We start from the raw sequence: 114252 nt of genomic DNA on the forward strand, positions 1-114252 counted from the left end.
CGGTGGCGAGTTCCACGACCTCGAGGCCGCGCTGGATCTCGCCGGCCGCGTCGGACACGACCTTGCCGTGCTCGGACGTGATGATGCGCGCGAGCTCCAGCTTCCGCTCGTTCAACAGCTCACGGAACTTGAAGATGATGTTCTGGCGCTTCGCGATCGAGGTGTTGGACCAGCCCGGGAACGCGGCCTTGGCGGCGGCGATCGCGGCGTTGATCTCGGCGTCGTCGGCGAGAGCGACGTTGCCCGTCGCGGTGCCGAGGGCCGGGTTGAAGACCGGCGAGGTGCGCGCTGGCGCGGTGGTCGAGTAGGCGCCGTCGATCCAGTGCTGGATCGTGGGCAGAGCAGTGTCAGTCATTGATCTTCCTTCGCTGTGGTGCACCGGGTTGGGAGCGGCGCGAGTGGATGCGGCAGCTGCCGCGACGTGAGGGTGTCGGTGTTCCGAGCTCAGCTCGGGGTGTGCACGAGGCGCGCGGCCGTGTCCACGGCCGCCGAGACGTCGCCGTCTGCGGGGTAGAGGAGCGTGCGGCCGACGACGAGTCCGCGAACCCCGGGGAGGGCGAGGGCGTCAGCCCACTTGGCGTAGACCGCCTCCTGGTCGCCGTTCGGCTCTCCGCCGAGCAGCAGCGTCGGCATGGTCGTCGCCGCCATCACGCGCTCCATCTCGGGGACGACGGGCAGCTTCATCCAGGTCGACCCGGAGCTGTTGCCGAGACCCGAGGCGATGGCGATCGAGGTGATGACGGCGTCCGCCGAGAGGTCGTTGACGATCCGCCCGTCCTTCCACTCGCTCATGAACGGCTCGAGCATGATCGGAAGGGACGCCGCCGCCGCGTCGTCAACGGCACGGGCGTTCGCCTCGAGCGTCGAGACCGTGCCTGCGTCGGAGAGGTTCACCCGGAGGAGCGTCTTCGCGAAGTCGATGCCGTCGCGCACCATCGAGTCGATGTCGTAGCCGGTGAAGCGGTCGTCCATCTCGAAGCTCGCGCCTCGGAGTCCACCGCGGTTCATGGAGCCGACGATGAGCTTGTCGTCGAGCACTCCGAGCAGGGCGAGGTCGTCGATGATGTCCGGCGTGCCGAGCACGCCATCCACACCTGGCCGGGAGAGCGCGAGCGCGAGGCGGTCGAGCAGGTCATAGCGGTCGGCCATGGCCATGGCGTCGTCGCGGACGCCGAGGGCGCCACGAGCCGGGTGGTCGGCCGCCACGAAGAAGAGCCGGCGGTCTTCGGGGAGCAGCGACGAACGGCGCTTGCGGCCGGCCAGCGCTTCCCTGAGGGCGGCTGGGCCGTCGGCGCGCGCGTCGCGGAGCTTGTCGAACGCGGCTTCGTCGAGGATCCGGTACGTCTCAGGCAAGGGAGTTCTCCTTCAGGATCTCGTCGACCTCCGCCGTCGATGGCATGGCGGTCGAGCACTCGAGTCGCGAGGCCACGATGGCTCCGGCGACGTTCGCGAAGCGCAGGATGTGCTCGAGGTCCCAGCCGGCGATGAGGCCCTTGCAGAACGCGCCGCCGAAGCTGTCGCCGGCTCCGAGGCCGTTGATGACGTCGACGAAGTGCGTCGGCACCTCGATGGATCCTTCGCGGGTCTTGGCGAGCACACCCCGTGGGCCCTGCTTGACGACCGCGATGTCCACTCCTCGCTCCAGGAGCGCATCCGCTGCCCGCTGGGGCTCGGTCTCGCCGACGGCGACCTCGCACTCCTCCTTGTTCCCGATGGCGATCGTCGACTGCGCGAGGATCGGCTCGATGGCGGCCGTCGCGGTTGCGGCATCCGGCCAGAACATGGCGCGGTAGTCGAGGTCGAGGATGGTGTGGTCGCGGCGAGCGCGGGCGGCGAACGCGGCGTGGTGCGCAGCCCGGCTCGGCTCCTCGGAGAGGCCGGTGACGGTGGCCCAGAAGATCTTGGCGTCGCGGATCGCGTCGAGGTCGAGCGTCTCAGCCTCGATGTTGAGATCCGGCGCCTTGGGCTGCCGGTAGAAGTACAGCGGGAAGTCGTCTGGCGGGAAGATCTCGCAGAACGTGACTGGCGTGGCGAGCGAGTCGTCGCGCGTCACGAAGCCGCTCTTCACGCCCAGGCGCTCGAGCTCCCGCACGATGTAGCGGCCGAAGGGGTCGTCACCCGTGCGGGTGATGACCGCCGAGTTCAGGCCGTGCTTGGCGCCGGCGACTGCGACGTTCGTCGCGCTGCCGCCGAGGAACTTCCCGAACGTGGAGACATCCTCGAGCCCGACACCGGTCTGGAGAGGGTAGATGTCGACGCCAACACGGCCGAGCGTGATGAGGTCGAACGCTGACGTAGCTGTTGTAGTGGTCATACGGCTCTGTACAACTTTCGGTCCGATGGTGAACGAGGACGAGAGTCAGCATACACCTATTGTCCTGACAAAGTAACAAAGTCGTGCGTTCGGACCGAACGGCTGACCTCCGCCCGCGGTTCGGCGGGTATCAGGCCTTGAGCTCCTCGATGAGCGAGTCGACGACGGGGACAAGCGCGCCGTCGTGCGCCTCCGCCACGCGCCGCTGCCGGTCGCTCGACGAGCCGCCCTCGATGATCTCGGCGATCACCGCGAGCTCCCGCGTGCATCCGAGGTCCTCGGCGACCCGCAGGTACTCGCCCTCGATGCGCTCGGCCAGCACCTCCGTCACGGGGCGCTCGTTGCCGTGCGCGTCCTCGATGATGATCGCGTCGAGGCCGTAGCGCGCCGCTCTCCACTTGTTCTCGCGCACGAACCACGACGGGAGGCGATCCGTGTCCCTGCCGGCGTCGAGCTCCCGAGATGCGTGCTCGACGATGACGTGGTTGAGCGCGACCATGGCCCCGAGCTCGCGGAGGTTCGTCGCCCCGTCCGAGATGCGGATCTCCACCGTGCCCCACTGCGCCGACGGGCGCACGTCCCAGCGCAGCTCCTGCACCTCGTCGACGATGCCGGTGTGGAGCACGTCGTGGGCGACTCGCTCGTAGTCCTCCCACGTCTCCATCTCCGGCGGGAGACCGCCCGTCGGGAGCTGCTGGAAGATCATCGTGCGGTGGGAGCTGAAGGTCGTGTCCTCGCCCTGCCAGTACGGGCTGGATGCGGAGAGCGCGAGCATGAGGGGGTAGTTGGCGAGCGCGGCCCGCATGATCGCGGGCACCTTCCGGAAGTCCTCGATCCCGATGTGGGTGTGCACGCCCCAGATCGCGAGCTGCCCGCCCCAGCGCCCGGAGCGCTCGGACACCATGCGGTAGCGCTCGCCGGGGGACCGCTGCTGCTCGCGCCACTTCGAGAACGGATGCGTGCCGGAGCCGATGACCGCCGCGCCAGCCTCATCCGCGGCCGTCAGCAGGGAGTCCCGCAGGCCGCGCAGCTCATCGACCGCCGCTCCCGCGGAACGGTGCACCCCCGTCACGAGCTCGACGGTGTTCGTCAGGAACTCCTTCGTGAACCGCTCGTCGCCGAGGCGGGCGATGAGCTCTGGAGCGATGCCGGTCAGCTCGCGCGACGCAGCGTCGACGATACCGAGCTCCCATTCGACGCCGAGAGTCGAACGCTCTGATGAGGCGAAACGCATGGTTGAAGCGTAGACGCACCAGTGGTCGCGGCGTGTCTGCATTGCGGGGTATTCCGAATCCGCCGCAAGATAGGGGGAGGAGTCGGGCGACGGCAGGCGCCGCCCGAGAAGCGGAGGCCCTCATGCGCTACTCGGATGCACTCTCGGAGCTCGCCACAGCGGGTGCGCAGGACTTCGTTCCGTACGTCATCGGGGCCGTTCTGCTCGTGCTCCTCGGCGGCATCGTGCTCTTCTTCGTGCAGCGGCGACAGCGCGCGGCGGAGCGCTCGAGCGACTGGGCCGACGACCGCGACGGACGCGGGACGTCCGGCGATGATTCTGCGGTTGGCTAACTGGCCGAGAATCTGCCAAACTAGGCAGTTGAGCCTCGCGGGCTCGACCCTCTAATCCGGCCCGCGGTTCACCATTGAGCTCTGCCGAGTGTGCCCCACGCCCTCCGGCTGTCGTTCGCCGATACACACACCATCAGGAGACACGTGGCTGTCAAAATTCGTCTGAAGCGCCTGGGCAAGATCCGGGCACCCTACTACCGCATCGTCGTCGCCGACTCGCGCACCAAGCGCGACGGTCGCGTCATCGAGGAGATCGGCAAGTACCACCCCACCGAGAACCCCTCGTTCATCGAGGTCAACTCGGAGCGTGCACAGTACTGGCTGAGCGTCGGCGCACAGGCCTCCGAGGCCGTCGTCGTGCTCCTCAAGCTCACGGGCGACTGGGGCAAGTTCACGGGCGAAGGCTCGACCGAGAACCAGGTCAAGGCACCTGAGGGCAAGGTCCCCTTCGTCGCAGAGGCCGGCAAGAAGCCTGTCCTCCGCCCCAAGGCTGAGCCCAAGGCAGCTCCGGCCGCCGAAGAGGTCACCGAAGAAGCAGCGACCGAAGAGGTCGAGGCCTAGTCATGCTCGCTTCCGCGCTGGAACATCTCGTCAAGGGAATCGTCGATCACCCCGACGATGTCCGCGTGGACCGCAGCACGGCTGCGCGCGGCGAGGTCCTCGAAGTGCGTGTGCACTCCGAGGACCTCGGCCGCGTCATCGGTCGCTCCGGCCGCACCGCCAAGGCGCTGCGCACCGTCGTGACCGCGCTTGCCGACGGCCGCCGAGTTCGCGTCGACGTAGTTGACGACTGAGGTGGCAGGCAAGAAGAAGGGCATCACCCGGCTCCGTGTCGGTCGCCTCACCAAGGCCCACGGACTGAAGGGTGCCATCAAGCTCGAGCTCTTCACCGATGAGCCCGACCGGCGCTTCGTGCCAGGCGCGAGCTTCAGCCTCCAGGTGCCGACCGACAGCGAGTGGCACGGCAAGAGCCTGGAACTGCACGAACTCCGCTGGTACAACGGCCACCCTGTGGGCTTCTTCGTCGGCATCGCCGACCGGACGGCCGCGGAGAGCCTCGCGAAGGCCATTCTCTGGGTCGACTCCAACGACGCCGAGGAGCTCGAGGACGACGCCTGGTACGACCACCAGCTCGTCGGGCTCGACGTCCGGCGCGATGGCGCATCCGTCGGCCAGGTCATCCGCGTGGAGCACTTCCCGGCCCAGGACCTCCTCGTCGTCAAGACCGAGGACGCCGAGGTGCTCGTCCCACTCGTGAAGGCCATCGTCGCCGAGGTCGACCTCGAGGCCGGCACCGTCAGCATCACCCCGCCCAACGGCCTCTTCGAAGAGGTCGACGAGGCGCAGGTCGAAGCAGACGCGCCCGCCGCCGAGCCCAAGGCTGACGCCGAATAGCCTCGTCCCCTCATCTGCGTTCTGCGCGCCCGCACTCTCCTGCGGGCGCGCATCCGCTTAAGCTGGAGCCCATGCGCGTCGACATCGTCACGATCTTTCCCGAGTTCTTCCAGGTGCTCGACGTCTCTCTGCTCGGCAAGGCCCGGCAGGACGGCCTCATCGACGTCCGCGTGCACGACCTGCGGGATGCGACGACTGACCGGCACCGCACGGTCGACGACACCCCGTACGGCGGAGGCGCCGGCATGGTCATGAAGCCGGAGCCGTGGGGGCAGACGATCGACGCCATCCTCGACGATGCAGCGGGAGATCGTGGTGCACCGGGGCTGGCCGTCGCCGACGACGCCGAGCTCGCGGATGCTCGACCGCTTGTCGTCTTCCCGTCGCCAGCCGGGACCGTCTTCACGCAGGCGACGGCCAGGCGCTACGCGCTCGAGCCGCACATCGTCTTCGGCTGCGGCCGCTACGAGGGCATCGACCAGCGCGTCTTCGAGGACACCGCGGAGCGTGCCAGGGTCGAGCTCGTGAGCCTCGGCGACTACGTGCTCAATGGGGGAGAGGTGGCCGTGACCGCCATGATCGAGGCGTTCGGTCGGCTCGTGCCAGGCGTCGTCGGCAACCCGGAGTCGCTCGTCGAGGAGTCGCACGAGGACGGCCTGCTCGAGTACCCGAGCTACACGAAGCCGGCGCTGTGGCGAGGCCGCGAGGTCCCCGACGTGCTGCTGAGCGGCCACCACGCGAAGATCGCCGCGTGGCGCCACGAGCAGCAGCTCGAGCGCACGCGCCGCGTCCGCCCCGAGCTGCTCCCGCCCGAACTCGGTTAGCCCCCGCCAGCTAGCTGCGCGCGGTGAGGATGATCGGGTCGCCCTCGGTGATGACGACCGTGTGCTCGCTGTGCGCCCCGCGCGAACCATCCGCGCTTCGGAGGGTCCACCCGTCGGCATCCTGGACGAGCTTGTCCGTCGTCTCGAGCAGCCACGGCTCGAGCGCCAGGACGAGGCCCGGCTTGAGCGGCATTCCGCGGTTCGCGCGTCCGCGGTTGGGGACGCTCGGCTCCTGGTGCATGGTTCGGCCGACGCCGTGGCCGCCGAACTCGACATTGACCGGGTAGCCGGCGTTCTTCGCGACCTGGCCGATGGCGTGCGAGATGTCCCCGAGCTTGTTGCCGGGACGGGCGGCCTCGATAGCCGCCTCGAGCGCCACCTCCGTGGTGTCGATGAGACGCAGGTCGGCCTCGCGCGGCGTGCCCACGACCACCGTGATCGCCGAGTCGCTGACCCAGCCATCGACGGCGACGGCGAAGTCGAGCGTGAGGACGTCGCCGTCCTTGAGCGCGTAGTCGTGGGGGAGGCCATGCAGGACGGCGTCGTTGACCGATGTGCAGATGACCTTGCCGAACGGCGAGGCGCCGAAGGAGGGGTGGTAGTCGATGTAGCAGCTCTTCGCGCCGCGCTTCCTGATGAGCTCGTGGGCTCTGGCATCGAGCTCCAGGAGGTTCGTGCCGACCGCGGCGCTCGCCGACAGCTCGCTGAGGACCTCGGCGACGAAGCGCCCCGCGGGTCGCATCTCTTCGATTTCGTTCTGGGTGCGCAGCTCGATCATCCGCCAATCGTACCGGCGACCGTGCCGTGAGCGAACGATCAAGGCATCGCTCGGGATCCTCCCGTAGCGTTGCGTCATGGGCATCGGCCGTCTCGTCTACCGCGCACTCCTCCCCGCTGCGCTCTTCCTCGCCGCCTGGCAGTTCGTGGGGTGGCTCATCCTGGGTGCGCCCGTCGGGCGCCTCTTCGTCTTCGGCTTCGCCGGTCTCGCCGCCGTCGCCGGGCTCCTCATCCTCTCCGCGAACTTCTGGCTCCGGCCGGACATCCGGGAGAGCAAGGCCCTGACACTGCGCGACCTGCCGCTCATCATCGTCCCGTGGCTGCTCTGGGCGGTCGGGGCCGTGGTTCCGGATGCGCCGGGCCTCTGGGTGCTCGCCGCCGCGTTCCTGTCCATGGTGGTCGCGGGCTCCATCGCGCGTCGGCGACTCACCGCCGTGGTCCAGGAGCGCCTCGCCGCCGCGCAGGCAGCCGGTCCGCAGGCGAATCCGTTCGGCCTCTTCGGCACGATGCCCGGGATGGCGGGGCCCGGAATGCCTGGGACGAAGGGAAGCAGGACGCCGACGTCTGGGCCTGGGGGCGCCTCCGGGCCGGATGCGGGCAAGATCATCACGCTCGACCCCGAACCTGACGACGAACGGCGCTGACCTGGCCCGCTCTCGCATTGCGGGGGCAACGCCGGCATGGTTTACTAGATCCTTGTGCCGCGGCTCGACTCTGCCACAGGGGACGAGAGCACCTCGCGATGCACGCCAACCTCTTCACTGACCTTCGCAGCCGACCTGTGGCGACTGCAGAGAGCGAAATCATGACCAACGTTATCGACGTCATCGACGCAGCATCGCTGCGCAGCGATGTCCCAGACTTCCGCCCCGGCGACACCGTCAAGGTGCACGTGAACATCGTTGAAGGCACGCGCTCGCGCGTCCAGGTCTTCCAGGGTGTTGTCATCGCACGTCAGGGCGCCGGCGTCCGCGAGACCTTCACGGTCCGCAAGGTCAGCTTCCAGGTGGGCGTGGAGCGCACGTTCCCCGTGCACACCCCGGTCATCGAGAAGATCGAGATCGTCTCCCGCGGCGCCGTGCGTCGCGCGAAGCTCTACTACCTGCGCGGACGCCGCGGCAAGGCTGCGAAGATCCGCGAGAAGCGCGACAACTAGGCTTCAGGCTGTAGGCGAATGGCTCCCCAACGCGGGAGCCATTCGTGTCGTTCCACACACTGACTGAGGGTTCCGCCACCGCGGACCGACCGCGAGGGGGAGCCATGGGTGACGCGAGTGCGCGCGACCTTCGCGCCCCATCCCACGGCAGGCCACCTCATGAGGGGCGGCACCGCCTCGGACGAGCCGCGCGGCCCGCTGGGCTCGGTTCCTCCGCGATCGCAGACGCGCCCATCCACGTCACCGGGCTCATCGCCGACGATGAACCGCTTCCGGCGCCGAGTCGCGGCCTCGGCAAGGCCATGCTCTCGTTCGCCCGCGACCTGGTCATCGTCGCCGTGCTCGCGATCGTCATGTCGATGCTCATCAAGACGTTCCTGCTCCGACCCTTCTACATCCCCTCGGCGTCGATGAACGACACCCTCGTCGTCGAGGACCGGGTGCTCGTGAACCTGCTGGTGCCGGATCTGGTCGGCATCGAGCGCGGCGACATCGTCGTGTTCGAGGACCCGGGCGGATGGCTTCCCGTCGTCACGCCACCCGCCAAGTCCGGCTCGCAGGCGGCCGTCGATGGCGCGCTCGAGTTCGTCGGGCTGAAGCCCGAGGAGACGAGCAACCACCTCATCAAGCGTGTCATCGGCCTGCCTGGCGACGTCGTCTCCTGCTGCAACGAGTACGGGCAGGTGCTCATCAACGGGCTGCCGATCGGTGAGCCGTACCTGCTGCTCCAGGACGGTCAGGCCGCATCCGGAATGACGTTCGACGTGACCGTGCCCGAGGGGCACCTGTGGGTCATGGGGGACAACCGCTACAACTCCGAGGACTCCCGCTACCACCAGGACGAGCCAGGGGGCGGCTTCGTGCCCGTCGACGACGTCGTCGGCAAGGCGTTCCTGCTCAACTGGCCGCTCGACAGGTTCACGTTCCTCGGGAACTATCCAGAGGTCTTCGACCGTGTGCCCGAGCGGACGGACCAGGAGTGACCCCACCGGTCGACCCGACGCTCGAACTCGAACGCCAGCTGCTGCTCACCGCACCCGTCGTCATCGGCGTCGACGAGGTCGGGCGCGGCGCGATCGCGGGCCCGGTCGCAGTGGGCGCGTGCGCTATCGACGTCGGGCGGATCGAGCTCGCGGCGCCCGCTGGAGTGCGCGACTCGAAGCTCCTGAGCGCGAAGCGCCGACTCGAGGCGCGCGCCGGCATCGAGTCGTGGGCGATGGGCGTCGGCGTCGGCTACGCGAGCGCCATCGAGATCGACGAACGCGGCATCACCGCCTGCCTCGGGGCGGCCGCCAAGAGGGCGCTCGCCGAGCTGCACGCGATCGGGGTGCCGGTCGCGGATGCGGTGGTGCTGCTCGACGGCTCGCACGACTGGCTCTCTCCATGCCTCGCGACGCCCCTGCGCGTCGTGGTGAGACCGAAAGCCGACCGGGACTGCACCTCCGTGGCCGCCGCCTCGGTGATCGCGAAGCTCGAGCGCGACGCCCTCATGGTCTCGGCGGCGGAAGCGCATCCCGAGTACCTGTGGGAGTCGAACAAGGGATACGGCAGCGCGGCCCACCTCGCGGCGATCGCCGCGACCGGCCCGAGCGAGCTCCACCGGCACACGTGGCTTCGGGCCGCGACCCCCTAGACTGGGCGGATCATGGACGACGAGAATTTCGACGATTACGAGCGCGAGCAGGAGCTCTCCCTGTTTCGCGAGTACCGCGACGTCGCGGGGCAGTTCAAGTACGTGATCGAGACCGAACGCCGCTTCTACCTCGCGAACAGCGTGGACCTGGTCAGGCGCGACACCGAGCACGACTTCTACTTCGAGCTCACGATGAAAGACGTCTGGGTCTGGGACATCTACCGCTCCGACCGCTTCGTGAAGCAGGTTCGAGTGCTGACGTTCAAGGACGTCAACGTCGAGGAGACCGGTTCGAAGGAGTTCGAGCTCCCCAAGGAGCTCGCACTCGACGAGTAGCGTCGCCGCATGTCAGGGGGCACTCGTGCTCGAGCGGGCGCGACGCGCCGTCTGAACGCCGATGTCGGTGGTTCGTGGGAGCCTCGTGGAGTGACAGACACGACGATTCCCGAGGCCACCGCATCCGCCGCGACCCAGATCCTCCGGGCCCTGGTCGGCCGAGACGACGCGGTCTTCCACGACGGGCAGCTCGAGGCGATCTCGGCGATCGTCGACGAGCGGAGGCGGGTCCTCGTCGTGCAGCGCACGGGGTGGGGCAAGTCGGCCGTCTACTTCATCGCGAGCCTCATGCTGCGCGCCAGAGGAGCGGGCCCGACCATCCTCATCTCACCGCTGCTCGCGCTCATGCGCGACCAGGTCGAGGCCGCGAGCCGCGCGGGTGTCCGCGCCGTGTCGATGTCGTCGGCGAACGCGCACGAATGGGCGAGTATCCGCGAGCAGCTGGCCGCCGACGAGATCGACGTGCTGCTCGTCTCGCCTGAGCGGCTCAACAACCCCGAGTTCAGAGACACGCAGCTTCCCGAGCTCCTGGCACGCACGGGCCTCGTGGTGGTCGACGAGGCGCACTGCATCTCCGACTGGGGCCATGACTTCCGCCCCGACTACCGCCGCATCGCGTCGCTCATCTCCGGTCTGGGCACCGACATCCCCGTGCTCGCGACGACCGCGACCGCGAACGAGCGCGTGGTGCACGACATCGAGGAGCAGCTCGGCCGCAGCGGCATCCTCACGATCCGCGGCCCGCTCGCCCGTGCCAGCCTGCGCCTCGGCGTGCTGCGCCTCGGGAACGCCCGTGAGCGGCTCGCGTGGCTGCTGCAGCACCTCGACGAGCTCCCGGGGTCCGGCATCATCTACACCCTCACCGTCGCTGGCGCCGAAGACACCTCGGCGGCGCTGCGAGAGGCAGGCATCCATGCGCCCGCCTACACGGGCAAGACCGACCCAGACGAGCGCGAGCGCCTCGAGGGCGCGCTCAAGCGCAATGAGGTCAAGGCGCTCGTAGCGACGAGTGCGCTCGGCATGGGCTTCGACAAGCCCGACCTGGGGTTCGTGGTGCACCTCGGCGCACCGTCGTCGCCTGTCGCCTACTACCAGCAGGTCGGCCGTGCCGGGCGATCAAGCGCGTCCGCCGACGTGCTGCTCCTGCCTGGCGAGGAGGACCGCGCCATCTGGGAGTACTTCGCGACGGTCTCGATGCCGGACGAGGAGCGAGCGCAGGCGGTGCTCGGCGCGCTCGGCGCCTCGCCCAGGTCGACGGTCGCGCTCGAATCCGCGGTCGACCTCCGCCGGTCGCGCCTCGAGCTGCTGCTGAAGGTGCTCGACGTCGACGGGGCCGTGCGGCGCGAGCAGGGCGGCTGGGTCTCGACCGGGCAGCCGTGGAGCTACGACGGCGACCGCTACTCGCGCATCGCCGCGGCTCGGTCCGCGGAGGCGCAGGCCATGATCGACTACGAGCGCACCGAGGGCTGCCGCATGGAGTTCCTGCAGCGGCAGCTCGACGACTCGACTGCCGCCCCGTGCGGGCGCTGCGACAACTGCGCGGGCATCTGGTTCGACGCGACGACGGACGCCGCGGTGCAGGCGAGGGCCGGTGCCGCGCTCGACCGTGTCGGCGCGGACATCGCGCCGCGACGGCAGTGGCCGAGCGGCATGGCGAGCCTCGGCGTCGACCTCAAGGGGCGCATCCCGAAAGAGCAGCAGGCGGCCGAGGGGCGCGTGCTCGCGCGGCTCAGCGACCTCGGCTGGGGTGGGCCGCTGCGCGAGCTGTTCGCTGCTGCCGGCCCGGAGACGACCGTGACGGGGCCGCTCCTGCAGGCGTGCATCCGCATCCTCTCTGAGTGGAAGTGGGACGCGCGCCCGCAGGCCGTTGCCTTCGTCCCATCGCGCTCGAGGCCCAGGTTGAGCGCGTCGCTTGCCGAGGGCATCGCCGAGGCGGGCCGCCTACCGCTTCTCGGCTCCCTGGACCTGGTCCGCGGCGGGCCGGCCGGTCAGCCTGGAGGGAACAGCGCGTTCCGGCTCTCGAACGTCGAGGGCCGGTTCTCGGCGGGCTCGCTTGAGGTCCCGGCGGGTCCGGTGCTCCTCATCGATGACTTCGTCGACAGCGGCTGGACGATGACGGTGTGCGCGCGCGAGCTTCGTCTCGCCGGAGCGAGCGCCGTGCTGCCGCTGGCGCTCGCGCAGAAGGGCTAGCGGTGGAAGCGGTGCCCAGGGGCAGATGACGCCTGGGCTCGCTCGTGCTCGACCGCTGCCGAGGCGAGGTGGTGGCTCTCGCGGTCCCGCGCACGTCGGTCATGCGCTCATGCCGGCACTCTGCTGACGTCGCGACTGTGGGCAGGCGGTTGTCCACAGCGTCCCTCCTCGTCGTCGGACGGTGGCTCGTGGCGGGCCAGACTCCCGGCAAGGGAGGTGGTGCGGATGCGTGCCAAGGATCAGCTGGGGCGGCTCGGAGAGAATCTCGCGACTGCGTACCTCGAGGAGCACGGCCACGATGTGGTGGAGCGGAACTGGCGCTGTCGAGAGGGCGAGATCGACGTCGTCTCGCGGCAGGGCGGCTACATCGTGTTCACGGAGGTGAAGGCGAGGCGTTCGACCGCGGCAGGGCATCCGCTCGAGGCGATCACACCCGTGAAGCTCGCGCGCATGCGGCGACTCGCGGGCCTCTGGATGCTCGCGCATCCCGAGGAGCGCGGTGCGATGCGTCTCGATGTGATCGCGGTGGTCGCACCGCACGACCGAGCGCCCAACCTGGAGCACGTTGCTGGGGTCGGCGCATGACGCAGGGCACGGTCGGCCATTCGGTGGCCATCGCGCTCGAGGGGCTCGGGGGTGAGCTCGTCGAGGTCGAGACGCAGATCAGTCCCGGGCTGCCGTTCTTCAAGCTCGTCGGGCTTCCCGACACCTCGCTCGGGGAAGCGCGCGAGCGAGTCCGGGCGGCCCTGCAGAGCTCTGGATGCCCGCTGCCGGCCAGCCGAGTCATCACGAACATGTACCCGGCGTCGCTGCGCAAGCACGGCGCCGGGTTCGACCTCGCGATCGCCGTCTCGTTCCTGGCCGCGGCCGGCATCATCTCCGCCGAGTCGCCGACCAGGGCCGTGCACATCGGGGAGCTCTCGCTGACCGGGCAGGTGAGAGCGGTCGTCGGAGTGCTGCCGGCCGTCGCCGCCGCCCGCGCCGCGGGGTTCGACACCGTCGTCGTGCCGGCGGACTCGAAAGCCGAGGCGGAGCTCGTCGAGGACATCCGCGTGGTCGCCGTCGCCTCGCTCCGGGCCGTAGCGCTGCACTACGGCGCGGACGCCGACGACCTCACGGAGGAGCTGGAGTATCCCTCCAGCCCCGCAGCCAGGTCCACCGCACGGGAAGAGCAGCCAGGCGACAGCGCCCGCCCGCACCAGCACCTGCAGCAGCACGAGCAGGACACGGCGCTGGACCTCTCCGACGTCGTCGGCAACGAAGCGGCCGTGCGCACCCTCGTCATCGCCGCAGCCGGCGGCCACCACCTGCTGATGCTCGGGCCACCAGGCGCAGGCAAGACCATGCTGGCGGAGCGGCTGCCCGGCATCCTCCCCGACCTCGAGCCGGAGGCGGCCGTCACGCTTGCCGCGGTTCGCTCGCTCCGCGGCATCCCGCTGGCCGCACGCCTCGACCGCCGTCCGCCCTTCGAAGCACCGCACCACACGGCATCGACAGTGGCGCTGCTCGGAGGCGGAAGCGGCATGATCCGCCCCGGTGCCATCTCCCTCGCGACGGGCGGAGTCCTCTTCCTCGACGAGGCCCCGGAGTTCTCGCGCCACACGCTCGATTCGATGCGGCAGCCACTCGAGAACGGCGTCATCGAGATCCACCGTGCGCAGGGGAGAGCCGCCTACCCGGCCGAGATGCAGCTCGTGCTGGCCGCGAACCCCTGCCCCTGCGGCAACCACGGCGACCCAGACGCGGACTGCCGCTGCGACGCATCCGCACCACGCCGCTACCTCGCCCGCCTCTCAGGTCCGCTGCTCGACCGGATCGACCTCCAGCTGCGCGTCGAGCGGGTCTCCGCCGCCCGCGCCCGACTCGTCGACCACGAGGCGCAGCTCGAAGAACCTGGCAGCTCTGGCGCACGATCGACCACCAGCACCGCCGATGCGCGGGAGATGGTCAGCCTGGCCAGGCAGCGTGCACGCCAACGCCTGGCCGCCACGCCCTGGAGCCTCAACGCCCGAGTCATCTCACGATGGCTCCGCACGCCCGCCAACCGCCCAACGCGAGAGGCGTACGCGCCGCTCGCGGTTGCGCTCGAGCGCGGGCAGGTCACCATGCGCGGGCACGACCGTGTGCTCCGGGTCGCCTGGACGATCGCGGACCTCGCCGGGGTGCGTCGCCCCGAACTCCAGCACGTCCAGGAGGCACTCTCCTACCGAATCAGATTGGGGTAGCTCGCCGTGCACACACCGTTCGAACCCGGCACCCACCAGTCCTCCGCAGCTGCGGAAGCGACCCGTCACGGTCGGCCCGACGTCGACCAGATGCGCGTGGCGCTCTCGGGGGTGAGCAAGCCTGGCACCGACGCGACGGGGGACGACGAGGTTCGAGCCCGCATCGCGCAACTCGCCTGGTCGTGCACCGTCGAACCAGGCGATGCCACTGCGGGGCTCCTCCTCGGAGCGCTCGGGCCAGTCGCGGCTCTCGACGCTGTCACCTCGGGTGCGCTGCTGCAGCGGGCCAGGGAGCGCGGATCCGGGGCGGGGATCCCACTCGCCGACCTCGCCTCCGCCCTCGAGCGATGGCGAGATCGCCTCGATATCGACCGGACCTTGGCCATCTTGCGAAACTCAGCGAAGCTCGGGGTGCTGGCCGTGCTTCCGGGCGACCCGGAGTGGCCGACGCAGCTCGACGACCTCGGACCGCATGCCCCGTGCGCGCTCTGGGTGCGCGGCTCCGTCGACACCCTTCGGGGGCTCGCCCCCTCAGTGGCGCTCGTCGGAGCCCGAGCCTCGACCACGTACGGCGAAGACGTCACCGTGCGGTTGGCGAGCGGGCTCGCGAACCGCGGCTACGCGCTCGTCTCCGGCGGGGCGTACGGCATCGACGCAGTCGCCCACCGCGTCGCGCTCGCGGAAGACGCCGCGACGGTCGCGGTGCTGGCGGGCGGCCCGGATCGGCTCTACCCGCAGGGCAACCGTGCGCTGCTCGAGCGCATCATCGCGCAGGGTGCGCTGGTCTCGGAGCTGCCGGTCGGCCAGGCGCCCACCCGGTGGAGGTTCCTCCAGCGCAACCGGATCATCAGCGCCCTCGCCTCCGCCACGGTCGTGGTCGAGGCGGGCCGTCGCTCCGGTGCCGCCAACACGGCCGCCCACACGCTCACACTCGGACGACCACTCGGTGCCGTGCCTGGCCCCGTCACGAGCGCGGCATCCGTGGGCTGTCATCGTCTGCTCAGGGAGACGGACGCGACGCTCATCACCTCCGTCGACGACATCGTCGAGATGCTCGGACAGGGCCAGACGGCTGAGCTGGCGCTGCCGGACGGCGCTTCGTGGCCGGGGGAGCGCGGCCCAGTCGGGGACGTCAGCGAGCGGCTCTCCTCCAACGCCGTTCGCGCGAAGGACGCCCTGCGAGTCGGGAGACCGCAGCGCATCGACGCCGTCGGCTCCTCGGCCGGGCTCACGACAGCCGAGACCGCCGCGGGTCTCGCCGAGCTCGAGACGCATCAGCTCGCTCGCGAGACGGCCGCCGGATGGGTGAAAGCGCCGAACACGAGACGATGACGACGAGTCGGATGCCCTCGCCCCCGGGCAGTCGTGGTCAGCGCGGCGGCTGCAGGTGCTCGCGGTAGCTCGACACGACGCCCTGCAGGTAGCGGACGATGACCTCGCGCTCGCCTTCATCGAACTCCTGGGCAACCGAGTCGATGTCCATGATCATCGGCGCGAGCAGGCCGCGAGCCTTCGCGGTCGACCCCTCGTCGGGCACGACGAGCACACCGCGACGGTCGCTTGGGTTCGGCTCCCGGCGCACATGGCCCGCCTTCACGAGCCGATCGACCACGACCGTCACCGCAGCAGTCGTGATGCCCAGCCGCCGCGCTATGTCGGACGGCGTGAGATGACCCGACGAGATGAGGTGCTGCATGGCGACCAGATCGGTGTGATTCACATCGAGTTCCTTCGCGACGACCACCTCGTACTCGTCCGAGATCGTGAGGATCTCGCGTAGCAGCGCCGTCGACTCATGGACGCGCGGAAACGCGCGACCCCGCTCATCCCCGGATTGCATGACATCCATCCTAGCGCTAAGTTAGCTAAGCAAATTGATTACTAGTGGATTTAGGCGGTTCGACCATGGGCGGGATCATTCGATTCATCACCGGCAAGGCGACTGGTGCGATCGTCATCGCCGTCTTCGTCGCCCTCAGCGGTCTCGCTTTCTTCTGGGGCTCAGGTGAGAGCGGAGACGTGGCACCGGCGGGCGACCTGCCCGCATCCGCAGAGTCGGCGAAGGTCGAGGAGGCGCTCGCATCCTTCGAGACCGAGGACAGCTCGGCCGCGCTCTTCGTGTTCCACCGCGAGGGCGAGGCGCTCACACCCGACGACCTCGCCGCCGTCGCCGCGGCGAGCCCCGGCATCGCCGAAGCGGCCGGAGTCGAGGCCCTGCCGCCAGCTTTCCCGGCCGAAGACGGCGAGGCCATGATCCTCACGGTGCCCCTCGACGCGACGAGCGACGTGGAAGCGCAGTCCGCGCGAGCAGAAGCGCTCCGCGCCGCAGCGGCAGACGGACTCCCAGAGGGCCTGATCCCGGTCATGACCGGGCCAGAGGGCTTCGCCGTCGACATCGCAGCCGTCTTCGAGGGCGCCAACTTCACGCTGCTCACGGTCACCGTGCTCGTCGTGGCGTTCCTCCTCATCGTCACCTATCGCAGCCCGGTGCTCTGGCTCATCCCGCTCTCCGTCGTGGGTCTCGCCGACGGCGTAGCGGGGATCGTCTCGACCCGCATCGTTGGCGCCTTCGACCTGACGATGGATGCGTCGATCACGGGCATCCTGTCGGTGCTCGTCTTCGGCGCGGGCACGAACTACGCCCTCCTTCTCATCGCCAGGTACCGCGACGAGCTTCGCGTCTCGGAAGATCGGCGCGAGGCCATGGCAACGGCGCTCCGCGGAGCCGGTCCCGCCATCATCGCCAGCGGTGGCACTGTCGCGCTGAGCCTGGCGACGCTCCTCTTCGCCTCGCTCGGCGGCAACGTCGTACTGGGACTGGCCTGCGCCATCGGCGTGGTCGTCGCGATGGCCTTCGCGCTTGCGCTCCTGCCTGCGACGCTCGTCCTGTTCCCCCGTGGGATCTTCTGGCCGGTGGTGCCTCGAGTCGGCGACGACACGCACGGGAAGGGCTTCTGGTTCAAGCTCGGCACGGGCGTCTCGAAGCGGCCTGCCATCGTGGCTGGAGCGGGCATCGTCGTGCTCATCGCGCTCGCGGCCATCGCGCCGAGCATCAAGGTCGGCCTCGCGCAGACGGAGCGCTTCACGTCGACTCCGGAGGCGGTTGTCGGCCAGGAGCTGCTCAACGACCACTTCCCCGACCTGGCTGGCGCCCCCGCGATCGTCGTCTCGCAGGCTGACCAGGCCGACTCGGTGGCACAGCGGGCTTCGGAGATCGAGGGCGTCGCGTCGGCCACGGTGGGGGATTCCGACGGAACTCTGACGCGCATCGACGTCGGCCTCTCGTCTCCTGCGGAGACCGAGGAAGCGCTCGCCACGGTGGAACGGCTGCGTGCCGAGCTGTCGCAGATCGACGGGGCGGGGGCCATCGTGGGAGGGCTCGACGCGCAGGCGCTCGACGAGCAGGCCGCGCAGGACCGCGACCAGCTCCTGCTGTTCCCGTTGATCCTCGCCGTCGTCTTCGTCGTGCTCCTGCTGCTGCTGCGCTCTCTCGTGGCGCCGATTCTGCTCCTGCTCACCGTCGTCGGCTCGTTCTTCGCATCAGTGGGGGCGAGCTGGCTGCTGTTCACCAACGTCTTCGGCTTCCCGGCCCTCGACACGTCCGTGCTGCTGTTCAGCTTCCTGTTCCTCGTGGCCCTCGGTGTCGACTACAACATCTTCCTCGTGACGAGGGCACGCGAGGAGGCGGTGAAGCACGGAACGAGGAACGGCATGATCCGGTCGCTCTCGGCGACGGGCGGGGTGATCACGAGCGCCGGGATCCTGCTGGCCGCGGTCTTCGCCGCGTTGGGCGTGCTGCCGCTGATCACGCTCACCCAGATCGGCATCATCGTCTGCGTCGGCGTGCTGCTCGACACGCTGCTGGTGCGCACGGTGATCGTGCCAGCGCTCGCGTTCCTGACGGGTGACCGCTTCTGGTGGCCGAGCAGGGCTGTTCTCGGCGACCGGCGGCCGGCGCACGCGAAGCCGTCGCACGCCGCCGATCCGCGGGACGGGTCGAAGCCCGCGAAGCCTTCGTCCTCCGAGGCGGCGCACGCGAAGTAGGCATCTGCTCGAGTCGCCGCCCGGTCACCCGGGCGGCGACCTACGATGGTCGGCATGCGGGAGCTCTCGGTTGCGGTCGACACGTACCTGCGCTCGCTGCGTGCCGAGCGCGGACTCTCGCCGCGCACGGCCAAGGCGTATGCCAGCGATCTGAGCCTGCTGCTCGACTTCTGCGAGCGGGAGGGCGTCGACGCCCTCGACGCCCTCGACCTCGAGGTCTTCCGGGACCTGCTGTGGCAGCAGACGCAGGCGGGGAAGGCCGCGTCGAGCATCGCTCGCATGGCGGCCTCGTTCCGGGGGTTCACGTCGTGGCTCGAGGAGACGGGACGCGCTGCGGACTCTGCTCGTCGCCTGAAGAGCCCGAAGGCTGGCTCGACGCTGCCCCGGGTGGTGTCGGCCGAGGGGATGCGTGGCATCCTCGATGCGCTCGCGGATCGCGCGTCGAGCGGTGACCCCGTTGAGGTGCGGGACCTCGCGATCATCGAGCTGCTCTACGCGTCCGGTATCCGCGTCTCGGAGTGCTGTTCGCTGGACGTCGGCGCCGTCGATCTCGGCCGGCGCGTCGTCAGGGTCGTCGGCAAGGGCGACAAGGAGCGTGTTGTCCCGTTCGGCGCTCACGCCGCGGAGGCGATCGATGGGTGGCTCTCGTCTGGTCGACCGTTGCTGGAGCAGCCTCGGTCTGGTGGGGCCCTGTTCTTGGGCGTGCGAGGTGGGCGGGTGGATGCCCGCACGGTGTACGCCCTTTCCCGGGACGTGCTCGGTGTCGCGCCGGGTGGGGGTCCGTCTGGGCCGCACACGTTCCGACACACGGCGGCGACGCATCTGCTTGACGGGGGAGCCGACCTGCGGGCTGTGCAGGAGATCCTCGGTCACTCGGATCTCGGGACGACGCAGATCTACACGCACGTCTCGGCGGATCGGCTGAAGGCCTCGTACGTGCAGGCGCACCCGAGAGCCTGAACGGCCGCACGGGCGGGGCGCGTGCCCCGATGGTGATGCCGTTCGCGTCCGCGTCCGCGTCCGTCGGGGGCTGGGGCTGGGGCTGCCGTCCGCGGGTCCTGGTGAGTGAGTGGGCGGGGCTGGGGCGTGCGCGTCGCCGCGACGGGTGGGTCTGTCCGTCGCGGCGCGCATGCGCGGGTGTGCTTCTCATCCTGGGTATGGCGGCTCCTTTCTCGGGTTGGGCCCGCGGTCTGCGCTCTTGGCGGGAGCGGGGCGGTGATCGCTCGAGCGCATCCGGTCGCTCGTGCTCGTGAGGGGTGTCAGGCTTGGTGTCGCCGGCTCAAGAATCCCCAGGCCAGTGCGAGCGCGCCGACGACGAGCGCGCCACCGCCGAGGAGGAGCGGCCAGCTCACGGCGCTTGCCCCGGTCTGGGCGAGAGTCTCCGGCTGGGCGCTCGTCGGCGTTGTCGGTGCTGCGGCCGCCGTGCCGGCAGGCATCGACGTGGGCGACGCGGACGGGGTGCGCGGTGGTGCCGCGGTTGATGCTGCTGTCGCGCTCGCTGTCGGGCTCTGCGAGGTGCTTGGGCCCGACGTCGGTGCGACGCTGGGTGTGCTCGAAGGTGTGCCCGCTTCTGTGGTGCTCTGGGGTACGGGCTTCGTGGTGGGTGCAGGCGGCTTCGCCGTCGGTGCTGTCGTCGGCGGAGCGGGTGAGGCGGGCGGTGGCGTCGTGATCGGACTGGTGCTGTGCGTCGGCGTGACGCTCGATGCAGCTGTCTGGGTGGGAGTCGGTGTCGGCGTCGTGGTCGGGACCTGCGTCGTCGTCGGTGCTGCCGTCACGGATGGCGTTGGGCTTGGGATGCGCGGGGGAGCCGCGGTGCGCGTCGGCGTCGGTGTCGGCGTCGGCGAGGCTGTCGCTGTCGCTGTCGCTGTGGCTGTGGGGGTCGGCGCTGGTGTCGGCACTCGGGGAACGCGGTCCTGGCCGACGGCGGTGAACTCGCCGGGGACAGTGCCTCCGCTGCTTCCGAGGAGCTGCGCACCCGGGGTGTGAAGCAGCAGGATCTTCGCGGCCCATGGTTCCGTCGGCGAGGTGACCTTCGCCGTAGCGCTGACGGTGACCGGGCCACGCTCGAAGCCGGCCGACGAGACCACGATGGGTGACGCCTCCCCGACGGTGAGCGTCGCGGTGTCGGTTCCCGTGGACGCGAAGGTCGCGCCCGAGAGCACTACCGTGCCGGTGGCGCCTGAGAGATCTGATGACAGCGTGACGGTGCCCTTCTTGGCATCGGCGGCATCGGTGGTGAACTGCAGGCTGCCCGAGTGATTCGCGAGTGTTCGCGCTCCGACCTTCGTCGCCCCCTCGCGGATGGTCGCGAGCGTGCTGCTGACTTCGCCCCTCCGGTCTGCGGGTACTCGTCCGAGGTAGTGCTCGTCGCCGCTCGTCCCGTGACTGGCGTAGCTGTCCGGGGCGGCCAACGACCAGACGAACATCGCGACGGCGCTCGTCACGACGGGGTCAGCCGATTGCCCGTGCGTGGAGATCGCCCAGTTCACCCGCGCGGTGCTGTCGTCGCTCATCTGGAACTGCTGGCCGTCCACCACATCGCCTTTCGTGGTCTCGTCGAGCGGGCGTGGGAGCCACGGCTGCAGGCAGTACACGTTGTGTCCCTCGAAGCTGTAGGCGCCGATCCGCCCTCTCCCACCGTTCTGAGCATCGTCGAAGCCCGGGCCGTAGGCCGCCGCGCTCGCCGACTGCGCCCCCGAGAAGATGAGGAAGGTCGCGGCCATCGCGAGCATGACGATTCCGGCTCCGGCTCGCGACAGGCGGCCCAGGAGGGCGCGCGCCGCTCGATGCCGGTCAGGGGAGATGCCGTCCGCGGTTCGCGAGCGGCGTCGAGGAAAAGGAGACATGTGGTGCCTTTCTGGTGGAGATGGTGTGGTCGCCGGCTGTTCACCGGCAGCTGTTCACCGGGAGAGGGGGAGCAGGACCGCGGCCCTCGGGCGGAGGGCATCGAAGGACGGCCCAGGGTCGAGGTAGACGCCCGCCAGGCGCAGGCCCACGTGCAGCGAGCCGTCCGGCGTATGTCGGTGATCGGGACTGAGCACGCCGACACGTTGCCCGGTCAGGACCGGAGCTCCGGGGGCGAGGTCGGAGACGACCGGCTCGTAGCTCGTCACCGCTCCATCGGGGTGCTGGACCGAGAGCACCGGGCGGTCGACGACGTACCCGGCGAACCTGACGACTCCTGCGGCCGGGGCGAAGACCTCGCTCCCTGGGTCGGCGGCGATGTCGATGCCGCGGTGGCCGGGTCCGTACGGAGTGTCGAGCGCAAACGGGCGCGTGACCTGCGGGGCCGCCTCGACGGGCCACCGCCACCCGCTCGGCTCGGCCGAGACCTGCGGTGCCGTCACCAGATGCGCACTGCCGATGAGCACCGCGATGAACAGCACTCGGAGGGTCTGGACCCTGCGGGTGGTGGCCTGTCGGAGTGGGGATGGTCGGTGCATGCAGTCATGGTGCTGGCACGTGGACCACGTCGACGGGTGAGGTCCGCCGCCTGTGGACGACGCTTGTCCCCAAGCGCGGGAACACCGAAGTCGAGGGTGCCCCCGCTGTTCCCCGCGACACTCCGCGTGTGTAGACTGTGCCCAGCAGCCCGCTCAGCGGGCTGACTTCGCGTGCCCATCGAGGTGTGCATCCATCGGTCTCCCGCGCTGCGGTGCGAGAGCGGATGCGCGCCGGGCACCAGGCTGTGCGGCCGCCGGTCGCAGAGAACAACCGCGCGCAGCAATGCGCATTCCACAAGGGAGAACGACCATGGCAGTCGTCACCATTCGCCAGCTGCTCGACAGCGGCGTCCACTTCGGGCACCAGACCCGTCGCTGGAACCCGAAGATGAAGCGCTTCATCTTCACCGAGCGCAGCGGCATCTACATCATCGACCTCCAGCAGTCGCTGGGCTACATCGATGCTGCATTCGACTTCGTCAAGGAGACGGTCGCCCACGGCGGCACCATCCTCTTCGTCGGCACGAAGAAGCAGGCACAGGAGTCGATCTCCGAGCAGGCGACGCGCGTGGGCCAGCCCTACGTGAACCAGCGCTGGCTCGGTGGCCTCCTCACCAACTTCGGCACCGTCCAGAAGCGCCTCAACCGTCTCAAGGAGCTCGACCTCGTCGACTTCGACGACACGACGCGCGGCTTCACCAAGAAGGAACTCCTCATCCAGCGTCGCGAGCGTGACAAGCTCGAGAAGTCGCTCGGTGGTATCCGCAACCTCTCGAAGACGCCCTCGGCGCTCTGGGTTGTCGACACCAAGAAGGAGCACCTCGCGATCGACGAGGCCAAGAAGCTCGGCATCCCGGTCATCGCGATCCTCGACACGAACTGCGACCCGGACGACGTCAACTACCCGATCCCGGGCAACGACGACGCCATCCGCTCCGTTGCACTGCTCACGCGTATCATCGCCGACGCCGCGGCTGAGGGCCTGATCCAGCGCCACCAGAAGCCGACCGAGGGCCAGGCCGAGGTCGAGCCGCTCGCCGAGTGGGAGAGCGACCTGCTGCAGGGCGACGCTCCTGCCGCTGAAGCGGTCGTCGAGGCACCTGCCGAGGCCGCTGAGACCGAAGCAGCAGCTGAGCCCGCTGAGGCGACCGAGTCCGCTGAAGCGGTCGAGGCTGTCGAAGCCGTCGAAGAGTCCAAGTAACTTCAAGCACTAGGGAGAACCCCACACATGGCTAACTTCACCCTCGCTGATGTCAAGGAGCTGCGCGAGCAGCTCGGTACTGGCATGGTCGACACGAAGAAGGCGCTCGAAGAGGCCGACGGCGACAAGGAAAAGGCCGTCGAGATCCTCCGCCTCAAGGGTGCGAAGGGCAACGCGAAGCGCGCTGACCGCTCCACCAGTGAGGGCCTCGTCGCCGCGAAGGACAACGGAAACGGCACCGCGACGCTCATCGAGCTCGCAACCGAGACCGACTTCGTGGCGAAGGGCGACAAGTTCATCGCCCTCTCCGAGAAGGTGCTCGATGCTGTGGCCGCCGCTGGCGCGTCGACCCTCGAGGAGGCGCTCGCCGCCCCCGTCGATGGCACGACCGTCAAGGAGACCATCGACGGCGTCGCTGCGATCCTGGGCGAGAAGATGGAGCTCCGCAAGGTGGCTCTCCTCAAGGGAGCCAACTTCGAGATCTACCTGCACCGCACCTCGCAGGACCTGCCACCGCAGGTCGGCGTCGTCGTGGCGTACGAGGGCGACGACGCGGCTACGGCTCGCGGCATCGCCCAGCACATCGCGATGTTCGACCCCCAGTACCTCACTCGTGAGGACGTCCCTGCCGAGGCAATCGACAAGGAGCGGGTCATCGTCGAGGAGATCTCGCGGAGCGAGGGCAAGCCTGAGGCCGCCCTGCCGAAGATCATCGAAGGACGCCTGACCGGCTTCTTCAAGCAGATCGTGCTCCTCGAGCAGGACTACGCTCGCGACAACAAGCAGACCGTGAAGAAGATCGCTGACGCCGCAAACGTCAACGTCGTCGACTTCGGTCGCATTCGCGTCGGCGCGTAACGCCAGACGTTCACGAATTCGGGGCCGGATGCAACTGCATCCGGCCCCGTTTCGCGTCTCCGGCCAGCAGGGCGGGAGCCCGCCTGAGACGTGCGCCCGTTCGGCACAAGGTAGGCTCGTGGACGATCAGCGACCCCACAAGGAGCACACATGTCACCACAGGCCCCGCGCAGACGCGTTCTCCTCAAACTCTCTGGCGAAGCGTTCGGTGCAGGCAAGATGGGTGTCGATCCGGAGGTGCTCACGAGCATCTCCAAGGAGATCGCCGCTGCTGCACGCGACGTGGAAGTCGCCATCGTCGTCGGAGGCGGGAACTTCTTCCGCGGCGCGCAGCTCGCCAACGCCGGCATGGACCGCGCACGAGCTGACTACATGGGCATGCTCGGCACCGTCATGAACGCCCTCGCGCTGCAGGACTTCATCGAGCAGGCAGGAACCCCCGCCCGCGTCCAGTCGGCGATCGAGATGCGCCAGGTCGCAGAGCCGTACATCCCGCTGCGCTCGAAGCGCCACATGGAGAAGGGGCGCGTCGTCATCTTCGGCGCGGGTGCAGGCCTCCCGTACTTCTCGACCGACACGGTCGCCGCTCAGCGCGCCCTGGAGGTCGGAGCTGACGTGGTGCTCGTTGCGAAGAACGGCGTCGACGGTGTCTACACCGCGGACCCCCGACGTGACGAGACCGCGGAGCTGCTCCACTCGGTCACCTACCAGGATGCGCTCCAGCGTGGCCTCAAGGTCGTCGACTCCACGGCCTTCAGCCTCTGCATGGACAACGGCATGGACATGCGCGTGTTCGGCATGAGCCCCGAGGGCAACATCGCCCGCGCGATCCTGGGCGAGGACATCGGAACGCTCGTCACGTCGAGCCTGGACTAGCCGCCGCGCCAGACACCGCCACCCCGCGACAATTTCGTCAGCACGCCGCGCCCTCGCGCGTAGCGTGCGCATCCCACCACCTCGGTAGGATGATGCAGAACGCCCTGGAAAGGACACCCCGTGATCAACGACGTGCTCACTGAGACCAAAGACAAGATGGCGAAGGCTGTCGACCACGCGAAGGAAGACTTCTCCACGGTGCGGACCGGGCGTGCGAACCCGCAGCTCTTCACGAAGATCCCCGTCGACTACTACGGCACGGCCACGCCGCTCGAGCAGCTCGCCTCCATCGCGGTGCCTGAGGCGCGCGTGCTGGTCATCACGCCCTACGACAAGTCGGCGCTGAAGGAGATTGAGAAGGCGATCGTCTCCCGCCCGAACCTCGGCGTGACGCCGAGCAACGACGGCAACCTCATCCGCGTCGTCATGCCGGAGCTCACGGCAGACCGTCGCAAGGAGTACGTGAAGCTGGTTCAGACGAAGGCCGAGGAAGCCCGCGTCGCTGTCCGCAACATCCGCCGCAAGGCGAAGACCGACCTCGAAGCGCTCAAGGACGAGGTCGGCGAAGACGACATCACCCGCGGCGAGAAGGAACTCGAGACGTTCACGAAGGCGCACATCGACCGCATCGACGAGGCTTCCAAGCACAAGGAAGCCGAGCTCCTCGAGGTCTAATCGCTCGTGTCGACGACTGGGAGTGACGGGGTGGACCCCGGCGAACGTCCGGACCCGGAGGTCCGGGACTCGGCGACGGAGCCCGAAGCGCCTGAGACGTCAAGCGCCTTCGGCCCGGCTGCCGGTGAGGGCGGCGCGGAGCCCGTCGTCGGGGAACCTGTGGCATCGCGTGAGCTCCCCACCCTCTCGGACGGTGAGCTGGCCCCGCCGCTGGCGCCGCTCCGCTCCCAGTCGCGACTCGGTGACACCGGCGCGAACATCCTCCACGACCTGGAGTCGAGGGCCCAGAACGCGCGGACGCAGGTGCGAGAGCAACGCGACAAGCTGCGCGCGCGCAACGACGCGATCAACGCCCGCAGCGGGCGCAACCTGGCCTTCGCGGTGCTGTTCGGGGTGGTCCTCGGCGCGCTGCTGCTGTCGAGCCTGATCTTCATCAAAGAGCTGTTCATCCCGTTCGCGATCGCCATGGTCGTCTTCGCGACGATCGAGCTGGCGAGCGCGATGCGCGGAGCCGGCCGCGACGTGCCGCGCATCCCGCTCGTCGCCGCGGCGGTCGCCATCATCCCCGCCGCCTACTTCCTCGAGGTCGTCGGTCAATGGATCGCGCTGCTGGTCGGCGTGCTGGTCGTCACCGTGTGGCGGCTCGTCGAAGCCTCCGTCTCCAGGGATCGTCCGCCTCGAAAGGCGGTCTGGGCTGATTTCCTGGCCGCTGCGCTGATCCTCATCTACGTCTCGTACCTGGGCTCGTTCACGGTGCTCCTGACGGCTCAGGAAGACGGCCAATGGTGGGTGCTCGGCTTCCTCATCATCGTCGTCGCGGTCGACGTCGGCGCGTACGTCTTCGGGCTCAACTTCGGCAAGCACAAGCTCGCGCCGAAGATCAGCCCAGGGAAGACCTGGGAAGGGTTCGCGGGTGCGGCGCTGACCTCCGTGGTCGTCGGCATCCTCGTGAGCCTGTTCCTCCTCGACCAGCAGTGGTGGTTCGGCCTGATCATGGGCCCGCTGCTCCTGATCACGGCGACCGCTGGGGACCTCACGGAGTCGATGATCAAGCGCGACCTGAAGATCAAGGACATGAGCTCCTGGCTGCCGGGTCACGGCGGTTTCTTCGATCGCATCGACTCGATCCTCCCCTCGGGGGCCATGGCCTTCGCACTGTATTTCTGGAGCGCCGACTCGACGCTCTGGTAGTGCCCCGCCGGGGAGCCTGCGCCATGTTCGCCCACGATGCGGCAGAATGGTCGGCGTGAGCAGCACTTCATTCCCTCTGGCACCTCGTGGCACTCTCGGCTACGACGCCGAAGAGGTCGACCGTGCATTCCGCGTCGCCCGGCAGCGCTACGACAACTTCGACAACGGCACGCAGGGCAAGCGCCTGTCAACGAGCAGCATCCGCCACACGGCGTTCACGATGCGCAAGGGCGGGTACTCCGCCCCACACGTGGATGCTGCCCTCGAGCGTCTCGAAGACGCCGTCGCCATCCGCGAACGCGATGAGCACATCGAGCGTGTCGGCCGGGAGGTCTTCCTCCGCGAGACCAAGACGACGGCCCGCGCGGTGCTCGCGCGACTGCGCCGCGAGGACGGTGAGCGCTTCGACCGCGTCTCCGTCCTGCAGCGCGGGTACGACGTCAAGGAGGTGGACGAGTTCTCGGGTCGTCTCGCCGACTTCCTGCGTGGCGGTACGGCGATGTCGTTGCGCGAGGTCAGGGGAGTGGCGTTCACGCCGAAGCGCCACGGCTACAAGGAGACGCAGGTCGACCTTCTCATCGACGCCGTCATCGATGTCATGCTGGCGATTCGTTAGGTCCTCCTCGCACCTCCACTTGGCCTGAGCGTTGTCAAATCGTGACCTTCCCGTTACGATTGCCGGGTCCCCTTGACCCGTCGGATGGAGCTCCATGCCGGAACCCACTGCAACGCGCGGTGAGCGTGCGCGTCAGCGCCGTCAGCAGCGCGCGAAGCGCCGCGCCGCGATCTTCGGGTCCGCGGCCCTCGGCGTCGTCGCAGTCGGAGCCATCGCCGTGACGACGCTCACGGGTACCGGAGCCACAGCCTCAGCGGACGCGTCCATCGGCCCGAACCTGCAGGAGATCTCGCAGGAGCAGGCTCAGGCGTACGCGGTCCTGGCTGTCTCAGGCGAGACGTCGCAGGGCACCGCCATCGACGACCGGGGCTTGGGAGTCAGCATCGACGTCGTGCCGACCGATCCAGCGTCGCTCAAGAAGATCACCGAGGAGATGGTCAAGTCCCAGTACGGCTGGGGCCCCGACCAGATGTCCTGCCTCGACAAGCTCTGGATGAAGGAATCCGGCTGGAACTACCTGGCTGAGAACGCCGAATCCGGTGCCTACGGCATCCCCCAGTCCTGGCCAGCCGAGAAGCTCGCCACCATGGGCGCCGACTGGAAGACGAACCCGATCACGCAGATCAAATGGGGCATCGACTACATCGACCGAGCGTGGGGCACCCCCTGCGCAGCCTGGAACCAGCACAACGGCTCCTACTGAGTCCTGGGGCGCTGCTCGGCCTGGCCGCAGCACCGCCGCAGTTGAAGACCGCGCACACGCGAACCACCTGGGAGTACCCGCATGACCACGACAGATATCCGCACCGGCTCCACCCGGGCCTCTCGGCCCGCCGGCCTCGGCCGCCGCATCGGCGCTCGTGTCGTCGTGCCAACCCTGGCCGGGCTCGCGATCGCGGCCCTCGCGGTGACCGCAACGGTGCAGCTGGGCGCTCAGAACGATGGTGAGAGCGGCGTGCTCTCCGTCGCATCCGTCGACGAGCTCACCGTGGCCGGCGCACAGGGATACGCCGTGAGTCTCGTCTCGGCAGTCGATGAGGCGCAGGCCTCCGACGCCCGCACGAGCGACATCGCGAGCATCGTCGTGACCACGCCGACACCGACCCCCACGCCGGAGCCGGAGCCCGCCCCGGCACCCAAGGCGCCGTCGCCGGACACCAGCTCGTCCGGCGGCAGCTCGTACGAAGAGGCGAACGTGTCGTCTGACCCCAGCGTGGATGCGACGCTCGCGCGCATCGCGCAGTGCGAGTCCGGCGGAAACCCGGCCGCCGTGAACCCTGCCGGCTACTACGGCCTCTACCAGTTCTCGATCCCGACCTGGCAGTCCGTTGGCGGGACAGGTCTGCCGTCTGAGGCCTCGGTCGAGGAGCAGACGATGCGCGCGAAGATGCTGCAGGCCAAGGCCGGCTGGGGTCAGTGGAGCTGCTACTAGGCCGCCACTCGGCCTTGCGCGACTCCCGCAGCGTCGCAGCTCGGTCAGCGTGCCCGACCGGCTGACGCCGCTTTCGTTGCCATTCCGTGACCATTCCGTTATCCTCGGTGAGTCCCTAGTTCCAACCCCGGGAGATCAATGACCACGTTGCAGCGAACCGGCTCGACGCGAGCAGCGCGTCCGACAGCCGCACGACGCTCACGGGCGAAGATCATCGTCCCCATCGCAGCGAGCACCGCAGTCGGTGCACTGGCGCTCACCGCTGTCCTGCAGGCTGGCGTCGCCGGAGGCGCTTCGCCGGCGCTGGCGATCGCGCCGAGCGTCGCGGATCTCACCGCTGCCGGTGCTCAGGGATACCAGGTCAGCCTCGTCTCCGCAGTCGAGGCTCAGGACGAGGAAGCAGTTGCTGACGAGGGCGCCGCAGCCCCGAGCGCTGAACCGCGCAGCAACGACCTGGCCGGCATCGTCGTGACCACGCCGACGCCTACACCGACTCCCACCCCGACGCCAACGGAAGAGGAGTCCAGCTCCTCGTCGTCATCCTCCTCCTCCTCGTCGTCTTCGTACAGCAGCCCCGACTACGTGGCACCGGATCCCGGCACTTCGAAGGCCGTCGCCGCCGACATCGTCGCGTCGATGGGCTGGGGGACCGGCGAGTTCGCGTGCCTCGAGAAGCTGTGGCAGCGCGAGTCCGGCTGGAACGCCGCCGCCGAGAACCCGTCGTCCGGTGCCTACGGCATCCCGCAGTCGCTGCCTGGCAGCAAGATGGCCACCCACGGTTCCGACTGGCGCACGAACCCCGCGACGCAGATCCGCTGGGGCATCGACTACATCAAGGGCCGCTACGGGACCCCGTGCGGCGCCTGGGCGCATTCGGAAGCCAACAACTGGTACTGAGACGCCCGACACCCCGAGCGCACAACCGACAACGCCGCGTGACCTCCGGGTCACGCGGCGTTGTCTGTCGGTCCGGTGCGGACGGACTTCCTAGAATGGTCGGCATGCCCCGCTCGAACCGCTCCCGCCGCCAAGGTGGGGAATCCGCGTCTCGAGCGAGGGGCGGACGTGCGGCGAAGCGGCAGCAGGCCGCCGCGGATCGAGCCACAGGGGCGGCTGACGAGCTCGAGCACCTGCGCGACGGATGGCGGCGCACCGAGGTGCGCCGGGGCATCTCGTACACCGTGCAGCCCATCTCCGCGGTGCGAGCCGTCAAGGACTACGTCTGCCCCGGCTGCCCGAACCCGGTCGAGGCCGGCGTCGCGCACGTCGTCGTCTGGCGGGCAGAGGGCATCCTCGGCGACGAGCAGGCCCTGGCGGCCCGCCGCCACTGGCACAACCACTGTTGGAGGATGGCGTGACTGAAGCATCGAAGACCCCCACGGAAGCAACCACGGTCGAGATCAGGAGCGGCACGGAACTCCCCGCACGCCGCGAGGAGATCGAGCTGCGCACGAGCGACGGTCTCACGCTGGTCGGCGAGCTGGCGCTGCCGCTCGACCGGGAGCCGGTCGCCACACTGGTCACCCTGCATCCGCTGCCCACCGCCGGCGGGTTCATGGACTCGCACGTGCTCCGCAAGGCCTCCCTTCGGCTCCCCGCCCAGGCGGACCTCGCCGTGATCCGCTTCAACACGCGCGGCACCACGTCGCCTCGCGGCACGAGCGACGGGGAGTTCGGCGATGGCGAGACGGAGCGAGCCGACGTGGAGGCGGCGATGGCGTTCGTCCGCGAGCGTGGGCTGCCGAACCCGTGGCTCGTCGGCTGGTCCTTCGGCACCGAGCTGGCGCTCAAGCACGGGCACGAGCACCCCGATGTCCAGGGGCTCGTCCTGCTCTCCCCGCCCCTGCGCCGCACGAGCCAGACCGAGCTGGACCGCTGGGCGGACGCGACCATTCCCGTGGTGCTCGTCGTCCCGGAGCATGACGACTTCCTCAAGCCGGATGAGGCGGCGGAGCGCATCGCCCACCTCCCCAACCTGGAGCTGGTGCCCGTCGACGAAGGACGGCACCTGTGGGTGGGGGAGAAGCAGACGAAGCGCGTGCTGACGGAGATCGTGCGGCGCACGAACCCCGCTGCCCTTCCGCTCAGCTCGTCGTGGACGCCCGGCGAGTGATGCGCGTCACGATGCGGTGCATGAAGCCGAGCTTGACCTCGGTTGGGGCGTTCAGCACGAACGGGTAGAGGTCGTTCTGGCCCATCGCCCGGCTGAAGCGGTTGAGCAGGAGCGACACCTCGTGCCAGTCGGCGAGCACCCGCTCGATGGGCTCCTCCGTGTAGTCGGCGAGGGGGGTCGTCGACGGCTGCAGGTGCACGTTCGACGCGGCCGCCGTCCACAGTGAGCCGAGGATGTGCAGGTAGTGCGCGAAGGTCTCCGCGAAGTCTTCCCAGGGGTGCATCGTCGCGTACTCGGAGATGTACGAGGCCGACCAGCCCGCTGGCGCTCCGAGCCGGTAGTGGCGGTCGAGCGCCTCACGGTAGCTCGTTCGCTCGTCGCCGAACAGCTCGCGACACTCCGAGAGCAGCGCCTCGTCGTCGAGCAGGATCGACTGGTAGTAGTGCCCGATCTCATGCCGGAAATGGCCCAGCAGGGTGCGGTACGGCTCACCAAGACGTACGCGGAGCGCTTCGCGGTGCGCGTCCAGCGTCTCGGCCAGGTCGATCGTGATGATGCCGTTCGCGTGCCCGATCGTGATGCGCTGACCCGAGCTCCGGCTGGAGAGCAGGTCGAAGCCGAGGCCACCCTCGCGATCTGCGTAGCTCTCGACGGGCAGCCGCAGGTGCAGGCACTGCGCGAGCAGACGACGCTTGTCCGCGTTGGCCTCCGCGAGCTTCTCGAGCGCGAGCGTGTCGTCGAGATCCGGGCGCCTGCGAACGAGCCGGCACGAGAGGCACGACGCCGTGGCGATCCCGTCCTCCACGAGCCAGTTGCACTGCCAGTCTCGGTTGCCGCACGCGCGCCAGAGTCTGCCGTCGATGAGGACCGGGCCGCCGCTCACGTCGACGAAGGCCTGGGTCTCGTCGTGGAACGCGATGGGTGTCGCGCAGGCAGCGCACGACAGCGATTCGAGCATCACGAGCGACGCGCAACGGGGGCACTTGATGCTCTGCACACCTCGAATAATAGGCCCGCGTGGAGCCGTCGCCTCGATGTGCGCCCGAACTCGCCGACGGAGCTATCGCTCGTTCTGTGCGGGGATCCAGACCTGTTTGACGATGAGGAGGATCGCGGCGGCGATCGGGATGGCCACGAGGGCTCCGAGGAGGCCGAGCAGCGTGCCGCCGGTCAGGGCTGCGATCACGACGATCGCCCCAGGCACCTGCACGGCCGAGCTCATGATGCGCGGGCTGATGAGGTAGGCCTCGACCTGCATGTAGATGACGTAGTAGATGGCCGCCATCCACCAGACGCTGCTGTCGACGGGCATGAGCGCCAGCTGCAGCAGCACGATGATGATCGATGCGGAGAGCGTGCCGACGAGCGGGATGAGCGAGCCGAGGAACGCGATGACCGCGAACACCGCAGGCATCGAGGCGCCGATGATCGACAGGAACGTGAAGGACAGGATGCCGTTCGCAAGGCCGAGCGCCAGCTGACCGAGCACGAACTTCCCGACGGACGCGGTGATCTGCTCGGTCAGCTCAGCCGTGCGCGCGCGGCGAGAGGCCGGCAGCAGCTGGTAGAAGCCGCGCTTGATGCTGTTCATGCTCGAGACGAAGTAGAGCATGAGGATGAAGACGATGAGCACGCCGAAGAAGGCGTTCACGATGCCGAAGCCCACCTCGAGCACGCCACCGCCGATGGTGGCGAGGTTGTTGCGCAGCCACTCGAGTGCGTCGGTGACGAACTCCTGCGCCTGCAGATCAGGGAAGCGCTCGTCGACCCACTCGATGACATTCGAGCCCGCGAGGTCGTTCACGATGGACGTGTAGCGGGCCGCGAGCTGCTCGACCTGCGTCGAGATGCTCGGGATGAGGGCCCAGACGACGAGCCCCAGCGCGATCGCGGCACCGCCGAGGGACGAGATGATCGCGGCCCATCTCGGCCACCGGTGGCGCTCGAGGAAGGCGATGATCGGCTCGAAGCCGAGCGCGAGGAACAGCGCGGCGCCGATGTACGTGAGGATCGTGCTCAGTGAGGCGATCATCCCGCCGAGCACGAGGGCGACGAGGACGCCGATCGTGGCGATGAAGCCGAGCCTGAACGGATTCTCGATGCGCATGCGGTGTTCCCCCTGATCGGATCCCGGCCGGAGACCGGGATCCGATTCTAGACGCGCGGTGGCGCCTCAGCTCGCGCCGCGCGCGGGTCAGCGCTGGCGGGGTGCGCCACGCTTCTGGTTGGCGTTCTGGCCGCGGTTCTGGCCGCCGGCCTGGGCAGCAACTGGGGCCTCTTGATCGGTGGCCTCGTCCGCCGACGCGTCCGCGTCGTCCGACGTCCCCTCCGCATCTGCATCCGACTCCTGCTGCGCGCCGCCGCTGGACAGCGCGAACGCGTGGGCTTCGGCCCCGGCTGCGTCTTCACCCGAGGCCGGAGCCTCGTGCGCCGCCTCTGCAGGACGCTTCGTGATCTGCTCGTCCGCCTCCGGCAGGCTGAAATCGGTGCGGGAGAATGCCCGCTTGAGCTGATCCAGGTAGCTCTGCACCTGGTCGCGCTCCTCGCGGAGCTCGGAGAGGCGCTGCTCGGCGTTGTCGAGCAGGCTCTTCGTGTGCTGCTCCACCTCGGTGTTGCGCTCGCGAGCCTGCTTGTTGCTGGTCTCGAGGAGATCGGCTGCCTTGCGCTCCGCCTGGTCCTGCGTCTCCTGCGCACGGCGGCGTGCATCCGCCATGATCTTGCCCGCCTCGCGGCGGACCTGCTCGCTGCGCTGGTTCAGATCGGCCAGCTGCTCGGTGGCATCGTCGATGAGCTTCTTCGCCGCGGCCTCAGCCTTCCGGCCGGCGGCGACGAGCTGCTGCTCGAACGCGTTGCGTCGCTTGGAGAGCTCGACATCGAGCTCCGTGCGCTTCGCGTTGAGCTCCCGCACGGAGCCCTCGCGGAGTGCATCGATCTCACCCTTCGCGAGCTGCCGCGCGGCCTCCTGCTCGTGCTCCATCTGCGTGCGACGAGCGGCGGCCTCGCGCTCGAAGTCGGCCCGCACCTTGTCCATCTCGCGCTGGCGTTCGGCGAGTCGCGCCGCGGACTCCGCGATCTCGTTCTCGACAGCCTGGCGCTTGGTCGCGAGCTCCTCGTCGACGGATGCGCGCAGCGCGCTGATCTCGAGGTCGGTGGAGTGCCGCAGCTCGCGGAGCTCGGTCGTGACCTGATCCTTGACGGTCTCGATCTCGCGCTCCTGGTTGGTGCGGGTGAGGTCGGCCTCCTGCTTCGCGTTCTCGAGCAGGCTGTCCGCTTCCGAGCGGGAGTCGCTCAGGACGCGTGAAGCCCGCACGTCGGCCTCCCGAGTGACACGCTCTGCGTAGTCGTTCGCCTCCTGGTGGATGCGCGCTGCGTTCCGGTGGGCCTCGCTCAGGATCTTGTCCGCTTCGCGCTGGGCTTCGGCGGTGAGCTTCTGCGCCTGCTGCTCAGCCGTCGCGAGCGTGCCGGCCAGCTTCGTGCCAAGCCCAGAGTAGGTGGGGTTGCCGACCTCGTTGAGCTCCGTCTCCAGCTGCTTGATGCGGGTGCGCATGGCGGCGATCTCACGGCTCGCGCCGGAATCCTGATTCCCGGCCTGGGCGAGCTGGGTGCGCAGCGACCTGATGACCTCGTCGACCTCTTCGCGGTTGTAACCGCGCATCGCTGTGTTGAAGTTGATGTCGTCGAATGCCAAGAACGCCTCCGCGTGAGTCAGGTTGCACGTGCGCGACCACCGCGTGCGCACGTGGTGCAGTCTAGACGGCGGGTGGGTGACGGAGCCTGATGAGGGACGGAATGGCGGCTGGAACCCGCTCGGAAAGTTCGAGGTTCGCTCTCCGCGAGACCGGACTTTGGCCCTTTTCCCGGCTGACACCGGCGTATTCCAGGGGAAGTGCGGACACGGTGCGTTAGATTGAGGGGTCGAGAGTCGCCATGAACCTCATGGACGACGACGGCACCCTCGCGAGAGGAGCACGTCGAGCGCACAAACGATGCACGGCGCAATCACTCGAGAAGGAGTCACTCAGTGAGATTCATCCTAGCCGCGATCGCATTCCTCGGAAGTGCGGCGCTGCTTGTCGTCGGCTGGCTGCAGGTCACGGAAGCGAGGGCCGCCGACTCGGTCGAGGCGTCCGGAACGCTGACCCAGGAGTCGCCGTTGCTCGTCATCCCGAGCGACACGCTCATCGAGCATGCCGGCACGCAGACCATCACGATCAGCGGCGACGGCCCCATCCGCGTCGCGATCGGACGCCAGGCCGACATCGCAGGCTGGGTCGGCACGACCCAGCACGAGATCGTCACGCTCGACGACACGAGCGGCGCGCTGGTCTTCACCCCCGGTGAGGCATCGGCTGACGAGACGACAGCGCCGAGCATCCTCGGCAACGACCTCTGGTTCCAGGAGTATGAGGGCGACGGCGAACTCGAGCTGCAGCAGACCCTGCCGGTCGGCTTCGCGCTCCTCGTGCAGTCCGACGGCGAGTCGCCTGCGCCGAGCCAGGTCTCCATCTCCTGGCCGCTCGACGGACGCGCGCCCATGGCCGGTCCGCTCCTGCTCGGCGGTGGAGTGCTCCTGCTGATCTCCCTCGGCCTCCTGCTCTGGGCACTGTTGAGCATGCGCCGGCGCTCCAAGCCCCAGCGCCAGGCTCGCGAGGAGCTCGAACCGGAGGTCGCCTCGGAGGCTCCCGCGGTCGGCGAGGCCGCCACGACGCCTGCGTTCGCCTTCGGGCGTTCGGCTCCGAGCGCCGACGACGGGCTCGATGCCGTGGATGTGGACCCGGTCGAGCAATCGCAGAGCGTCGTCGCGGCCTCGGTCAGGCTCTCCGAAGGCAACCAGACCGAGCCCGCAGACGAGAGCTCCGCTGCCGTCGCAGCAGACCAGCAGGCCGTCCACGCGTGGGCACCTCCCACTGCGGATGAGCCATCGCGCCAGGCAGACGAGCCCGCCTTCCCCTCGTTCCGGGCTCCGAGCGCAGAAGCTCCCGTTCCTGTCTCCGCACCTGCGGCCGATGGAACGCCGGTGGACGTCGATGACCCGTTCAGCTGGAGCGCCCCATCCACGCCCTCCGAGCCTGAAGCTGAGACCGTCGACGACGCTCCGATCGCCCAGCCAGACGCGCACGCCGAGGCAGCGCCCGTGGCTGCGTCGACGGACGAGGGCCGACCCGAGCCATCCACGAAGGATGACGGGGACGAGCACGACGACAACTCCTCGGATGCGGGAGAGCCGCCATCGGGTGGCGCCTCCGGGCCGAGCCCTGAGGCCCCTGCGGACGGCGCGCCGGCCGCAGAGCCCCAGCAGTGGCGCCGGCCCCGCGGGCGGGACCGCAGCCAGGCCCCGAAGCGCCTCTTCAGGCTCATCCCGGTGCTGCTCGTCGGGTCGATCGCCCTCACCGGCTGCTCGGCCGACCTGTGGCCGGAGCAGTTCGGCGGATCCACCAGCGCACCGACGACCCCGACCCCGACCTCATCCATCGACCAGGCGCTCCTCACCGAGGGCGAAGCCCTCCCGGCCGTGAACGCGCAGCAGCTCACCGAGATTCTCGACGACGCCGCGCGCCTCGCCCAGGAGGGAGATGCCGCCAACAACCCGGACGGGCTGAAGCCACGCTTCACGCAGGCCGCGTACCAGGAGCGAGCCGCCGAGTACCAGGCCAAAGCGGCAGACAACGCCCTCCCGGGCCCCGTCGCGTTCCCCACGGGCGAGGTCGTCTACGCCGTTCCGCAGGCGTCAGACGCCTGGCCGAAGTCGATCTTCGTGGTTCGCGAAGCCGGGGGAGAGACCCCGACGGCACCGTTCGGGATCATGCTGACGCAGTCGAGCGCGCGCGACACCTACAAGGTCACCTCCATCGTTCAGCTCACCCCTGATGTCACGCTGCCGGAAGCCGCTCCGGCTGAGATCGGCGCCCCAGGCATCGACGGACTCGAGCAGCCGCTCGTCATCGCGCCGGAGGAGCTCGCCGCGGCCTACGCAGATGTCATCAGCAACGGTGACGGCTCCCAGTTCGCCGCGTTGTTCTCTCCTGACGGCGACTCGCTGCGCACACAGATCTCCGAGGCTCGTGCGGCGGTCTCCGGCGAGATCGACGCGAACGCCGCACGCATCGAGTTCCAGACGCGGCCGACCGACGACCCGCCATTCGGTGTGCAGACGCTCGACGGCGGGGCGATCGTCGCCGTCTCGATCGAGGAGGTCGAGAAGCTGAGCGCGCGTACCCAGCTCGCGACCCTCAGCGTGCAGGGACGCACCGCGGCCCTGGCAGGCGCAAGCTCCTCCTCACTGGGATTCGAGACCCTCTACACGAACCAGCTCATGTTCTACGTGCCGTCTGAAGCGACAGGCGGCGCAGTCCAATTGCTCGGCTTCGCCAACACCATGACCGGCGCACGCCAGCTCAACGCGAACGAGGTTACCTATGGCTGAAACCCCACCGCTCAACCCAGCAAGTCTCTACGGAGCAGTCGATCTCTCCTCGCTCGTGCAGCGCGCGAGCGCGCCGGCGGGTCAGGCCCCGCAAGCCCAGGCCGGTGGGACCCCCGGCCAGGCCGCCGCACCCGCCGCCGGAGAGCCCGTTGCGACCCTGCCTGACGTCGTGGTCGACGCCGACGAGCAGACGCTCGAGCAGTTCATGCAGCTCTCGCAGTTCCTACCCGTCATCGTCGAGATGCACGCGGCCTGGTCCAGCGATGCGCAGGCGCTCTCGCCGGTGCTCGCCAAGATCGTCCGCGGGGCTGAGGGTCGGGTCGTGCTCGTGCGCGTCAACCTGGACGCTCACCCTCAGCTCGGCCAGCAGCCGCAGGTCATCGCCATCATCGGCGGTCGTCCGCTGCAGCTGTTCTCCGGCAACCCGCCCGAGGAGCAGATCACGCAGATCGTCGGCGAGATCCTGCAGGTCGCAGCCCAGCAGGGCCTGACGGGCCATGTTGCCGTGGATGGGGCACCGCAGGACGACGCGGAGGCGCAGGAGCCTGCCACCCCGCCGCTGCCGCCGTTGCACGCGGAGGCCTTCGAGGCACTCGAGCGCGGCGACTACGCGGCCGCCGTGGACGCCTACGAGCGCGCTCTCGCTGAGCGCCCCGCCGACGACGAGGCTCGAGCTGGTCTCGCGCAGGTTCAGCTCCTCGTGCGCCTCCAGGGCAAGACGCTCGAGGAGATCCGGCAGCGCGCTGCAGCCGCGCCCGACGACCTCGACGCGCAGCTGGACGTCGCCGACCTCGACCTGTCGGGTGGGCACATCGACGACGCCTTCGATCGCCTCCTCACGCTGTTCCCGAAGCTCGACGCCGAGGGCAAGACGACCGTTCGCGAGCGCCTCCTCGACCTGTTCCTGGTCGTCGGTGTCGCCGACCCGCGCGTCGGCGCGGCACGTGCGAGGCTCACGAACCTGCTGTTCTGACGTCGCGGCGAGACGACGACGAGGCCCGGATGCGATCAGATCGCATCCGGGCCTCGTCGTTGCTGCGCGCGGGCCGATCAGCCCTCGTACTTGAACCAGACCGCGGCGAGCGGGGGCACGGTGACGGTGGCCGACTGCGTGAACCCGTGCGACGGGGTCTCCTCGGTCGTGACGGAGCCGTAGTTGCCTGCTCCCGATCCCGCGTAGCTCTCGGCGTCGGTGTTGAGGACCTCGGACCAGCGACCGGCGTGCGGCAGTCCGAGGCGGTAGCCGCTGATGACCTGGTTCGAGAAGTTGAAGATCATCGCGACGTCGGGGCTTCCGTCGAAGCCGCGGCGCGCGAATGCCAGGACGCTGTTGGCCGCGTCGTCGCCGCTCAGCCACACCATGCCCGCGGGGTCGTCGTCGCGCTGCCACAGCGCGCCTTCGTTCTTCGCGAGCCGGTTGAGGTCGCCCACGAGCCGCTGCACACCGGCGTGGCCCGGGTTGTCCAGCTGCCACCAGTCGAGGCCGCGGGACTCGCTCCATTCGGTCTGCTGCGCGAATTCCTGCCCCATGAAGAGCAGCTGCTTGCCCGGGTGGCCCCACTGGTAGGCGAGGAAGAGGCGCGTGCCTGCGAGCTTCTGCCATTCGTCGCCCGGCATCTTCGAGTACAGGGAGCCCTTGCCGTGGACGACCTCGTCGTGGCTGATGGGGAGCAGGAAGCGCTCGCTCCATGCATACACGAACGAGAAGGTCAGGTCGCCCTGGTGATGCGAACGGTAGATCGGGTCGCGCTCGACGTAGCGGAGGCTGTCGTTCATCCAGCCCATGTTCCACTTGAGTCCGAAGCCGAGGCCGCCCCACTCGGTCGGCTTCGTCACCCCGGCCCAGCTCGTCGACTCCTCAGCGATCATCGCGATACCCGGGTAGAGCTTGTAGGCGGTCGCGTTGACCTCCTGCAGGAAGGCGATGGCCTCGAGGTTCTCGCGTCCGCCGTGGATGTTCGGCACCCACTCCTCGCGCGAGTAGTCGAGGTACAGGATCGATGCCACGGCGTCGACCCGGAGCCCGTCGATGTGGAACTCCTCCAGCCAGTAGAGCGCGTTGGCGACGAGGAAGTTGCGCACCTGGGAGTCGCCGAAGTTGAAGACCTTGGTGCCCCAGTCCAGCTGCTCGCCGAGGCGCGGGTCCGCGTGCTCGTAGAGCGCCTGCCCGTCGAACTCCGCGAGGCCGAAGCTGTCCTTGGGGAAGTGCCCTGGCACCCAGTCCATGATGACGCCGTAGCCAGCCTGGTGCAGTCGGTCGATGAGGTAGCGCAGGTCGTCTGGCGAGCCGAGGCGCGACGTCGGCGCGTAGTACCCGGTGACCTGGTAGCCCCACGAGCCGCCGAAGGGATGCTCGGCGAGCGGCATGAACTCGACGTGCGTGAACTCGAGGCCGTCGAGGTACTCGACGAGCTGGTCGGCGAGCTCGCGGTAGCCGAGGCCAGGCCGCCAGGACATCGCGTGCAGCTCGTACGTGGTCATGGGGCCCGTGTGCGGGTCCTTCTGCGCGCGGGCGCTCATCCAGTCGCCGTCGCCCCACTCGTAGGTGCTGGGGTTGGCGATCACGGATGCGGTCTGCGGCGGCTGCTCGGCGTGCAGCGCGAGCGGGTCTGCCTTCTCCACCCATTCGCCTGACGCGGTGCGGATCTGGAACTTGTAGGTCTCGTGCGGCGAGACGCCGGGCACGAAGAGCTCCCAGATGCCGAGAGCGTCGAGGCGGCGCATCGCGTGGGCTCGCCCGTCCCAGCCGTTGAAGGAGCCGATGACTCGAACCGCCTGGGCGTGCGGTGCCCAGACGACGAACGAGGTGCCGCGGACAGGTGCGTGGGTGCCCCAGTGCTCGCGGTGGTGGGCGCCGAAGACGTGCCAGAGTCGCTCGTGGCGACCTTCACCGAAGAGGAACTGGTCGACTTCCCCGACGACGGGGAGGAACCGGTACGGGTCGTCGACCGTGTGGGGAACGCCGTCGGTGTAGACCGTCTCGATCTCGTAGTCGTCGAGGCCGTGCCCGTGTGCGCCCTGCCAGATGCCGTGGGCGAGGTGATGCAGCTCGACCCGTTCGCCGCTCGAGGTGAGGACCGCTGTCACACGCTCGGCGAGGGGGCGTCGCGCGCGGATGACCGTGCGCCCGTCTCCCTGCAGGTGCTGCCCGAGGATCGCGTGCGGGCCCGAGTGCGTGCCGTCGGCGACTGCGCGCAGCTCACCATCGGGAATGCTGGTTGCCGTTGGGGCCACTGGCTGGAGTTCGTCGGTCATGGTGTTTCCGTTCTCGAGATCGTTCGGCCGCGCCTCGGGCGCGGCCGAACGACGGGTCAGAGTGCCGAGTGCCTGACGCGCAGGATGTGCGCGGGGAGGGTGGAGGGGTCGAGGCGCACGTAGTTCGCGCCGCCCCAGATCCACTCGTGCCCGCTGAGGAGGTCTTCCACGCCGAACTCCGTGTCGGCCGCGAAGCCGAACTTGGTCTGGTCGATGTAGACCGTCGCCTCTTCGATGCCGGAGTGGTTGAGGTTCACCGCGACGATGACCGTGTTGGAGACGCCATCGGGGGAGTACTCGCCTGGCAGGTGCTTGGAGAAGACGAGCACGTTCTCGTTGTCGCTGAACTGCACTTCGAAGTTGCGCAGCTGCTGCAGTGCCGGATTCGCGCGCCGCAGCTCGTTGAGCTTCGTGAGGAGCGGGGCGAGCGAGTAGCCGCTCGCCTCCTGGGCGGCCCAGTCGCGCTGCTTGTACTCGTACTTCTCGTTGTCGATGTTCTCTTCCGAGCCGGGACGGGCCACGTTCTCTGCGAGCTCGAACCCGGCGTAGACGCCCCAGAGCGGCGAAGAGGTCGCCGCGACGACGGCGCGGATCTTGGCGGCGTTCCGCCCGCCTTGCTGCAGGTACTCGGTGAGGATGTCCGGGGTGTTGACGAAGAAGTTCGGGCGGAGGAAATCGCTCGACTCCTTCGAGACCTCGGTGAGGTACTCCTCGAGCTCGGTCTTCGTGTTGCGCCACGTGAAGTACGTGTAGGACTGCTGGAATCCTGCCTTCGCGAGCGCGTGCATGATTGCCGGGCGGGTGAACGCCTCGGCGAGGAAGATGACCTCCGGATGCTTTGCGTTCACCTCGTGGATGAGCCACTCCCAGAACTGCAGCGGCTTCGTGTGCGGGTTGTCGACCCGGAAGATCTTCACCCCGAGCTCGATCCAGTACTCGACTGTTTCGAGGACCTCGGCGTAGAGGCCGTTGCGGTCTCCGTCGAAGTTGATCGGGTAGATGTCCTGGTACTTCTTGGGCGGGTTCTCGGCGTAGGCGATGCTGCCATCCGGCAGCTGCGTGAACCAGTCCGGGTGCTCGGCGACCCAGGGGTGGTCCGGTGTCGCCTGCAGCGCGAGGTCGAGGGCGAGTTCCATGCCGTTCTTCTCGATCTCGCTGACGAAGTACCGGAAGTCCTCGACCGTTCCGAGGTCGGGGTGGATGTCGCGGTGACCGCCCTCTGCGGCGCCGATGGCCCAGGGCGAGCCCGGGTCGCCGGGCTCGGTCGTGAGCGAGTTGTTCGGGCCCTTGCGATTGGTCCGACCGATCGGGTGGATCGGGGGCACGTAGAGCACATCGAAGTTCATGGCGGCGACGGCGGGAACGCGCTCGGCCGCGGTACGGAAGGTGCCGGACGTCCAGCTGCCGTCCGGCGCCTGCGTCGCCCCCTCCGAGCGCGGGAAGAACTCGTACCAGGCCGCGTTCCCGGCGAGGGCGCGGTCGACCTGGATCCTGCGCTTGGCGGAGCTCGTCACGAGGGAGCGCACGGGGTGGGCCTCGATGACCTCGAGCACGTCGTCGGCGAGGAGGGACGCGAGGCGGAAGGACGCGGAACGCGACGTGAAGCGCGACGCGGTCGCCGCATCCCGCAGCACGGCGCTCTGATGGCTGGTGAGCTCCGGGTTGGTGGCCGCGCGGTCGACGACCTGCGCACCGAGCTCGAGCATGACGTCGACGTCGATGCCGGCGGGGATCTTGATCTCCGCGTTGTGCTGCCAGGTCGCGAAGTCGTCGTTCCAGGCCTCGATCCACCACTCGTGGGTGCCCGCCACTGTGACCTGCGCCTCGGCAAGCCAGGAGTCGGTGCCCTTGGGGCCAGGCCGCATGCGGATGCGCGCCGCTTGTGCGCCAGGTGCGGTCAGCACGAGCTCCACGCCGATGATGTCGTGCCCCTCGCGGAAGGAGACGCAGGAGAACGGGACGACGTCTCCGACGTATCCCTTCGTGGGGAAGAGGTTGTCGACGAGCTGCGGCTGCAGGTCGAGGATCGGGATGCGTCCGATCGCGGGCACGTACCCGGAGCCGGGGAACTGGTCGCCCGTCGGCGGGAGGGCCGTCGCGACGGCGGCTGCGGCCGCGGGCTTCGCCGCCGGCGCCTTCGGTCTGCGCGCACGCGTCACCTTGGCGGGAGCCTGCACGACGGGCGCTGGCTCGCCGGTCGACGCGGCGGTCTCGCTCGTAGCCGGCGCCGCCTCTGGAGCCTGGGCAGCCTTCGCCGACGCGCTCACTCGCTTGGCGGTCGCCCGACGCGGGCGGCTCGGTGGAATCTGGTCTTCTGACGCTGGTGTCGTTGCCACAACCGAACGCTACCAACACCCACCCGCAACGGGGCTGTCCGCGTGTCACGGAATGTGAACGTCGTCCCGCACGGTGTCCGATCAGATGTGGTGGTGCGCGTGCCGCACCTCCACCGCGTACACCTGCACCGAGGGACCCGCCAGACCGGTGAGCTGTCCTGGGATCAGCACGCGGCTCGAGCTGAGCGCCTCGTCTGGGTGCTCGTGCGTCGAATCCCAGAGCAGACGGTAGCCCGTGACGTCGTCCACTGCGGGCGCCCGCAGGGCCGCGTCGTCCTCGCTGCCGTGGATGACGAGGAGAAGCCGGTCGACGAGCATCCGCTCGCCGTCCACGAGGACCGCGTCACCCGTGAAGTCGGCGTCGGCCTCGGGGATGTAGGCGTCGAGCAGCACCTGCAGGGTGCGGCCACCAGGCCCCTGCCATGAGCCGTCGCCCATGGGGTTGCCGAGCGCGTCGAACCACCGCCGCCTCGTCCCGTGCTCGCTGAGCGCGTGACCGTGGTTGAAGCTGCTCGGGCGCAGCACCTGGTGCTTCCCCCGCAGCTCGATGAGTCGCCGCGTGTGCGCGAGCTGAGCGAGCTGGATCTCGCTGAGGTCCCAGGAGAACCAGGTGAGCGGCGAGTCCTGGTTGTAGGGGTTGTTGTTGCCCTTCTGCGACCTCGCGACCTCGTCGCCGGCCGTGAGCATGGGGACGCCCGCGCTCAGGAGGACCGTGCTCAGCAGGTTGCGCATCGAGCGGCGGCGCAGGGTCTCGATGCTGCTGCTCTCGCTCGGCCCCTCCACTCCGAAATTCCACGAGCGATTGTCGCCGGTGCCATCGCGACCGAGTTCCGCGTTCTGCAGATTGTGCTTGACGTTGTAGGAGACGAGATCACGCAGCGTGAAGCCGTCGTGCGCGGTCACGAAGTTCACCGAGGCCAGCGGGCCGCGGTCATCGCTGAACATGTTGGAGGAGCCGGCGAGCGACGTGCTGAAGGCGCCAGCACCTTCGGGGTGGACGCCGGAGCTGCGCGCCTCGGCGATGTCGCGCACCCAGAACGAGCGGGCGTGGTCACGGAAGCTGTCGTTCCACTCAGACCAGTCCTCCGGGAAATTGCCCGTCTGCCAGCCGCCCATGCCGACGTCCCACGGCTCGGCGATGAGCTTCGTGTCCGAGAGGCGCTCGTCGTTGACGATGGCCTCGAGCAGCGGGTGGTGGCGCTCGAAGGCGTGGTGCGCGTTGCGTCCGAGTGTCGCCGCGAGGTCGAAGCGGAAGCCGTCGATGCGGAACTCCTCGACCCAGTAGCGGAGCGAGTCGATGATGAGCTCGCGCACGATCGCCTCGGACGTGTCGAGCGAGTTGCCGCATCCGGTCTGGTCGACGGGGTTGCCGTGCATGTCGTGGCGGTAGTAGGTGGCGTTGTCGAGACCGCGGAACATGGACGTCTCGTCGCCACGGCCGCCCTCGGACGTGTGGTTGTAGACCACGTCGAGGTAGACCTCGATGCCGGCGGCGTGGAGGTGCTTGACCATGCCCTTGAACTCGCGGGCGATGGCATGCGGGCCGGCGGCGCGGGCGCCGGGGGAGGCGTAGTCGGCGTGCGGGGCGAAGAAGCCGAGCGTGTTGTAGCCCCAGTAGTTCGCCATGCCCTGGCGTCGAAGGAACGACTCGGAGGCGAACGCGTGGACCGGCAGCAGCTCGACGGCCGTGATGCCGACAGACTGGAGGTAGGCGATCGTGTCCTCGTGCGCGAGGCCCGCGTAGCTGCCGCGCAGGTGCTCCGGCATGTGCGGGGCGAGCTGTGTGAACCCCTTGACGTGCGCCTCGTAGACGACGACGTCGCGCAGCGGCAGCAGGGGCGCACGCACGGTCCCCCAATCGAACGGCTCGGTCTCCACGACCTGCGCCGTCCAGATGGGCACGGCGACGGTGCCGACATTCGAGACCTGCCTGGCGTACGGCTCGACGAGCAGCCGGTGCTTGTCGAAGGCGCTGGTGCCGGTCGTCGGCCCGTCTGCGCGCACCGCGTATCGCTGGCCGTTCACGAGCTCGGCGCATTCGGCCTGCCAGATGCCGCCGGGCATGCTGGCCATCTCGACGGTTCGCGTGATGGTGCCGTCGGCGTCGATGAGGCAGAGGGTCATCGCGGATGCGTGCGCCGAGAACACGCGGATGCGCGCGATCCCCTGATGGTGGGTGACGCCGAGATCGGAGCGGGTCTGTGAGTCGAGCATGAGGCCTAAACTGTTCGAATTGAGTGGTCGCCGCCGCGTGGCGGCTGCACGGACTGTGTGCGTGCGCGCTGCGGTGCGCACGGATCGCGCAAGTCTATGTCGAGAGTGCCCGTATCCAGGGCAGGGCGGGGAGTGTAATGGCCGTTTACCTCGACCACGCCGCGACGACCCCGATGGTGCGCGAGGCGCGGGAGGCGCTCCTTGCCGGCTTGGACCTGACGGGGAATCCGTCGTCGATTCATGGCCATGGGCAGGCCGCGAAGCGCCTGCTCGAAGGCGCGCGGGAGCGTGTCGCCGCGGCGCTCGGCGCCGACCCGATCGAGGTGGTCCTGACGTCTGGTGGCACCGAGGCCATCAATCTCGGCATCAAGGGCCTGTACTGGGCGAGGCGGGAGCAGGACGCGGCTCGCGTCCGGGTCCTGGCGCCTCGTGGCGAGCATCACGCCAGCGTCGACGCCGTCGAATGGCTCGTCGCCCACGAGGGGGCCGTCGTCGACTGGCTGCCGGTCGACGAGTCCGGCGTCGTCGACCTCGGTGTCGCCGAGCAGCGGATGCGGGAGCACGCGAACGAGGTGGCGCTCATCACCGTCATCCTCGCCAACAACGAGGTCGGGTCCGTGCAGCCGGTCCGCTCGCTCGCCGCGCTGGCGGCCGAGCATGGGATCCCCGTGCATGTCGACGCCGTCGCCGCCTTCGGGCACATCCCGGTCTCGTTGCGGGAGCTCGACGTCGCCGCGCTCAGCGTCTCGGCGCACAAGATCGGCGGGCCGGTCGCGATGGGCGCGCTCGCGCTCGCCCGCGCCCACACCGTCGAGGCGCTCATCCACGGGGGTGGGCAGCAGCGGGGCGTGCGCTCTGGCACCCAGGACGTGCCGGCCGCTCTCGCCTTCGCAGCTGCGACGGACGCGGCGATGTCGCGAATGGAGACGGAGGGCGCCCGCCTCGACGCGCTCGCGCGCCGTCTCGCGGGTGGCCTCGCGCGGATCCCGGGCGCCGAGCTGCGCGGCGCCCCGATCGACGGCGTCCTCCAGGACGCAGGAGTCGAGGTGCGTGCACGGGTGCCTGGCAACGTGCACGCCACGTTCGACGGCTGCCAGGGTGACTCCCTGCTCTTCCTCCTCGACATGGCCGGGTTCTCCGTCTCCACCGGCTCCGCCTGCCAGGCAGGCATCGCCGAGCCATCGCATGTCCTGCTCGGCATGGGCCTGGACGAGCGAACGGCGCTGAGCGCGCTGCGCTTCACGCTGGGCGCGTCGACCGGCGACGCCGACATCGCCTCACTCCTCGACGTCCTGCCTCGGATCGTGGAGCAGGCGCGAACGGCCGGGTTCTCCGACCGGACCGTGTAGCGTTCTGTCACTTTCTCCGCCCGCAGCGCATCTGCCTCCGACGCGCGTCGGAGTGTCGGCGGATGCGCCTACGCTGACGCCATGACGATGCGAGGTGCAGGAGGCGGGCCACCCGCCGGTGGCCGTATGCGGGACGAATCCGTGATCCGGGCGGCGAACGAGCAGGCCCCGAAGATCGACGGCCTCTGGCAGCGGGTGCTTCACCTGTTCTCGCCCTACCGCGGGAAGATCGCGATCGCGCTCGTGCTGGTGCTCATCACGGCGGCCATCTCGGTGCTGCCGCCGCTGCTGACCGAGCAGGCGTTCGACGTCGGCCTCTTCCCGCCGGGAGGCACCGGGCCGAACATCGGCGAGCTGTGGAAGATCGTCGGGCTCATGGCGGTGCTGTGGGTCGCCTCGAGTGCGCTCGGGGTCGTGCAGACCTACTTCACCGCCAGCGTCGGCAACTCCGTCATGGGCGACCTGCGTGTGCGCCTCTTCGATCACCTGCAGCGCATGGAGCTCGCGTTCTTCACCCGCACGAAGACCGGGGTCATCCAGTCCCGCCTCCAGAACGACGTCGGCGGAGTGGCGTCCACACTGCAGTCGATGATCACGAGTGTCGTCGGCAACATCGTGACCGTCCTCGCGGCGGTCGTCGCCATGGCGCTGCTGTCCTGGCAGCTGACCATCATCGCGTTCGTCCTCATGCCGGCGCTCGTCTGGGCGCAGCGACGGGTCGGCCAGGTGCGCGCCCGCATCGCGACGAAGACGCAGGAGTCGCTCTCCGAGATGACCGCCATCACGCAGGAATCGCTGAGCGTCTCCGGCATCCTGCTCGCGAAGTCGTTCGGGCGCGAGGAGGCGGAAGGGCAGCGGTACCGCTCGGAGAACGACCGGCAGATCGGGCTGCAGGTGAAGCAGACGATGAGCGGGCAGACGTTCTTCGCCTTCGTGTCCATCGTGTTCTCGCTGGTGCCCGCGGCCGTCTACATCGTCGGCGCCTACCTCATCACCGGCGGCGTCGACCTCACGGCGGGTGCGATCGTCGCGTTCACGACGGTGCAGACGAGGCTCACCATGCCGCTCATCGGGCTCATGCGCATCGGCCTGGAGGTGCAGACGTCGAAGGCCTTGTTCGCGCGCATCTTCGAGTACCTCGACCTGAGGCCTGCCATCACGCCGTCGCCTGCGCCCATCGCACTCGACGAGTCGAGGCTCGGCGAGGTCGAGTTCGAGCACGTCTCGTTCCGGTACCCGGACGCGGAGGTCGACTCGGCCCCCACGCTCGACGACGTGTCCTTCACGGTCCGCCCGGGGGAGTTCGTCGCGTTCGTCGGGCCGAGCGGTGCCGGGAAGACGACGATCGGCTACCTCGTGCCCAGGCTCTACGAGGTCTCGTCAGGTGCCGTGCGGTTCGCGGGCGCCGATGTGCGCGACCTCGACCACGACGCGCTCATCGCCAACACGGGCATCGTGAGCCAGGAGAGCTACCTGTTCCACGCGTCCATCGCCGAGAACCTGCGCTTCGCGAAGCCGGACGCGACGCAGGCCGAGATCGAGGAGGCCTGCAGGCAGGCCAACATCCACGAGACGATCTCGAAGTTCCCCGACGGCTACGAGACGCTCGTGGGGGAGCGGGGCTACCGTCTGTCCGGAGGCGAGAAGCAGCGCGTCGCCATCGCCAGGGTCCTGCTCAAGGACCCGGCCGTGCTGGTCCTCGACGAGGCGACGAGCGCGCTCGACACGAGATCGGAGCGGTTCGTGCAGCGTGCCCTGGACGAGGCCTCACGCGGCCGCACGGTTCTGGCCATCGCTCACCGCCTCTCGACGGTCAAGGACGCCGACCTCATCTGCGTCATCGACGAAGGCCGCATCGTCGAGCGGGGGAACCACGCCGAGCTCATGGCGAGGGGAGGCCTCTACGCGGCGCTCCATGAGGAGCAGCGCACCGACGTCCAGCCCGAGCTCGAGACCTGAGTCGCGCTGACGCGGCGGCGCTCGTCTACCGAGCCAGCTGGATCTCGTCCTCGATCTTCCACGTGCCGGCGAGCGCCGGGGCAAGCGGGATGACGCCGAGCGTGAGCACGGCCAGGAGCCCCAGCGAGATCGACCAGTTGCCGGTTGCCGTCGCCAGCACCCCGACTGTGAGTGGGGCGAGGGCCGCGAGGGCGTAGCCGACGAGCTGGACGAACCCGCTGAGGATCGCCGAGCCCCGCTGACCCGCCGCGCGCAGGCCGATGAGCGTGAGGCAGATCGGGAAGATGAGCTGCCCGAAGCCGATGAGGACGACCCAGAGGACGGGAGCCGCGGTTGGAGCGAAGATGAGGCCGGCGTAGCCGAGCGCAAAGCCGGCGGCGGCGGTGATGAGCGGCCACGTCGTCCCGAGGTGCTTGATGACGAGCGGCGTGGCGAGGGAGAGCGGGATGCCCATAGCTGCGAACAGCGAGAGGTAGCCGGCCGCCGCGACGGTGTCGGCGCCCGCCCGCTCCTGCAGGATCGTGGGCAGCCATCCGAAGCAGCAGTAGGCGTTCATCGATGAGACGGCGAAGGTCGTCGCGAGCGCCCACGCCCGCTTCGAGCGCCAGATGGACTTGGCGGGCTTGGCGCGCGTGCCGTCGGGCAGCGTCACGGCCCCGGTCGTCGGGGGGACGTGGCCGCGCGCTGCGCGCACCTGTGCGCGCACGAGGAGCACGATCCACGGCACCGCGGCGGAAGCCGCCACGATCGCCCACATGGACAGCGAGGTCCGCCATCCGCTGGCCAGGGCGACGGGCGCCGCGACGAGGGGCGGCAGCATCGTGCCGAGCGCCACGATGATCGCGTAGGTCGAGGTCATGACGGGGATGCGCGAGCGGAAGTAGGTGATGACCACCGGTGGCAGGAGGATGTTGCCGATACCCATGCCGAGCAGTGCGATGCCGCTGCCGCCGAGCAGCGTCGGCAGGTTCGGGGCGGCCCCGCGGAGGAGGTGGCCGGCGATGATCGCGGCGAGCGCGACGACGATGAGCAGCTCGAGGCGGACCCGGCGGAGGAGCCACGGGGTGATGAGGCCCGCGATCGCGAAGGCCACAGGGGGCAGCATCGTGAGCACGCCGGTGGTCGTCCCCTCGAGTGGGAGGTCGACCGAGATGAGGTCGAAGATCGATGACGCATTGGTGACGGCTGTTCGCAGGTTCAGCGCGAGCAGGACGAGCGCGAGGACGGCGATGGCGGTCCAGAACCATGGTGACCGCGGCGCGCCCGCTGGCGTCTGGGAGGGGAGAGTCGACACGAGGTGCAACTGTACCCAGCAGCGTCCAGGATTCTTGCACTTGTGAAAGTTTGCACTCATGCATATTGTTGAGGGGTGTCGAACCCAGCCCTCTCCCTTCGCGAGCGCAACCGCATCGACTGCTGGCATGCCATCCACGACGCCGCCGCCGATCTGACGATCGCGCGCGGCCTCGACGAGACGACGATCGACGCCATCAGCGAGCGCGCGGGTGTCTCGCGAAGGACCTTCTTCAACTACTTCCCGAGCAAAGAGGACGCGGTGCTCGGCATGCAGGCGCCCACGCTCCCCGAGGGTGCGCTCGACGACTTCCGGGCAGGCGAGGGCGATTCCTTCGGTCGCACCATGCGGCTCATGCTCGCGGTGCTCGACTCGGCGATCCCCGACCACGACGACTTCCCCCGCCGACGCACGCTCGCCGACCAGCACCCCGTGCTCGAGGAACGACTCAGGCGCCACATCAGCGCGGCCGAGGACATCGTCCTCTCGATCCTGACCGAGCAGGGCGGCGACAGCTCCACGGAGTCGCTGCCGGACGGCATCGAGTCGGCGAAGGCGCTCCTCTCGCTCGCCGCGACCATCCTCCGCTTCACGAGCAGGAACGACCCCCAAGGCGTTCTGGCAGACAGGGAAGCCGCCATCAACCACTCCATCGACATCTTCCGGAAAGCGATCTCAGAAGCCCTATGACGACTCCCCCCAGCATCGATTCGCAGGTTCGCGCCGACGCTGCCCCCGGCGCAGAAGCCCGGACCAGGACCGAGGCGCGGCCCGCCACGCCAGCGACCGGCGCGGGCGCAGCGAGCGCGCAGCGCCGCAGCATCGTGCCGCTCTTCCTGGGGCTCATGGTCACGATGCTGATGGCATCGCTCAACAACACGGTGCTCTCGAGCGCCATGCCGACCATCGTCGGGGAGCTGCACGGCGTCGAGCACATGAGCTGGGTCGTGACCTCCTTCATCCTGGCCTCGACGGTCATGATGCCGGTCTACGGGAACCTCTCCGACCTCTTCGGCCGCAAGCCGCTGCTGCTCATCGCCATCGGCCTCTTCATCGCGGGCTCCGTACTGGGCGGCCTGGCTCCATCCATCGAGCTGCTCATCGGTGCGCGCATCGTGCAGGGTCTCGGCGGCGGTGGCCTCATGATCCTCTCCCAGGCGGCCATCGCGGACGTCGTCCCGGCTCGTGAACGCGGCAAGTACATGGGCGTCATGGGCGCGGTCTTCGCGTTCTCGTCCGTCGCCGGCCCGCTGCTCGGCGGCTGGTTCACCGAGGGCCCGGGATGGCGCTGGGTGTTCTGGATCAACCTGCCCCTCGGCGCCCTCGCGCTCCTCGCGACCATCTTCCTGCTCCGGCTGCCGAAGCGCCCCGCCCACGAGCGCACGCGCATCGACGTCGGCGGCATGGCGCTCATCTCTCTCGCCACGACCGCCCTTGTGCTCGTCGGCACCTGGGGTGGGTCGCAGTACGCGTGGACCTCGCCGACGATCCTGCTCCTCGCCGCGCTCGCGGTGGTCTCCGCTGTCGGCTTCGTCGTCGTCGAGCGCAGCGCCGCGAACCCGATCATGCCGCTCGGCATGTTCAAGGACCGCAACTTCATCCTGACCACGATCGCCAGCCTCGCCACGGGCGTCATCATGTTCGGCACGCTCGGCTACATGCCCACGTACCTGCAGATGGTGACGGGCTCCGGTCCGACCGTGTCCGGTCTGCTCATGACCCCCATGATGGGCGCGCTCCTCATCACATCCATCCTGAGCGGGCAGTACGTGTCTCGCACGGGTCGGTACAAGTGGGTGCCGATCGCCGGCGCCGCCGTGCTCGGTGCGGGCCTCGTCGTGCTGTCGTTCGTCACCGTCGAGAGCCCCGTGTGGATGATCTGCGTCGCCCTCGGCATCATGGGCGTCGGGCTCGGTGGCAGCATGCAGCTGCTCACGCTCATCGTGCAGAACTCGTTCCCGGCTCGCATCGTGGGAACGGCGACCGCTGCCAACAACTACTTCCGGCAGGTCGGCGCAACGCTGGGCTCTGCGGTGGTCGGCTCCGTGTTCGCCGCCCGCCTGACGCAGATGGTGGCCGACCGGCTGCCCGCCGGTGCCGCACCGGAAGACGGCGCGAGCTCGTTCACGCCCGCCGCGATCGCGCAGCTCCCCGACCAGCTGCGCGCCATCATCGTCGGCTCGTACAACGAGGCGCTCATCCCGATCTTCCTCGCGCTCGTGCCGCTGACCGTCATCTCCATCGTCGCGCTGTCGTTCCTCAAGGAGAAGCCCCTGGCGACAGGGTCGGAGCCGGCCACGACCACGTCAGCGACGCAGGTCGGCTGAACCGGGTCCGCGGCTCTCGCAACGCCGCTAGATGCAGAGCTCCGGCCCGAGGTCGATCGTCTGCCCGTCGGCGGTCATGGTCGCGAGCCCGCACCAGCGCTCGCTGGTCTCGGGGCTGATGCCGAGCGGCGTGTACACGGACTGCACGTCGTAGGCCGAGACCGATTGGCGCCGCTCCGAGTCGCGGTCGACGGCGGGGTACACCGACATCGTGAGCTCGTTTCCCGCCGCCTCGCCGTCGTACCTCGTGACCCGGCCCCACACGGCCTTGCAGCTTGTCGAGTACATCAGCTGCACCTGCGTCTCGCGCTCCCGCATCTCGCTGGCTGCGACCACCGCGTCGTCGCGGCACACCGTCTGCATGGGGTCGAACCCGTCGGAGATGCTGGCGAATGGGTCGTCCGCAGTCTGCAGCTGGCCGACGCCGAACCAGACGCCGCTCGTCACGGCCGCTGAGACGAGCGCGGCTGCTGCGGCGGTGGACACGAGTCTGCGCTTCGTGATGGGAGGCGGGAGGGGCGTCGGCGCCTCAGAGGTGGGCAGTCGAGCCTCCGCGCTCGCATCCTGGGTGCCGGACTCCACAGGCGTGGGGCCGTCCTCCGTCTGCTCGATGGTCGCGGGCGGGAGCTCGACCCTCGGAGGTGCTACGAGCTCGCTGCGACGCTCGAGCCAAGGGGCTGGGTCGGCACCCAGCGCCGTGACCAGCCGCTCCACGGTCTTGGCCGTGGGCAGCCGGTTTCCGCCGAGGGCGTCTCCCACCACGCTCTTGGAGATCCCGGCCGATTCGGCGAGCCTCACGATGGTGGGTCTGCCGGCCTGTTCGCGAAGAGACTGGAGGTCGGACGCGAACCGGGCAGGGGAGTCTCGGATGTCGCTCACGCACGGCCTCCCTCGTGAGCATCTTCGCTCGTTGGCGCTGGACATGGTCAAATTACCAGAGTCCCCGAACTCCTCAGAAGCGTTGTCGGAGGCCCGACGTACACTTATCCGGTGAAAGTTCTAGCCGCCATGAGCGGCGGGGTCGATTCCGCCGTCGCAGCAGCCCGGGCCGTCGAGGCAGGGCACGAAGTGATCGGCGTGCACCTCGCGCTCTCCCGAATGCCCGGCACGCTCCGCACAGGCTCGCGTGGGTGCTGCACGATCGAGGACTCGATGGATGCGCGCCGTGCCGCCGACCTCCTCGGCATCCCGTTCTACGTCTGGGACTTCTCCGAGCGGTTCAAGCTCGACGTGGTCGACGACTTCATCGCCGAGTACAGCGCGGGTCGTACGCCGAACCCCTGCATGCGCTGCAACGAGAAGATCAAGTTCGCGGCCCTGCTCGAGAAGGCCATCGATCTCGGATTCGATGCGGTCTGCACCGGCCACTACGCGACGCTGGAGACGGGCGAGGACGGGCTCGTCGAGCTGCACCGGGCGAGCGCCTGGGCCAAAGACCAGTCCTATGTGCTCGGCGTGCTCACGCAGCAGCAGCTGGAGCACTGCTACTTCCCGCTCGGAGACACGCCCTCGAAGGACCTGGTCCGCGCAGAGGCCGCCGAGCGAGGCATCAGCGTCGCCCAGAAGCCTGACTCGCACGACATCTGCTTCATCCCTGACGGCGACACCAGGGGCTGGCTCGGCGACCGCATCGGCACCACGACGGGCGAGGTGGTCGACAGCGCAGGCGCGAAGCTCGGCGAGCACGACGGCGCGACGGCCTACACGGTCGGCCAGCGCAAGGGGCTTCGTCTCGGCGTGCCCGCACCCGACGGCAAGCCTCGGTTCGTGCTCGAGATCCGTCCGAAGACCAATGAGGTCGTCGTCGGGCCGAAGGAAGCGCTGAGGATCGCGGAGATCGCAGGCCAGCGGATGAGCTGGACCGGCGCCGCGACGTCGGAGAGCGACGGCGAGTTCCGCTGCGACGTGCAGATCCGCGCGCACGCCGACCCGGTGCCCGCGACCGCGCGGATTCACGCCAGCGCGGCGAGTACCCGCGACGATGCGACCATCCCGGGCGTCGAGTGGAGTGTCAGCGTGGACGAGCCCCTCGTCGGCGTCGCCCCTGGCCAGACGGCGGTCGTCTACGTCGGCACGCGCGTGCTCGGCCAGTTCACGATCGACCGCACAGTCAGTGCCGTGCAGACCGGCGAGACTGTCGCGGGGTCTGCCCAGGCACGCAGCGCAGACGGGCAGGAGGCAGCATGAGCAAGCAGACCGAGGGCGGCCCGCTCAAGGACGGCGAAGCGATGGATCTGCTCACCGACCGCGCGGAGCGCTGGGCGGCGCAGTACAGGAACCTGTCCGACCCCGATCGGTGGGGCGCTGACTACGACGCGCACTTCGCTGCTCCCGCGCTGCAGCTCGCCAAACGCTGCACCCTGGAGGCTCGGAAGTTCGGCGCGAAAGACTGGATCCTCGCCCTGGTGCTCTGGTTCCTCATCGGCGGCACCGTGTTTCTCGCCTCGAACTTCCTCATGCAGCTCGAGCCGACCTGGCAGATCGTCTTCGCGGTGTTCGCAGGCCTGATCGCCGTCGTGGGCATCGTGCAGAGCTATCTCGAGACGACCAGTGAGAAACGCGCGGCGAAACGTCTGGCCGCCAAGAACGAATGGCTGCTCAATGTGAGCCGCAAGGCCGCGATGGCGACGCTCAAGTCGCGCTCAGGGGCGTCAGCATGACGACCTTCGACGACGCGCGAGTTCGCGTCGAGGAGCTGCGGGAGCTCGTCTCCGGTTACCAGGCCGCGTACTACGAGCGAGACGCGCAGCTGGTCTCCGACGCCGAGTACGACGACCTGGTTCGCGAGCTCGACGAGCTCGAGCGCGAGCATCCGGAGCTGCAGTCGCAGGATTCGCCGACGCAGACGGTCGGCGGCGGCGTCGCCGAGGGGCTGCGACCCATCGAGCACGCCGAGCGGATGCTCTCGCTCGACAACGTGTTCTCGATCGACGAGCTCCGGGAATGGTGCGCGAAGACGGAAGCCTCCGCGGGCCGACGCGTCGACTGGCTGACCGAGCTGAAGATCGACGGCCTGGCCATCGCGCTGCGCTACGAGCACGGGAAGCTGGTGACTGCGGCGACCCGTGGCGATGGGCGCACGGGCGAGGAGGTCACGCAGAACGCGCTGCAGATCGACGGTATCCCGGCTGTCCTCGCAGGCGAGGGGCACCCGCCGATCGTCGAGGTGCGCGGCGAGGTGTTCATCCCCGTTGCCGCGTTCAGGGAGCTCAACGAGTTCCAGGCTTCCCTGCGGCCCCGTGCGGTTGAAGAGTACCGGGCCAGGTGGGAAGCACGCCCGGCCGCGTCGCGCGGAGCATTCGACGAAGACGCCGAGCTCGCCCGCGCCACCAAGCGCTTCCCGGACTTCGCGAATCCCCGCAACGCTGCGAGCGGAGGCCTGCGCCAGCAGCTCGAGAAGAAGAGCGGCCTGGAACGTGAGGCCGGTGAGCTGCGCCTCCACTCGCTGCAGATGTACGTGCACGGCATCGGTGCCTGGCCGTCGCCTCCCGTCGCATCGCAGAGCCAGGTCTACGAGCTCCTCGCAGGCTGGGGGCTGCCCGTCACCCCGTACGCGAAGGTCGCCGCATCCGTCGACGAGGTCGTGGAGTTCGTCGAGCAGTACGGCGCAGAACGCCACTCCGTCGAGCACGAGCTCGACGGCATCGTCGTGAAGGTGGACGAGCTCGACCTGCACGACGAGCTCGGCATGACGAGCCGTGCCCCCCGCTGGGCGATCGCCTTCAAGTACCCTCCCGAAGAGGTGCACACGAAGCTCCTCGACATCGCGGCCAGCGTCGGCCGCACCGGGCGCGTGACGCCGTTCGCGATCATGGCGCCCGTCAAGGTCGCGGGCAGCGTGGTGCGCATGGCCACGCTCCACAATCAGGACGTGGTGCGCGTCAAGGGCGTCAAGATCGGCGACACCGTCGTGCTGCGCAAGGCGGGAGACGTGATCCCCGAGGTGCTCGGCCCCGTCCTGGAGCTGCGCGGCGATGACGTGCGCGACTTCGTGATGCCGAGTGACTGCCCGGAATGCGGCACGCCGTTGCGGCCCATGAAGGAGGGCGACGTCGATCTGCGCTGCCCGAACGCCCGGTCGTGCCCCGCCCAGGTTCGCGGTCGCGTCGAGCACATCGGCTCGCGCGGAGGACTCGATGTGGATGCCCTCGGCGAGGTGACCGCTGCCGCGCTGACCCAGCCGACCGTCCCCGAGCAGCCACCACTCGAGACCGAGGCGCGGCTCTTCGCGCTCACGCTCGAGGAGATCGTGCCCATCGAGGTCGTCGTCCGCGACTCGGAGACGGGTGAGCCCAAGACCGACGAGGAGACGGGCGAGCTCGTGCGACGCGCCCCGTTCCAGAAGGTCTCGCTGGTGTACCCGCCAGGCTCCGAGGACATGACGCCTGCCGAGCGACGCAAGGTCGGCATCAAGAAGGACTTCCGGCTCGTGGAGCCGTCGAAGCAGGCGACGACGCTGCTCGAGCAGCTCGAAGTCGCCAAGACCAAGGACCTCTGGCGACAGCTCGTGTCCCTGAACATCCGCCACGTCGGTCCCGTCGCGGCGAGGGCGCTCGCTGACTGGTTCGGTTCGCTCGAGGCCATCGAGGCGGCTCCCGCCGAGGAGCTGGCTCAGGTCGAAGGTGTGGGGCCGACGATCGCCGACGCGATCGTCGAGTGGCTCGCAGAAGACTGGCACCGCGAGATCATCGACGCCTGGCGGGCGGCCGGCGTTCGCTTCGCGACTCCGAACCACCCCGGACCCGGCGCGATGACGAGCGCGGATGGTCCGCTCTCCGGACTGAGCGTCGTGGCGACGGGAACCCTGGAGGGGTTCACGCGCGACGGCGCGAAGGAGGCGATCATCGCGGCGGGCGGGAAGGCCGCGGGGAGCGTCTCCAAGAAGACGGACTTCGTGGCGGCGGGCCCCGGTGCTGGCTCGAAGCTGACGAAGGCGGAGGAGCTCGGCATCCCGATCCTCGACGCCGACGGCTTCCGCCTGCTGCTCGAGGGCGGCCCGAGCGCAGTGGAGCACCTGCGAGCAGAAGCAGAATGAGCGACCCGCAGGGTCCGACGACCAGGAGCGGACTCCGAGGCTGCGGCCCGGTCGCTCGGCTACAGTGTGCAGGCCGTGGCATCGGCTCGCCGCGGAGGAACGGGGAACCATGCTCAGCGTGAGCTTGCAAGATCTGGCGGACGACGCCGCCATCCTCCACTTCGACGCGCAGGCGCAGCTCACGGAGCAGCTCGGCGACGCCGGATGGGATGTCGATTTGACGGCTCCGTCGATCACCTACCAGACCCAGCCGAGCGAGACGGTGCTCCCGGTCCAGCTCATCGGGAGCGTCGCCCAGAGCGCGGGCACGTGGATGTGGGGCTGGAACAACGTCAACAACTTCCCCGAGCAGGCCATCGCGCTTGCCGGACGGGTGCGTTCGTTTGTGCTCGATGGCGGGCCGGAGCAGCTCTCGTCCTCCGTGGTGAAGACCGACGAGACCGCGCCGCTTCTGCTGGTCCTCGCAGCGAAGGCCCTCACCCGATCGCGTGACAGCGTCGTCCTCGAGGCCGCGCCGGGCGTTCAAGTGCACCTCATGGTGCAAGCGGGGCCAGACACGTCGACGACCGCCGAGCGAGCGACGCGCGCCATCCTGGATGCCCTCGACGCGGGGGTCCTGGGCGACCACGTGCGTGCGCTCCACTCCTATGCGGCACGAAGCGAGTCGCAGCTCAGCCGCACGGGCGCGTCCAGCTACGAGCTCTCCACGAGTGACGGCAGTGTGGAGGTCACCCTCGACGACGCGCAGCGGATCCTTGTCGCTCGCGTGTCGCCGGAGGCGGCAGCCGACACGAGCGAGCCCGAGGTCGTGCCCGACGGTGCGCCCGGAGGAGTGTCGGACAGCGCGCCCGAGGCGGCGTCCGAGCGCACGTCTGACGTCACTCCGCCAGCTGAACCGGGGCAGGTGTCGTCCGAAGAGCAACCGTTCAGCGAGGCTCATTCCGAGGAGGAGCCGACGGCTGAGCCCGAGCCGCAGATCGAGCACACGCCTACTCCGGAGCCGGGAGTGAAACTCGATCACGCACCGAGCGATGCACCCCCGGCGCCGTTGCACGAGCTGCAGACATCGGAGGCGCAGCCTGCGCCCGTCCCTGTCGTACCGCCGGCCGGGCTCCCGACACCGCCTCCGCCCGTCGTTCCCGCATCGGCCCCGTACGTCCAGTCGCCGCAGCGCGCAGAGCAGCGAGCAGAGACCGCTGCGCCCCCGTCCGCGGGGCTTCCATCGGCATCAGCAGCGGCTCAGTCTCAGGCTGCGGCTCCTGGCGCCCCCTGGCAGCCGTTCGACGCTTCGCCCCGCTGGGAGCGGACCCCGCCGTCGGCCGTCGCTCCGCCTGTCGGCGGCCCGCCTCCCGTTCCGGCGCCTGCGCCAGGTGAGGGCGCAGCACAGGGCTTCCTTCCGCCGCACCTCGCGAACCCGGCCCAGGGTGCACAAGGCGGAAACCCTGTCCCGCCCTCGCAAGCAGGCCCGTCGGCTCCCTTCGGGCGCCCTCCTCAGCAGGGGCAGCCTGGCCAGCCCACGCAGCCTGGCCAGCCGAATCACTTCGGCCAACCAAACCAGCGGCCCATGCAGCCTGGCCAGCCGAGCGCATATGGCCAGCCGAGCGCGTATGGCCAGCCGAGCGCGTATGGCCAGCCGAGCGCGTATGGCCAGCCGAGCGCGTACGGCCAGCCGAGCGCGTACGGCCAGCCGAGCGCCGTGGGGCATCCGGGCCAGCAGTATCCTCAGCCCGGGCAGCCCGGGCAGCCCGGCCAGCCACCGCAAGCCGGTTGGCAACCGCCGCCCCAGCAGCAGTTCCCGCACGCGGGGCAGCCAGGCCAGCCCGGGAGCCCGGGCCCGCAGGGGCAGCCTTGGCAGGGCCAAGCTCCGCAGGGCGCCTCCTGGCAGCAGCGCCCGCAGGTTCAGCCGCCCTCGTACGGCAACGAGCAGGGGCGCGCTCAGCAGCACCAGGGCCAGCCGCCCCAATGGCAGCCGGGCCAGCAGCAGGCTCCCGGTGGTCCGTATCCCGGCGCCCAGTACCCAGCCCAGCCGGGAAGCTTCGACCCCAGGCAGCAGGGCCAGCCGCAGCAGTTCCCACCGTCACGCGCGCCGCAGCAGCGTCCGCAGGAGGGTGGCTGGAACGGCCAGCCCCCATACGGTCAGGCGCCGCAGGGGCAGCCGCCGTACGGCCAGAACCCCCAGGGGCAGGGCCCGTATTCCGGCCAGGCTCCACAGCACGGGCCCAAGCAGGGGCAGGACCCTCAGCCGGGCCAGCCCGGGTACGACCCACGCCGACCGGGGAACAGCCAGCCGCCCTGGCCACCCCAGCAGCAGCCACCCCGCCAGTAGCCGGCAGCGAGCACGGCCGCGCCCCGTGCGCGGCCTAGACTTGTCCAGCCCTGGCCGACGCACTATCGGAGACGAATGACCGACATCACTGCCGCCGACGTTGAGCACCTCGCTCAGCTCGCACGCATCGACCTCGCAGACGGCGAGATCGAGCGCGTCACCGGCGAACTCATCGAAATCCAGCACCTGATCCAGAAAGTGCAGGAGGTGGCGACCCCCGACGTCGAAGTGACGACGCATCCGATCGCCATGCACAACGTGACGCGTGCAGACGAGGTCGGCGAACCGCTTGACCGCGATGCTGCGCTCGCAGGAGCACCGGACAGCGACGGGACACGCTTCCGCGTCACCGCGATCCTGGGAGAAGAGCAGTGACCGCCGACATCACGCGCCTGAGCGCGACCGACCTGGCGGCGGCGATCGCGGCCGGCACCATCAGCTCCATCGAGGCGACGACCGCGCACCTCGAGCGCATCGAGGCTGTCGACGGTGACGTCCACGCGTTCCTCCACGTCGACGCCGACGCTGCGCTCGCCGCCGCGGGACGTGTCGACGCGAAGCGGCAGGCCGGCGAGCAGCTCGCACCGCTGGCTGGAGTCCCCGTCGCCGTCAAGGACAACATCGCCACGAAGGGCACGCCGACGACCGCCGGCTCCCGCATCCTCGAGGGCTGGGTGCCGCCGTACGACGCGACCGTCGTCGAGCGCCTCCGCGGCGACGACCTCGTCATCATCGGCAAGACCAACCTCGACGAATTCGCGATGGGTTCCTCCACGGAGCACTCCGCGTACGGCCCAACTCACAACCCGTGGGACCTCCAGCGCATCCCCGGTGGATCCGGTGGAGGCTCCGCCGCCGCCGTGGCCGCCTACGAGGCGCCGCTCGCGCTCGGAACTGACACGGGCGGATCCATCCGTCAGCCTGCATCCGTCACCGGCACCGTAGGCATGAAGCCCACGTACGGCGGCGTCAGCCGTTATGGCGCGCTCGCCCTGGGATCCTCGCTCGACCAGATCGGACCGGCAGCACGCACCGTGCTCGACACGGCCGCCCTGCACGACGTGCTCGCGGGCCACGACCGCCGCGACTCCACCTCGCTCACGGGGGAATGGCCGTCGTTCACCGACGCAGCCCTCACGGGCCGCAAGGAGGACTCCGTTCGCGGACTCCGCATCGGCGTCCCCAAGCAGATCGCCGACGGGGCGGGCTTCGAGGCCGGGGTCACCCAGCGCTTCCAGGAGGCGCTCGCCGCGCTCGAGGAGCGCGGTGCGGTCATCTCGTGGATCGAGACGCCCCACTTCGAGTACGCCGTCGCCGCGTACTACCTGATCATGCCGGCGGAAGCATCCAGCAATCTCGCTCGCTACGACTCCGTGCGCTTCGGGCTGCGGGTCACGGACGCCTCCGCCACAACCGTCGAGAAGGTCATGTCCGCGACGCGAAGCAAGGGCTTCGGCGACGAGGCCAAGCGCCGCATCCTCCTCGGGACCTACGCGCTCTCGGCCGGCTACTACGACGCCTTCTACGGGTCAGCCCAGAAGGTGCGCACGCTCGTGCAGCAGGACTTCGCCGCCGCCTTCGCCGATGTCGACGTGCTCGCCGCGCCCACGTCGCCGACCACGGCCTACAAGCTCGGCGAGAAGGCCGAGGACCCGACGGCCATGTACCTCGCCGACCTCACGACCATCCCCGCCAACCTCGCTGGCGTCCCCGGCATCTCCGTGCCCGGCGGACTCGCGCCCGAGAACGGGCTGCCGGTCGGCATCCAGTTCATGGCGGCCGCCCGCGACGACGCGCGCCTCTACACCGTGGCTGCGGCGCTCGAACAGACTCTTGAAGACCGATGGGGCGGACCCCTGCTCGCGCAGGCCCCCCAGCTGAAGGCAGGTGCACGCTGATGGCCAAGCCAGAGCTGATGGACTACGACCGCGCGCTCGAACTCTACGAGCCCGTCATCGGTCTCGAGGTGCACGTCGAACTCGGCACCAAGACCAAGATGTTCTCCGACACCCCGAACCACTCGGGGAACGAGGTCGGCGGCGAGCCGAACACCAACATCGGGCCGGTCGACCTCGGTCTTCCCGGCACGCTGCCCGTCGTCAACGAGCAGGCTGTGCGCTACTCGATAGCGCTCGGCCTCGCCCTCAACTGCCAGATCGCCGAGGTCTCGGGCTTCGCGCGGAAGAACTACTTCTACCCGGACAACCCGAAGAACTACCAGATCTCGCAGTACGACGACCCCATCGCCTTCGATGGAGAGGTCGAGGTCGAGCTGGAGGACGGCACCGTCTTCCACGTTCCGATCGAGCGCGCGCACATGGAAGAGGATGCGGGCAAGCTCACGCACGTCGGAGGCTCGACCGGCCGCATCCAGGGCGCCGAGTACTCGCTGGTCGACTACAACCGCGCCGGCGTGCCACTCGTCGAGATCGTGACACGGCCCATCTTCGGCGGAGAGGCGCAGACGCCGCAGCTCGCGGCGGCGTACGTCTCGACGATCCGCGACATCGTCCGCGCGCTCGGCGTCTCCGAGGCTCGCATGGAGCGTGGCAATCTCCGCTGCGACGCCAACGTCTCTCTCCGCCCGCGCGGCGAGGAGAAGCTCGGCACGCGCACGGAGACGAAGAACGTCAACTCCTTCAGGTCGATCGAGCGCGCAGTCCGGTACGAGATCCAGCGCCAGGCCGCGCTGCTCGCGGCAGGCGGGAGCATCACGCAGGAGACGCGGCACTGGCACGAGGACACGGGACGCACCTCGTCCGGTCGACCGAAGTCCGACGCCGACGACTACCGGTACTTCCCTGAGCCCGACCTCATGCCGCTGCGCCCCAGCCGTGAGCTCGTCGAGGAGCTTCGCGCGACGCTTCCCGAAGCGCCCGTCGCCCGTCGGCGTCGCCTCAAGGCGGAGTGGGGCTTCGCCGACCAGGAGTTCCAGGACATCGCCAACGCGGGGCTTCTCGAGGTCGTCGATGCGACTGTCGCGGCTGGCGCGACGGCCGCTGGCGCCAAGAAGTGGTGGATGGGCGAGCTCTCGCGCATCGCCAACGATCGGGGCGTGCAGGCCACCGACCTCGCGACGCCGCAGCAGATCGCCGAGCTCGACGGTCTGATCACGGCAGGCACGGTCAACGACCGACTCGCGCGTGACGTGCTCGAGGGCGTGCTCGCCGGTGAAGGCTCACCGGCCGAGGTCGTGGAGTCGCGCGGCCTCGCGGTCGTCAGCGATGACGGACCCCTCATCGAGGCCATCGATGCGGCACTTGCGCAGCAGCCCGACGTCCTCGCGAAGATCCGCGACGGCAAGGTGCAGGCGGCAGGTGCGGTCATCGGCGCCGTGATGAAGGCGATGCGGGGCAAGGCAGATGCCGCGCGCGTGCGAGAGCTCGTTCTCGAGCGCGCCCAGAGCTCCTAGAGCTCGAACTCGTACACCGGGGAATTGTCGGGCAGGACCTAGGCGCCCCTGTGGCTCTGACGATAGCGTCAGAGCCACAGGGCCTCGGTGAACGGAGCAGTGAATCTCATGGGCAAGAAGACTGGCAAGAAGGCTCGGGTCGAGCGACCGGATGCGACGCAGGGCGGCCCTCGGGCGAAGGTCAAGAAAGAGCGCGTGCAGCCGCCGAAGTCAGTGCAGCGGCCGGTCTCAGCTGGCACGCCGTCGCTCCTGACGACGCTCGAACCGATCGTCGTTGCGGATCCGGCGACGCAGAAGGACCCGACGGACAAGACGAAGTCCAAGGACAAGACGAAGTCCAAGGACAAGAAGGAGTCCAAGGACAGCAAGAAGCTCAGCGACGAGAAGACATCTCAGGACGAGAAGAAGTCCAAGGACAAGAAGAAGTCCAAGGACGAGAAAAAGTCCAAAGACAAGAAGAAATCCAAGGACGAGAAGAAGTCCAAGGAGAAGAAGAAGCCGAAGGGCGACAAGAAGTCCAAGGCTGAGACGGTCCAGGCCGAGGACTCCGGGCTGGTCGAGGCTGCTCCGAAGGCCGGTGCGACGAAGGGCCGCAAGTCGGGCGCGGGCGAACGGACGCACATCCTGCGCGATGCGGAGCTCCTCACCGATGAGGGCGACGACGCCCACGGGTTCGCTCGACTCATCAGGGCCATGCCCGGGATCGTCGCGCTCGTCGAACAGCACGAGACGGCGGTGCATCGTGCGGTCTTCGACAGCTACGTGACCGCGGTCGTCGAGCACGGCGTCGACGCCGGCGACCTCGGCCCCATCGACATCCGCACGGCAGCGCCGAGAACGGCGGAGGGCGGGGCGCCCGTCGCCACGGAACCACGAGACGACGAGTCTGCGGTCAGGGGCGCGGAGTCCGCCCGCTCGCTCCGCGCGGGCCGTGGGCGGCGCCCGTCCGGGATCAACAGCGCCGAGACGGTCGACCCGGTCTCGCCCGCGCCGACGTCGCCCGCCCAGAAGAGTTCGACCTCGAGTTCGACTGGGCAGAAAGACCAGGTCCGCAGTCCTCGCAGCACCGTTCGCGCCTCGACGCGAGCTCGCGCGGGCGAGGGGCGTGCTTCGAACCCTCAGCCCTCGCCGCAGACGGCCACGGACGAACGCAAGCGCAACGCCCCGATCGCATCCCGGACGAGGGCAGGCTCGCGAGGCAGCGCGGCCGCCAGGTCCCGAGCTGCAGGTTCGAATCCCCGGAGTCTCGAAGAGCTGGCCGAAGAGCTGAAGCCGACGAACAATGGGCAGCGCATCGCACTCGCCATCGCCTCGATCGTCGGTGGCGACGGTGACGTCACCGCTGCGAGGATCGCCGGTGAGTTCGAGCGTATGACGTGGCGAGTGCCCGTGAACGTGGCCGCCTCGGTGCGTCAGGCGGCGAGGGCCGGCCTGGTCGACCTTGAGGGCCCCACGGGCATCCGCCTCACCCCGGCTGGAGAGCAGTACGTCACCGGCGGCTGAGCGAGTCGCTGACCGAGACGCCTCGAGCCCGCCCCTGCGTTGCAGGGGCGGGCTCGCTCGCTCTCCCGCCTATTCGGCGCGGGAGTGCGCCCCGCCGGTTTCCTCGTCGTCGGCCGCTGCCGCGGTCGCGTTGCGGTTCTGCTGCAGCGCGTCCCGGACCTTCTTGCGCAGCACCTTCCCGATGAGCGACTTGGGGAGCTCCTCCCAGACGACGTACGACCGCGGCACCTTGTGCTCGGAGAGACGCTCGCGAACGAACGCGCGCGCTGCAGCCTCGTCGAAGCGTGCCCCCTCGTCGAGCACGATGACCGCGGTGACGACCTCGGCGCCTCCACCTCGCCGGATGCCGACGACGGCTGCCTCGGCGATTCCTGGCACCTCGGTGACGACGCGCTCGACCTCGGAGGGCGACACGTTGAAACCGCCCGTGATGATGAGCTCCTTCTTGCGGTCCACGACCGTGACGAACCCGTCCGTATCCTGCACGACGAGGTCGCCCGAGCGCACCCAGCCACCGTCGATGAGCACCTCGGCGGTCTCCTCGGGTCGGTTCCAGTAGCCCTGGAAGGTCTGCGGGCCCTTGATGAGCAGCTCGCCGACGTCGCCGAGCTCGACCTCCGTGCTCGGGTCGCTCGGGTCGGTGACCTTGATGAAGGTCGACGGGAACGGGATGCCGATCGTTCCGGTCTTGCGCTTGTCGGTGAACGGGTTGCCGAGCGCGACGGGCGAGGTCTCCGTGAGTCCGTAGCCCTCGACGAGCTGGCCGCCCGCGACCGCCTCCCAGCGGTGCACGATGGCGTCGTTCAGGGTCATGGCACCCGAGATGGCGTAGATGACACCGGAGAGGTCGAGCTTGCCCTCCTTCGCGACGCGCGCGAGCCGGTCGTACATGGGCGGCACGGCGGGGATGAACGTGGCGGGCGACTTCTTCGACGCCTCGATGACCAGCTCGGGGTCGAACGTCGGGAACAGCACGGCCTTCGCGCCGACGCTCACGGAGTAGATGACGGACAGCAGCACGCCGAAGGCGTGGAACATGGGCAGGACGCCGTAGATCGTCTCGTTGCCAGCCGTGAACTCGGGCATCCACGCGGCACCCTGGCGGGCGTTCGACCACAGGTTGCGGTGCGTGAGCATGGCCCCCTTCGGGTTGCCGGTCGTGCCGCTCGTGTACTGCAGGCTCGCGAGGTCCTCGGGACCCGGGGCGGGGATGCTCGCGTCGAGCGGCTGCTGCTTCGCGAGCTTCTCGAAGGGGACGGTGCCAGGAGCCTTCGCGCTGAGCTTCGCGCGCGACTCGCGGGCCTTCGCGATGGGCAGTCGGAGCAGCAGCTGCGTCTTCAGCGGCATGCCCTTCGTGACGTCGACGGCGATGACGTGGCGGATGCCGAGGCTATGGGGGAGCGACTGCACCGTCGGCGCGGCCTTGTCCCAGGCGATCACGATCTCGGCGCCGTGGTCCTCGAACTGGGTGCGGAGCTCATCACGCGTGTAGAGCGGATTGTGCTCCACGACAACCGCGCCGAGCCGCAGCACCGCGTAGAACGCGACCACGTGCTGCGGTGCATTCGGCATGATGAGCGCGACCCGGTCCCCTCGCTTGACGCCGATGCGGCGCAGCCCCTGCGCGAACCGCAGCACCTGGTCCTGCAGCTCCGAGAAGGTGGTCTGCGCGCCGAAGAACTCGATCGCCGGCTTGTCGGGGAAGCGCTCCGCGATCTCCGAGAGCATGTCCGGCAGTGAGCCGTTCGGGACTTCGATGTCCGTCGGGGTTCCGGGGGCGTAGAAGGCGGTCCAGGCGCGAGACTCGTTGAGCTGCATGCGCAGAGTCTATTCGCGCAGAGCGTCGGGCAGATGTCCGGGTGCGTCCTGCGGATGTCGGTGGGACGTCGCACAATGGAGGCATGACCAGGAAAGACATGGGTGTGCGGCAGACGGGTGCGGCGTCCGACCGCGATGCGTCTGCGAGCATCCTCCATGTCGACATGGACGCCTTCTTCGTCGCAGTCGAGCTGCTCGAGCGGCCCGACCTCATCGGCAAGCCGGTGATCGTCGGTGGCACGAGAGAGCGCGGCGTCGTCTCCAGCGCGAGCTACGAGGCCAGGGCGCGAGGCGTGCGAAGCGCCATGCCGATGCACCAGGCAATCGCACGGTGCCCCGAGGCTGTCGTGCTGCCGGGCAACATGAACAAGTACCGCGAGGCGTCGCAGCAGGTCATGGAGATCTTCCGCGAGTTCACGCCCCTCGTCGAGCCGCTGTCGATCGACGAGGCGTTCCTCGACGTGTCCGGGGCGAGTCTGCTGTTCGGCTCGCCCGGTGAGATCGCGCAGCGGCTTCGTGAGCGGGTGAAGGCGCAGACGGGGCTCACCTGCTCCGTCGGCGCCGCATCCACGAAGTTCGTCGCGAAGCTCGCTTCCGGCAAGTGCAAGCCGAACGGCATGCTCGTGATCCCGCACGAGGAGACCATCCCGTTCCTGCATCATCTTCCCGTCGGGGCGCTGTGGGGCGTCGGCGAGAAGAGCGAGGCGAAGCTGCGCGGTATCGGCATCCACACGGTCTTCGACCTGGCGCACACGCCGGTGCCGGTGCTCGAGCGGGCAGTCGGCAAGGCGGGGGCGGCGAAGCTCAGCGCCCTGGCGTGGGGCCGAGACGAGCGCGGCGTCGAGGAGGCGCACCGCGAGAAGTCGATCAGTCACGAGCAGACGTTCTTCGAGGACGTGGCCGACTTCGTCTTCCTCGAGCGGGAGGTGCGGGCGCAGGCGGATGCGGTGGCAACCCGTCTTCGGCGCGCGGGCCTCCAGGCACGGCAGGTCGGTATCAAGCTGCGCTGGTCCGACTTCTCCACGATCACGCGCTCGCACACGCTGGCGGAGCCGAGCGACGTCGGGCATTCGCTGTACCTCGAGGCGCGCGAGATGCTGCGCGCGGCCCTCGTGCCGCCGCGGCCCGTGCGCCTCATCGGCGTGCGCGCCGAGCGCCTCGTGGAGGCGGGGACCTCGGGGCAGCTGTCGCTCTTCGGCGCTGAGGAGGACGACGACTGGGAGGCGGCGGAACGAGCCGTCGACCAGGCGGTGGCCCGCTTCGGGAAGTTCGCGCTGCGCCCGGCCTCGCTGCTCGGTCGGGGTGAGCGAAGCGACGGAACCGTCGGCCTCAGCGAGCGGGCGAACCGCAAGCAGGACGAGGCCCAGGACCAGCACTGAGGGTGCGTCTAGGAGGCAGTCTTCGCTTCCTCGCGCGCGGCGATGCGCGCCTGCACCTCGGGCCGGCGCAGCGGCGGCACTGTCTTCGGCGGCTGACGTCGCTCGGGGAGGTCGTCGAGGAGGTGCTCGGTGATGTGCGCGATCTCGCGTACCGCCTTCTCGAAGGCCTCGCGGGTTCGGTCGGTCGGATGCGTGATTCCGGAGACCTTGCGCACGTACTGGCGCGCGGCGGCCTCGATCTCGGTGTCGTTCGCGGCCGGTTCGAGCCCGCGCAGCTCGGTGATGTTTCTGCACATGCCGGTCAGGGTACGCCGACGGTCTGCACGCGACAAGCGAATCCGGCTTCGCCTGTTCCCCGACGAGGGCTAGTTCGTCTCGCGGCGCACCGGATAGCGAAGGTGCAGCACGCGTTCGCCCTGCACGACGAGGTCTGGGTCCTCAAGCAGGTGGTGCGCGTCGAGGGTTCCGAAGAAGCGCTTCCCTGCACCGAAGACCACGGGCACCACGTCCATCCGCACCTCGTCGACGAGGCCTCCCGCCAGCGCCTGACCGCCCACGTCCCCTGCGGTGATCTCGACGGTCCGGTCGCCCGCAAGCTCCTTGGCCCGGGCGACAGCGGCCTCGACGCGCTCGACGAACTGGAACGGCAGGTCGGGGTTCCACCCCTCTGGTGGTGGCCGGTGGGACACGACGACCACGTGGTCGATCCCGCTCGGCGGGGTCCCGTCCCAGCCGTCGGTGAGGTCGAAGACGTGGCGTCCCGCGATCGTCACGCCGATCTCATCCCAGTACGGCCGGATGTAGTCGTGGGACGCCTGCTTGACCTTCAGCACGCCGCTGTCGTCGAGCGCGACGTCGCCGCTGGTCAGCCAGTCGAAGAGCGGGCCGGGATCGTCACTGTCGTCTGCGATGAAGCCGTCGACCGAGACCGAACCGTACATGACGACCTTGCCCATGAGGCGCTCCTTCGCGTCGGGAGCACCATGCTAGCCAGGGAAGCGGAAGAAACCCATGCCCGCGTGTCCGACTTCAGTGCAGTATGCGTCGATTCGAGCCGTTCTGGGGCTGTAACGCCGAGATCTGCACTGAAGTTGGACAGGCGGGGTCAGGCGCGGCTGACGCGGAGGACGGCGGCACTCTGCGCTGGCAGGCGCAGCGGCACGACGGATGCGCCGACCGGCGCTCCGGTGACAGTTCCGGTGGTCTCACCGAGCGCCGCCTGCTCATCGGTCGAGAACAGCACCTCGGTGGCGCGCTCGACGCGCAGCTCGCGTTCCTGCGAGGAGAAGTTCACCGCGATGACGATGCTCCCGCGCGTGACGACGAGTGTGCCGTGCTCCTCGGAGGCGTCGACGCTGCTCGCGTCGAGCCACGGGGTGGTGATGTCGGCCTCGCGGCGACGCAGCGCGATGAGCTCACGGTAGATCTCGAGGAGGCGCGCGTGCTCGGGCTTCTCGAGCTCGGTCCAGTCGAGCTTCGATCGAGTGAACGTCTCCACGTCCTGCGGATTCGGGACCACGGCCGCATCCCATCCCATGCGCGCGAACTCGCCGATGCGGCCTTCCGTCGTCGCCTTCGCCAGTTCCGGCTCCGGGTGGGAGGAGAAGAACTGGAACGGCGTCGTCGCACCCCATTCCTCGCCCATGAAGAGCATGGGAGTGAAGGGCGAGGTGAGCTCGAGCGTCGCGGCGATGGCGAGCTGGCCGGGGGAGAGCGTCGCCGTGATCCGGTCGCCGATGGCGCGGTTGCCGATCTGGTCGTGGTTCTGCGAGGAGACGACGAGCCGCCAGGTGCGGGTCCGCGCGGGCAGCGCTCGCCCGTGGTGACGGCCCCGGAACGTGGAGACGGTGCCGTCGTGGAAGAAGCCCTTCGTGAGCACCTTCGCGAGTGCGTCGAGGCCTTCGAAGTCGGCGTAGTACCCGCTGGTCTCGCCCGTCAGGGTGACGTGCACGGCGTGGTGGAAGTCGTCGGACCACTGCGCGTCGAGCCCGTACCCACCGGCCTCATCGGAGGTGATGAGGCGGGGATTGTTGAGGTCGGACTCGGCGATCAGCGTGAGCGGGCGGCCCACATGCGCCTCGAGCTCGTCGACGTCGCGTGCCAGTTCCTCGAGGATGTGCACGGCACGGTCGTCGATGAGGGCGTGCACGGCGTCCAGCCGCAGGCCGTCGACGTGGAAGTCGCGCAACCACATGGCGACGTTGTCGCGGATGTAGGCGCGCACCTCGTCCGAGTTCTCGCCGTCCAGGTTGACGGTGTCGCCCCAGGCCGTCGCGTGGTGGTCGGAGAGGTACGGGCCGAACTGGCCGAGGTAGTTGCCGGAGGGGCCCAGGTGGTTGTAGACGACGTCCTGGATGACGCCGATGCCGCGCTCGTGGCACGCCTCGACGAAGCGCTGGTAGGCCGCAGGACCGCCGTAGCCTTCGTGGACCGCGAACCAGTCGACGCCGTCGTAGCCCCAGCCGTGGGTGCCGCTGAACGCGTTGACGGGCATGACCTCGACGAAGTCGACGCCGAGCGACTGGAGGTGGTCGAGGCGCTCGATGGCGGAGTCGAGGGTGCCCTCTGGCGTGAAGGTGCCGACGTGCAGCTCGATGATCACCGAGCCGGCGAGCGTTCGGCCGGTCCAGTCGCCGTCCGTCCACGGCTGCCTGGCCGGGTCGAACGTGCGGGAGAGGCCGTGCACGCCGTCTGGCTGCCAGCGCGAGCGGGGGTCGGGAATCGGAGTCGTGGCGCCGTCGACGAGGTACCCGTAGTCGTGCGTCGCCTCGTCGAGCTCGAGCGCGGCATCCGGCACCCACCAGTCGCCGTCGGTGCGGCGCATGGGCAGCTCGGATCCGTCGAGGTGCAAGGTCAGCGTCTCGGCGTGTGGTGCCCAGACGTCGAAGCGGGAATCGCGCACGGTGAACTCCTTGGTGGCAGGCGAGGGTGGATTCGGGTGCTGGTCAGGACTTGGCGAGGAGGGCCACGGGGTACTGCTGCAGGATCGCCGCGAGTGGCACGTCCTTGCCGCCCGTGTAGACGGCGGCGGTGAGCTGGTCGATCCACTCGCCTTCGGGGAGGGGGATGGTGGTGCCGATCCAGCCGCCGCCCTGCTCGAGCCCGATGGGCAGTCGCGTTCCGATGGTGATGGCACCGCCGCGTGAGAAGGCGAGGGCGTGCTCGGCGGCAGGGCCGTTGGCGGTGATGCCCTCGTACTCAGTGAAGAGCTCGGGGCGGCTGCGACGCAGGCGGAGGCAGGCGGCCGTGACGAGCAGCTTTGCCGCGCCGGAGTCGTCGATCTCAGGGACGGCGCCGTGGAGGATCGCGTCGAGCGCCGCGGTGCGCGACGAGTAGTCGACGCTCTGCCGGTTGTCCGGGTCGACGAGCGTGCGCGCCCAGAGCTCGGTGCCCTGGTAGACGTCCGGAATACCCGGCATCGTGAGCTGCACGATCTTGGCGGTGAGCGAGTTCGACCAGCCTGCCGCCTGCGTCTCGGCGACGACGTTCTGCACGATGTTGGACGCCACGGGGTTGTCGAAGACCGCGTCGACGGCCGAGCGCAGCTGCGCTTCGAAGGTCTCGTTCGGGTTGGTCCAGCTCGTGTGCAGGTCGGCCTCGCGGGCGGCCTTCTCGAGGTAGGCGTTGAGGCGCTCGCGGGACGCCGGCCAGGCTCCGATGATCGCCTGCCAGGTCAGCTGGGCGAAGGCGTTGTCGTCGATGGGTGCGACGTTCTGCAGCTCGGCGACGCTCTCGGCCCAGAACTCCGGGACCTCGCTGAGCGCCGTGATGCGGGCTCGCGTGTCCTCGCCGCGCTTCGTGTCGTGGGTCGACAGCGTGGTCATCGCGTCCGGCCAGTCGCGGGCGCGGGCGGTCTGCAGCTCGTGGAACTGCTCGGGCGTGATCGAGAAGACGTTGGGGTCGCCGCCGACTTCGTTGAGCGAGGTGAGGCGGGCGTACCGGTAGAACGAGCGGTCCTCGACGGCTTTCGCCATGATCATGCCGGTCGTCTGCTGCAGCCGCAGCGCGGCCTCAGCTTCGGGGGCTTCGAGGAACGGCAGGATGCGTGCGATCGACGCGGAGAGGTCGGGTCGTTGCTCCTTCGCCGCCTGTGCCGCGTCGTCGAGGTGGTTGGAGCCGGTGGGCAGGTAGCTCCGGTACACGCTGAAGTGCGCGGCGATCTCGGCGACCGAGTCCTCGATGAGATCGTCTTCGAGGCCGGTCGCGCGCAGTTCGCGCGCGATTCGGCGTATCTCGGCGTTGAGCGAGACGTCGGCGACGGCTCGCTTCGCCTCGTGGATGAGCTGCTCCCAGTCGACGGGGGTGCCGTCGATTCCGGCGAGCTCGTCGAGGAACTCCTCGGAGTCCGCGTCCACGAGCACCCGGTCGATCTGGCCGAGCGCGTCGTAGCCGGTGGTGCCGGCCGTGCGCCAGTCTGCGGGCAGCGACTCGTCGCCTTCCAGGATCTTCTCGACGAGCACGTACGCGCCGCGTGTCCGCTCGGCGAGGTGTCGAAGGTAGCCGCCGGGGTCGCGCAGCCCGTCCGGGTGGTCGATGCGGAGGCCGTCGACGAGGCGGTGACGCATCCAGTCGAGGATCTCGGCGTGCGCCTCCTCGAACACCTCGTCGTCCTCGACGCGGATGCCCGCGAGCGAGGTGATCGTGAAGAAGCGACGGTAGTTGAGGCGGCTGTCCCCCTGGCGCCAGTGGATGAGCTGGTAGTGCTGGTTGTCGAGCACCTCGCGAACCGACGCGCCTTCGGGCGCAGAGCCGTCGGCGAGCGGGTACTCGGTCGAGTGGTACCGCAGGACGCCTGCCTCGCGGTCGACGGTGACGTTGGCGATCGCGTCGCCGCGCTCCCGCGGCATGTCGTCGTCGCCGACGGTCGGGATGAGGAGCTTGCCGTCCCCGGCGTCCCAGTCGATGTCGAACGACTCGGCGTGCGCCGCATCCCGGCCGTGGGCGAGCACATCCCACCACCACGGGTTGTCCCGCGGCGTGCCGACTCCCATGTGGTTCGGGACGATGTCGACGAGCACGCCGAGGCCCAGCTCGCGCGCCTTCGCGGAGAAGCGCTCGAGCGCCTCCCGCCCGCCCCGTTCGTCGTCCACCTTCGAGGGGTCGACGACGTCGTAGCCGTGGGTGCTGCCGGGCGCGGCCTGCAGGATGGGGGAGAGGTACACCCACCCGACGCCGAGCTGCTCCAGGTAGGGGAGCTGCTCGGCGGCGGCATCGAGGTCGAACTCCGACGTCAGCTGGAATCGGTAGGTGCTGGATGGGATGCGCATCATGGTCTCCGTCGCGGCGGGTGCTGCTGAGATGGGGCAGGCGGCGTCAGCTGCCGAGTGGTGGCCTCGTGATGATGGGGATGGGGGTCGTCATCGCTGCGACGGAGGCGGCGACGGAGTGGTCCGGCTTCTCCTTGAGCTCAGCTTCTCGCAGCACGACCAGCGAGCGCGGTTCGAGGGGGATGATCGCGCCCGGCTCGATCGCCTCGAGGTCGGTGTGCATCCCGGACGTGTCGATGACGATGTCCCAGTGCGAGGTGATCTCGACGCTCGGGATCGTCGCCTCGACGACGGTCTCGCTGGCGTTGAAGTAGACCATGAAGCTCACATCGGTGATCTCCTCGCCGCGCTCGTCGCGGCCGGCGATGGCGTTGCCGTTCAGGAACATGCCCATGGACTTCACGAACTCGGCGTTCCAGTCTTCGGAGGCCATCTGCGTGCCGTCGGTGGAGAGCCACACGATGTCGGGCAGCGCCGAGCCCTCGGCGCGCTTCTCGACGCGGCCGTTGAAGAACCGGCGGCGTCGGAACGTGGGGTGGTCGGCGCGCAGCTGGGCGACGGCCCGCGTGAACTCGACGAGGGGCTCGTCCGCGTTCTCCCAGTGCACCCAGCTGAGCTCGCTGTCCTGTGCGTACGTGTTGTTGTTGCCGAGCTGGGTGCGGCCCAGCTCGTCACCGTGGAGGAGCATCGGGACACCCTGGCTCAGCAGCATCGTCGCGATGATGTTGCGCTGCTGGCGGGCGCGCATGGCGTTGATCTCGGGGTCGTCCGTCGGGCCTTCGACGCCGAGGTTGTACGAGCGGTTGTGGCTCTCGCCGTCGTTCCCGTCCTCGCCGTTGGCGTCGTTGTGCTTCTCGTTGTAGGAGACGAGGTCGCGCAGCGTGAAGCCGTCGTGCGCCGTGACGAAGTTGATGGATGCGAACGGGCGCCGTCCGGAGTGCTCGTAGAGGTCCGCGGAGCCCGTGATGCGGCTCGCGAACTCACCGAGCGTGGAGGGCTCGCCGCGCCAGAAGTCGCGCACGGTGTCGCGGTACTTGCCGTTCCACTCCGTCCACTGCGGCGGGAAGTTGCCGACCTGGTAGCCGCCGGGGCCGACGTCCCACGGCTCGGCGATGAGCTTGACCTGCGAGACCACCGGGTCCTGCTGCACGAGGTCGAAGAAGGTGGAGAGCTTGTCCACGTCGTGGAGTTCGCGGGCGAGGGTGGAGGCGAGGTCGAAGCGGAAGCCGTCGACGTGCATCTCGGTGACCCAGTAGCGCAGCGAGTCCATGATGAGCTGCAGCGAGTGGGGGTGGCGCATGTTGAGCGAGTTGCCGGTGCCCGTGTAGTCCGTGTAGTACCGCTTGTCGTCTTCTTCGAGGCGGTAGTAGGCGGCGTTGTCGATGCCGCGGAAGCTGAGCGTCGGGCCGAGGTGGTTGCCCTCTGCCGTGTGGTTGTAGACCACGTCGAGGATGACCTCGATGCCGTTGGCGTGCAGGGTGCGCACCATGGACTTGAATTCCTGCACCTGCTGCCCGGCCGTCCCCTGGGAGGCGTAGTCGGCGTGCGGGGCGAGGAACGAGATGGTGTTGTAGCCCCAGTAGTTGCGGAGGCCCTTCTCGATGAGGGTGCTGTCCTGCACGAACTGGTGCACGGGCATGAGCTCGATGGCGGTGACGCCGAGCCGCTTGAGATGTTCGACGATCGCGGGGTGCGCGATGCCCGCGTACGTGCCCCGGATCTCCTCGGGCACATCCGGGTGCAGCTGGGTGAGGCCCTTGACGTGGGCTTCGTAGATGAGGGACTCGTTGTAGGGGATGCCCGGCTTCCGGTCGCCAGCCCAGTCGAAGTAGGGGTTGATGACAACGCCCTTCATCATGTGGGGCGCGGAGTCGAGGTCGTTGAACGAGTCGGGGTCGCCGAAGTTGTAGCTGAAGAGGGACTGGTCCCAGTCAATGTCGCCGGTCGTGGCCCTCGCGTAGGGGTCGAGGAGGAGCTTCGCGGGGTTGCAGCGGCTGCCGCTCGCGGGGTCGTAGTCGCCGTGCATGCGGTAGCCGTACTGCTGGCCCGGCTGCACGTGCGGCAGGTAGGCGTGCCAGACGTGGGCATCCCGCTCGTGGAGCCTCACCCGCTCCTCGTTGCCGTCGTCATCGAAGAGGCACAGCTCGACCTTGTGGGCGGCTTCGCTGAAGATCGCGAAGTTCGTGCCACTTCCGTCGAACGTCGCTCCGAGGGGGTAGGCATTTCCGGGCCACGTTTTCATGCACGCTCCTATTGCTTCATCTTGCTCCGCCGAAGAACATCGCGTGTGGATGCAGGCACTAAAGCTACCAAAGGGTGGGAGCGCTCTCGCCCGCCAGCACACAGGAGTTCTCCTGGTTGGCAGGCATGTCGACGACCTACGCTGGCCGCATGACGAACCTCACGCAGAACCTCACCGATTCCGTCAAGAAGCTCGGCGTCACGCTCGCCTACGGCGAGAAGGTGGAGCTTGGCAAGGCCACCATCCTTCCCGTCGCCCTCGTCTCGTACGGCTATGGAGGCGGCGAGAGCAACGAGGAGGGACAGGAGAACTCGTCCGGAGGTGGCGGCGGCGGCATGGCGGTCCCCGTCGGCGCGTACGTCGATGACGAGTTCGGCACGAGCTTCCGCCCGAACATCATCACGCTGCTCGTCGTCTCGATTCCTCTGGTGTGGACGGTCGGGCACGCGTTGCCGCGTCTCATCAAGGCGCTCAAGAAGTAGCTCGGGGCGCGGTTCGGCCTATACTCGAGGTGTTCACGGGAGTCCGGTAGTCCGGGCTGAGAGGAAGGCACAAGCCTTCGACCGTCAAACCTGATCTGGGTAATGCCAGCGCAGGGAGGCACATCTCCGAGCAGAGCCACCCCAGGCTCTGCGCCCGTGCACTTTCACTCGAAAGGGCACACCGCATGACAACTTCTTCAACTCCATCTCGAACCTCCTCTGCGCAGGGGCCGGCACAGGCGAGGTCGCCGAAGAGCCGCTTCCGCTGGCGGGTCATCGACATCGTCACGGCGGCCGTTCTCGGTGTCGCGACGGGGCTCATCTTCATCGTCTGGAACAGCGTCGGCTACGCGTGGTTCACGGTCATGGATGCGTTCACGCCGGGTGTCGGCGGGATCGCCGTCGGTATCTGGCTGCTCGGTGGGGTGCTGGGCGGGCTGATCATCCGCAAGCCCGGCGCGGCGCTCTTCGTCGAGGTGCTCGCGGCGAGCGTCTCGATGCTGCTCGGCAGCCAGTGGTCGATCGAGACCGTGTACTCGGGTATCGCGCAGGGCCTCGGCGCCGAGCTCATCTTCCTGCTGTTCTTCTACAAGCGCTTCGGCCTCGGCGTCGCGATGCTGGCTGGGGCTGGGGCGGCGGTCGCGGCGTGGACGCTCGAGCTCTTCCTCAGCGCGAACATCGAGAAGGGCCCGGAGTTCCTCACCATCTACCTCGTCTCGATCGTCCTCTCGGGTGCCGTGCTCGCTGGCGTGGTCGGCTGGCTGCTGACCCGCGCGCTCGCGGCGACCGGTGCACTGAACCGCTTCGCCGCGGGCAGAAGCTCGAAGCGAATCGGCTAGCGCTCGTGGGCGCGAGAGTCGAGGCGAGGGGGTGGGGCTGGCGCCACGCCGACCGGGCGAAGCTGGCCGTCGCTGGCCTCGATCTGACGATCGAGCCCGGCGAGGCTGTGCTGCTGCTCGGGCCGTCGGGGGCTGGCAAGTCCACGCTCCTGGCCGCCCTGGCGGGGGTGCTCGGCGATCACGAGGACGACGGGCAGGAGCTCGGCTCGCTGCTCGTCGACGGGAGGCACCCCAGCGACGCGCGCGGGACGGTCGGGCTCGTCCTGCAGGACCCGCAGGCGAACACGGTGCTCGCCCGCATCGGCGACGATGTCGCGTTCGGCTGCGAGAACCTCGGCGTCCCACGGGCAGAGACGTGGGCGCGGGTGCGCGAGGCGCTCGACGCCGTCGGGCTGCGGATGCCCCTCGATCGGTCGACCGCCCAGCTGTCCGGCGGCGAGCGTCAGCGGCTCGCGATCGCCGGTGTGCTCGCGATGCGCCCCGACCTCATCCTGCTGGACGAGCCGACCGCGAACCTCGACCCGGCCGGCGTGGACGAGGTTCGCGAGGCCGTGGTCCGCGCCGCGCAGGCGTCCGGCGCGACGCTCATCGTCATCGAGCACCGGGTGGACGTGTGGCGCTCGAGCGTCGACCGGGTCGTCGTGCTCGGGGGTGAGCAGCACCTCCTCGCCGACGGCACCCCTGACCTCGTTCTCGAGCAGCACCGCGAGTCGCTGCTCGCGGCCGGTGTGTGGATCGGCGGTCACGAACCGCAGGTGCCGCGGGCCGTTCTCGCGCCAGGGGAGGACCTGCTGATCGCGGACGGGCTCGGGTTCGGGCGGGCCGACCATGCCCTGCACACGCAGTTCTCGGCGACCCTGCACGCGGGGGAATCCACGGTTGTGCTGGGCCCCAACGGGGCGGGCAAGACGACGCTCGCGCTCACGCTCGCCGGCCTGCTCACGCCCGTCGAGGGCGAGGTGCGGGCGACGCAGGCACTCCGAGACGCCGGTGATGACGCACGTGTGCGCCGCGGCGGCTGGGGCCTCGGCCGCTTCCGAGCGGCCCCTCCGGCGGGCCCGCATCCGTCCGCCTGGCGCTCGCGGCAGCTCCTGACGCGCATCGGCACCGTCTTCCAGCAGCCCGAGCACCAGTTCGTCGCGGGGACCGTGCGCCGCGAGCTGGAAGTCGGCCCGGATGCGGCGGGCCGAGGCAAGCGCGAGACGAGCGAACGCGTCGACGAGCTCCTCACGGCGCTTCGCCTCTCGCACCTCGCGGAAGCGCACCCCTTCACCCTCTCCGGCGGCGAGCAGCGCCGCCTCTCGGTGGCGACGGTGCTCGCGACGGCGCCTCGGGTCCTCATCTTCGACGAGCCCACCTTCGGGCAGGACCGCAGGACGTGGACGGAACTCGTCGCCATCATGGCTCGCCTGGTCGCCGAAGGGCACGCGCTGGTCTCCGTGACCCACGACGAACAGCTCGTGCGCGTGCTCGGCGACCAGTGCATCCGCATCGGCGCGCACGACCGCAAGGACGCGAAGGTGCCGGCATGAGCGGCGGCATCGCCCCGGCAGGTGCTCAGTCGGCGAGGTCGGTGGCGGTCGACAGCGACGGCGTGCCGCTCGAGGTGCTGCCCGTCGGCGGCAGGTTCCTCGACCGCGTCAACCCCGTCACGCCCTTCCTCGCCGCCGTGCTGTACTCGATTCCGCTGCTCACGACGCTGGACATCGTCTCGGCGCTGGCCGCCCTCGTGCTCGCGATGGTCGCCTTCTGGGTCGCCGGCGTGCGACCAGTGGAGATCCTGCGCTCGAGCTGGATCCTGCTCATCGCGGCGCCCGTCTCGGCCACGAGCATGCTGCTGTACGCGAAGCCGGGAGGCGAGAGCTACGGGCAGTTCCTGTACGCCAACATCACCGACAACTCCATCCAGCTCGCCATCGCCGTCGGCGTGCGCGTCCTCGCGATCGGCGTGCCGACCCTTGTCGCGTTGAGCCGCATCGACCCGACGCGGCTTGCCGACGGGCTCGCCCAGGTCGCGCACCTGCCAGCGAGGTTCGTCGTGTCGGCGCTCGCCGGAATTCGCCTGTTCGCGGTGTTCCGTGACGACTGGACGGCCATGAGCCAGGCCAGGCGCGCTCGCGGACTGGGCGACTCGGGGGCCGTCCGTCGACTGATGACGATGGCCTTCGCCCTGCTCGCGCTCGCGATCAGGCGGGCGGGGACGCTCGCCACCGTCATGGAGGCGCGCGGTTTCGGGGCGGAAGACGTGGCACGCACCTGGGCGCGGCCATCGAGGCTCGGCTGGCGTGACCTCGTGCTGGTGCTCGCCGCCGTGGGCATCGCCGGGGTCGCCGTCGCGGCGGCAGTCGCGCTGAGCTCGTACCGGCTGGTGGGGAGCGCGTGAGGGCGGCAGCGCTGCTCGACCGGGTGCTCGCCGACGCGGGTGGCAGGCGGCCGGTGGTCCTCATCGATGGCGGTTCAGGCTCGGGGAAGACGACGCTCGCGGGTGAACTGCTCCACGAGTTCCGAGCGCGCGGATTCGGTGGCGCGCAGCTGGTGTCGCTCGACGACGCCTACCCGGGCTGGGGAGGCCTCGCCGCCGCATCGCAGGCGGTGCACCGAAACATGCTGGGCAGCGCGCATCCCGGCTACGAGAGCTGGGACTGGGCGGCGGATGAGCCCGGCCCGTGGCGGGATATCGACGCGACGTCGCCGCTCATCGTCGAGGGATGCGGGGCCCTGTCGCGAGAGAGTGCGCCGCTCGCGACCACCAGCGTCTGGATCGAGCTCGACGAGGCGCATCGGAAGCCGCGCGCGCTGTCCCGGCCCGGCGATGTCGGCGTCTTCGAGGAGTTCTGGGAGATGTGGGCTGCGCAGGAGCGGGAGCACTGGCGGCGCAACGCGCCGTTCCTGCTCGCCGACGTCGTCATCGAGGTCGCGCCCGACGCCTGAAGCCTCGTCGACACGGAGCCGTTTCAGCCCGTGCTGCGGCCACTTGCGTAGTTCTTGCTCTGCCGCCGCGCGCGCACGTAGCGCACCGTGAGGATCACGGCCAGGGAGAGCCCGACGACCGCCACGAGGAGCCACGCGCCGCCGGTGATGAGGCCGTGGACAGCGTCGTCGTCGTTGATGCCGGTGCCCGGACCGGCATCGAGCGAGAGGTCGGTCCCGATGCTCTCGGCCGTCGCCCGGAACAGCATCCCGATCAGCGCCCCGATGCCCGTCGCGAATGGGATCGCGAGCCCCCAAGCCCACAGAACGGAGCCGAAGGTCGCGCCGGGGGAGACGACGGGCGGCCGGCGGGCGGCTTGGATGCTCTGCACGCCGAGCAGGATCAGCACGACGAGGCCGGCCCCGGCTGAGACGAACATGGCCCAGAAGGCGAACGCGGAGAGCAGGGTCTGGCCGGCCGAGATGAGGGGCGGGACGGCGCCACTCGCGTCCACGGTGATGCTGGCCGCGGCGAGCGCGGAGAGCAGACCCGTCACGGCCATCCAGATCGCGAAGACCGGAGCGGCCAGGAGCAGGGCGATGCCCCAGAGGAGGCGGCCGACCCGCAGGGGCTCGCGTGCTGGTGCCGGTGGGTGCATCCAGGAAGCGTAGCCGGGGGAAGCGAGTGGGCGGGAGTCCTACGCCCAGCCGAGCTCGTGGAGCTGCTCGTCGTCGATGCCGTAGAAGTGCGCGATCTCGTGCACGAGCGTCGTGTGCACCTCGTCGCGTAGCGTCTCCTCGTCATCGCAGATCGACAGCAGCGGTTCGCGGAACAGCACGATGCGGTCCGGCAGCTCGCCGAAGCCGTACTGGCCGCGGTCCGTGAGAGCGAATCCCTCATAGACGCCGAGCAGGTCGAGGGAGCCGTCCTCTGGCCGGTCCTCGACGACGAAGATCACGTTGTCGAGGCCGTCCACCATCTCATCGGGCAGTTCATCGAGCTCGTCGACGACCAGGGCCTCGAAGTCCTCGGGCGACATCTCCATCCGCCCATTGTGTCGCAGGGGCGCTGGATGGGCGCCGACCTGCGGCTAGACCTGCTGTGCCGTGTGGTCGTAGGCGAGGGGCAGGAGCTCGCGGGCGATGACGCTGATCAGCCCTTCTGGGGAAGGCAGGATCACGCGGATGTCGGGGTAGTGGTCGGCGAGCACCTGTCGGTCGCGTCCGCAGGGGCTTATGACGCCTCGCCCGTGGTTGCCGACGGCGACGATGTGCGTGAGCTGGCGGGCACCTGACGCTCGGGCCGCGCCGAGAGCAACGAGCTCAGCGCACGGACCGCCCGTGAAGTGGTGCAGGTTGACGCCGACGTGGATCGCCCCATCCGCCGAGCGGACCGCTGCTCCCACGGTGTGGATGCCATCCTCGTCCGGACCAGCATCGGTGGCCGCATCTATCGTCGAACGTGCCGCGTCGACGAGGGCCAGCTCGGCCTCGGAGACGGGCAGGCTTGACGACGGAACGAATATGCTCATCAGCGAAGCCTACGAGGGCAGCCGCGGGACCGGGTACGCGCAGTCGGTAGCCTGGCCTCGTGAACGGCTCTCCGGATGCGCAGGTGCGGGCCTGGCGCGGCGCGCACGCCAACGCACAGATGACCGGCTGGAACTTCTCCTCGTTGGACGGGCGCCTGACGGCCGACGATCCGTCCTGGGACTTCGACGCCGAGTGCCGGGCCGCTATGCAAACGGCGACGAGCATGGCTGATCTCGGCACGGGCGGCGGCGAGCGGCTCATCGAGCTCATCCGCTCCATGCCCAGCAACGCATCCCCGCTGCAGATCGCAGCGACGGAGGGGTGGGAGCCGAACGTCGCCGTGGCGCGAAACAACCTCGCACCGTTCGGCGTCGGCGTGCACGCGCACGACATCGAGTCTGGGGAGCCGCTGCCGTTCGCCGACTCCTCTCTCGACCTGATCGTGGCCCGTCATGAGGAGTTCGATGCGAGCGAGGTCGCCAGGGTGCTGGTTCCCGGCGGGCGCTTCCTGACGCAGCAGGTCGATGGCCGGGACGCGCACGAGCTCCGAGACTGGTTCGGTTGCGAACCCCTGTACGAACACGTGACGCTCGCCAATGCGGTCTCGGCCCTGCGCGCGGAGGGGCTTCGCGTCGAGGTCGCGGAAGAGTGGGCTGGGCGGATGACGTTCGCGGATTCGCTGACGCTCGTCGAGTACCTCGCTCTGGTCCCCTGGGATGTCCCCGGTTTCAGCGTCGACAGCAACGTCGAGAAGCTCAGGCAGCTCGACACGGCGCGGCCGATCACTGTGACGCAGCGTCGCTTCCGGCTCACCGCAGCTCGCGACTGACGTCTGGCTGCGTGGGCTGCCGCTGATCCGCGAACCCCAGCGCCTAGGATTCTCGCGTGTACGTCAAAGTGTGTGGCCTGGATTCTGTCGAGTCGGCGGCGGTCGCCGTTGAGAGCGGCGCCGACGCGATCGGCGTCGTGATGAGCCGCACGAGCCCCAGGCGGCGCACTCCCGAGGAGGCGTCCGAGATCTTCGCGTCGGTGCCCGCGAGCGTCGACCGCGTGCTCGTGGTCCACGACATGCCGTCAACGGACGCCGCCGAGATCGCAGCCGAGGTCGGCGCGAACGTGCTCCAGCTCCACGGTTCCTACACGGGCGAGGAAGTACGCGCGGCCGACGCGATCTTCCCGCGCATCTGGCGGGCCACCTCCCTCGCCGACGACCCCGAGCTGCGCGTCGGTGCATTCGGCGAGGAGCTCCTGCTGCTGGATGCGCCGAAACCGGGATCCGGCGAGCGATGGGACCTCTCGGAACTCGTCCGCCGTCGCCCAGACGGCCGCTGGCTGCTCGCGGGCGGCCTGCACCCGGGCAACGTCGCCGAGGCGATCGGCGAAGCGAGCCCATGGGGCGTCGACGTCTCGAGCGGCGTCGAGTCATCGCCGGGTGTCAAGGATCATGCGCGCATCCGAGACTTCGTCGCCGCCGCGAAGCGCGCTGGCTGAGGAGTAGCAACCGGCTCCACGCTGTCCCAGGTGCTCGGCTGAGGGGGCGTCCCGGTGCAGCTCGCCTGACCAACTTGCGTGATGAAGGCGCCGCTGGGTGGCGCATCCGGCCCACAGCCGCCGTCTGAGCACTGAAGTTGGTCAGGAACGCGGCGACTCGGCCTCCGCGAACGTGGCCTCGAGGTCTTCCCCGGCCGAGGTCAGGTGGTCGAGCACAGTGCGTACAGCGAAGCGAGCGTGGCGGTCCGGGCGTGCCAACGCGACGATGCTGCGCACCGAGCGAACGCCGTCGAGCGGTCGAAGCACGACGCCGGGGCGCGGCCGAGTCGTGAACCGGGGGAGGAGCGCGAGGCCCGAACCCGCCGCGACGAGCGCCTCGACGAGGCGGTTGTCGCGCAGCCGCTGCACGCGTTCGAGGTTCGTGCTCGTCGCGTTCTCGACGGCGATCAGGATGCTGTCGAACGGGTAGCCGACGGGCACGCCCACCCACGTCGTGCCGACGAGGGCGTCGGGCGCGAGCCGCTGCTGGGAGGCGAGCGGATGCGTCGAGGGCAAGGCCACGTCGATGGGCTCGCGGGCCAGAACGCGCGTGTGCAGGTGCTCCGCTCCTCTTGGTACGTCGCCGGTGAGGCTGTGTCCGATCACGATGTCGGCGTCGAGGGTCCTGGCGGCGTACTCGGACTCGGCGAGGTCGAAGTCGTCGAGCTCGAGGTCGATGGCCGACCCTGCCGCTCGGCGCAGGAGGCCGGGGAAGAGGGCCTCGCTCGCACTGGGCAGCGCGCCGATCGACACGGTGCCGCTCGGCTCGCCGAGACTCGCCTCGAGCCGCGCCTGCACCTCGGCGAGCGCTCGGCCGACCTCGTCCGCGCCGTCGGCCAGGATCTGCCCGGCGGTCGTGAGCCGCAGGCCCCGGGAGAACGGTTCGACGAGGCGCGCGCCGAACTCCCGCTCGGCAGTCTTCAGCTGCTGCGAGAGGGCGGAAGGAGTGCGGTGCGTGGCCTCGGCGACCGCGGCGAGGGTGCCGCGCATCGACAGCTCCCTGAGCAGCTCGAGGTGCCTGAACTCCATGAAGGGAGCCTACAGGGACACGTCACGCATCAGCACTGGTGCTTCATGGTGGATGCGCCCGACACTGATCTCGTGCCTCCCCGTCATATCGCCCTCGCCTGCCTCGTCGCGGTTCTCTGGGGCGTGAACTTCCTCGCCATCCACGCATCGCTCGAGCAGTTCCCGCCGTTCTTCCTCATCGCTCTGCGCTTCGGGCTGCTCGCGATCCCGACGATCCTGTTCATCCCGCGCCCGAACGTGAAGCTGCGCTGGCTCATCGGCTACGGGCTCGGCTTCGGCACCCTGCAGTTCGTCGGCCTGTACCTGGGCATGGCCGCCGGCTTCCCGACCGGGCTCGCATCGCTCGTGCTGCAGATGTCGGCGCCATTCACGGTGCTTCTCGGCGCGATCTTCCTTCGGGAGAAGCTCACAACCCGTCGCGTGGTCGGCATCGCGCTCGCGGTGGCGGGCCTCCTCCTGGTCGGCGTGGCGCGCGGGGGCTCCGGCAGCTGGTGGCCGTTCCTGCTCGTCGTCATCGGGGCGTTCGGCTGGGCGATCGGCAACATCTCGAGCCGTCTGGCCGAGCCGCCGAAGCCGCTCCACCTCACGATGTGGATGGCCGTGGTGCCGCCGATCCCGATGCTCGCCGTTTCACTGCTCGTGGAGGGGCCCGAGCAGATCGGGGCGTCGCTCGCGACGGCTTGGACCGTCGCCGCCGTCCCCGCCTGGGTCGGCCTCGTCTACACGATCCTGCTCGGCACGGTGCTCGGATCCGGCATCTGGGTGTGGCTCATGAAACGCCACCCGGCCGGCGTCGTGGCACCGTTCTCGATGCTCGTGCCGGTCGTCGGCATCTCCACGGCGTGGCTGGTGCTGGGGGAGCGCCCCGGCCCGCTGGAGCTCGTCGGCGGCGCGGTCGTGCTGTTCGGGGTGCTGTGGGCGAGCAAGATGCCCGCCGCGGCGCTCGCTCCCGCCCCGATACCGAGCGCGCCTGATGCGCCGCTCACTGAGCCGCCCATCCCGGGCTCACCAAGACTCGAGGCCCCCGCGCCTCGCTAGAACCACACGGGGGATGCAGGTTCCAGGCACTGGGAACCGGCATCTCCCGTGTGGATGCGGCCGGACGCTCTCTGGAGGAGCGTGCGACCCAACGACGAAGGCCCCGAGTCCTCAGGACTTGGGGCCTTCTCCATGGGGTGAGTAACGGGGCTTGAACCCGCGGCCTCCTAGACCACAACCAGGCGCTCTACCAGCTGAGCTATACCCACCATGTCTGCCGCCTGCGTGCTCTCGCTCGCCTGCGACTACGAGAGTCTATTACAGATTTTGGGCGAAGTCGTTCACCACTTCGGCTGCGACCTCTCGGAGCTCCTCGCTGGTGGGTCCGGGCTCGGGCACGAGCACCGCCTTGCGGTAGTACTTGAGCTCGCGGATCGACTCGAGGATGTCGGCCTTCGCGCGGTGTCCGCCGTCCTTGTCGGGGGAGTGGAAGTAGACGCGGGGGAACCAGCGGCGCGACAGCTCCTTGAGCGTGGACACGTCGACGTTGCGGTAGTGCAGGTGCTGGTCGACTTCCGGCATGTACTTCGCGAGGAACATGCGGTCGGTGCCGATCGTGTTGCCCGCGAGCGGTGCCGTGCGGGGGACGGGCACGTGCTTCTTCAGGTACGCGAGGAGCTCAGCGGTGGCCGCTTCGAGTGTGGCGCCGTTCGGGATCTCCTCGATGAGGCCGGACGTCGTGTGCATCTGCGTCACGAACTCGCCCATGTTGGCCATCGCCGCCTCGCTCGCCGAGATGACGATCTCGAAGCCCTCGTCGAGGATGTTCAGGTCGCTGTCGGTCACGAAAGCGGCGACCTCGACCAGCTCGTCGATCGACGGGTCGAGGCCAGTCATCTCGCAGTCGATCCAGACGAGACGCTCCTGAGCTATAGCCATGAGGGACATCGTAGTGATTCCCGGGGTCCCGTGGCGGCCAGTGGAGCGTTTCGAGGCCCGCTATGCTGGCTGGGATCGCGCCCCAGTAGCTCAGTGGATAGAGCAACGGCCTTCTAATCCGTCGGTCGCAGGTTCGAATCCTGCCTGGGGCACTCACCTTCGAAGCTCCTCGGCCACCGCCGCCCCCCGATTCCGGAGGCCTCCACGTGATCGTCACCCAGCCCACGCCCCAATTCGTCCGCGGAGCCGCTGAGCTCGAGCAGACCAACAGGGGAGTGCGGCCGCACCGGCTCCCCGCACACGTTCGTGCGCAGTTCCCGGACCCGCAGCTGCTGCTCGTCGAGAGCCAGCCATCCGGCGTCCGCGTGGTCTCCGATACGACCGCCGAGCGGGTTGAGCTGGGGCTGCTGCCGACCCGGTCCGTCTACACGGGCATCGACCGGCCGCGGGGTCGCGTCGATGTCTTCGTCGACGGCGAGAAGTTCGCGAGCGACGAGCTGACCGGCGGGGACGCCGTCGAGGTCGATCTGCAGACGGGCGCGATGTCGCTCCGCGAGGGGCCATCGCACACGACGACCATCGAGGGTCTTGCAGCTGGCGAGACCAAGCGCCTGGAGTTCTGGCTGCCTCACAACGAGTCGGTCGAGCTGATCGAGCTCCGATCGGACGCGCCTCTCGAGCCCGTGATCGTGTCCGATCGTGTGTGGCTGCACCACGGCAGCTCGATCAGTCACGGCTCGAACGCAACTTCGCCCAGCGATATCTGGCCTGCAGTCGCCGCGCGTCGTGGCGGGGTTGAACTCGTGAACCTCGGGCTCGGCGGCAGCGCAATGGTCGACCCCTTCCTCGCCCGCGTCATGCGCGATACTCCAGCGGACCTGATCAGCGTGAAGCTCGGCATCAACGTCGTGAACGCCGACGCGATGCGCGTGCGGGCGTTCGTGCCGGCCGTCAACGGCTTCCTTGACACCATCCGGGACGGGCACCCCGAGACGCCGATCGTGCTCATCTCGCCCATCTTCTGCGGCATTCACGAGCACACGGCCGGGCCCGGCGCGTTCGATCCCGCATCCTTCGCGACCGGCAAGGTCACGTTCATCGCGACGGGGGCGCCGGGAGACGAGTCGCAGGGGCGGCTCACGCTCAGCGTCATTCGGCGCGAGCTCGCGGCCCTGGCGCAGCGTCGCGCATCCGACCCGAATCTCTTCTTCCTCGATGGCACCGAGCTCTACGGCGAGGCGGATGCGCAGCGCCTGCCGCTGCCGGACGACCTGCACCCGGGACCCGAGGCGCACCAGCTCATGGGCGACCGCTTCGCCGACTACGCGTTCGCCCTCGCCGGTCCGTTCAGCGCTCGTTCCTGAACCGCCGACCAGGCGTCGAGTCGGGCCTGCGACGATGGATCATGGCCTCCCGACTCCCGATGATCCTCGACGCGCTTGCCCGTGCTGAGCGTGATGCGCCCGTCCGGCGGCTGATCGAGGCCCTTGGCGGTGAGAAGTTCACGGCGACCGAGCGATCCTTCGGTGAGCCGGCCGTGCTGTCCCGCCGCGTGCGCTTCGCGTCGGGTGGTGAGCTCATCCTGCACGACGACACGTTGGTCGCCGTCGTCCTGCACACGGTGCCGACGTCGTCGGAGACCAGCACTGTCGACCTCTCCGAGTGGATCCCCGGTGCCACCAACGCGGCGACCCTCGACGACTTCAAGAAGGTGATCAACGGGCGCCGCCGCTTCGCCGGCTTCGGCACGCCGTACTTCGAACTCGACGGCGGATACGCGCGGGCCGAGTTCAAGGACCATCGCGGCTGGAATGACCCGGGCAACCTCGAGAGCCTCGTGTTCACGGTCGAGCAGCCGGGGCTCACCTGCCGCCCCGAGGACGACAACTGCACGGCCTGCAGTCAGCTCCTGGTGCGCGACGAAACCGAGATGCTCGACGTCGAAGAGACGGTGCACGCGATCACGGATGCGGCCGCGTCGGGAGTTCTCAAGGAGGACGTCAGCTGGGTCAGCATCCGCGACCTCCTGCCCCTCCATGCGTCGGGTCTCATGGAGCGCGTCGAGAGTCAGCTCACGTGCCAGACGTGCCGGCGCATCCTCTGCATCACACTCGAGCACGGCGTCGGACCGACCGTCTCCCACCTCGCGCTCAACGAGGCCAGGCAGCACCGGCTCGGCCCGATCCCGCCCGTCGACGCATGGGGCGACGACGCCCGCGTCGCCGAAGAGCGCGACGCCATGCACTACGTCGACCATGAGCCGGGGCGCTGGTTCCTCGTCGAGCAGGCCGGCCAGCTCTTCCTCGACGCCAGGTACGTGGTCACGAACATGGTCGACGACTCCGCGTTGCTGCAGCTCGACGCGGCGGAGGCCGCACAGTATCGGACGGTCGGCCGCGCGTTTCTCGCGGACCTGGCGGAGCGCATCCACGACGGGTCTCCCCATCGCGAAGAGTCGCCGTTCTTCTCCCGCGACCTCAAACGGGGGCCGGAGGGGGCAGCGTATCGCGAGGCCATGAGCAAGGCGATTGTGAACCACACGTGGCTGGCCCAGCAGCGCTCAGTTTCCTGAACCCGCCACCGCTCAGCGCCGCAGGAAGGGAAGAGCGCGCGTTGGCCGCGGGGCCGGAACACCCTGCGAAGGACGCAATTCGTCGCGTGGCGGGGGAGCGCCCGCAGCTCTGAAAGAATGGCCGATGTGACGAGCTTCGACGCCGCAGGTCTCCACGAATCCGCCCCCACCGCGAACGACGCCGATCGGCGCGCCTCAGGCCACAGCTTGGAGCGGGATCCGGGCATGCCGACGAGCACCTGGCGCCTGCGCAGCGACGCGTGGGAGTACCTGCGCTTCGCGATCAAGCGCCTCGAATCCGGGCACGAGACCGCGAGCATCCTGGACGCGGACGGCGAGATCTCCCGCAACCTGAGGGCCCTCGAGACGCTCGAGCTGTACTGGGCGGGGTTCGGTCAGCGCTACGTCGCCGAAATCCGCGAGGCCCTCGACAAGGGGGAGTACTCGAGCGCGCTGGAGCGCATCGGTCGAGTCGTGAGCCGCCTGCGCGGCACGAGCATCCCCGCCGACCATCGCGACGACCGGCTCGACGAAGCCGAGCGCGCCGAGCTGCAGGACGACTCCGACCCGCGCCCCCGCTTCGAGGTGCTGCTCGTCGACGAGACCACCACGGCCGATCGCGACGCGCTGAGGGCCGACATCCTCAAACTCCGCAGCGCGGCGGATGCGTTCGTCTACGACTACGTGATCGTGCCGTCCGCCGACGACGCCGTCGCGGCTGTGCTCACGAACCCGAACATCCTGGCCGTCATCATCCGGCCCGGCTTCAGCGACCGAAGCCAGCAGCGCCTGAGCCGGGACATGCGCGAGACGATCGACCTCGCGCACGTCGACTCTGCAGGCACGACCGCGACGTCGCGATCGAGCCTCGCGTCCGTGCAGCGAGTGCTGGGCCTCGCCGACACCCTCAACACGCTGCGCCCAGAGCTCGACCTCTACCTCGTGGCCGGGGCGCACATCGAAGACCTCGCCGGGGTGCTCACGCGCCGCTTCCGGCGCGTGTTCCTGCGCGAAGACCAGCTCGAGCTGCACCTGTCGCTGCTGCGCCGCGTCTCGCACCTCTACGACACGCCCTTCTTCACCGCCATCCAGGAGCACGCCCGCCGCCCCGCCGGGGTCTTCCACGCGCTCCCGATCTCCCGTGGCGGGTCGGTGGTCACCTCGAAGTGGATCACCGACCTCGTCGACTTCTACGGGCTCAACCTGCTCCTCGCCGAGACGAGCGCAACCTCCGGCGGCCTCGACTCGCTGCTCGCTCCCGTCGGCGCGATCAAGAAGTCGCAGGAGCTCGCGGCCCGCGCGTTCGGCGCGAAGCACACGTTCTTCGTCACCAACGGCACCTCCACGGCCAACAAGATCGTGCACCAGGCGCTCGTCTCGCCCGGCGACATCGTCCTCGTCGACCGCAACTGCCACAAGTCGCACCACCACGCCCTCATGCTCACGGGCGCCCGCACGGCGTACCTCGAGGCGTACCCGCTCAACGAGTTCGCGTTCTACGGCGCGGTGCCGCTCGACCGCATCAAGCAGCTGCTGCTCGACTACCGCGCCGCCGGTCGCCTCGACGAGGTGCGCCTCGTGACCCTCACGAACTGCACCTTCGACGGCATCGTCTACGACCCAGAACGCGTCATGGCCGAGTGCCTCGCGATCAAGCCCGACCTGGTGTTCCTCTGGGACGAGGCGTGGTTCGCGTTCGCCGCGTTCCACCCCATCACCCGCCGACGCACCGCCATGGCGGCAGCCAAGCACCTCGAGGAACGGCTCGCGTCGAGCGCCCACGCGACGGCGTACCAGGAGCAGCGGGCCCGCCTCTTCGACCCCGAGACGGGGGAGCCAGCGGCCGACGACGTCTGGCTCGCCGAGCGGCTCCTGCCCTCCCCGGATGCGCGCATCCGGGTCTACGCGACACAGTCGACCCACAAGACCCTCACCGCGCTGCGACAGGGATCCATGATCCATGTCTACGACAAGGACTGGTACCGGGAGGCGGAGGAGCCGTTCCACGAGGCGTACATGACGCACACCTCGACGTCGCCGAACTACCAGATCCTCGCCTCGCTCGACCTCGGCAGGCGCCAGGTGGAGCTCGAGGGCTTCGAACTCGTTCAGCGTCAGCTCGACCTCGCGACGAGCATCGCGCAAGCCATCGCCCGGCACCCGCTGCTGCGCCGCACCTTCCGGGTGCTCTCGGGCCACGACCTCATCCCGGCCGAGAACCGCGCGAGCTCGCGTCCCATGCCGCACCGCGACGGATTCTCGACGATGTGGCAGGCGTGGGAGGAAGACGAGTTCGTCGTCGACCCGAGCCGCATCACGGTCGAGATCTCACGCACGGGCGTCGATGGGGACACGTTCAAGCACGAGCACCTCATGGACCGCTACGGCATCCAGGTCAACAAGACGAGTCGGAACACGGTGCTGTTCATGACCAACATCGGCACGTCCCGCAGCTCCGTCGGCTACCTCATCGAGGTGCTCGTGAAGCTCGCGGAGCGCTTCGAGGAGGAGACGCAGGCGAGGGAGATCGACGGTGAGCGCGCCGCCCCGGCCCCGATGCCCCCGCTGCCCGACTTCAGCGCGTTCGCGCCCGACTACGCGTCCGCGGACGGACTCCCGGATGGGGACCTTCGCACGGCGTTCTTCCGCGGCCAGCAGCGCGCGAACATCGAGCACCTCAGCCACGCGCAGCTCACCGAGCGCGTGGCGGGAGGGGCCAGGCCCGTCTCCGCCGGGTTCGTGACCCCGTACCCTCCCGGGTTCCCCGTGCTCGTCCCTGGCCAGCTCGTCACCGACGAGGTCCTCGATTTCATGGCCGTGCTCGACACCCGCGAGATCCACGGCTACGACCCGCTGCGCGGCTACCGCATCCTGCGCGAAGACTGATCTCCGGCCACTGACGCGGGAATACCTGCTGGGGGTATACGGTTGTAGTTGCCGTCCATACCCCTACGGGGCACTTCCCTCGGCAAGGAGACCATCATGACCAGCACCACCTACCTCGTCACCGGAATGACCTGCGGCCACTGCGAAAGCGCCGTCGCACAGGAAGTCAATGCGCTGGCAGGCGTCGAAGGCGTCGCCGTCTCTGCTGAGACCGGCAAGCTCGTCGTCGAGAGCACCGCGCCCCTTGACGACGCGGCCGTCATCACTGCGGTCGACGAGGCGGGTTACAGCGCAGTCAAGGCCTGACGTGAAGGTGCACCAGACCTCGCAACCCGGCTTGACCGCAACGCCTGGCCTCCCCGCCGAGCATCCGAAGGCCCCGCAGCACACCGAGGGCGAGCAATGAGCACAGCCACCGACATCGAGCTCCAGATCGGGGGCATGACGTGCGCGTCCTGCGCGATGCGCATCGAGAAGAAGCTCAACAGGCTCGAAGGCGTGAGCGCGAGCGTCAACTACGCCACTGAGAAAGCCCGCGTCCACGCGCCAGCAGGGTTCGACCCGCAGTCGCTCATCGACGAGGTCGAGAAGACTGGCTACACGGCCGCACTCCCAGAGCCTGAGCATCCTGACATCGAGGAGTCGGCCACCGAGGCGGCGGACCCCGAGCTCGTGAGCCTGCGGCAACGTCTCATCGGCAGCATCGTGCTCGCCGTTCCCGTCATCGCCCTGGCCATGGTGCCCGCGCTGCAGTTCACGTACTGGCAGTGGGCGTCGCTGGCCCTGGCCGCGCCGGTGATCGTCTGGGGCGCCTGGCCATTCCACCGGGCCGCGTGGCTGAACCTGCGCCACGGGAGCGCCACGATGGACACGCTCATCTCCCTCGGCACGCTCGCCGCGTTCGCATGGTCGCTCTACGCGCTCTTCCTCGGCACCGCCGGTGAAGCCGGGATGAAGCATCCATTCGAGTTCACGATCGCACCCTCCGACGGAGCATCCAACATCTACCTGGAGGTGGTTGCAGGCGTCACGATGTTCGTGCTGGCCGGTCGCTACTTCGAGAAACGATCCAAACGGCAAGCCAGTGCGGCCCTCCGGGCGCTCCTCGAGCTCGGCGCGAAGGACGTCGCCGTCCTTCGCCGGGGCATCGAGACGCGCATTCCCATCCGGGAGCTCATCGTCGGCGACAAATTCGTCGTCCGGCCCGGGGAGAAGATTGCGGCCGACGGCGTCGTCACGAGCGGACGCTCTGCGGTTGACGCCTCGATGCTCACCGGAGAGTCCGTGCCCGTCGAGGTCGTCGAAGGATACAAGGTGGTCGGGGCCACCATGAACGCGAGCGGCCGACTTGTGGTGCGCGCCACGAGAGTCGGCGGCGACACCCAGCTCGCGCACATGGCCAAGCTCGTCGAGGACGCACAGACCGGGAAAGCAGAAGTGCAGCGCCTTGCCGACCGCATCTCCGGCGTCTTCGTGCCCATCGTCATCGGGATCTCGGTGGCCACTCTCGGCGGCTGGCTCGGCGGGGGCTTCCCGGCCTCGGCCGCATTCACCGCCGCGGTCGCCGTGCTCATCATCGCCTGCCCGTGCGCGCTCGGTCTGGCGACTCCGACCGCGCTCCTCGTGGGCACGGGGCGTGGGGCGCAGATGGGCATCCTGATCAAGGGCCCAGAAGTCCTCGAATCGACTCGCCGGGTCGACACGATCGTCGTCGACAAGACCGGCACGGTCACAAGCGGAAAGATGTCGCTCGCCGACGCCTGGGTGGCGGATGGCGTCGAGCGGGAGGAGCTCCTGCGTCTCGCGGGTGCGCTCGAAGCGGCCTCAGAGCATCCCATCGCACGTGCCCTCTCGGCTGGTGCCGCGGCCGAGGTCGGCCGGCTGCCCGACGTCGAGGACTTCCAGAACCACGAGGGCACCGGCGTGCAGGGCATCGTCGACGGTCACCTCGTCATCGTCGGACGCGAGCAGCTGCTCACCGACCGGGGCATCGCGGTGGGACTCGAGCTCGCGGAGCACAAGAACACAGCCGAGACCCTTGGACAGACCACCGTCGTCGTGGCCTGGGACGGCGAGGCTCGCGGAGTGCTCGCCGTCGCAGACACGATCAAGCCGACGAGCGCGCAGGCGATCGCCGAACTGCGACGGCTCGGTCTCGAGCCGATGCTGCTCACCGGCGACAACTCGATCGTCGCCCGCCAGGTGGCGGCCACCGTCGGCATCACCGACGTCATCGCGGGAGTCCTGCCGCAGGAGAAGGTCGGTGTGATCCGCCGTCTCCAGGAGGAAGGGCGCGTCGTCGCGATGGTCGGCGACGGCGTCAACGATGCTGCCGCGCTCGCGCAGGCTGACCTCGGCCTTGCCATGGGCACGGGTTCGGACATCGCCATCGAGGCAGCGGATATCACGCTCGTCCGAGACGACCTCCTGGCGGCCGCGGATGCCATCCGCCTCTCCCGACGTACACTCGGCACCATCAAGGGCAACCTCTTCTGGGCCTTCGCGTACAACGTCGCTGCGATTCCGCTCGCGGCGCTCGGGATGCTCAACCCCATGCTGGCGGGTGCGGCCATGGCCTTCTCGAGCGTCTTCGTCGTTGGCAACAGCCTTCGTCTCCGGACCTTTCGAAACATCACGACCGCGGCAGCATCTCTCGATCCCACCCCAGGAAAGGCAACGTCATGACCGACACCACTGAGTCGAACACCCACGCCCACCACGGCTACATGGAAGACAAGAGCAAGTATCTGACACGCCTCAAACGCATCGAGGGGCAGGCCAGGGGCATCCACCGCATGGTCGATGAGGAGCAGTACTGCATCGATATCCTCACGCAGATCTCGGCGATCACCTCGGCGCTCGAGAACGTCGCGCTCGGGCTCATGGATGACCACCTCAAACATTGCGTCGCGGATGCCGTCAAGCTGGGTGGGGCCGAGGGGGAGTTGAAGCTCAAGGAAGCGTCTGACGCCATCGCGCGCCTCGTGCGCAGCTGAGTGCTCTCTCTGATCTCGGGTCGGCGACTTTTTCCCGAAACAGGTGCTCGGTAGAGTTGGCCCCACCATGAGCGCTCAACAGGAAATCATCGCGGCCCTCGGCGTGAAGCCGGTCATCGACCCTGCCACGGAGGTGCGAGAGCGCATCTCCTTCATGCGTGAGTACCTGCGCACGACGGGCTCACGTGGGCTTGTGCTCGGCATCAGCGGCGGCCAGGATTCCTCGCTGCTCGGCAAGCTCGCGCAGCTCGCGGTCGAGGCGGTGCGCGCGGAGGGTGGTGACGCCACGTTCGTCGCCGTGCGCCTCCCGCATGGCGTGCAGGCGGACGAGGACGATGCGCAGCTGGCGCTCGAGTTCATCCAGCCGGACGAACGGATCACGTTCGACATCAAGCCGGCGACCGATGGCATGCAGCACGCGTTCCTGGACGCCACGGGGCGTGCCATCACGGACTTCAACAAGGGCAATGCGAAAGCTCGCCAGCGGATGATCGCGCAGTACGCGATCGCCGGAGAGCGCGGCTTCCTTGTGCTCGGCACCGACCACGCTGCCGAAGCAGTCACGGGCTTCTTCACGAAGTACGGCGACGGCGGGACCGACCTGAACCCGCTCGCGGGCCTGACGAAGAGCCAGGGGCGTCAGCTGCTGGAGGAGCTCGGGGCGCCTGAACGCCTGTACGCGAAGGCGCCGACCGCCGATCTGCTCGACGAGACGCCCGGGCAGACCGATGAAGCGAACCTCGGGCTCAGCTACGCGCAGATCGACTCGTACCTGACCGGTGGAGACGTGGATGCGGAGATCGCCGAGCGCATCGAGGCGCTGTACCGCAAGACCGAGCACAAGCGGCAGCTGCCGGTGCTCCCCACCGACAACTGGTGGCGAGCCTGACCGACGGCACGCCGGCGCAAGCGAGCGCCGACGAGGGCACGCGCACCTTCAGAGGTAGCGGAACGCGGTGACCGCCTCGGCGAAGTCCGAAAACTCGTCGAGCGTCAGGAAGGCCGTGGAGGTGCGGCTCATGCGGGTGGCCGCGTAAGCCACCCCCGAGCCGCGTTGGTGCTCTTCGACGTACCCGCGCACGGCGCCGTTGGAGCCCGTGACCCGCCACCGCGCCGCATGCACCCGCGTCGCGGTGAGCCCAGCGAATCGCTGGGTGAATGGGCCAGTTCGGGGAGTGAGCGTCGGGGTGGAGCTGGACGGGGTGAGGTGCGTCGTGGTCATGAGGTCAGGCTAGAAGCGACCACCGACATTCTCGGTGCTGGCTGAGTTCGCGCAGGGCTCAGCCATGGGACCAGCCAGCGGCGTAGCCTTGGCGCATGACCGAATTCGTGCTTGCAGGTGGCTGCTTCTGGTGTCTCGACGCCGTGTACAGGAACGTCAAGGGTGTCAGCGACGTGATCTCCGGCTACACGGGTGGCGAGCACCCGAAGCCGGACTACGAACTCGTGTGCACCGGCACGACCGGGCATGCAGAGGCCGTGCGCGTCGTCTTCGACGAGAACGTGGTGCCCGCCGACGTGATCCTCGACATCTTCTTCACTCTGCAGGACCCGCGACAGCTCAACCGGCAGGGCAACGACGTCGGAACGCAGTACCGTTCCGCGATGTACTACACCGACGAAGCGCAGCGCGAACTCTTCGAAGCGGCCCGCGACCGCGCCGACGAGCTCTGGGGCGGCGGAATCGTCACCGAGATCGCCCCTCTTGGTCAGTACTTCGACGCGGAGGACTACCATCAGGACTTCTTCGCGAAGAACCCGGGCCAGGGGTACTGCAACTTCGTTGCCGTGCCCAAGGTGAACAAGGTACGCGCCAAGTTCACTCCCTACATGCTCTGACCTGCGGTGCCAGCCCGGACGGGCTCGGCACTCTGACGACACGGCGCCTGTGGACGGAACCCCGTCCACAGGCGCCGTTGTCGTCGGAAAGAACTGACGCCCGCAGTCGCACACTGGTGCCGCGGTCCGGTGCGGAGCTCTCGGCACGGGCGCCGCGTCGGACCGCACCGCATCCAGACCAGGGGGAGAACATGCAAGACCACATCACGCTCATCGGGAACCTCGGCAGCAAGCCGGAGGTGAGGACAACCCCGGGCGGGCAGCACGTCGTGAACTTCAGCATCGCGACGAATTCACGGCGCCTGAACCGCACGACCAACGTCTGGGAAGACGTGGATCCCAACTGGTACGACGTCGCTGCGTGGGGCGACCTCGCGACGCACGCCGCGAAGTCACTCGACAAGGGTCAGCGCGTCATCGTCGTCGGCAAGCTCCGGATGCGGAAGTTCGAGACCCAGAACGGCTCCCGCACGAAGCATGAGGTGGTCGCGGATGCCCTGGGCCACGACCTGACGGCCGGTTCGTCGATCTTCGCCAAGCGGGAGCGAGCCTCGCATGAGAAGCGGGTGAGCGACCAGCAACAGGGGTTCAGTGGAGCACCAGGCTTCGGCGATCAGCAGAGCGAGGCTCCGCCGGAAGAGGACGACGCCCAGGCGCCGCCCAGTGAGGCGGAGTGGCACAAGCCCTCTGTCGCTGATGCGGGGGCGTACCCGACGCCCTTCTAGGAGCCGCGGCCACCTACACTGGTGACCGCCCCGTCCGAGAAAGGTCCCGAATGCGCAGCTCCCGTCTCTTCGCCCCAGTGGCTCTGGTGGCGGCGCTGGCGCTGGCGGGATGCTCCTCGGAGGAGGCGCAACCCCCTGCGGAGACGACCGCCGCGGCCGCGCCCACGCAGGCGGCACCAGCTGCGTTCGTGCCAGGCGGGACGGCGAGCGACAACAAGCCGATCTTCGATGAGACCAACCTGCAGACGATCGCGACGAACGGCTCGGCGAGTTCCGTGGAGTTCGTCGACGCACTCGCAGGGATCGGCTTCGACAAGGCGGCCATGGAGGTCACCTTCGACCGCACGAATGTGGACCTCGAAGCTGACTACATCATCGTCTCGGTGAAGATCGGTGAGGAGTGCCTTGTGGGCCAGCGCGGCCCGCGAGGCTACACCTCGGACATCGTCGCGCCCGTCAGCACGGGAAAATGCCTCATCGGGCTCACCCAGCCCATCACCTGGTAGCGAAGCCCCGCGCGCTGTCAGCCAACCAACTCCTAGACTGGAACCCATGGCCGAGTACATTTACCAGATGATCCGCGCCCGCAAGGCGGTCGGAGACAAGCTCATTCTCGACGACGTGACGATGTCGTTCCTCCCAGGCGCCAAGATCGGCATGGTCGGTCCCAACGGGGCTGGTAAGTCGACGATCCTCAAGATCATGGCTGGCCTCGACACCCCCTCGAACGGTGACGCGACCCTCACGCCGGGCTTCACGGTCGGCATCCTCATGCAGGAGCCGGAGCTCGACGAGACGAAGACGGTTCGCGAGAACGTCGAGCTCGGCGTCGCTGAGACGAAGGCGAAGCTCGACCGCTTCAACGAGATCTCCGCGCTGATGGCAGAACCCGACGCCGACTTCGACGCGCTCATGGAAGAGATGGGCACGCTCCAGGAGTACATCGACCATGTCGACGCCTGGGATCTCGACTCGCAGCTCGAGCAGGCGATGGACGCCCTCCGCCTGCCGCCGGGCGACGCCGACGTCAGCGTCCTCTCCGGAGGCGAGAAGCGCCGCGTCGCGCTCTGCAAGCTCCTCCTCGAGAAGCCCGACCTCCTGCTCCTCGACGAGCCCACGAACCACCTCGACGCCGAGAGCGTGCTCTGGCTCGAGCAGCACCTCCAGAAGTACCCAGGCGCAGTCATCGCCATCACGCACGACCGGTACTTCCTCGACCACGTAGCCCAGTGGATCGCAGAGATCGACCGCGGCCGCCTCCACGGCTACGAGGGCAACTACTCGAGCTACCTCGAGAAGAAGCAGGAGCGCCTCCAGGTCCAGGGCAAGAAGGACCAGAAGCTCGCGAAGCGCCTTGAAGAGGAACTCGCGTGGGTGCGCACCAACGCCAAGGGCCGTCAGGCCAAGTCGAAAGCTCGCCTCGCCCGGTACGAGGAGATGGCGTCCGAGGCCGAGCGCACCAGGAAGCTCGACTTCGAAGAGATCCAGATTCCCGCAGGCCCACGCCTCGGCAGCATCGTCCTCGAGGCGAACAAACTCAAGAAGGGCTTCGGCGAGCGCGTGCTCATCGACGACCTCAGCTTCTCGCTGCCCCGGAACGGCATCGTCGGCATCATCGGCCCGAACGGTGTCGGGAAGACGACGCTCTTCAAGTCGATCGTCGGCTTCGAAGAGCTCGACGGCGGCGACCTGAAGATCGGCGAGACCGTCAAGCTCTCGTACGTCGACCAGTCGCGCGGCGGCATCGACCCCGAGAAGAACGTGTGGGAGGTCGTCTCCGACGGTTTCGACTACATGCAGGTCGGCAACGTCGAGATCCCGTCCCGCGCCTACGTCTCCACCTTCGGGTTCAAGGGGCCAGACCAGCAGAAGAAGGCAGGGGTGCTCTCCGGTGGTGAGCGCAACCGCCTCAACCTGGCGCTCACCCTCAAGCAGGGCGGCAACCTGCTGCTGCTCGACGAGCCCACGAACGACCTCGACGTCGAGACCCTGTCGAGCCTTGAGAACGCGCTGCTCGAGTACCCCGGCTGCGCCGTGGTCATCACGCACGACCGGTGGTTCCTCGACCGCATCGCCACGCACATCCTCGCCTACGAGGGCACCGAGGAAGACCCGAGCCGCTGGCACTGGTTCGAGGGCAACTTCGAAGGCTACGAGGAGAACAAGATCGAGCGCCTCGGCCCTGACGCGGCCAAGCCGTCGCGGATGACCTACCGCAAGCTCACGAGGGACTAGTCCCGACCGGAACCCCGGGGCCGCAGCGTGCGGCCCCGGGGTTTCCTCGTCCCGTGCCCCGTCGCGCGCAGCCAACCACCAGCACACAAGAAGGACCAACCTCGCCGATGCGCTTCCACGTCCCCACGCTCCTCCGCTGGAGCGACCTCGACGCCTACAACCACGTCAACAACTCACGCGTGCTGACGCTCCTCGAAGAAGCCCGAGTGCGCGCGTTCTGGAACATCGGCGCCTCCAACGACGACGAGCGGCCCCTCGCCATCATCGACGCGGCGGCTGAGGGAGGCGACACGCTCACACTCATCGCGCGCAACGAGATCGAGTACCTCGCGCCCATCCCGTATTCCACGAAGCCGCTGGATGTGCAGCTGTGGATCTCCAAGATGGGAGCGGCCAGCGCCGAGGTCGACTACGAGATCTGGAGCCCGGAGGAAAGCCACCAAGAGGGCACGGAACGCGTGCGGTACGTGATCGCATCCTCGACCCTCGTGTTCATCGACGCCGCAACGCAGCGCCCGCGTCGCATCAACGACCGAGAGCGGGAGGCGTGGACCCCCTACCTCGACGAGCCGCTCACGTTCCGCGGCGGCCGCAGCAACGACTGAGTCGACGGGCGCTCGGCCCCGGGGCGACGGCCGATCCTGCCGGCGTCAGCCGCGCTTCCGGCGCACCATGCCCTCCTGGGCGACCGTCGCCACAAGCGCGCCGTCCCGCGAGAACAGCTGCCCGCGGGAGAGCCCACGGCCCCCGCGGGCGACGGGGGAGTCCTGCACGTAGAGCAGCCACTCGTCGGCCCGCGCGTCCCGATGCCACCAGACGCCATGATCGAGGCTCGCCGCGCGAAGCCCCGGCGTCGACCAGGTCAGTCCGTGGCCGCGCATGATGGGCTCGAGGATCGAGTAGTCGCTCGCGTAGGCGATGGCGGCCCGGTGCAGCATCGGATCGTCCGGCATGCGCTCCACGGCCTTGATCCACACCGCCTGCGCCGGCGTCGGGTCGCTGGCGGGCTCGAGATAGACGGGCCCGTCAACGTGCCGCATCGTGAACGGACGCTTCAGGAGCCAGTACGCGGCCAGCGACTCAGGCGCGTCGTCACCGAGCGTCGCCTTCACCGTCTCCAGCAGATCCGCCTCGCTCGGCAGATCCTCCGGATCCGGGATCCCCACTGGCATCGACACCTCATGCTCAAAGCCCTCATCGACGTCCTGGAAGGAAGCGATCATCGACCAGATCGGCTGACCGCTCTGGAAGGCGCTCACAGCCCGGGTCGTGAACGAGTTGCCGTCATGGATACGGTCGACCGCGAACGTGATCGGCAGCTTCACGTCGCCCGGGCGCAGGAAGTAGCCGTGCATGGAGTGCACCGGGCGATCCGCGGCCACCGTCCTGGCGGCGGCGACCAGCGACTGCGCGGCGACCTGCCCGCCGAACACCCGCCCGTGGGGCATCCATTGGCTCGGGCCCGTGAAGATGTCGTCCCGCGTGCGGGCACCAGTGTCGGTGAGATCGAGCGTGTGGAGGAACGCGTCGAGAGGCGACAGCGCTTCGAGCGCGTCGAAGGAGAGCGGCGCCGGCTGGTGCTGAGCGGGCGAAAGCGAGGACGACTCGTGGAGCTGATCTGCCATCCCAGCAGTCTAGAGACCCGCCGCCGCAGGAGCGCTCGGGAAGAACTGGGTAGGTTAGATGGCAATGTCTCCCGTCCTCCGCATCCCCGATCTCCGTGCCGCCCGCGACCTCGAATCGTTCCTGGGTCGGGCCGGACGCATCGAAGACGGCGCGGTGCGGATCGTCGCCACTGGTTCGGTCGGGGCGTTCTGGGTGCCCGTGCTGCGGCCGCAGGGCATCCTCGACACCTCACCGCTGGTGCTCGGCGTGCGCGCGCTCCGCGCCGAGCTCCTCGGTGAAGCGGGCGACGACGCGCACGCGGGAGCGTTCGACGTGACCGTGCCGTTGCGAGCGCTCCTCGACCGTCTCGCCAGGCTGCGCGCACCGGGGGACGACGCGTCCGCGGACGCGACCGTCGGCTTCGACCTCTCGGTCCCGCCAGAGCGACTCCGCGAATCGTGGGCAGGTATCGCAGCCCCCACCGGGGGGTGGAGCCTGACGGGTGTCCTGCCAGCGGCGACACTCATCGCGGCCGCGGACCAGGGCATCGCTGAGGTCGCCGAAGCGGTGCCTGGCAACCTCGGGACCGCCCTCGTCGAACGTGTCCGCACGGACGTGTGGACCCGCGTCATCGACGAGCCGAGCGGCCTCACGAGCGGCGCGGCCTTCGCCGCCCTGAGCCTCGGGTTCCTGCGCTCCGGTGAGGACGCGCGCATCCTCACAGCCGGAGCGTGGCTGCGGCTCGAGACAACGCAGGGCAACGTGCTGCTGCGATCGAACCAGGCACGCTGAACGCTGCCACCGCCCCCGGAGCGAGTCTCTCGCTCCGCATCCGCGCACCCACGTGCGCCTCACCCCCGGAGGACCCCATGGACCGCAGCATCGACAGCCTCAAGACCGCGATCTTCGCGAGGAACGCGGGCGAACCGGAGTTCCACCAGGCGGTCACCGAAGTGCTCGACACGCTCGGCCCGGTCCTCGACCGCCACCCGGAGTACTTCGAACTCGCGGTCATCCATCGACTGAGCGAGCCGGAGCGGCAGATCATCTTCCGTGTGCCGTGGGTCGACGACAACGGTCACGTGCAGATCAACCGCGGCTACCGCGTGGAGTTCAGCTCTGCCCTCGGCCCGTACAAGGGCGGGCTCCGGTTCCACCCTTCGGTGAACCTCGGCATCATCAAGTTCCTCGGCTTCGAGCAGATCTTCAAGAACGCGCTCACGGGCATGCCGATCGGCGGTGGCAAGGGAGGCGCGGACTTCGACCCGCGGGGCCGGAGCGACCGCGAGATCATGGCGTTCTGCCAGTCCTTCATGACCGAGCTGTACCGCCACATCGGTGAGCACACCGACGTGCCAGCCGGAGACATCGGCGTCGGCGGCCGCGAGATCGGCTACATGTTCGGCCAGTACAAACGCCTGACGAACCGCTTCGAGGCTGGCGTGCTGACGGGGAAGGGCATGACCTGGGGCGGATCACTGGTGCGCCCGGAAGCGACAGGTTATGGGACGGTGCTGTTCGCGCAGGAGATGCTCAGGGCGACCGGCGACGACCTCGATGGCAAGCGGGTTGCTGTCTCCGGTTCCGGGAACGTCGCCATCTTCGCGATGGAGAAGGCGATCGCGCTGGGCGCGACGGTCGTCTCCGCGAGCGACTCGTCTGGAGCGGTGTACGACCCGAACGGCATCGACGTCGAGGCCCTCAAGCAGCTGAAGCTCGTCGAGCGGAAGCGCGTGGGCGAGTACGTCGACCGTGTCGGTGGAGCGTCTGAGGCCCTCGCGAGCGCGGCCGCGCTGTGGCACGTGCCCGTGGACATCGCCTTGCCGTGCGCGACGCAGAATGAACTGGACGGGGACGCTGCGGCGGCCCTGATCGCGAACGGTGTCCGCGTCGTCGCCGAGGGCGCCAACATGCCGTGCACGAAGGAGGCTGCGGACCGGTTCCGCTCCGAGCCAGGGGTGCTGTTCGGCCCGGGCAAGGCGGCCAACGCCGGTGGTGTTGCGACGAGCGCGCTCGAGATGCAGCAGAACGCGCAGCGGGACTCCTGGTCGTTCGAGCACACGGAGGCGCGTCTCGCGGAGATCATGCGCGACATCCACACGCGCTGCAGCGAGACTGCGGAGGAGTACGGCAAGCCGGGCGACTACGTCCTCGGTGCGAACATCGCCGGCTTCTCGCGAGTCGTCGATGCGATGCTCGCGCAAGGCGTCGTCTGAACGACGACCGGGCCGGACGTCGCAGCCGAGCTCAGGAGTCGGTCTCGGCTCCTGGGCTCGGCTCGAACGTGTTGACCATGGCGGTCGCGGCCCTGTCGAAGTAGTCGGTCATCTGCGCGCGGTGGATGGGGGAGAGCTCGAGCTGGTCCATGGCGGCGTGCATGTGCCGCAGCCAGTGCTCTCGAGCCTCCGGGTTGATGTGGAAGCCGTTGTGGCGCATCCGGAGCCGCGGGTGCCCGCGCTGAGCGCTGTACTCGCTCGGCCCGCCGAAGTACTGGGCGAGGAAGTGGCCGAGGCGCCACGTGGCCCCCTCGAGGTCGTCCTGCGGGTACATGCGCCACATCAGCGGGTCGTCGCGGACGCCCTCGTAGAAGGCTGCGGCGAGCTTGTCGAACGCGGGCATGCCGCCGATCTCGTCGTAGAGGGTCGGCACGGCCGACGCGCCGCCGTCGGATCCGCGGAGGTGGATGGGGATGTTCGACATCATGCGGTGCCTCCAGCGGTCGGCTGTCCGTCGGCCCCGTCGAGCACGATGGCCTTCAGCGACGGCAGGTTGATCTCGGCCGACTTGAGCGCATCCTGCGTACGTGCGCGGAGCTCGCGCTCCACCTCCCACCTGGTGCCGGGGCGGACGCGGATGGTGAGGCGAAGGACGACGGCGTCGGAGGAGATGGACTCCATGCCCCACATCTCGGGGGTGCCGATGAAGTAGTCCATCCAGTCCGGGTCTTCCGTCAGCTCCTTCGCGGCCTGCAGCATGACACGTTCGACGTGCGCGCGAGACGTCTCGTAGGGCACGGCGAGGTCGAAGACGATGCGGTTCCAGCCCTGCGAGAAGCTGCCGACGCGCTGGATCTCGCCGTTGCGCACGAACCACAGCGTTCCCTCGACGTCGCGGATCTGCGTGATGCGCACGCCCACCTTCTCGACGACGCCAGTGGCTTCCCCCATGTCGATGACGTCGCCGACCCCGAGCTGGTCCTCCATGACCATGAACAGGCCGTTGAGGACGTCACCGACGATGCGCTGCGCACCGAAACCGAGACCGGCACCCACCGCCGCGCTCAGGATCGACAGCGAGGCGAGGATGCCCGGGTCGATCTTCGCGATGATCATGACGACGAGGATGACGACCACGACGACGTTCACGATGTTCGTCAGGACCGAGCCGATGGTGCGCGTGCGCTGCACGGTGCGGACGGCAGCCAACGGGGATCGGACCGAGAGCGCCTGCGTGTCGGTCACTCCGCGCTTCTTCTTGACGCCGCTCACGATCTGCTTCACGGAGCGGTCGATGAGCTTCAACAGGATCCATCGGAAGACGAAGGCCCCGAGGATGTAGAAGACGATCGTGATGGGAACGTCGAAGGGGGCGAGCGCGGTCGTGAAGGAAGTCCAGAATTCTGCCATAGCGCATCGAGTGTAGGCGGATGCGCCTCTCCGTCTCGTGTGAGCGGCGTGCGAGGAATAGGCGGGTCGCGCATCCTGTTGCCCTCAGTATGAGCCTCAACGTGAACGACATCGAAGTCACCACCATCGACGGCGAGGCCAGGAAGCTCGCGGCGTATGAGCCCGTGAAGCTCGTGGTGAACGTCGCCTCGAAGTGCGGCCTCTCCGGGCAGTACGAGAAGCTGGAGGAGCTGCAGCGGCAGTACGGCCCGCAGGGGTTCACGGTGCTCGGGTTCCCGAGCAACCAGTTCCTGCAGGAGTACTCGGACACCTCGAAGATCAAGGAGTACTGCTCGCTCACGTGGGGCGTCAGCTTCCCCATGTTCGAGAAGGTCAAGGTCAACGGCCGATCCCAGCACCCGCTCTACGCGGAGTTGACGAAGACGCCGGATGCGAACGGCAAGGCCGGCCGGGTCAGCTGGAACTTCGAGAAGTTCCTGATCGCCCGCGATGGCACGGTGACGCGCTTCCGCCCGACGACGGAGCCTGATGCGCCGGAGGTCGTCGCGGCGATCGAGGCTGCGCTCGCCGAGTAGCAGCCGGAACCGGAGCAACGCGGAAGAGGTCGCCTCCCAAAGTGGGAAGCGACCTCTTCTGCGTGCACGCGGCTACTCGGGCTGCGCGTCGCGCTCCTGGGCGGCGAGAGCCCGGACGACGCCGGCGCGCCCTTCGATGATCATGCGGCGGAACGCGGGGGCCGCGGCCTCGTTGTTCGCCAGCCACTCGTCGGCGGCGTCGCGGATGCGCGCAGTCGCGAGACCCGCGGGGAAGAAGCCCTCGATGAGGGTCTCGGCGATCTGGAAGCTGCGGTCGGCCCAGATCGTCGAGATGTGACCGAAGTACCGATCGACGAATGGCTCGAGGAGCGCCTCGTCGTTGACCCGGTCGAAGCCGGCGACGGTGGCCCGAACGATGGCGTTGGTCGCGTCCGAGCGCTCCATGACGGATGCCCAGGCTGCTTCCTTGCCCTCCGGCGTCGGGAGCGCGGCGCGCGCGTGAGCCGCGCTGCGCTCCCCGTCCGCTGTGCGGTCGGTCTCGAGACGAGCCGCGATCTCGGCCTCGCCGGCGCGACCGCCGGCGACGAGCGCGTAGAGCAGCTCCCAGCCGAGGTCGGTGTCGATCTCGAGTCCCTCGAGCGCGAACGTGCCGTCGAAGAGCGCGGCGACCGCGTCGAGCTGCGGCCCCGTCTCGGCGAGCGAGGCGAACGCCCTCACGAAGCTGAACTGCGCATCCGAACCCGCCTCGGCCCGCTTCGCGAGCTCGAAGAGCTCATCGGTGACGACCTCGACGATCTCGGCGCGGTCTTCCGGTGCCGTGTAGAACTTCGCGGCCGAGATGAGCTGTCCGAGCACCGTGCGACGCGTCGTCGACTCGGTCTCGGTGCCGATGACGCCGAGCACGGCGCGGATGAAGTCGCGTGCGCGCAGCTCCGCATCCCTCGTCGCATCCCACAGCGAGCTGACGACCAGCGAACGCGAGAGGGGCGCGCGCAGCTTGGGCAGGTGCTGCTGCACGGTCGTGACCGAGTGCGCGTCGAGGCGGATCTTCGCGTACGCGAGGTCGTCGTCGTTCACGATGATCAGGTCGGGCAGGGCACCGCCGACGAAGCTCGGCACCTCGGTGCGCTCGCCGTCGACATCCAGCTCGAAGCGGTGGATGCGGACGAGCTCATCACCCTGCACGTTGTAGAGCCCGATGGCCAGGCGGTGCGGGCGGATCGTGGGGTGCTCGGCGGTCGCCGTCTGCTCGATCGCGAACGACGTGAAGTTGCCGTGCTCATCGAGCTCGTAGACGGGGCGCAGCGTGTTGACGCCGGCGGTCTCGAGCCACTTCGCGCTCCACTCGGTGAGGTCGCGGCCGCTCGTGACCTCGAGTTCGGCGAGGAGGTCGCGCAGTTCAGTGTTGCCCCACGCGTGCTTCGAGAAGTACGCGTTGATGCCGGCGAAGAAGGCGTCGCGGCCGACCCAGGCGAAGAGCTGCTTGAGGACCGAGCCGCCCTTGGCGTACGTGATGCCGTCGAAGTTGACCTGCACGTCGTCCAGGTCGCGGATCTCGGCGACGATCGGGTGCGTGGAGGGCAGCTGGTCCTGGCGGTAGGCCCACGACTTCTCGCTCGCGTTGAAGGTCACCCAGTTCTCGGTCCACTCCGTCGCCTCAGCCGTCGCGAGGGTCGAGATGAACTCCGCGAACGACTCGTTGAGCCACAGGTCGTTCCACCACTTCATGGTGACGAGGTCGCCGAACCACATGTGGGCGAGCTCGTGGAGGATCGTGACGACGCGTCGCTCGCGCACCGCATCCGCCACCTTCGAACGGAACACGTAGGTCTCGGTGAACGTGACGCAGCCGGCGTTCTCCATGGCGCCAGCGTTGAACTCGGGCACGAAGAGCTGGTCGTACTTCGTGAACGGGTACGGAACCCCGAAGGCCTTCTCGTAGTACTCGAAGCCCTGCTTCGTGGTGCGGAAGATGTTGTCGGCGTCGAGGTTCGGCGCGAGGGACGCGCGGCAGTAGACGGCGAGGGGGATCGTGCGGCCGTCGATGGACGTCAGCTCGTCGCGCACCACCGTGTACGGGCCCGCGACGAGCGCGGTGATGTAGCTGGAGATGCGGGGCGTCGTGCCGAAGTGCCAGACGGCGCGCTCGGCGTCGATGGGCTGAGGCGGCTGCGACGGCTCGTTGGAGACGACCTGCCACGCGGCGGGCGCGGTCACATGGAAGGTGAAGTTCGCCTTCAGATCGGGCTGCTCGAACACCGCGAACATGCGGCGGGAGTCAGGCACCTCGAACTGCGAGTACAGGTAGACCTCGCCGTCGGCGGGATCGACGAAGCGGTGCAGACCCTCGCCCGTGTTCATGTAGATCGCGTCGGCGTCGACGGTCAGCGTGTTGCGCTCGGCCAGGTTCGGGAGCTGGATGCGCACCCCGTCGTTCACGGCCGCCACGTCGAGCGCCTCGCCGTTGAGCACGACGCTGTGCACCTGCCGGGTGATGGCATCGATGAACGTGGACGCTTCGGGAACCGCGGAGAACGTCACCGTCGTGATCGAACGGAACGTCTCAGGACCCGTCGTGAGGTCGAGTGCGACGTCGTAGTGCTCGACACCGAGCACAACTCCTCGACGCTCGACCGACTCAGCGCGAGTCAGGTTCTCTCCGGGCATTCCAGCTCCTTCGGGGTCAGGGGGCCCGGGTATTCCGGGCTTGCGGCGGCCAGCCTAGTCCTGCCGAGTAGGCTTATGCGTATGCCCGCACCGATCAAAGTAGATTTCTGGTTCGACCCGATCTGCCCATTCGCCTGGATGACCTCGCGGTGGATCGACGAGGTCGCCCGCCACCGTGACCTCACCATCACCTGGCACATCATGAGCCTCGAGCTCCTCAATGAGGAGAAAGACATCCCGCAGTCCTACCGCGACATGCTGCAGGGCACGTCGCGCCTCGGGCGGGTCGTCGCCGGCGTCGAGCAGGACCTCGGCAACGAGAAGGTCAAGGCGCTCTACGACGCCCTCGGCACGCGCATCCACCCGGGCGGCCGCAAGGACCGGGACGCGGTGCTGGCCGAGGCCATCGCCGAGCTGGAGATCCCGGAGTCCATCGTCGAGCGCGCGGATGCCGGCGAGTTCGACGAGCGCTACCGCGCGAGCCACCTGTCCGGGATGGAGCGCGTGGGCGACGAGGTGGGAACGCCCATCATCGCCATCGACGGCGTCGCGTTCTTCGGCCCCGTCATCTCCCCGGCCCCGAAGGGCGAGGAGGCGCTGCGTCTCTTCGACGGCGTCGTCATGGCCGCCTCGGTCGACGGCTTCTTCGAGCTGAAGCGCAGCCGCACCCGCGGACCGGTCTTCGACTGATGCGCATCCACGTCGCCACGGACCACGCTGGACTCGAGTTCTCGCAGCAGCTGCAGGAGCACCTGCGCGAGCAGGGGCACGAGATCGTCGACCACGGGCCCGCCGAGTACGACGCGCTCGACGACTACCCCTCGTTCTGCATCAACGCCGCGCAGGCGGTCGCCAACGACTGGGCCAACGGCTCGAAGTCGCTCGGCGTGGTCTTCGGGGGCTCGGGCAACGGCGAGCAGATCGCCGCCAACAAGGTGACGGGCGTGCGCGCCGCGCTGGCATGGAGCGACGCCACGGCGCAGCTCGCCCGCGAGCACAACAACGCCAATGTCATCTCGATCGGCGCGCGCCAGCACGAGATCGCCGACGCGCTCAGGTTCATCGACATCTTCATCGCCGAGCCCTTCCCGGGGGAGGAGCGCCACCTGCGTCGCATCTCGCAGCTCGCCGAGTACGAGCAGACCGGCAAGATCGCCGGCAAGTCCGTGCTCGGTTCCGTTGGCACGGTCGTGCCGCCGATGGTGGAGTCGGAGACGCCGGCGGGGAATGCCTGAGGGCCACTCCGTCCACCGCATCGCCCGGCAGTTCACCGCGAACTACGCCGGTCGCGTGGTGGCGGCGTCGTCTCCGCAGGGCCGCTTCGCCGAGGGCGCCGCAGAGATCGACGGGCGCGAGATGGTCGAGACGTTCGCCGTCGGCAAGCACATGTTCTCGCGCTTCGATGGTGGCATCTGGCTGCGAGTGCACCTCGGTATCTACGGTGCCTGGGACTTCTCGGGTCAGGTGTCGACGACGCTCGGCCAGACGGGGGAGTACTCGCGCAGGCGTCCGGGCGTGACGATCGAGGACTCGCGCGGCGAGACGTCACTGTCGAGCATCGGGGCGCCTCGACGCACACGGCTCAAGATGGCGGAGGCCGAGCGTGAGCAGGAGCTTTCGCAGTGGCCGCCGGAGCCGGTCGGTGCGGTCCGACTTCGGCTCCTCACGTCCGAGACCTGCGCTGACCTGCGCGGTCCGACCGCGTGTGAGCTCATGACGGGCGATGAGGTCGCGGCCCGCATCGAGAAGCTCGGCCCCGACCCGCTCGTCGACCGCGGTGCGAAGGCGGAGGCGCGGTTCCTGGAACGCGCGCGGGGCAAGCGGACGCCGATCGGCATCGTGCTCATGGACCAGCAGATCGTGAGCGGCATCGGCAACGTCTACCGGGCCGAGATGCTCTACCGGGCCGGCATCAACCCGCACACGCCGACGTCGCAGCTGACCGACGAGCAGCTCAGAGAGCTGTGGCGCGACTGGACGAAGCTCCTCAAGATCGGCGTGGAAGTCGGTCAGATGATGACCATCGACGGGCTCCGAGGCAAGGCGAAGGCCGCCGCGCTCGAGAACCGTGAGGACCGGCACTGGGTGTACGGACGCGCGGGGGAGCCGTGCCGGGTGTGCGGAACCCCCATCGCGCTCGGCGAGATGCAGGCTCGCAAGCTCTACTGGTGCCCCGGCTGCCAGCTCTGAGGCCCCGCTGAGCCCTCAGGCGACGGCGGCTGCCGTCACCTGAGGGAGCTGATCGACGCCGCCGCCCGCTTGGCGTCCCGCAGTCGTGCCTCGTACGTCGTGGCGATGACGACGAGCACCGTGCCTGCGAGCGCGAGCCACACCCACCAGGGGATGACGTCGGCGACGACGGCAAGCTGCTGTCGGAACGCGGTGACTGCGTGCAGCACGGTGATGGCGGCGCCGACGACGAGCGGCGCCTGGAGGCGCCTGGTGGCGCCCCACACCGTGCTGCCGACGGCGAGGAGCCCGAGCGCGATGAGGCGCCACGGCGCGGGGTCTGCGAACTGCGCCAGGTAGCTCGGCACGAGCAGCAGCACCAGGCCGGGCGAGAGGGCTGGCCAGCTGCGCAGGGTGGGGCGCTTCGCGAGGAAGAACAGCCCACCGGCCAACAGGGTGGCACCGAGCGGGGCGGTTGCGAGCTCCAACCAGGGGATCGGGAACTGCGTGCCGAGCGTGCCTGCGGTTGCGACGACACCGGCGGCTGCGAATGCGAGGACAGGCAGACGCAGCGGCGCCTGGCCGGCCGGTGTCGGTTGCGCGGGCGCAAGCGAGGGCAGAAGCTGCGGGCGCAGCAGCGCGAGCAGCGCGAGACCGCAGAGCGCGACGACCCACGTCAGCGCGAGCTGCTGGGTGTTCTCCACGGCACCGCGCAGGATGCTCGGGAGCGCGGAGAGCACCAGCGCCACGATGGCGACGGGCACGAGCACCGTTGCGGAGAGCGCGGCGAGACGCGGATTCTCGAGCTGCTGTTGCCGCCGCCAGAGTGCGCTCGCGAACAGCAGCACCAGTCCAGCAGGAAGGACTCCCCAGAGCGGCAGCGTGATCGGGGTCAGCGGGCCCTCGGCGGCCAGGACCAGGGCGGGGCCGAGCACGGCCGCCGCGATCGCCGAGCCCACGCCGAGCGCGTTCACTGAGGCGCGCATCCACGCGGCGACCGGAACGACGGCACAGACGACGACGAGTGCCAGAGTCAGCATCGCCAGGGCGAGCTCCGGGGTCGTGAGGGAGAGGATGCGCATGGCGTCGTCGTCGCGCGGCTGTGAGACCGCGGCGACCGCGCCCGCGCTGAGCCAGATTCCAGGGGCCGCCGCGAGCCAGAGGAGGCTCTCGACGCTCGACGTGCGTGCCCCGTCGGCGGGGCTGCTGAGCCTCGCGGTTGCGATGCCTGCGGCGAGGAACACGAGGAAGGCGCCGCCGAAGGCCACGAAGAAGGATGCGCCGTCCCAGTTCGCCAGCACTTCCCAGACCCATGCGAGCGCGAGGACCGGCACGCCGAGGTAGCGGAGCAGCGCATACGGCGACCTCGCACCGAGGTGCATGCTCGCGACGACCGCCGTCACTGCGACGAGCGCCGCCGCGAGCGGCAGCGGTGTCCAGTCCTCGAAGCCGCTGGTGCGGCTCGCGGCGGCTGCGCTCGGGGCGAGCACCGTGCCGAGCAGCGCGGTCCCGAGGCCGAGCGCACGCAGCGCGATGCCGTCCCCTCGACGCGTTCCTTGCGGCGAGAGGAGCACGCCGAGCAGCGCGGAGAGCGCCCCGACGACGCCGGCGGTGGCCGCGAGCTGCACCGGCGTGGCGCTCTCGAAACCGACCAGCTGGGCGTGGTGGATGAGCATCCAGGACCCGAGCACGCCCGTCGCGTAGCTGGCGAGTCTCGTGAGGAGGCGCGTCTCCGCGAGCGTCCGGACGAGGATGACCGCTGCTGTTGCGATGACGCCGATGAGCAGCGATGTGATTGCGGCGTGCTGCTGGGCCCAGAGACTGGCCGCCTCAGCTGGCTCCCAGATAGCGACGGCGAACCCCTGCGAGGCAAGCGCGAGGAAGCCGACGACCGCGATGCTCGCGCGGCCGACGCCGGTGATGAGCCGGTTCGGGAGGCCGGCGGCGAGGAGTCCGGCGAGCAGCGCGAGCCCAAGCAGCAGGAGCCTGCCGTCGAACCGCGTGGTGAGCAGGAGCGCGACGACGACGGCCCCGCTGAGCGGTGCGACCAGGGCGAGGAGCAGCTTGCGCTTGGACCCTGCTGTGTCGGCGGACCAGACCGGGCGGAGCAGCAGCCAGGCCACGCCGCTGACGAGCAGCACGCAGGCCGTGAGCCAGATCAACGCCTCGGCGCCTGGGAGCAGGCCGGTGAGCAGGCCGTGCCGGTTCACTTCACCGCGCAGCTCGGTCGCGAGGTGCGAGAGGGCCGACAGGACGCCGATGCCGGCGGAGACCGCGCTCAGCGAGATGAGCAGCGGGCGCGCGTGGGCCGGGACGTCGAGCGTGCTGGCGGCTGCGGCGACCGCCAGGGCGATGGCGGCCCCGCCGAGGACGTAGGCGAGCGTGCTGGCGGTCGTGCCACTCGAGGCCAATGCGGGGACGAGGGCCGAGAGCGCGAGACCTCCGGCCAGGACGCACGCGGCGGCCCGCGCCGGTTCGTGGGAGCCCCGGGCTCGGCCGAACCACCAGAGCAGAAGGGCCGCGGCGATCAGCGGGATCCCAGCCGGGAAGTGGAAGCGCTCGGGGGTATCGACGCTGGGAGTGCCGACGGCGAACACGTACCAGGCGGCGGTGAGGAGACCGACGCCGATCCACGCCAGGAACGCACGTCCTCGGGCTCGGAACAGGCCCGATGGGGAGATCGCCAGCAGGACGGGGACGGCCGCCGCGATCGCGATCGTCACGGCGAAGTACTGCTCACCTGCTGGTTGTCCGAATGCGCCCGTGAAGGCTCGCGTACTCGCGAGCGCTCCGACGGCGACCGCAGCGACGGCGAGCTCGGCGGGAAGGACACGGGACGCGGGTGCGCCGCGGAGCCGCGCGACGAGGGTGCCTCCGGCGACCAGGAGGCTGGCGACGACGCCGAGCGACGCGGCGACGGCCGGAAGGTGCGAGGCCACCAGGATCGTGGCGGCGAGCGCTCCCGACGTCGCCCAGAGGGCTGTCACCATGGCAGGGAGGAGCGGCGCCACCGCTGGCACGTCGTCGTCCTGTCTCCGGCGCAGCGCCACGACGCTGATCGTGGCGACGAGCAGGGCGCCGAGGGCGGCTGCTGCGAACCAGAGCGCGCCGAGGGGAGAGGCGGATGCGGTCAGCAGCGCGTCCGCCTCGGCGCGATGCGCCGCCGCCCGCACGATGGCGAGCAGGACAAACGAGACCACGAGCGTCGGGATGGCCGCCGAGTAGGCGAGCAGCGTGCGCTCGGCTGCTGCGAGCCACGGTCTGGGAAGGAGAAGCGCTGCGGTAAGCAGCAGCGCGATGCCGAGGTACGCGCACGTGACGGCGAGGTTCGTGCCGAGCACGCCGGACGAACTCCAGGCATCTCGTGTGAAGGCCACGAGCAGCGGGGCTGCGAGGAGTTGCACTGCGGTGAGCGCGGTGAGTACCGGTCGGAGTGCCGACGGGTTCGTCGGCGCGGAGAAGCGCAGGCAGAACGTGAGGGCGGCGGCGGTGAGGAGGGCGATGGTCTCGAACGGGGCTGCCGCGAGCGCAGGCAGGAGCGAGGCGAGGATGCCAGCTCCGGCGATGTACCGCAGGGTGACCAGCAGCTCGACTCGGCGTGGGTCTTCGTGCGGAGCGGCTGACAGGTTCCGTGCAAGCAGCACGGCACCGACGGCGGCCCCGGCGCCGATCGCCAGGTTCGCGATCGTGACACTGAAGGGTCCAGGGGTGCTGGCGGCTGCGCACAGCGCGAGGAAGGCCACGGCCGCGGCGAGCGCAGCCGTGAGGCGCTGGAGTCGCCGGGGGACGAGCAGCAGCAGGCCCGCCGCGAGAGCGAGCCCGACCGCGCCGCTCGCGATCGCCCACCAGGTCCCGCCTTGCGCGCCCGCGAATGCTTCTGCCATGCCGGCCTGGTCGGCACGGACGAACGCCAGGAGGGCGCGCAGGGGGAGCACGGTGAGTGCGAGCGAGAGGACCGGGACGACGGCTGCACCGACGGTCGTCCAGCTCCAGGCGGTGACCGCGATCTGCACGGACGAAGCCGTCGGCTGGGCGGAGTTGGCCAGCCGAGCTCTGAGGACCTGCCCCGCGGCGAGCGCGACCGGGATGAGCGCCAGTGAGAGCGCCAGCCTCACGGAGCCGGTGAAGCTCAGGGGCACCGCGCCGAGGGCGAGCGCCGAGAGCACTCCGAATGCGACGAGGAGGGTGCGACCGCCGAGCGCACCGCGCTCGCGGCTGACGAGCCAGGCGAGGAGAGCGGCGGATGCGGCCGCGATGACGAACAGGACTGCGTAGCCGAGCCATGGGTCGTTGCCCGTCGCCGCGGCCGCACCGGAGAGTACACCGGCGGCGAGCGCGACGGCGCCGGTCACGGACAGGATCCAGCGCTCGAGCGAGCGCGGTGCTGCCGTGCTGAAGGCGTCGGCGTCGGGCGAGGGCGGCCCTGCCGCGGCCGGTGGTGACTGCCTGATCCGCAGGAGCACGTGGAGGGCGGAGGCGGCGCCCGCGAGGACCAGCGCGAGCACGAGTCGCTGGACGGGGGAGAGCAGTGCGGAGGTGGCGCCGGCCACGGTGAGCGCGATCGCCGGTAGCACGGTGAGGCTCGCCGCGATGCCGGGGGCTCGCAGATGTGCGAGGCGATGCCACGTCTCGAAGGCGGCCGTCGCGACGAGGAGCCCGACACCCCAGTACAGCGTTCCAGGGGCACGGTCGGCGCCGAAGAGCCCCGTCGCCTGCACTGCCCAGACGTCGAGGACCACGAGGACGATGCCGAGCGCGGCGATGCCCTCGGCAGTCGCCGAGAGCTTGCGCCGCTTCAGGATGCTGGCGGTTGCGACGACCGCCAAGGTCACTCCTGCGGTGATGGCGGCCTTGACCTCGACGCCGAAGACGACCCAGGCGAAGGTGAGGAAGACGACCGCGGCGATGCTGAGGAGCCCGATGCCGAGCACCAGCAGCAGGAGCTGCACGCTGGAGCGTCGTGGGCGCTGCGGTTGGGTGGGCTGCATCGAAGGCGGGTGCTGCGCCGGTGGCAGCTGGTCCGCAACCGGAACGCGGGGCGGCGCGGAGCGCACGATCGGGGACGGCTCTGGCGCGGCGGTCGCTGCCGCCCCGAGGTGCCCCGCAGCGCCTCCGAGGAGCCGTGCGTGATCGGCCGCGAGCACCGCATCG

General features: G+C 69.1%; 101 protein-coding genes, 2 tRNA genes and 1 riboswitch (1 of these 104 only partly in view). Of the genes, 69 read left to right on the forward strand and 34 right to left on the reverse strand.

Annotated elements, in window-relative coordinates:
• The 4 genes from F8O03_RS15350 to F8O03_RS15365 form a co-directional block, all read right to left on the reverse strand.
• Nucleotides 1–355: aldehyde dehydrogenase family protein (locus tag F8O03_RS15350; protein WP_151424660.1), on the reverse strand; the 355-nt coding region annotated here is incomplete at its 3' end.
• Nucleotides 356–444: 89 nt separating this feature from the next.
• A complete protein-coding gene (locus F8O03_RS15355) occupies nt 445–1353 on the reverse strand; it encodes a Cgl0159 family (beta/alpha)8-fold protein (protein ID WP_104253206.1) in 909 nt (302 codons plus the stop codon).
• Nucleotides 1346–2314, reverse strand: a complete 969-nt coding sequence (gene iolC, locus F8O03_RS15360; RefSeq protein WP_151424661.1) for a 5-dehydro-2-deoxygluconokinase — start codon at nt 2312–2314, stop codon at nt 1346–1348. Before iolC ends, F8O03_RS15355 begins: the two co-directional genes overlap by 8 nt.
• A 130-nt stretch (nt 2315–2444) precedes the next feature.
• Nucleotides 2445–3548, reverse strand: a complete 1104-nt coding sequence (locus F8O03_RS15365) for a glutamate--cysteine ligase (RefSeq protein ID WP_151424662.1) — start codon at nt 3546–3548, stop codon at nt 2445–2447.
• 122 nt (nt 3549–3670) lie between these two features.
• Here F8O03_RS15365 and F8O03_RS15370 point away from each other — a divergent pair, with 122 nt between their 5' ends.
• From F8O03_RS15370 to trmD, 5 genes are all read left to right on the forward strand, one after another.
• Nucleotides 3671–3880 carry a hypothetical protein gene (locus F8O03_RS15370; protein WP_151424663.1) on the forward strand — a complete coding sequence of 70 codons (210 nt, stop codon included), beginning with the start codon at nt 3671–3673 and terminating at the stop codon, nt 3878–3880.
• A gap of 144 nt (nt 3881–4024) precedes the next feature.
• Entirely contained in the window at nt 4025–4441 is a 417-nt protein-coding gene (gene rpsP / locus F8O03_RS15375; protein ID WP_151424664.1) for a 30S ribosomal protein S16, read from the forward strand.
• Between the two features lie 2 nt (nt 4442–4443).
• Nucleotides 4444–4674: an RNA-binding protein gene (locus F8O03_RS15380; RefSeq protein ID WP_068484100.1), complete on the forward strand. Its 231-nt coding sequence runs from the start codon at nt 4444–4446 to the stop codon at nt 4672–4674.
• Nucleotide 4675: 1 nt separating this feature from the next.
• Nucleotides 4676–5275, forward strand: coding sequence for a ribosome maturation factor RimM (rimM, locus tag F8O03_RS15385; RefSeq protein ID WP_151424843.1), 600 nt, complete (start codon nt 4676–4678; stop codon nt 5273–5275).
• A 71-nt stretch (nt 5276–5346) separates the two neighbouring features.
• A complete protein-coding gene (gene trmD / locus F8O03_RS15390; protein WP_151424665.1) occupies nt 5347–6099 on the forward strand; it encodes a tRNA (guanosine(37)-N1)-methyltransferase TrmD in 753 nt (250 codons plus the stop codon).
• 10 nt (nt 6100–6109) lie between these two features.
• Here trmD and map read toward each other — a convergent pair whose 3' ends face one another.
• Nucleotides 6110–6877 (reverse strand): type I methionyl aminopeptidase, encoded by a 768-nt coding sequence (map, locus tag F8O03_RS15395; protein WP_151424666.1) that lies wholly within the window; start codon nt 6875–6877, stop codon nt 6110–6112.
• 76 nt (nt 6878–6953) lie between these two features.
• On the opposite strand from map, the gene F8O03_RS15400 reads away from it, so the two are divergent.
• The 9 genes from F8O03_RS15400 to dprA all read left to right on the forward strand — a co-directional run bounded on the left by F8O03_RS15400 (nt 6954) and on the right by dprA (nt 15748).
• Nucleotides 6954–7520 (forward strand): hypothetical protein, encoded by a 567-nt coding sequence (locus F8O03_RS15400; RefSeq protein ID WP_151424667.1) that lies wholly within the window; start codon nt 6954–6956, stop codon nt 7518–7520.
• Nucleotides 7521–7681: 161 nt separating this feature from the next.
• Nucleotides 7682–8032, forward strand: coding sequence for a 50S ribosomal protein L19 (gene rplS, locus F8O03_RS15405; protein ID WP_068484112.1), 351 nt, complete (start codon nt 7682–7684; stop codon nt 8030–8032).
• A gap of 104 nt (nt 8033–8136) precedes the next feature.
• Nucleotides 8137–9015 (forward strand): signal peptidase I, encoded by an 879-nt coding sequence (gene lepB, locus F8O03_RS15410; RefSeq protein WP_244296322.1) that lies wholly within the window; start codon nt 8137–8139, stop codon nt 9013–9015.
• Nucleotides 9012–9665, forward strand: a complete 654-nt coding sequence (locus tag F8O03_RS15415; RefSeq protein ID WP_151424668.1) for a ribonuclease HII — start codon at nt 9012–9014, stop codon at nt 9663–9665. The genes lepB and F8O03_RS15415 overlap by 4 nt, the downstream gene beginning before the upstream one ends.
• A 12-nt stretch (nt 9666–9677) precedes the next feature.
• Nucleotides 9678–10001: a DUF2469 family protein gene (locus tag F8O03_RS15420; RefSeq protein WP_068484088.1), complete on the forward strand. Its 324-nt coding sequence runs from the start codon at nt 9678–9680 to the stop codon at nt 9999–10001.
• Between the two features lie 9 nt (nt 10002–10010).
• Nucleotides 10011–12191 (forward strand): RecQ family ATP-dependent DNA helicase, encoded by a 2181-nt coding sequence (locus F8O03_RS15425; RefSeq protein WP_151424669.1) that lies wholly within the window; start codon nt 10011–10013, stop codon nt 12189–12191.
• Nucleotides 12192–12416: 225 nt separating this feature from the next.
• A complete protein-coding gene (locus F8O03_RS15430; protein ID WP_104253196.1) occupies nt 12417–12776 on the forward strand; it encodes a YraN family protein in 360 nt (119 codons plus the stop codon).
• The gene (locus tag F8O03_RS15435) at nt 12773–14416 is read left to right on the forward strand and encodes a YifB family Mg chelatase-like AAA ATPase (protein WP_151424670.1); all 1644 of its coding nucleotides are present in this window, start codon (nt 12773–12775) and stop codon (nt 14414–14416) included. Before F8O03_RS15430 ends, F8O03_RS15435 begins: the two co-directional genes overlap by 4 nt.
• 6 nt (nt 14417–14422) lie before the next feature.
• Nucleotides 14423–15748, forward strand: coding sequence for a DNA-processing protein DprA (gene dprA, locus F8O03_RS15440; RefSeq protein ID WP_244296324.1), 1326 nt, complete (start codon nt 14423–14425; stop codon nt 15746–15748).
• Between the two features lie 37 nt (nt 15749–15785).
• Here the strand turns inward: dprA and F8O03_RS15445 are convergent, their stop codons facing one another.
• Entirely contained in the window at nt 15786–16256 is a 471-nt protein-coding gene (locus F8O03_RS15445; RefSeq protein WP_104253194.1) for a MarR family winged helix-turn-helix transcriptional regulator, read from the reverse strand.
• Between the two features lie 65 nt (nt 16257–16321).
• Between F8O03_RS15445 and F8O03_RS15450 the strand changes: the two genes are divergently transcribed.
• Nucleotides 16322–18460, forward strand: a complete 2139-nt coding sequence (locus tag F8O03_RS15450; RefSeq protein ID WP_151424671.1) for an MMPL family transporter — start codon at nt 16322–16324, stop codon at nt 18458–18460.
• 54 nt (nt 18461–18514) lie between these two features.
• A complete protein-coding gene (locus F8O03_RS15455) occupies nt 18515–19420 on the forward strand; it encodes a tyrosine recombinase XerC (RefSeq protein ID WP_244296325.1) in 906 nt (301 codons plus the stop codon).
• A gap of 299 nt (nt 19421–19719) precedes the next feature.
• Here the strand turns inward: F8O03_RS15455 and F8O03_RS15460 are convergent, their stop codons facing one another.
• Both F8O03_RS15460 and F8O03_RS15465 read right to left on the reverse strand, forming a co-directional pair.
• Nucleotides 19720–21306 carry a hypothetical protein gene (locus F8O03_RS15460; protein ID WP_151424673.1) on the reverse strand — a complete coding sequence of 529 codons (1587 nt, stop codon included), beginning with the start codon at nt 21304–21306 and terminating at the stop codon, nt 19720–19722.
• Nucleotides 21307–21360: 54 nt separating this feature from the next.
• Complete coding sequence (locus F8O03_RS15465) at nt 21361–21903, reverse strand: murein hydrolase activator EnvC family protein (RefSeq protein ID WP_151424674.1); 543 nt, start codon at nt 21901–21903, stop codon at nt 21361–21363.
• Nucleotides 21904–22213: 310 nt separating this feature from the next.
• Here F8O03_RS15465 and rpsB point away from each other — a divergent pair, with 310 nt between their 5' ends.
• The 11 genes from rpsB to F8O03_RS15520 all read left to right on the forward strand — a co-directional run bounded on the left by rpsB (nt 22214) and on the right by F8O03_RS15520 (nt 30865).
• Nucleotides 22214–23104 carry a 30S ribosomal protein S2 gene (gene rpsB / locus F8O03_RS15470; RefSeq protein WP_151424675.1) on the forward strand — a complete coding sequence of 297 codons (891 nt, stop codon included), beginning with the start codon at nt 22214–22216 and terminating at the stop codon, nt 23102–23104.
• 27 nt (nt 23105–23131) lie between these two features.
• Entirely contained in the window at nt 23132–23962 is an 831-nt protein-coding gene (gene tsf / locus F8O03_RS15475) for a translation elongation factor Ts (protein ID WP_104311347.1), read from the forward strand.
• A 150-nt stretch (nt 23963–24112) separates the two neighbouring features.
• A complete protein-coding gene (gene pyrH, locus F8O03_RS15480; RefSeq protein WP_104253188.1) occupies nt 24113–24838 on the forward strand; it encodes a UMP kinase in 726 nt (241 codons plus the stop codon).
• Between the two features lie 120 nt (nt 24839–24958).
• Complete coding sequence (gene frr, locus F8O03_RS15485) at nt 24959–25513, forward strand: ribosome recycling factor (RefSeq protein WP_104253187.1); 555 nt, start codon at nt 24959–24961, stop codon at nt 25511–25513.
• Between the two features lie 30 nt (nt 25514–25543).
• The gene (locus F8O03_RS15490) at nt 25544–26704 is read left to right on the forward strand and encodes a phosphatidate cytidylyltransferase (RefSeq protein ID WP_244296326.1); all 1161 of its coding nucleotides are present in this window, start codon (nt 25544–25546) and stop codon (nt 26702–26704) included.
• A gap of 55 nt (nt 26705–26759) precedes the next feature.
• Nucleotides 26760–27320, forward strand: coding sequence for a DivIVA domain-containing protein (locus F8O03_RS15495; protein WP_244296327.1), 561 nt, complete (start codon nt 26760–26762; stop codon nt 27318–27320).
• Nucleotides 27321–27414: 94 nt separating this feature from the next.
• Nucleotides 27415–28023 (forward strand): aggregation-promoting factor C-terminal-like domain-containing protein, encoded by a 609-nt coding sequence (locus F8O03_RS18540; protein ID WP_151424676.1) that lies wholly within the window; start codon nt 27415–27417, stop codon nt 28021–28023.
• 81 nt (nt 28024–28104) lie between these two features.
• Nucleotides 28105–28752, forward strand: a complete 648-nt coding sequence (locus F8O03_RS15505; RefSeq protein WP_151424677.1) for a transglycosylase family protein — start codon at nt 28105–28107, stop codon at nt 28750–28752.
• A 138-nt stretch (nt 28753–28890) separates the two neighbouring features.
• Complete coding sequence (locus F8O03_RS18295) at nt 28891–29649, forward strand: aggregation-promoting factor C-terminal-like domain-containing protein (protein ID WP_208851884.1); 759 nt, start codon at nt 28891–28893, stop codon at nt 29647–29649.
• 104 nt (nt 29650–29753) lie between these two features.
• On the forward strand, nt 29754–30110 hold the full coding sequence (locus F8O03_RS18465; RefSeq protein ID WP_244296328.1) for a hypothetical protein: 357 nt from the start codon (nt 29754–29756) through the stop codon (nt 30108–30110).
• Complete coding sequence (locus F8O03_RS15520; protein ID WP_151424678.1) at nt 30107–30865, forward strand: alpha/beta hydrolase; 759 nt, start codon at nt 30107–30109, stop codon at nt 30863–30865. The genes F8O03_RS18465 and F8O03_RS15520 overlap by 4 nt, the downstream gene beginning before the upstream one ends.
• Here the strand turns inward: F8O03_RS15520 and F8O03_RS15525 are convergent.
• The 3 genes from F8O03_RS15525 to F8O03_RS15535 form a co-directional block, all read right to left on the reverse strand.
• Entirely contained in the window at nt 30837–31862 is a 1026-nt protein-coding gene (locus F8O03_RS15525; protein ID WP_244296329.1) for a zinc-binding metallopeptidase family protein, read from the reverse strand. The genes F8O03_RS15520 and F8O03_RS15525 overlap by 29 nt on opposite strands.
• A gap of 63 nt (nt 31863–31925) precedes the next feature.
• Complete coding sequence (locus F8O03_RS15530) at nt 31926–32972, reverse strand: AI-2E family transporter (protein WP_151424679.1); 1047 nt, start codon at nt 32970–32972, stop codon at nt 31926–31928.
• Nucleotides 32973–33059: 87 nt separating this feature from the next.
• Nucleotides 33060–34553, reverse strand: coding sequence for a DivIVA domain-containing protein (locus F8O03_RS15535; protein WP_151424680.1), 1494 nt, complete (start codon nt 34551–34553; stop codon nt 33060–33062).
• Between the two features lie 333 nt (nt 34554–34886).
• Between F8O03_RS15535 and F8O03_RS15540 the strand changes: the two genes are divergently transcribed.
• Both F8O03_RS15540 and F8O03_RS15545 read left to right on the forward strand, forming a co-directional pair.
• Nucleotides 34887–37289: a DUF8094 domain-containing protein gene (locus tag F8O03_RS15540; RefSeq protein ID WP_151424681.1), complete on the forward strand. Its 2403-nt coding sequence runs from the start codon at nt 34887–34889 to the stop codon at nt 37287–37289.
• Nucleotides 37282–38262 carry a tetratricopeptide repeat protein gene (locus F8O03_RS15545; protein WP_151424682.1) on the forward strand — a complete coding sequence of 327 codons (981 nt, stop codon included), beginning with the start codon at nt 37282–37284 and terminating at the stop codon, nt 38260–38262. The genes F8O03_RS15540 and F8O03_RS15545 overlap by 8 nt, the downstream gene beginning before the upstream one ends.
• 77 nt (nt 38263–38339) lie before the next feature.
• Here the strand turns inward: F8O03_RS15545 and glgB are convergent, their stop codons facing one another.
• The 3 genes from glgB to glgX (F8O03_RS15560) all read right to left on the reverse strand — a co-directional run bounded on the left by glgB (nt 38340) and on the right by glgX (F8O03_RS15560) (nt 45094).
• Nucleotides 38340–40544, reverse strand: coding sequence for a 1,4-alpha-glucan branching protein GlgB (glgB, locus tag F8O03_RS15550; protein WP_151424683.1), 2205 nt, complete (start codon nt 40542–40544; stop codon nt 38340–38342).
• Nucleotides 40545–40600: 56 nt separating this feature from the next.
• Nucleotides 40601–42880 carry an alpha-1,4-glucan--maltose-1-phosphate maltosyltransferase gene (locus F8O03_RS15555; protein WP_244296330.1) on the reverse strand — a complete coding sequence of 760 codons (2280 nt, stop codon included), beginning with the start codon at nt 42878–42880 and terminating at the stop codon, nt 40601–40603.
• An 81-nt stretch (nt 42881–42961) separates the two neighbouring features.
• The gene (glgX, locus tag F8O03_RS15560) at nt 42962–45094 is read right to left on the reverse strand and encodes a glycogen debranching protein GlgX (RefSeq protein WP_151424684.1); all 2133 of its coding nucleotides are present in this window, start codon (nt 45092–45094) and stop codon (nt 42962–42964) included.
• Nucleotides 45095–45231: 137 nt separating this feature from the next.
• On the opposite strand from glgX (F8O03_RS15560), the gene F8O03_RS15565 reads away from it, so the two are divergent.
• Both F8O03_RS15565 and F8O03_RS15570 read left to right on the forward strand, forming a co-directional pair.
• Complete coding sequence (locus F8O03_RS15565; RefSeq protein WP_151424685.1) at nt 45232–46443, forward strand: cysteine desulfurase family protein; 1212 nt, start codon at nt 45232–45234, stop codon at nt 46441–46443.
• Between the two features lie 81 nt (nt 46444–46524).
• Nucleotides 46525–48402 carry an ABC transporter ATP-binding protein gene (locus tag F8O03_RS15570; RefSeq protein ID WP_151424686.1) on the forward strand — a complete coding sequence of 626 codons (1878 nt, stop codon included), beginning with the start codon at nt 46525–46527 and terminating at the stop codon, nt 48400–48402.
• 25 nt (nt 48403–48427) lie between these two features.
• Here F8O03_RS15570 and F8O03_RS15575 read toward each other — a convergent pair whose 3' ends face one another.
• The gene (locus F8O03_RS15575; RefSeq protein WP_167516609.1) at nt 48428–49696 is read right to left on the reverse strand and encodes an MFS transporter; all 1269 of its coding nucleotides are present in this window, start codon (nt 49694–49696) and stop codon (nt 48428–48430) included.
• 75 nt (nt 49697–49771) lie between these two features.
• Between F8O03_RS15575 and F8O03_RS15580 the strand changes: the two genes are divergently transcribed.
• Entirely contained in the window at nt 49772–50386 is a 615-nt protein-coding gene (locus F8O03_RS15580; protein WP_104253173.1) for a TetR family transcriptional regulator, read from the forward strand.
• Nucleotides 50383–52023: an MDR family MFS transporter gene (locus tag F8O03_RS15585; RefSeq protein WP_151424688.1), complete on the forward strand. Its 1641-nt coding sequence runs from the start codon at nt 50383–50385 to the stop codon at nt 52021–52023. Before F8O03_RS15580 ends, F8O03_RS15585 begins: the two co-directional genes overlap by 4 nt.
• 27 nt (nt 52024–52050) lie before the next feature.
• Here F8O03_RS15585 and F8O03_RS15590 read toward each other — a convergent pair whose 3' ends face one another.
• Complete coding sequence (locus tag F8O03_RS15590) at nt 52051–52902, reverse strand: DUF2690 domain-containing protein (protein WP_167516610.1); 852 nt, start codon at nt 52900–52902, stop codon at nt 52051–52053.
• Between the two features lie 129 nt (nt 52903–53031).
• Between F8O03_RS15590 and mnmA the strand changes: the two genes are divergently transcribed.
• From mnmA to F8O03_RS15630, 8 genes are all read left to right on the forward strand, one after another.
• Entirely contained in the window at nt 53032–54210 is a 1179-nt protein-coding gene (gene mnmA, locus F8O03_RS15595; protein ID WP_151424850.1) for a tRNA 2-thiouridine(34) synthase MnmA, read from the forward strand.
• Nucleotides 54207–54683, forward strand: coding sequence for a hypothetical protein (locus F8O03_RS15600; RefSeq protein WP_151424690.1), 477 nt, complete (start codon nt 54207–54209; stop codon nt 54681–54683). Before mnmA ends, F8O03_RS15600 begins: the two co-directional genes overlap by 4 nt.
• Nucleotides 54680–57058: an NAD-dependent DNA ligase LigA gene (ligA, locus tag F8O03_RS15605; RefSeq protein ID WP_151424691.1), complete on the forward strand. Its 2379-nt coding sequence runs from the start codon at nt 54680–54682 to the stop codon at nt 57056–57058. Before F8O03_RS15600 ends, ligA begins: the two co-directional genes overlap by 4 nt.
• A gap of 118 nt (nt 57059–57176) precedes the next feature.
• Entirely contained in the window at nt 57177–59384 is a 2208-nt protein-coding gene (locus F8O03_RS15610) for a DUF6882 domain-containing protein (RefSeq protein WP_151424692.1), read from the forward strand.
• Between the two features lie 75 nt (nt 59385–59459).
• Nucleotides 59460–59759, forward strand: a complete 300-nt coding sequence (gene gatC / locus F8O03_RS15615; RefSeq protein WP_104253166.1) for an Asp-tRNA(Asn)/Glu-tRNA(Gln) amidotransferase subunit GatC — start codon at nt 59460–59462, stop codon at nt 59757–59759.
• Nucleotides 59756–61282 (forward strand): Asp-tRNA(Asn)/Glu-tRNA(Gln) amidotransferase subunit GatA, encoded by a 1527-nt coding sequence (gatA, locus tag F8O03_RS15620; RefSeq protein ID WP_151424693.1) that lies wholly within the window; start codon nt 59756–59758, stop codon nt 61280–61282. Before gatC ends, gatA begins: the two co-directional genes overlap by 4 nt.
• A complete protein-coding gene (gene gatB / locus F8O03_RS15625) occupies nt 61282–62796 on the forward strand; it encodes an Asp-tRNA(Asn)/Glu-tRNA(Gln) amidotransferase subunit GatB (protein WP_151424694.1) in 1515 nt (504 codons plus the stop codon). Before gatA ends, gatB begins: the two co-directional genes overlap by 1 nt.
• 108 nt (nt 62797–62904) lie before the next feature.
• Nucleotides 62905–64299, forward strand: a complete 1395-nt coding sequence (locus F8O03_RS15630) for a helix-turn-helix domain-containing protein (RefSeq protein WP_151424695.1) — start codon at nt 62905–62907, stop codon at nt 64297–64299.
• 69 nt (nt 64300–64368) lie between these two features.
• Here F8O03_RS15630 and F8O03_RS15635 read toward each other — a convergent pair whose 3' ends face one another.
• On the reverse strand, nt 64369–66117 hold the full coding sequence (locus F8O03_RS15635) for a long-chain-fatty-acid--CoA ligase (protein ID WP_151424696.1): 1749 nt from the start codon (nt 66115–66117) through the stop codon (nt 64369–64371).
• 83 nt (nt 66118–66200) lie between these two features.
• Between F8O03_RS15635 and dinB the strand changes: the two genes are divergently transcribed.
• Nucleotides 66201–67496 (forward strand): DNA polymerase IV, encoded by a 1296-nt coding sequence (dinB, locus tag F8O03_RS15640; protein WP_151424697.1) that lies wholly within the window; start codon nt 66201–66203, stop codon nt 67494–67496.
• Nucleotides 67497–67504: 8 nt separating this feature from the next.
• Here the strand turns inward: dinB and F8O03_RS15645 are convergent, their stop codons facing one another.
• The 5 genes from F8O03_RS15645 to glgX (F8O03_RS15665) all read right to left on the reverse strand — a co-directional run bounded on the left by F8O03_RS15645 (nt 67505) and on the right by glgX (F8O03_RS15665) (nt 75005).
• Nucleotides 67505–67792: a DUF2277 domain-containing protein gene (locus tag F8O03_RS15645; protein WP_151424698.1), complete on the reverse strand. Its 288-nt coding sequence runs from the start codon at nt 67790–67792 to the stop codon at nt 67505–67507.
• A 69-nt stretch (nt 67793–67861) separates the two neighbouring features.
• Nucleotides 67862–68452, reverse strand: a complete 591-nt coding sequence (locus F8O03_RS15650; RefSeq protein WP_151424699.1) for a dihydrofolate reductase family protein — start codon at nt 68450–68452, stop codon at nt 67862–67864.
• Between the two features lie 149 nt (nt 68453–68601).
• Nucleotides 68602–70398 carry a malto-oligosyltrehalose trehalohydrolase gene (gene treZ / locus F8O03_RS15655; RefSeq protein ID WP_151424700.1) on the reverse strand — a complete coding sequence of 599 codons (1797 nt, stop codon included), beginning with the start codon at nt 70396–70398 and terminating at the stop codon, nt 68602–68604.
• 43 nt (nt 70399–70441) lie between these two features.
• Nucleotides 70442–72763 (reverse strand): malto-oligosyltrehalose synthase, encoded by a 2322-nt coding sequence (treY, locus tag F8O03_RS15660; RefSeq protein ID WP_151424701.1) that lies wholly within the window; start codon nt 72761–72763, stop codon nt 70442–70444.
• Between the two features lie 46 nt (nt 72764–72809).
• On the reverse strand, nt 72810–75005 hold the full coding sequence (gene glgX / locus F8O03_RS15665; protein WP_151424702.1) for a glycogen debranching protein GlgX: 2196 nt from the start codon (nt 75003–75005) through the stop codon (nt 72810–72812).
• Nucleotides 75006–75154: 149 nt separating this feature from the next.
• Between glgX (F8O03_RS15665) and F8O03_RS15670 the strand changes: the two genes are divergently transcribed.
• The 5 genes from F8O03_RS15670 to F8O03_RS15690 all read left to right on the forward strand — a co-directional run bounded on the left by F8O03_RS15670 (nt 75155) and on the right by F8O03_RS15690 (nt 79257).
• A complete protein-coding gene (locus F8O03_RS15670; RefSeq protein WP_104253225.1) occupies nt 75155–75487 on the forward strand; it encodes a spore germination protein GerW family protein in 333 nt (110 codons plus the stop codon).
• A gap of 25 nt (nt 75488–75512) precedes the next feature.
• A riboswitch (TPP riboswitch) is annotated at nt 75513–75622 on the forward strand.
• A 50-nt stretch (nt 75623–75672) separates the two neighbouring features.
• Complete coding sequence (locus F8O03_RS15675) at nt 75673–76326, forward strand: ECF transporter S component (RefSeq protein WP_151424703.1); 654 nt, start codon at nt 75673–75675, stop codon at nt 76324–76326.
• A gap of 5 nt (nt 76327–76331) precedes the next feature.
• Nucleotides 76332–77858 (forward strand): ABC transporter ATP-binding protein, encoded by a 1527-nt coding sequence (locus F8O03_RS15680; RefSeq protein WP_244296331.1) that lies wholly within the window; start codon nt 76332–76334, stop codon nt 77856–77858.
• Nucleotides 77855–78709, forward strand: a complete 855-nt coding sequence (locus tag F8O03_RS15685) for an energy-coupling factor transporter transmembrane component T family protein (RefSeq protein ID WP_151424704.1) — start codon at nt 77855–77857, stop codon at nt 78707–78709. The genes F8O03_RS15680 and F8O03_RS15685 overlap by 4 nt, the downstream gene beginning before the upstream one ends.
• Nucleotides 78706–79257 (forward strand): nucleoside/nucleotide kinase family protein, encoded by a 552-nt coding sequence (locus tag F8O03_RS15690; RefSeq protein ID WP_244296332.1) that lies wholly within the window; start codon nt 78706–78708, stop codon nt 79255–79257. Before F8O03_RS15685 ends, F8O03_RS15690 begins: the two co-directional genes overlap by 4 nt.
• A gap of 23 nt (nt 79258–79280) precedes the next feature.
• Here F8O03_RS15690 and F8O03_RS15695 read toward each other — a convergent pair whose 3' ends face one another.
• Genes F8O03_RS15695 through F8O03_RS15705 form a run of 3 tightly spaced genes read right to left on the reverse strand, consistent with a single transcriptional unit; the run spans nt 79281 to nt 80768 of the window.
• Complete coding sequence (locus F8O03_RS15695) at nt 79281–79895, reverse strand: hypothetical protein (protein ID WP_151424705.1); 615 nt, start codon at nt 79893–79895, stop codon at nt 79281–79283.
• Nucleotides 79896–79934: 39 nt separating this feature from the next.
• Nucleotides 79935–80282: a metallopeptidase family protein gene (locus F8O03_RS15700; protein ID WP_151424706.1), complete on the reverse strand. Its 348-nt coding sequence runs from the start codon at nt 80280–80282 to the stop codon at nt 79935–79937.
• A gap of 45 nt (nt 80283–80327) precedes the next feature.
• The gene (locus F8O03_RS15705; protein WP_208851885.1) at nt 80328–80768 is read right to left on the reverse strand and encodes a cytidine deaminase family protein; all 441 of its coding nucleotides are present in this window, start codon (nt 80766–80768) and stop codon (nt 80328–80330) included.
• A gap of 59 nt (nt 80769–80827) precedes the next feature.
• On the opposite strand from F8O03_RS15705, the gene F8O03_RS15710 reads away from it, so the two are divergent.
• Entirely contained in the window at nt 80828–81598 is a 771-nt protein-coding gene (locus F8O03_RS15710) for a class I SAM-dependent methyltransferase (protein ID WP_244296333.1), read from the forward strand.
• A gap of 56 nt (nt 81599–81654) precedes the next feature.
• On the forward strand, nt 81655–82260 hold the full coding sequence (locus F8O03_RS15715) for a phosphoribosylanthranilate isomerase (RefSeq protein ID WP_151424707.1): 606 nt from the start codon (nt 81655–81657) through the stop codon (nt 82258–82260).
• A 141-nt stretch (nt 82261–82401) separates the two neighbouring features.
• Here the strand turns inward: F8O03_RS15715 and F8O03_RS15720 are convergent, their stop codons facing one another.
• Entirely contained in the window at nt 82402–83328 is a 927-nt protein-coding gene (locus F8O03_RS15720; RefSeq protein ID WP_151424708.1) for a LysR family transcriptional regulator, read from the reverse strand.
• A 72-nt stretch (nt 83329–83400) separates the two neighbouring features.
• Here F8O03_RS15720 and F8O03_RS15725 point away from each other — a divergent pair, with 72 nt between their 5' ends.
• The gene (locus tag F8O03_RS15725) at nt 83401–84366 is read left to right on the forward strand and encodes an EamA family transporter (protein ID WP_151424709.1); all 966 of its coding nucleotides are present in this window, start codon (nt 83401–83403) and stop codon (nt 84364–84366) included.
• A 133-nt stretch (nt 84367–84499) separates the two neighbouring features.
• Here F8O03_RS15725 and F8O03_RS15730 read toward each other — a convergent pair.
• Nucleotides 84500–84575: transfer RNA gene (locus F8O03_RS15730), tRNA-His, on the reverse strand.
• A 49-nt stretch (nt 84576–84624) separates the two neighbouring features.
• The gene (orn, locus tag F8O03_RS15735; protein WP_104253147.1) at nt 84625–85245 is read right to left on the reverse strand and encodes an oligoribonuclease; all 621 of its coding nucleotides are present in this window, start codon (nt 85243–85245) and stop codon (nt 84625–84627) included.
• Between the two features lie 79 nt (nt 85246–85324).
• Between orn and F8O03_RS15740 the strand changes: the two genes are divergently transcribed.
• The 8 genes from F8O03_RS15740 to nadE all read left to right on the forward strand — a co-directional run bounded on the left by F8O03_RS15740 (nt 85325) and on the right by nadE (nt 94588).
• A tRNA-Arg gene (locus tag F8O03_RS15740) sits at nt 85325–85397 on the forward strand.
• Between the two features lie 54 nt (nt 85398–85451).
• Entirely contained in the window at nt 85452–86609 is a 1158-nt protein-coding gene (locus F8O03_RS15745) for a GDSL-type esterase/lipase family protein (protein ID WP_151424710.1), read from the forward strand.
• A 41-nt stretch (nt 86610–86650) separates the two neighbouring features.
• Nucleotides 86651–87817, forward strand: a complete 1167-nt coding sequence (locus tag F8O03_RS15750) for a hypothetical protein (RefSeq protein ID WP_151424711.1) — start codon at nt 86651–86653, stop codon at nt 87815–87817.
• Nucleotides 87818–88042: 225 nt separating this feature from the next.
• On the forward strand, nt 88043–90703 hold the full coding sequence (locus F8O03_RS15755) for an aminotransferase class I/II-fold pyridoxal phosphate-dependent enzyme (protein WP_244296345.1): 2661 nt from the start codon (nt 88043–88045) through the stop codon (nt 90701–90703).
• A 96-nt stretch (nt 90704–90799) separates the two neighbouring features.
• Complete coding sequence (locus tag F8O03_RS15760) at nt 90800–91009, forward strand: heavy-metal-associated domain-containing protein (protein ID WP_151424713.1); 210 nt, start codon at nt 90800–90802, stop codon at nt 91007–91009.
• Between the two features lie 96 nt (nt 91010–91105).
• Nucleotides 91106–93388, forward strand: coding sequence for a heavy metal translocating P-type ATPase (locus F8O03_RS15765; protein WP_167516611.1), 2283 nt, complete (start codon nt 91106–91108; stop codon nt 93386–93388).
• A complete protein-coding gene (locus tag F8O03_RS15770; protein WP_151424714.1) occupies nt 93385–93699 on the forward strand; it encodes a metal-sensitive transcriptional regulator in 315 nt (104 codons plus the stop codon). Before F8O03_RS15765 ends, F8O03_RS15770 begins: the two co-directional genes overlap by 4 nt.
• Nucleotides 93700–93766: 67 nt before the next feature.
• Entirely contained in the window at nt 93767–94588 is an 822-nt protein-coding gene (gene nadE / locus F8O03_RS15775) for an ammonia-dependent NAD(+) synthetase (protein WP_151424715.1), read from the forward strand.
• 48 nt (nt 94589–94636) lie between these two features.
• Here nadE and F8O03_RS15780 read toward each other — a convergent pair whose 3' ends face one another.
• Nucleotides 94637–94921: a hypothetical protein gene (locus F8O03_RS15780; RefSeq protein WP_151424716.1), complete on the reverse strand. Its 285-nt coding sequence runs from the start codon at nt 94919–94921 to the stop codon at nt 94637–94639.
• A gap of 95 nt (nt 94922–95016) precedes the next feature.
• Between F8O03_RS15780 and msrA the strand changes: the two genes are divergently transcribed.
• The 5 genes from msrA to F8O03_RS15805 all read left to right on the forward strand — a co-directional run bounded on the left by msrA (nt 95017) and on the right by F8O03_RS15805 (nt 99103).
• Nucleotides 95017–95538, forward strand: coding sequence for a peptide-methionine (S)-S-oxide reductase MsrA (gene msrA, locus F8O03_RS15785; RefSeq protein WP_151424717.1), 522 nt, complete (start codon nt 95017–95019; stop codon nt 95536–95538).
• 191 nt (nt 95539–95729) lie between these two features.
• Nucleotides 95730–96263, forward strand: coding sequence for a single-stranded DNA-binding protein (locus F8O03_RS15790; RefSeq protein WP_151424718.1), 534 nt, complete (start codon nt 95730–95732; stop codon nt 96261–96263).
• A gap of 50 nt (nt 96264–96313) precedes the next feature.
• Nucleotides 96314–96769, forward strand: a complete 456-nt coding sequence (locus F8O03_RS15795) for a DUF6993 domain-containing protein (protein WP_151424719.1) — start codon at nt 96314–96316, stop codon at nt 96767–96769.
• Between the two features lie 46 nt (nt 96770–96815).
• Nucleotides 96816–98498 (forward strand): energy-dependent translational throttle protein EttA, encoded by a 1683-nt coding sequence (ettA, locus tag F8O03_RS15800; protein WP_104253131.1) that lies wholly within the window; start codon nt 96816–96818, stop codon nt 98496–98498.
• Nucleotides 98499–98605: 107 nt separating this feature from the next.
• Nucleotides 98606–99103: an acyl-CoA thioesterase gene (locus F8O03_RS15805; RefSeq protein ID WP_151424720.1), complete on the forward strand. Its 498-nt coding sequence runs from the start codon at nt 98606–98608 to the stop codon at nt 99101–99103.
• A gap of 45 nt (nt 99104–99148) precedes the next feature.
• Here F8O03_RS15805 and F8O03_RS15810 read toward each other — a convergent pair whose 3' ends face one another.
• Entirely contained in the window at nt 99149–100123 is a 975-nt protein-coding gene (locus tag F8O03_RS15810; protein ID WP_151424721.1) for an acyl-CoA thioesterase, read from the reverse strand.
• A gap of 64 nt (nt 100124–100187) precedes the next feature.
• Between F8O03_RS15810 and F8O03_RS15815 the strand changes: the two genes are divergently transcribed.
• Nucleotides 100188–100895 carry a DUF8185 domain-containing protein gene (locus F8O03_RS15815; RefSeq protein ID WP_244296334.1) on the forward strand — a complete coding sequence of 236 codons (708 nt, stop codon included), beginning with the start codon at nt 100188–100190 and terminating at the stop codon, nt 100893–100895.
• A gap of 77 nt (nt 100896–100972) precedes the next feature.
• Nucleotides 100973–102319, forward strand: coding sequence for an NADP-specific glutamate dehydrogenase (gene gdhA / locus F8O03_RS15820; protein ID WP_104253127.1), 1347 nt, complete (start codon nt 100973–100975; stop codon nt 102317–102319).
• 31 nt (nt 102320–102350) lie between these two features.
• Here gdhA and F8O03_RS15825 read toward each other — a convergent pair whose 3' ends face one another.
• Nucleotides 102351–102806: a globin gene (locus tag F8O03_RS15825; RefSeq protein ID WP_280115584.1), complete on the reverse strand. Its 456-nt coding sequence runs from the start codon at nt 102804–102806 to the stop codon at nt 102351–102353.
• Nucleotides 102803–103729, reverse strand: coding sequence for a mechanosensitive ion channel family protein (locus F8O03_RS15830; protein WP_151424723.1), 927 nt, complete (start codon nt 103727–103729; stop codon nt 102803–102805). Before F8O03_RS15830 ends, F8O03_RS15825 begins: the two co-directional genes overlap by 4 nt.
• Nucleotides 103730–103818: 89 nt before the next feature.
• On the opposite strand from F8O03_RS15830, the gene F8O03_RS15835 reads away from it, so the two are divergent.
• Nucleotides 103819–104304, forward strand: coding sequence for a glutathione peroxidase (locus tag F8O03_RS15835; RefSeq protein WP_104311414.1), 486 nt, complete (start codon nt 103819–103821; stop codon nt 104302–104304).
• Between the two features lie 72 nt (nt 104305–104376).
• Here the strand turns inward: F8O03_RS15835 and pepN are convergent, their stop codons facing one another.
• The gene (gene pepN / locus F8O03_RS15840; RefSeq protein WP_151424724.1) at nt 104377–106932 is read right to left on the reverse strand and encodes an aminopeptidase N; all 2556 of its coding nucleotides are present in this window, start codon (nt 106930–106932) and stop codon (nt 104377–104379) included.
• An 81-nt stretch (nt 106933–107013) separates the two neighbouring features.
• Here pepN and F8O03_RS15845 point away from each other — a divergent pair, with 81 nt between their 5' ends.
• Genes F8O03_RS15845 through F8O03_RS15855 form a run of 3 tightly spaced genes read left to right on the forward strand, consistent with a single transcriptional unit; the run spans nt 107014 to nt 109122 of the window.
• Nucleotides 107014–107622: a mycothiol-dependent nitroreductase Rv2466c family protein gene (locus F8O03_RS15845; protein WP_167516612.1), complete on the forward strand. Its 609-nt coding sequence runs from the start codon at nt 107014–107016 to the stop codon at nt 107620–107622.
• Nucleotides 107622–108167 (forward strand): ribose-5-phosphate isomerase, encoded by a 546-nt coding sequence (locus F8O03_RS15850; RefSeq protein ID WP_151424725.1) that lies wholly within the window; start codon nt 107622–107624, stop codon nt 108165–108167. The genes F8O03_RS15845 and F8O03_RS15850 overlap by 1 nt, the downstream gene beginning before the upstream one ends.
• Nucleotides 108160–109122 (forward strand): Fpg/Nei family DNA glycosylase, encoded by a 963-nt coding sequence (locus F8O03_RS15855; protein ID WP_151424726.1) that lies wholly within the window; start codon nt 108160–108162, stop codon nt 109120–109122. The genes F8O03_RS15850 and F8O03_RS15855 overlap by 8 nt, the downstream gene beginning before the upstream one ends.
• Before the next feature lie 35 nt (nt 109123–109157).
• On the opposite strand, the gene F8O03_RS15860 is transcribed toward F8O03_RS15855, so the two are convergent.
• On the reverse strand, nt 109158–114252 hold the 3' portion of the coding sequence (locus F8O03_RS15860) for an SCO7613 C-terminal domain-containing membrane protein (protein ID WP_151424727.1). It continues 338 nt past the right edge of the window; the window shows 5095 of its 5433 coding nt (coding positions 339–5433); the start codon falls outside the window, past its right edge; its stop codon occupies nt 109158–109160.

This window comes from Pseudoclavibacter terrae (genome assembly GCF_008831075.1).
Taxonomy (GTDB): Bacteria; Actinomycetota; Actinomycetes; order Actinomycetales; family Microbacteriaceae; genus Pseudoclavibacter; species Pseudoclavibacter terrae.

Excerpts from the sequence above, each read along its gene's own strand:
- iolC (WP_151424661.1), bottom strand. The coding sequence starts at position 2,314 with ATGACCACTACAACAGCTACGTCAGCGTTCGACCTCATCACGCTCGGC.
- F8O03_RS15365 (WP_151424662.1), bottom strand. The coding sequence starts at position 3,548 with ATGCGTTTCGCCTCATCAGAGCGTTCGACTCTCGGCGTCGAATGGGAG.
- F8O03_RS15370 (WP_151424663.1), top strand. The coding sequence starts at position 3,671 with ATGCGCTACTCGGATGCACTCTCGGAGCTCGCCACAGCGGGTGCGCAG.
- F8O03_RS15380 (WP_068484100.1), top strand. The coding sequence starts at position 4,444 with ATGCTCGCTTCCGCGCTGGAACATCTCGTCAAGGGAATCGTCGATCAC.
- trmD (WP_151424665.1), top strand. The coding sequence starts at position 5,347 with ATGCGCGTCGACATCGTCACGATCTTTCCCGAGTTCTTCCAGGTGCTC.
- map (WP_151424666.1), bottom strand. The coding sequence starts at position 6,877 with ATGATCGAGCTGCGCACCCAGAACGAAATCGAAGAGATGCGACCCGCG.
- F8O03_RS15400 (WP_151424667.1), top strand. The coding sequence starts at position 6,954 with ATGGGCATCGGCCGTCTCGTCTACCGCGCACTCCTCCCCGCTGCGCTC.
- rplS (WP_068484112.1), top strand. The coding sequence starts at position 7,682 with ATGACCAACGTTATCGACGTCATCGACGCAGCATCGCTGCGCAGCGAT.
- lepB (WP_244296322.1), top strand. The coding sequence starts at position 8,137 with ATGGGTGACGCGAGTGCGCGCGACCTTCGCGCCCCATCCCACGGCAGG.
- F8O03_RS15420 (WP_068484088.1), top strand. The coding sequence starts at position 9,678 with ATGGACGACGAGAATTTCGACGATTACGAGCGCGAGCAGGAGCTCTCC.
- F8O03_RS15425 (WP_151424669.1), top strand. The coding sequence starts at position 10,011 with ATGTCAGGGGGCACTCGTGCTCGAGCGGGCGCGACGCGCCGTCTGAAC.
- F8O03_RS15430 (WP_104253196.1), top strand. The coding sequence starts at position 12,417 with ATGCGTGCCAAGGATCAGCTGGGGCGGCTCGGAGAGAATCTCGCGACT.
- F8O03_RS15435 (WP_151424670.1), top strand. The coding sequence starts at position 12,773 with ATGACGCAGGGCACGGTCGGCCATTCGGTGGCCATCGCGCTCGAGGGG.
- F8O03_RS15445 (WP_104253194.1), bottom strand. The coding sequence starts at position 16,256 with ATGCAATCCGGGGATGAGCGGGGTCGCGCGTTTCCGCGCGTCCATGAG.
- F8O03_RS15450 (WP_151424671.1), top strand. The coding sequence starts at position 16,322 with ATGGGCGGGATCATTCGATTCATCACCGGCAAGGCGACTGGTGCGATC.
- F8O03_RS15455 (WP_244296325.1), top strand. The coding sequence starts at position 18,515 with ATGCGGGAGCTCTCGGTTGCGGTCGACACGTACCTGCGCTCGCTGCGT.
- F8O03_RS15460 (WP_151424673.1), bottom strand. The coding sequence starts at position 21,306 with ATGTCTCCTTTTCCTCGACGCCGCTCGCGAACCGCGGACGGCATCTCC.
- F8O03_RS15465 (WP_151424674.1), bottom strand. The coding sequence starts at position 21,903 with ATGCACCGACCATCCCCACTCCGACAGGCCACCACCCGCAGGGTCCAG.
- rpsB (WP_151424675.1), top strand. The coding sequence starts at position 22,214 with ATGGCAGTCGTCACCATTCGCCAGCTGCTCGACAGCGGCGTCCACTTC.
- tsf (WP_104311347.1), top strand. The coding sequence starts at position 23,132 with ATGGCTAACTTCACCCTCGCTGATGTCAAGGAGCTGCGCGAGCAGCTC.
- pyrH (WP_104253188.1), top strand. The coding sequence starts at position 24,113 with ATGTCACCACAGGCCCCGCGCAGACGCGTTCTCCTCAAACTCTCTGGC.
- F8O03_RS18540 (WP_151424676.1), top strand. The coding sequence starts at position 27,415 with ATGCCGGAACCCACTGCAACGCGCGGTGAGCGTGCGCGTCAGCGCCGT.
- F8O03_RS15505 (WP_151424677.1), top strand. The coding sequence starts at position 28,105 with ATGACCACGACAGATATCCGCACCGGCTCCACCCGGGCCTCTCGGCCC.
- F8O03_RS18295 (WP_208851884.1), top strand. The coding sequence starts at position 28,891 with ATGACCACGTTGCAGCGAACCGGCTCGACGCGAGCAGCGCGTCCGACA.
- F8O03_RS18465 (WP_244296328.1), top strand. The coding sequence starts at position 29,754 with ATGCCCCGCTCGAACCGCTCCCGCCGCCAAGGTGGGGAATCCGCGTCT.
- F8O03_RS15530 (WP_151424679.1), bottom strand. The coding sequence starts at position 32,972 with ATGCGCATCGAGAATCCGTTCAGGCTCGGCTTCATCGCCACGATCGGC.
- F8O03_RS15545 (WP_151424682.1), top strand. The coding sequence starts at position 37,282 with ATGGCTGAAACCCCACCGCTCAACCCAGCAAGTCTCTACGGAGCAGTC.
- glgB (WP_151424683.1), bottom strand. The coding sequence starts at position 40,544 with ATGACCGACGAACTCCAGCCAGTGGCCCCAACGGCAACCAGCATTCCC.
- glgX (WP_151424684.1), bottom strand. The coding sequence starts at position 45,094 with ATGCTCGACTCACAGACCCGCTCCGATCTCGGCGTCACCCACCATCAG.
- F8O03_RS15565 (WP_151424685.1), top strand. The coding sequence starts at position 45,232 with ATGGCCGTTTACCTCGACCACGCCGCGACGACCCCGATGGTGCGCGAG.
- F8O03_RS15570 (WP_151424686.1), top strand. The coding sequence starts at position 46,525 with ATGACGATGCGAGGTGCAGGAGGCGGGCCACCCGCCGGTGGCCGTATG.
- F8O03_RS15585 (WP_151424688.1), top strand. The coding sequence starts at position 50,383 with ATGACGACTCCCCCCAGCATCGATTCGCAGGTTCGCGCCGACGCTGCC.
- mnmA (WP_151424850.1), top strand. The coding sequence starts at position 53,032 with ATGAGCGGCGGGGTCGATTCCGCCGTCGCAGCAGCCCGGGCCGTCGAG.
- F8O03_RS15600 (WP_151424690.1), top strand. The coding sequence starts at position 54,207 with ATGAGCAAGCAGACCGAGGGCGGCCCGCTCAAGGACGGCGAAGCGATG.
- ligA (WP_151424691.1), top strand. The coding sequence starts at position 54,680 with ATGACGACCTTCGACGACGCGCGAGTTCGCGTCGAGGAGCTGCGGGAG.
- gatC (WP_104253166.1), top strand. The coding sequence starts at position 59,460 with ATGACCGACATCACTGCCGCCGACGTTGAGCACCTCGCTCAGCTCGCA.
- gatB (WP_151424694.1), top strand. The coding sequence starts at position 61,282 with ATGGCCAAGCCAGAGCTGATGGACTACGACCGCGCGCTCGAACTCTAC.
- F8O03_RS15630 (WP_151424695.1), top strand. The coding sequence starts at position 62,905 with ATGGGCAAGAAGACTGGCAAGAAGGCTCGGGTCGAGCGACCGGATGCG.
- F8O03_RS15635 (WP_151424696.1), bottom strand. The coding sequence starts at position 66,117 with ATGCAGCTCAACGAGTCTCGCGCCTGGACCGCCTTCTACGCCCCCGGA.
- dinB (WP_151424697.1), top strand. The coding sequence starts at position 66,201 with ATGACCAGGAAAGACATGGGTGTGCGGCAGACGGGTGCGGCGTCCGAC.
- F8O03_RS15645 (WP_151424698.1), bottom strand. The coding sequence starts at position 67,792 with ATGTGCAGAAACATCACCGAGCTGCGCGGGCTCGAACCGGCCGCGAAC.
- F8O03_RS15650 (WP_151424699.1), bottom strand. The coding sequence starts at position 68,452 with ATGGGCAAGGTCGTCATGTACGGTTCGGTCTCGGTCGACGGCTTCATC.
- treY (WP_151424701.1), bottom strand. The coding sequence starts at position 72,763 with ATGCGCATCCCATCCAGCACCTACCGATTCCAGCTGACGTCGGAGTTC.
- glgX (WP_151424702.1), bottom strand. The coding sequence starts at position 75,005 with ATGAAAACGTGGCCCGGAAATGCCTACCCCCTCGGAGCGACGTTCGAC.
- F8O03_RS15670 (WP_104253225.1), top strand. The coding sequence starts at position 75,155 with ATGACGAACCTCACGCAGAACCTCACCGATTCCGTCAAGAAGCTCGGC.
- F8O03_RS15675 (WP_151424703.1), top strand. The coding sequence starts at position 75,673 with ATGACAACTTCTTCAACTCCATCTCGAACCTCCTCTGCGCAGGGGCCG.
- F8O03_RS15685 (WP_151424704.1), top strand. The coding sequence starts at position 77,855 with ATGAGCGGCGGCATCGCCCCGGCAGGTGCTCAGTCGGCGAGGTCGGTG.
- F8O03_RS15695 (WP_151424705.1), bottom strand. The coding sequence starts at position 79,895 with ATGCACCCACCGGCACCAGCACGCGAGCCCCTGCGGGTCGGCCGCCTC.
- F8O03_RS15700 (WP_151424706.1), bottom strand. The coding sequence starts at position 80,282 with ATGGAGATGTCGCCCGAGGACTTCGAGGCCCTGGTCGTCGACGAGCTC.
- F8O03_RS15705 (WP_208851885.1), bottom strand. The coding sequence starts at position 80,768 with ATGAGCATATTCGTTCCGTCGTCAAGCCTGCCCGTCTCCGAGGCCGAG.
- F8O03_RS15720 (WP_151424708.1), bottom strand. The coding sequence starts at position 83,328 with ATGGAGTTCAGGCACCTCGAGCTGCTCAGGGAGCTGTCGATGCGCGGC.
- orn (WP_104253147.1), bottom strand. The coding sequence starts at position 85,245 with ATGGCTATAGCTCAGGAGCGTCTCGTCTGGATCGACTGCGAGATGACT.
- F8O03_RS15750 (WP_151424711.1), top strand. The coding sequence starts at position 86,651 with ATGGCCTCCCGACTCCCGATGATCCTCGACGCGCTTGCCCGTGCTGAG.
- F8O03_RS15755 (WP_244296345.1), top strand. The coding sequence starts at position 88,043 with ATGCCGACGAGCACCTGGCGCCTGCGCAGCGACGCGTGGGAGTACCTG.
- F8O03_RS15760 (WP_151424713.1), top strand. The coding sequence starts at position 90,800 with ATGACCAGCACCACCTACCTCGTCACCGGAATGACCTGCGGCCACTGC.
- F8O03_RS15765 (WP_167516611.1), top strand. The coding sequence starts at position 91,106 with ATGAGCACAGCCACCGACATCGAGCTCCAGATCGGGGGCATGACGTGC.
- F8O03_RS15770 (WP_151424714.1), top strand. The coding sequence starts at position 93,385 with ATGACCGACACCACTGAGTCGAACACCCACGCCCACCACGGCTACATG.
- nadE (WP_151424715.1), top strand. The coding sequence starts at position 93,767 with ATGAGCGCTCAACAGGAAATCATCGCGGCCCTCGGCGTGAAGCCGGTC.
- F8O03_RS15780 (WP_151424716.1), bottom strand. The coding sequence starts at position 94,921 with ATGACCACGACGCACCTCACCCCGTCCAGCTCCACCCCGACGCTCACT.
- msrA (WP_151424717.1), top strand. The coding sequence starts at position 95,017 with ATGACCGAATTCGTGCTTGCAGGTGGCTGCTTCTGGTGTCTCGACGCC.
- F8O03_RS15790 (WP_151424718.1), top strand. The coding sequence starts at position 95,730 with ATGCAAGACCACATCACGCTCATCGGGAACCTCGGCAGCAAGCCGGAG.
- F8O03_RS15795 (WP_151424719.1), top strand. The coding sequence starts at position 96,314 with ATGCGCAGCTCCCGTCTCTTCGCCCCAGTGGCTCTGGTGGCGGCGCTG.
- ettA (WP_104253131.1), top strand. The coding sequence starts at position 96,816 with ATGGCCGAGTACATTTACCAGATGATCCGCGCCCGCAAGGCGGTCGGA.
- F8O03_RS15805 (WP_151424720.1), top strand. The coding sequence starts at position 98,606 with ATGCGCTTCCACGTCCCCACGCTCCTCCGCTGGAGCGACCTCGACGCC.
- F8O03_RS15810 (WP_151424721.1), bottom strand. The coding sequence starts at position 100,123 with ATGGCAGATCAGCTCCACGAGTCGTCCTCGCTTTCGCCCGCTCAGCAC.
- F8O03_RS15815 (WP_244296334.1), top strand. The coding sequence starts at position 100,188 with ATGTCTCCCGTCCTCCGCATCCCCGATCTCCGTGCCGCCCGCGACCTC.
- gdhA (WP_104253127.1), top strand. The coding sequence starts at position 100,973 with ATGGACCGCAGCATCGACAGCCTCAAGACCGCGATCTTCGCGAGGAAC.
- F8O03_RS15825 (WP_280115584.1), bottom strand. The coding sequence starts at position 102,806 with ATGATGTCGAACATCCCCATCCACCTCCGCGGATCCGACGGCGGCGCG.
- F8O03_RS15830 (WP_151424723.1), bottom strand. The coding sequence starts at position 103,729 with ATGGCAGAATTCTGGACTTCCTTCACGACCGCGCTCGCCCCCTTCGAC.
- F8O03_RS15835 (WP_104311414.1), top strand. The coding sequence starts at position 103,819 with ATGAGCCTCAACGTGAACGACATCGAAGTCACCACCATCGACGGCGAG.
- pepN (WP_151424724.1), bottom strand. The coding sequence starts at position 106,932 with ATGCCCGGAGAGAACCTGACTCGCGCTGAGTCGGTCGAGCGTCGAGGA.
- F8O03_RS15845 (WP_167516612.1), top strand. The coding sequence starts at position 107,014 with ATGCCCGCACCGATCAAAGTAGATTTCTGGTTCGACCCGATCTGCCCA.
- F8O03_RS15850 (WP_151424725.1), top strand. The coding sequence starts at position 107,622 with ATGCGCATCCACGTCGCCACGGACCACGCTGGACTCGAGTTCTCGCAG.
- F8O03_RS15855 (WP_151424726.1), top strand. The coding sequence starts at position 108,160 with ATGCCTGAGGGCCACTCCGTCCACCGCATCGCCCGGCAGTTCACCGCG.